At 38.9% G+C, this 115,343-nt stretch carries 122 protein-coding genes and 1 pseudogene (1 of these 123 running past the window's edge); 80 read left to right on the top strand and 43 right to left on the bottom strand.

Annotated features, from left to right (window positions below):
- From truB to ACQRD1_RS08065, 36 genes are all read left to right on the top strand, one after another.
- A protein-coding gene (truB, locus tag ACQRD1_RS08240) for a tRNA pseudouridine(55) synthase TruB (protein WP_427787226.1) crosses the window boundary here: on the top strand, positions 1-175 show its final stretch. It extends 752 nt beyond the left edge of the window; only the last 175 of its 927 coding nucleotides appear in the window; its start codon lies beyond the left edge, outside the window; the stop codon is at positions 173-175.
- A gap of 17 nt (positions 176-192) precedes the next feature.
- A complete protein-coding gene (locus ACQRD1_RS08235; RefSeq protein ID WP_427742078.1) occupies positions 193-1,119 on the top strand; it encodes a bifunctional riboflavin kinase/FAD synthetase in 927 nt (308 codons plus the stop codon).
- 11 nt (positions 1,120-1,130) lie between these two features.
- Complete coding sequence (locus tag ACQRD1_RS08230; RefSeq protein WP_235231536.1) at positions 1,131-2,780, top strand: Na/Pi cotransporter family protein; 1,650 nt, start codon at positions 1,131-1,133, stop codon at positions 2,778-2,780.
- Between the two features lie 126 nt (positions 2,781-2,906).
- Complete coding sequence (rpsO, locus tag ACQRD1_RS08225) at positions 2,907-3,173, top strand: 30S ribosomal protein S15 (RefSeq protein WP_235231535.1); 267 nt, start codon at positions 2,907-2,909, stop codon at positions 3,171-3,173.
- A 176-nt stretch (positions 3,174-3,349) separates the two neighbouring features.
- The gene (locus ACQRD1_RS08220) at positions 3,350-5,446 is read left to right on the top strand and encodes an RNA polymerase sigma factor (protein ID WP_235231534.1); all 2,097 of its coding nucleotides are present in this window, start codon (positions 3,350-3,352) and stop codon (positions 5,444-5,446) included.
- A 113-nt stretch (positions 5,447-5,559) separates the two neighbouring features.
- On the top strand, positions 5,560-6,279 hold the full coding sequence (locus tag ACQRD1_RS08215) for a LytR/AlgR family response regulator transcription factor (protein WP_235231533.1): 720 nt from the start codon (positions 5,560-5,562) through the stop codon (positions 6,277-6,279).
- Positions 6,280-6,462: 183 nt separating this feature from the next.
- Complete coding sequence (locus tag ACQRD1_RS08210) at positions 6,463-8,550, top strand: polyribonucleotide nucleotidyltransferase (RefSeq protein ID WP_235231532.1); 2,088 nt, start codon at positions 6,463-6,465, stop codon at positions 8,548-8,550.
- 164 nt (positions 8,551-8,714) lie between these two features.
- Complete coding sequence (spoIIIAA, locus tag ACQRD1_RS08205; protein ID WP_235231556.1) at positions 8,715-9,659, top strand: stage III sporulation protein AA; 945 nt, start codon at positions 8,715-8,717, stop codon at positions 9,657-9,659.
- Entirely contained in the window at positions 9,656-10,177 is a 522-nt protein-coding gene (locus tag ACQRD1_RS08200) for a stage III sporulation protein AB (RefSeq protein WP_235231531.1), read from the top strand. The genes spoIIIAA and ACQRD1_RS08200 overlap by 4 nt, the downstream gene beginning before the upstream one ends.
- An 11-nt stretch (positions 10,178-10,188) precedes the next feature.
- Positions 10,189-10,383, top strand: a complete 195-nt coding sequence (spoIIIAC, locus tag ACQRD1_RS08195) for a stage III sporulation protein AC (RefSeq protein ID WP_235231530.1) — start codon at positions 10,189-10,191, stop codon at positions 10,381-10,383.
- Positions 10,384-10,399: 16 nt separating this feature from the next.
- A complete protein-coding gene (locus ACQRD1_RS08190) occupies positions 10,400-10,786 on the top strand; it encodes a SpoIIIAC/SpoIIIAD family protein (protein ID WP_235231529.1) in 387 nt (128 codons plus the stop codon).
- Positions 10,783-11,943, top strand: coding sequence for a stage III sporulation protein AE (locus ACQRD1_RS08185; RefSeq protein ID WP_235231528.1), 1,161 nt, complete (start codon positions 10,783-10,785; stop codon positions 11,941-11,943). Before ACQRD1_RS08190 ends, ACQRD1_RS08185 begins: the two co-directional genes overlap by 4 nt.
- A 9-nt stretch (positions 11,944-11,952) precedes the next feature.
- Positions 11,953-12,330: a stage III sporulation protein AF gene (locus tag ACQRD1_RS08180; protein ID WP_235231527.1), complete on the top strand. Its 378-nt coding sequence runs from the start codon at positions 11,953-11,955 to the stop codon at positions 12,328-12,330.
- Complete coding sequence (locus ACQRD1_RS08175; RefSeq protein WP_427787225.1) at positions 12,320-12,910, top strand: stage III sporulation protein AG; 591 nt, start codon at positions 12,320-12,322, stop codon at positions 12,908-12,910. Before ACQRD1_RS08180 ends, ACQRD1_RS08175 begins: the two co-directional genes overlap by 11 nt.
- A 30-nt stretch (positions 12,911-12,940) precedes the next feature.
- A complete protein-coding gene (locus ACQRD1_RS08170) occupies positions 12,941-13,576 on the top strand; it encodes a SpoIIIAH-like family protein (protein WP_235231525.1) in 636 nt (211 codons plus the stop codon).
- A 193-nt stretch (positions 13,577-13,769) separates the two neighbouring features.
- The gene (locus tag ACQRD1_RS08165) at positions 13,770-15,371 is read left to right on the top strand and encodes a peptide chain release factor 3 (protein ID WP_235231524.1); all 1,602 of its coding nucleotides are present in this window, start codon (positions 13,770-13,772) and stop codon (positions 15,369-15,371) included.
- A gap of 120 nt (positions 15,372-15,491) precedes the next feature.
- The gene (locus ACQRD1_RS08160; RefSeq protein WP_235231523.1) at positions 15,492-15,875 is read left to right on the top strand and encodes an Asp23/Gls24 family envelope stress response protein; all 384 of its coding nucleotides are present in this window, start codon (positions 15,492-15,494) and stop codon (positions 15,873-15,875) included.
- On the top strand, positions 15,876-16,274 hold the full coding sequence (nusB, locus tag ACQRD1_RS08155) for a transcription antitermination factor NusB (protein ID WP_235231522.1): 399 nt from the start codon (positions 15,876-15,878) through the stop codon (positions 16,272-16,274).
- A 16-nt stretch (positions 16,275-16,290) separates the two neighbouring features.
- Positions 16,291-17,502: an exodeoxyribonuclease VII large subunit gene (gene xseA / locus ACQRD1_RS08150; RefSeq protein ID WP_235231521.1), complete on the top strand. Its 1,212-nt coding sequence runs from the start codon at positions 16,291-16,293 to the stop codon at positions 17,500-17,502.
- Positions 17,495-17,719, top strand: a complete 225-nt coding sequence (xseB, locus tag ACQRD1_RS08145) for an exodeoxyribonuclease VII small subunit (RefSeq protein WP_235231520.1) — start codon at positions 17,495-17,497, stop codon at positions 17,717-17,719. The genes xseA and xseB overlap by 8 nt, the downstream gene beginning before the upstream one ends.
- On the top strand, positions 17,709-18,611 hold the full coding sequence (locus ACQRD1_RS08140) for a polyprenyl synthetase family protein (RefSeq protein ID WP_235231519.1): 903 nt from the start codon (positions 17,709-17,711) through the stop codon (positions 18,609-18,611). Before xseB ends, ACQRD1_RS08140 begins: the two co-directional genes overlap by 11 nt.
- 14 nt (positions 18,612-18,625) lie before the next feature.
- Positions 18,626-20,500: a 1-deoxy-D-xylulose-5-phosphate synthase gene (gene dxs / locus ACQRD1_RS08135; RefSeq protein WP_235231518.1), complete on the top strand. Its 1,875-nt coding sequence runs from the start codon at positions 18,626-18,628 to the stop codon at positions 20,498-20,500.
- Positions 20,497-21,306: a TlyA family RNA methyltransferase gene (locus ACQRD1_RS08130; RefSeq protein WP_235231517.1), complete on the top strand. Its 810-nt coding sequence runs from the start codon at positions 20,497-20,499 to the stop codon at positions 21,304-21,306. The genes dxs and ACQRD1_RS08130 overlap by 4 nt, the downstream gene beginning before the upstream one ends.
- Before the next feature lie 18 nt (positions 21,307-21,324).
- Complete coding sequence (locus ACQRD1_RS08125) at positions 21,325-22,158, top strand: NAD(+)/NADH kinase (RefSeq protein WP_235231516.1); 834 nt, start codon at positions 21,325-21,327, stop codon at positions 22,156-22,158.
- A 4-nt stretch (positions 22,159-22,162) separates the two neighbouring features.
- Positions 22,163-22,612: an arginine repressor gene (gene argR, locus ACQRD1_RS08120; RefSeq protein WP_235231515.1), complete on the top strand. Its 450-nt coding sequence runs from the start codon at positions 22,163-22,165 to the stop codon at positions 22,610-22,612.
- Positions 22,613-22,620: 8 nt separating this feature from the next.
- Positions 22,621-24,294 carry a DNA repair protein RecN gene (gene recN / locus ACQRD1_RS08115; protein WP_235231514.1) on the top strand — a complete coding sequence of 558 codons (1,674 nt, stop codon included), beginning with the start codon at positions 22,621-22,623 and terminating at the stop codon, positions 24,292-24,294.
- A gap of 100 nt (positions 24,295-24,394) precedes the next feature.
- The gene (gene spoIVB / locus ACQRD1_RS08110; protein WP_235231513.1) at positions 24,395-25,459 is read left to right on the top strand and encodes a SpoIVB peptidase; all 1,065 of its coding nucleotides are present in this window, start codon (positions 24,395-24,397) and stop codon (positions 25,457-25,459) included.
- A gap of 119 nt (positions 25,460-25,578) precedes the next feature.
- Positions 25,579-26,367, top strand: coding sequence for a sporulation transcription factor Spo0A (gene spo0A / locus ACQRD1_RS08105; protein ID WP_235231512.1), 789 nt, complete (start codon positions 25,579-25,581; stop codon positions 26,365-26,367).
- 69 nt (positions 26,368-26,436) lie between these two features.
- Entirely contained in the window at positions 26,437-27,873 is a 1,437-nt protein-coding gene (glgA, locus tag ACQRD1_RS08100) for a glycogen synthase GlgA (protein ID WP_235231511.1), read from the top strand.
- A gap of 34 nt (positions 27,874-27,907) precedes the next feature.
- Positions 27,908-28,555 carry a vitamin B12 dependent-methionine synthase activation domain-containing protein gene (locus ACQRD1_RS08095; protein ID WP_235231510.1) on the top strand — a complete coding sequence of 216 codons (648 nt, stop codon included), beginning with the start codon at positions 27,908-27,910 and terminating at the stop codon, positions 28,553-28,555.
- 49 nt (positions 28,556-28,604) lie between these two features.
- Positions 28,605-30,992: a homocysteine S-methyltransferase family protein gene (locus ACQRD1_RS08090; RefSeq protein WP_235231509.1), complete on the top strand. Its 2,388-nt coding sequence runs from the start codon at positions 28,605-28,607 to the stop codon at positions 30,990-30,992.
- Positions 30,993-31,016: 24 nt separating this feature from the next.
- On the top strand, positions 31,017-32,024 hold the full coding sequence (gene asnA, locus ACQRD1_RS08085) for an aspartate--ammonia ligase (RefSeq protein ID WP_235231508.1): 1,008 nt from the start codon (positions 31,017-31,019) through the stop codon (positions 32,022-32,024).
- Positions 32,025-32,135: 111 nt separating this feature from the next.
- Positions 32,136-33,647, top strand: a complete 1,512-nt coding sequence (locus tag ACQRD1_RS08080; RefSeq protein ID WP_427787224.1) for a 4Fe-4S dicluster domain-containing protein — start codon at positions 32,136-32,138, stop codon at positions 33,645-33,647.
- Between the two features lie 163 nt (positions 33,648-33,810).
- Positions 33,811-36,465 carry an alanine--tRNA ligase gene (gene alaS, locus ACQRD1_RS08075; RefSeq protein ID WP_427787223.1) on the top strand — a complete coding sequence of 885 codons (2,655 nt, stop codon included), beginning with the start codon at positions 33,811-33,813 and terminating at the stop codon, positions 36,463-36,465.
- 157 nt (positions 36,466-36,622) lie between these two features.
- On the top strand, positions 36,623-36,799 hold the full coding sequence (rpsU, locus tag ACQRD1_RS08070; RefSeq protein ID WP_004054229.1) for a 30S ribosomal protein S21: 177 nt from the start codon (positions 36,623-36,625) through the stop codon (positions 36,797-36,799).
- A 287-nt stretch (positions 36,800-37,086) separates the two neighbouring features.
- Entirely contained in the window at positions 37,087-38,313 is a 1,227-nt protein-coding gene (locus ACQRD1_RS08065; protein ID WP_235231505.1) for an aspartate aminotransferase family protein, read from the top strand.
- A 47-nt stretch (positions 38,314-38,360) separates the two neighbouring features.
- Here ACQRD1_RS08065 and ACQRD1_RS08060 read toward each other — a convergent pair whose 3' ends face one another.
- Entirely contained in the window at positions 38,361-38,951 is a 591-nt protein-coding gene (locus ACQRD1_RS08060) for a Maf family protein (protein WP_235231555.1), read from the bottom strand.
- A 131-nt stretch (positions 38,952-39,082) separates the two neighbouring features.
- Here ACQRD1_RS08060 and ACQRD1_RS08055 point away from each other — a divergent pair, with 131 nt between their 5' ends.
- The 6 genes from ACQRD1_RS08055 to ACQRD1_RS08030 all read left to right on the top strand — a co-directional run bounded on the left by ACQRD1_RS08055 (position 39,083) and on the right by ACQRD1_RS08030 (position 43,843).
- Positions 39,083-39,619, top strand: coding sequence for a prolyl-tRNA synthetase associated domain-containing protein (locus ACQRD1_RS08055; protein ID WP_347376284.1), 537 nt, complete (start codon positions 39,083-39,085; stop codon positions 39,617-39,619).
- 15 nt (positions 39,620-39,634) lie between these two features.
- Entirely contained in the window at positions 39,635-40,336 is a 702-nt protein-coding gene (locus tag ACQRD1_RS08050; RefSeq protein ID WP_427787222.1) for a pentapeptide repeat-containing protein, read from the top strand.
- A gap of 15 nt (positions 40,337-40,351) precedes the next feature.
- Positions 40,352-42,067, top strand: coding sequence for an ABC-ATPase domain-containing protein (locus ACQRD1_RS08045; RefSeq protein ID WP_427787221.1), 1,716 nt, complete (start codon positions 40,352-40,354; stop codon positions 42,065-42,067).
- 87 nt (positions 42,068-42,154) lie between these two features.
- Complete coding sequence (gene rsmD, locus ACQRD1_RS08040) at positions 42,155-42,724, top strand: 16S rRNA (guanine(966)-N(2))-methyltransferase RsmD (RefSeq protein ID WP_235231501.1); 570 nt, start codon at positions 42,155-42,157, stop codon at positions 42,722-42,724.
- Positions 42,718-43,230, top strand: coding sequence for a pantetheine-phosphate adenylyltransferase (gene coaD, locus ACQRD1_RS08035; RefSeq protein ID WP_235231500.1), 513 nt, complete (start codon positions 42,718-42,720; stop codon positions 43,228-43,230). The genes rsmD and coaD overlap by 7 nt, the downstream gene beginning before the upstream one ends.
- Entirely contained in the window at positions 43,214-43,843 is a 630-nt protein-coding gene (locus tag ACQRD1_RS08030; RefSeq protein ID WP_235231499.1) for an ATPase, read from the top strand. Before coaD ends, ACQRD1_RS08030 begins: the two co-directional genes overlap by 17 nt.
- Here ACQRD1_RS08030 and ACQRD1_RS08025 read toward each other — a convergent pair.
- Positions 43,829-44,182, bottom strand: coding sequence for a hypothetical protein (locus tag ACQRD1_RS08025; RefSeq protein WP_427787220.1), 354 nt, complete (start codon positions 44,180-44,182; stop codon positions 43,829-43,831). The genes ACQRD1_RS08030 and ACQRD1_RS08025 overlap by 15 nt on opposite strands.
- A gap of 397 nt (positions 44,183-44,579) precedes the next feature.
- Between ACQRD1_RS08025 and ACQRD1_RS08020 the strand changes: the two genes are divergently transcribed.
- The 33 genes from ACQRD1_RS08020 (at position 44,580) to rsfS (ending at position 72,325) form a co-directional block, all read left to right on the top strand.
- Positions 44,580-44,768 (top strand): hypothetical protein, encoded by a 189-nt coding sequence (locus ACQRD1_RS08020; protein ID WP_235231497.1) that lies wholly within the window; start codon positions 44,580-44,582, stop codon positions 44,766-44,768.
- A 206-nt stretch (positions 44,769-44,974) separates the two neighbouring features.
- On the top strand, positions 44,975-45,688 hold the full coding sequence (locus ACQRD1_RS08015; RefSeq protein WP_235231496.1) for a M23 family metallopeptidase: 714 nt from the start codon (positions 44,975-44,977) through the stop codon (positions 45,686-45,688).
- Positions 45,689-45,745: 57 nt separating this feature from the next.
- Entirely contained in the window at positions 45,746-47,125 is a 1,380-nt protein-coding gene (locus ACQRD1_RS08010) for an RsmF rRNA methyltransferase first C-terminal domain-containing protein (protein ID WP_235231495.1), read from the top strand.
- The gene (locus ACQRD1_RS08005; RefSeq protein ID WP_235231494.1) at positions 47,125-47,841 is read left to right on the top strand and encodes a pseudouridine synthase; all 717 of its coding nucleotides are present in this window, start codon (positions 47,125-47,127) and stop codon (positions 47,839-47,841) included. Before ACQRD1_RS08010 ends, ACQRD1_RS08005 begins: the two co-directional genes overlap by 1 nt.
- 1 nt (position 47,842) lies before the next feature.
- Positions 47,843-48,511 (top strand): HAD family hydrolase, encoded by a 669-nt coding sequence (locus ACQRD1_RS08000; RefSeq protein WP_235231554.1) that lies wholly within the window; start codon positions 47,843-47,845, stop codon positions 48,509-48,511.
- Between the two features lie 2 nt (positions 48,512-48,513).
- The gene (locus ACQRD1_RS07995; RefSeq protein ID WP_235231493.1) at positions 48,514-50,409 is read left to right on the top strand and encodes a YgiQ family radical SAM protein; all 1,896 of its coding nucleotides are present in this window, start codon (positions 48,514-48,516) and stop codon (positions 50,407-50,409) included.
- An 18-nt stretch (positions 50,410-50,427) separates the two neighbouring features.
- The gene (locus ACQRD1_RS07990) at positions 50,428-51,207 is read left to right on the top strand and encodes an SDR family NAD(P)-dependent oxidoreductase (RefSeq protein WP_235231492.1); all 780 of its coding nucleotides are present in this window, start codon (positions 50,428-50,430) and stop codon (positions 51,205-51,207) included.
- 18 nt (positions 51,208-51,225) lie between these two features.
- A complete protein-coding gene (locus ACQRD1_RS07985; protein ID WP_235231491.1) occupies positions 51,226-51,801 on the top strand; it encodes a hypothetical protein in 576 nt (191 codons plus the stop codon).
- Positions 51,802-51,827: 26 nt separating this feature from the next.
- Positions 51,828-52,832: an RluA family pseudouridine synthase gene (locus ACQRD1_RS07980; RefSeq protein ID WP_235231490.1), complete on the top strand. Its 1,005-nt coding sequence runs from the start codon at positions 51,828-51,830 to the stop codon at positions 52,830-52,832.
- Positions 52,790-53,338, top strand: coding sequence for a Holliday junction resolvase RecU (locus ACQRD1_RS07975; protein ID WP_235231489.1), 549 nt, complete (start codon positions 52,790-52,792; stop codon positions 53,336-53,338). Before ACQRD1_RS07980 ends, ACQRD1_RS07975 begins: the two co-directional genes overlap by 43 nt.
- A 79-nt stretch (positions 53,339-53,417) precedes the next feature.
- Positions 53,418-54,671, top strand: a complete 1,254-nt coding sequence (gene hisZ / locus ACQRD1_RS07970; RefSeq protein WP_235231488.1) for an ATP phosphoribosyltransferase regulatory subunit — start codon at positions 53,418-53,420, stop codon at positions 54,669-54,671.
- A gap of 7 nt (positions 54,672-54,678) precedes the next feature.
- Positions 54,679-55,320, top strand: a complete 642-nt coding sequence (gene hisG / locus ACQRD1_RS07965; RefSeq protein WP_235231487.1) for an ATP phosphoribosyltransferase — start codon at positions 54,679-54,681, stop codon at positions 55,318-55,320.
- Positions 55,321-55,344: 24 nt separating this feature from the next.
- Positions 55,345-56,634, top strand: a complete 1,290-nt coding sequence (hisD, locus tag ACQRD1_RS07960) for a histidinol dehydrogenase (RefSeq protein WP_235231486.1) — start codon at positions 55,345-55,347, stop codon at positions 56,632-56,634.
- 29 nt (positions 56,635-56,663) lie between these two features.
- Complete coding sequence (gene hisB / locus ACQRD1_RS07955) at positions 56,664-57,251, top strand: imidazoleglycerol-phosphate dehydratase HisB (protein ID WP_235231485.1); 588 nt, start codon at positions 56,664-56,666, stop codon at positions 57,249-57,251.
- 15 nt (positions 57,252-57,266) lie between these two features.
- Entirely contained in the window at positions 57,267-58,550 is a 1,284-nt protein-coding gene (gene hisIE / locus ACQRD1_RS07950; protein ID WP_235231484.1) for a bifunctional phosphoribosyl-AMP cyclohydrolase/phosphoribosyl-ATP diphosphatase HisIE, read from the top strand.
- A 90-nt stretch (positions 58,551-58,640) separates the two neighbouring features.
- Positions 58,641-58,910 (top strand): hypothetical protein, encoded by a 270-nt coding sequence (locus ACQRD1_RS07945; RefSeq protein WP_328282581.1) that lies wholly within the window; start codon positions 58,641-58,643, stop codon positions 58,908-58,910.
- 101 nt (positions 58,911-59,011) lie between these two features.
- Complete coding sequence (rfbD, locus tag ACQRD1_RS07940) at positions 59,012-59,854, top strand: dTDP-4-dehydrorhamnose reductase (RefSeq protein ID WP_235231482.1); 843 nt, start codon at positions 59,012-59,014, stop codon at positions 59,852-59,854.
- A gap of 1 nt (position 59,855) precedes the next feature.
- Positions 59,856-61,178 (top strand): dicarboxylate/amino acid:cation symporter, encoded by a 1,323-nt coding sequence (locus tag ACQRD1_RS07935; RefSeq protein ID WP_235231481.1) that lies wholly within the window; start codon positions 59,856-59,858, stop codon positions 61,176-61,178.
- 171 nt (positions 61,179-61,349) lie between these two features.
- Positions 61,350-63,215: a TIGR03960 family B12-binding radical SAM protein gene (locus tag ACQRD1_RS07930; protein WP_235231480.1), complete on the top strand. Its 1,866-nt coding sequence runs from the start codon at positions 61,350-61,352 to the stop codon at positions 63,213-63,215.
- A complete protein-coding gene (locus tag ACQRD1_RS07925) occupies positions 63,199-63,951 on the top strand; it encodes a TIGR03936 family radical SAM-associated protein (RefSeq protein WP_235231479.1) in 753 nt (250 codons plus the stop codon). The genes ACQRD1_RS07930 and ACQRD1_RS07925 overlap by 17 nt, the downstream gene beginning before the upstream one ends.
- Positions 63,944-64,426, top strand: a complete 483-nt coding sequence (gene ybaK / locus ACQRD1_RS07920) for a Cys-tRNA(Pro) deacylase (RefSeq protein WP_235231478.1) — start codon at positions 63,944-63,946, stop codon at positions 64,424-64,426. The genes ACQRD1_RS07925 and ybaK overlap by 8 nt, the downstream gene beginning before the upstream one ends.
- Positions 64,427-64,531: 105 nt before the next feature.
- The gene (locus ACQRD1_RS07915; protein WP_235231477.1) at positions 64,532-65,866 is read left to right on the top strand and encodes an aspartate kinase; all 1,335 of its coding nucleotides are present in this window, start codon (positions 64,532-64,534) and stop codon (positions 65,864-65,866) included.
- Between the two features lie 28 nt (positions 65,867-65,894).
- Positions 65,895-66,308, top strand: coding sequence for a CBS domain-containing protein (locus tag ACQRD1_RS07910; protein WP_235231476.1), 414 nt, complete (start codon positions 65,895-65,897; stop codon positions 66,306-66,308).
- Positions 66,309-67,097 carry an amidohydrolase family protein gene (locus ACQRD1_RS07905; RefSeq protein ID WP_235231475.1) on the top strand — a complete coding sequence of 263 codons (789 nt, stop codon included), beginning with the start codon at positions 66,309-66,311 and terminating at the stop codon, positions 67,095-67,097.
- A 24-nt stretch (positions 67,098-67,121) separates the two neighbouring features.
- Positions 67,122-68,006 (top strand): DMT family transporter, encoded by an 885-nt coding sequence (locus tag ACQRD1_RS07900; protein WP_235231474.1) that lies wholly within the window; start codon positions 67,122-67,124, stop codon positions 68,004-68,006.
- Between the two features lie 106 nt (positions 68,007-68,112).
- Positions 68,113-68,421: a 50S ribosomal protein L21 gene (rplU, locus tag ACQRD1_RS07895; protein ID WP_235231473.1), complete on the top strand. Its 309-nt coding sequence runs from the start codon at positions 68,113-68,115 to the stop codon at positions 68,419-68,421.
- 14 nt (positions 68,422-68,435) lie between these two features.
- The gene (locus ACQRD1_RS07890) at positions 68,436-68,777 is read left to right on the top strand and encodes a ribosomal-processing cysteine protease Prp (protein ID WP_235231472.1); all 342 of its coding nucleotides are present in this window, start codon (positions 68,436-68,438) and stop codon (positions 68,775-68,777) included.
- Positions 68,774-69,055, top strand: a complete 282-nt coding sequence (gene rpmA, locus ACQRD1_RS07885) for a 50S ribosomal protein L27 (protein ID WP_016219110.1) — start codon at positions 68,774-68,776, stop codon at positions 69,053-69,055. The genes ACQRD1_RS07890 and rpmA overlap by 4 nt, the downstream gene beginning before the upstream one ends.
- A gap of 90 nt (positions 69,056-69,145) precedes the next feature.
- On the top strand, positions 69,146-70,429 hold the full coding sequence (gene obgE, locus ACQRD1_RS07880; RefSeq protein WP_235231471.1) for a GTPase ObgE: 1,284 nt from the start codon (positions 69,146-69,148) through the stop codon (positions 70,427-70,429).
- A gap of 30 nt (positions 70,430-70,459) precedes the next feature.
- Complete coding sequence (yhbY, locus tag ACQRD1_RS07875) at positions 70,460-70,750, top strand: ribosome assembly RNA-binding protein YhbY (RefSeq protein ID WP_235231470.1); 291 nt, start codon at positions 70,460-70,462, stop codon at positions 70,748-70,750.
- Positions 70,751-70,765: 15 nt separating this feature from the next.
- On the top strand, positions 70,766-71,377 hold the full coding sequence (gene nadD / locus ACQRD1_RS07870; RefSeq protein WP_235231469.1) for a nicotinate-nucleotide adenylyltransferase: 612 nt from the start codon (positions 70,766-70,768) through the stop codon (positions 71,375-71,377).
- 6 nt (positions 71,378-71,383) lie between these two features.
- On the top strand, positions 71,384-71,968 hold the full coding sequence (gene yqeK / locus ACQRD1_RS07865; RefSeq protein ID WP_235231468.1) for a bis(5'-nucleosyl)-tetraphosphatase (symmetrical) YqeK: 585 nt from the start codon (positions 71,384-71,386) through the stop codon (positions 71,966-71,968).
- A 3-nt stretch (positions 71,969-71,971) separates the two neighbouring features.
- Positions 71,972-72,325 carry a ribosome silencing factor gene (gene rsfS, locus ACQRD1_RS07860; RefSeq protein ID WP_235231467.1) on the top strand — a complete coding sequence of 118 codons (354 nt, stop codon included), beginning with the start codon at positions 71,972-71,974 and terminating at the stop codon, positions 72,323-72,325.
- 54 nt (positions 72,326-72,379) lie between these two features.
- On the opposite strand, the gene lexA is transcribed toward rsfS, so the two are convergent.
- Complete coding sequence (lexA, locus tag ACQRD1_RS07855; RefSeq protein WP_235231466.1) at positions 72,380-72,997, bottom strand: transcriptional repressor LexA; 618 nt, start codon at positions 72,995-72,997, stop codon at positions 72,380-72,382.
- 226 nt (positions 72,998-73,223) lie between these two features.
- On the opposite strand from lexA, the gene ACQRD1_RS07850 reads away from it, so the two are divergent.
- From ACQRD1_RS07850 to ACQRD1_RS07835, 4 genes are all read left to right on the top strand, one after another.
- Positions 73,224-73,583: a LysM peptidoglycan-binding domain-containing protein gene (locus ACQRD1_RS07850; RefSeq protein ID WP_235231465.1), complete on the top strand. Its 360-nt coding sequence runs from the start codon at positions 73,224-73,226 to the stop codon at positions 73,581-73,583.
- 335 nt (positions 73,584-73,918) lie between these two features.
- Entirely contained in the window at positions 73,919-75,343 is a 1,425-nt protein-coding gene (locus ACQRD1_RS07845; protein ID WP_235231464.1) for a MerR family transcriptional regulator, read from the top strand.
- 163 nt (positions 75,344-75,506) lie between these two features.
- Positions 75,507-76,580 (top strand): tyrosine-type recombinase/integrase, encoded by a 1,074-nt coding sequence (locus ACQRD1_RS07840; RefSeq protein ID WP_235231463.1) that lies wholly within the window; start codon positions 75,507-75,509, stop codon positions 76,578-76,580.
- 240 nt (positions 76,581-76,820) lie between these two features.
- Entirely contained in the window at positions 76,821-77,555 is a 735-nt protein-coding gene (locus tag ACQRD1_RS07835; protein WP_235231462.1) for a tRNA lysidine(34) synthetase, read from the top strand.
- A gap of 73 nt (positions 77,556-77,628) precedes the next feature.
- Here the strand turns inward: ACQRD1_RS07835 and ACQRD1_RS07830 are convergent, their stop codons facing one another.
- The 8 genes from ACQRD1_RS07830 to ACQRD1_RS07795 form a co-directional block, all read right to left on the bottom strand.
- Complete coding sequence (locus tag ACQRD1_RS07830) at positions 77,629-78,273, bottom strand: AAA family ATPase (protein ID WP_235231461.1); 645 nt, start codon at positions 78,271-78,273, stop codon at positions 77,629-77,631.
- A gap of 78 nt (positions 78,274-78,351) precedes the next feature.
- Positions 78,352-79,272, bottom strand: a complete 921-nt coding sequence (locus tag ACQRD1_RS07825; RefSeq protein WP_235231460.1) for an RluA family pseudouridine synthase — start codon at positions 79,270-79,272, stop codon at positions 78,352-78,354.
- Positions 79,250-79,759: a signal peptidase II gene (lspA, locus tag ACQRD1_RS07820; RefSeq protein WP_420370564.1), complete on the bottom strand. Its 510-nt coding sequence runs from the start codon at positions 79,757-79,759 to the stop codon at positions 79,250-79,252. The genes ACQRD1_RS07825 and lspA overlap by 23 nt, the downstream gene beginning before the upstream one ends.
- Positions 79,760-79,782: 23 nt before the next feature.
- Positions 79,783-80,538, bottom strand: a complete 756-nt coding sequence (locus ACQRD1_RS07815; RefSeq protein ID WP_235231458.1) for an RNA-binding protein — start codon at positions 80,536-80,538, stop codon at positions 79,783-79,785.
- A gap of 5 nt (positions 80,539-80,543) precedes the next feature.
- Complete coding sequence (locus tag ACQRD1_RS07810) at positions 80,544-81,089, bottom strand: cell division protein SepF (protein WP_235231457.1); 546 nt, start codon at positions 81,087-81,089, stop codon at positions 80,544-80,546.
- A 22-nt stretch (positions 81,090-81,111) separates the two neighbouring features.
- Entirely contained in the window at positions 81,112-81,807 is a 696-nt protein-coding gene (locus ACQRD1_RS07805; RefSeq protein ID WP_235231456.1) for a YggS family pyridoxal phosphate-dependent enzyme, read from the bottom strand.
- A gap of 17 nt (positions 81,808-81,824) precedes the next feature.
- A complete protein-coding gene (locus ACQRD1_RS07800; RefSeq protein ID WP_235231455.1) occupies positions 81,825-83,201 on the bottom strand; it encodes an HlyD family efflux transporter periplasmic adaptor subunit in 1,377 nt (458 codons plus the stop codon).
- Positions 83,202-83,218: 17 nt separating this feature from the next.
- Positions 83,219-84,169: a TIGR01212 family radical SAM protein gene (locus tag ACQRD1_RS07795; RefSeq protein WP_235231454.1), complete on the bottom strand. Its 951-nt coding sequence runs from the start codon at positions 84,167-84,169 to the stop codon at positions 83,219-83,221.
- An 82-nt stretch (positions 84,170-84,251) separates the two neighbouring features.
- On the opposite strand from ACQRD1_RS07795, the gene ACQRD1_RS07790 reads away from it, so the two are divergent.
- The gene (locus tag ACQRD1_RS07790) at positions 84,252-84,452 is read left to right on the top strand and encodes a DUF378 domain-containing protein (RefSeq protein ID WP_235231453.1); all 201 of its coding nucleotides are present in this window, start codon (positions 84,252-84,254) and stop codon (positions 84,450-84,452) included.
- 49 nt (positions 84,453-84,501) lie between these two features.
- Here the strand turns inward: ACQRD1_RS07790 and ACQRD1_RS07785 are convergent, their stop codons facing one another.
- The 32 genes and pseudogenes from ACQRD1_RS07785 to ACQRD1_RS07630 all read right to left on the bottom strand — a co-directional run.
- Positions 84,502-85,476 (bottom strand): D-alanyl-D-alanine carboxypeptidase family protein, encoded by a 975-nt coding sequence (locus tag ACQRD1_RS07785; RefSeq protein WP_235231452.1) that lies wholly within the window; start codon positions 85,474-85,476, stop codon positions 84,502-84,504.
- Complete coding sequence (gene mgsA / locus ACQRD1_RS07780; RefSeq protein ID WP_235231451.1) at positions 85,460-85,855, bottom strand: methylglyoxal synthase; 396 nt, start codon at positions 85,853-85,855, stop codon at positions 85,460-85,462. The genes ACQRD1_RS07785 and mgsA overlap by 17 nt, the downstream gene beginning before the upstream one ends.
- A gap of 12 nt (positions 85,856-85,867) precedes the next feature.
- Positions 85,868-86,992 (bottom strand): FtsW/RodA/SpoVE family cell cycle protein, encoded by a 1,125-nt coding sequence (locus ACQRD1_RS07775; protein ID WP_235231450.1) that lies wholly within the window; start codon positions 86,990-86,992, stop codon positions 85,868-85,870.
- Complete coding sequence (locus ACQRD1_RS07770) at positions 86,989-87,201, bottom strand: cell division topological specificity factor MinE (protein WP_235231449.1); 213 nt, start codon at positions 87,199-87,201, stop codon at positions 86,989-86,991. The genes ACQRD1_RS07775 and ACQRD1_RS07770 overlap by 4 nt, the downstream gene beginning before the upstream one ends.
- 12 nt (positions 87,202-87,213) lie before the next feature.
- A complete protein-coding gene (gene minD / locus ACQRD1_RS07765; protein ID WP_235231448.1) occupies positions 87,214-88,005 on the bottom strand; it encodes a septum site-determining protein MinD in 792 nt (263 codons plus the stop codon).
- Complete coding sequence (locus tag ACQRD1_RS07760; RefSeq protein ID WP_235231447.1) at positions 87,987-88,577, bottom strand: septum site-determining protein MinC; 591 nt, start codon at positions 88,575-88,577, stop codon at positions 87,987-87,989. Before ACQRD1_RS07760 ends, minD begins: the two co-directional genes overlap by 19 nt.
- An 18-nt stretch (positions 88,578-88,595) precedes the next feature.
- Positions 88,596-91,538 (bottom strand): penicillin-binding transpeptidase domain-containing protein, encoded by a 2,943-nt coding sequence (locus ACQRD1_RS07755; protein ID WP_235231446.1) that lies wholly within the window; start codon positions 91,536-91,538, stop codon positions 88,596-88,598.
- On the bottom strand, positions 91,531-92,049 hold the full coding sequence (gene mreD / locus ACQRD1_RS07750; RefSeq protein ID WP_235231445.1) for a rod shape-determining protein MreD: 519 nt from the start codon (positions 92,047-92,049) through the stop codon (positions 91,531-91,533). The genes ACQRD1_RS07755 and mreD overlap by 8 nt, the downstream gene beginning before the upstream one ends.
- 3 nt (positions 92,050-92,052) lie before the next feature.
- Positions 92,053-92,931, bottom strand: a complete 879-nt coding sequence (gene mreC, locus ACQRD1_RS07745) for a rod shape-determining protein MreC (protein WP_235231444.1) — start codon at positions 92,929-92,931, stop codon at positions 92,053-92,055.
- A 1-nt stretch (position 92,932) separates the two neighbouring features.
- The gene (locus tag ACQRD1_RS07740; protein ID WP_235231443.1) at positions 92,933-93,955 is read right to left on the bottom strand and encodes a rod shape-determining protein; all 1,023 of its coding nucleotides are present in this window, start codon (positions 93,953-93,955) and stop codon (positions 92,933-92,935) included.
- 15 nt (positions 93,956-93,970) lie between these two features.
- Positions 93,971-94,663 (bottom strand): RadC family protein, encoded by a 693-nt coding sequence (gene radC, locus ACQRD1_RS07735; protein ID WP_235231442.1) that lies wholly within the window; start codon positions 94,661-94,663, stop codon positions 93,971-93,973.
- A gap of 36 nt (positions 94,664-94,699) precedes the next feature.
- Positions 94,700-94,960: a DUF4321 domain-containing protein gene (locus ACQRD1_RS07730; RefSeq protein WP_235231441.1), complete on the bottom strand. Its 261-nt coding sequence runs from the start codon at positions 94,958-94,960 to the stop codon at positions 94,700-94,702.
- Positions 94,961-95,066: 106 nt separating this feature from the next.
- The gene (locus tag ACQRD1_RS07725) at positions 95,067-96,692 is read right to left on the bottom strand and encodes an NAD(P)/FAD-dependent oxidoreductase (protein ID WP_235231440.1); all 1,626 of its coding nucleotides are present in this window, start codon (positions 96,690-96,692) and stop codon (positions 95,067-95,069) included.
- 26 nt (positions 96,693-96,718) lie between these two features.
- Positions 96,719-97,942 (bottom strand): NAD(P)/FAD-dependent oxidoreductase, encoded by a 1,224-nt coding sequence (locus tag ACQRD1_RS07720; RefSeq protein ID WP_235231439.1) that lies wholly within the window; start codon positions 97,940-97,942, stop codon positions 96,719-96,721.
- Positions 97,943-97,956: 14 nt separating this feature from the next.
- Positions 97,957-99,243: an aminotransferase class I/II-fold pyridoxal phosphate-dependent enzyme gene (locus ACQRD1_RS07715; protein ID WP_235231438.1), complete on the bottom strand. Its 1,287-nt coding sequence runs from the start codon at positions 99,241-99,243 to the stop codon at positions 97,957-97,959.
- A gap of 28 nt (positions 99,244-99,271) precedes the next feature.
- Complete coding sequence (locus ACQRD1_RS07710) at positions 99,272-99,565, bottom strand: hypothetical protein (protein ID WP_235231437.1); 294 nt, start codon at positions 99,563-99,565, stop codon at positions 99,272-99,274.
- The gene (gene miaA / locus ACQRD1_RS07705; protein WP_235231436.1) at positions 99,559-100,500 is read right to left on the bottom strand and encodes a tRNA (adenosine(37)-N6)-dimethylallyltransferase MiaA; all 942 of its coding nucleotides are present in this window, start codon (positions 100,498-100,500) and stop codon (positions 99,559-99,561) included. The genes ACQRD1_RS07710 and miaA overlap by 7 nt, the downstream gene beginning before the upstream one ends.
- Before the next feature lie 2 nt (positions 100,501-100,502).
- Positions 100,503-102,434, bottom strand: a complete 1,932-nt coding sequence (gene mutL / locus ACQRD1_RS07700) for a DNA mismatch repair endonuclease MutL (RefSeq protein WP_235231435.1) — start codon at positions 102,432-102,434, stop codon at positions 100,503-100,505.
- A 3-nt stretch (positions 102,435-102,437) separates the two neighbouring features.
- Positions 102,438-105,086, bottom strand: a complete 2,649-nt coding sequence (mutS, locus tag ACQRD1_RS07695; protein WP_331472969.1) for a DNA mismatch repair protein MutS — start codon at positions 105,084-105,086, stop codon at positions 102,438-102,440.
- 80 nt (positions 105,087-105,166) lie between these two features.
- Complete coding sequence (locus ACQRD1_RS07690) at positions 105,167-105,583, bottom strand: putative ABC transporter permease (RefSeq protein ID WP_235231434.1); 417 nt, start codon at positions 105,581-105,583, stop codon at positions 105,167-105,169.
- Between the two features lie 78 nt (positions 105,584-105,661).
- Positions 105,662-107,101, bottom strand: coding sequence for a tRNA (N6-isopentenyl adenosine(37)-C2)-methylthiotransferase MiaB (miaB, locus tag ACQRD1_RS07685; protein WP_235231433.1), 1,440 nt, complete (start codon positions 107,099-107,101; stop codon positions 105,662-105,664).
- Positions 107,067-107,249: a DUF4250 domain-containing protein gene (locus ACQRD1_RS07680; protein ID WP_235231432.1), complete on the bottom strand. Its 183-nt coding sequence runs from the start codon at positions 107,247-107,249 to the stop codon at positions 107,067-107,069. The genes miaB and ACQRD1_RS07680 overlap by 35 nt, the downstream gene beginning before the upstream one ends.
- Positions 107,250-107,254: 5 nt before the next feature.
- Entirely contained in the window at positions 107,255-107,830 is a 576-nt protein-coding gene (locus ACQRD1_RS07675; protein WP_235231552.1) for a 5-formyltetrahydrofolate cyclo-ligase, read from the bottom strand.
- A complete protein-coding gene (locus ACQRD1_RS07670; RefSeq protein WP_235231431.1) occupies positions 107,799-108,020 on the bottom strand; it encodes a DUF896 domain-containing protein in 222 nt (73 codons plus the stop codon). The genes ACQRD1_RS07675 and ACQRD1_RS07670 overlap by 32 nt, the downstream gene beginning before the upstream one ends.
- A gap of 119 nt (positions 108,021-108,139) precedes the next feature.
- Positions 108,140-108,520 (bottom strand): hypothetical protein, encoded by a 381-nt coding sequence (locus ACQRD1_RS07665; RefSeq protein WP_235231430.1) that lies wholly within the window; start codon positions 108,518-108,520, stop codon positions 108,140-108,142.
- A gap of 46 nt (positions 108,521-108,566) precedes the next feature.
- Positions 108,567-109,388: a pyridoxamine kinase gene (locus ACQRD1_RS07660; protein WP_235231429.1), complete on the bottom strand. Its 822-nt coding sequence runs from the start codon at positions 109,386-109,388 to the stop codon at positions 108,567-108,569.
- A 2-nt stretch (positions 109,389-109,390) separates the two neighbouring features.
- A complete protein-coding gene (locus tag ACQRD1_RS07655) occupies positions 109,391-111,061 on the bottom strand; it encodes a putative polysaccharide biosynthesis protein (protein ID WP_235231428.1) in 1,671 nt (556 codons plus the stop codon).
- A 12-nt stretch (positions 111,062-111,073) separates the two neighbouring features.
- Positions 111,074-111,568: an rRNA maturation RNase YbeY gene (gene ybeY, locus ACQRD1_RS07650; RefSeq protein ID WP_235231427.1), complete on the bottom strand. Its 495-nt coding sequence runs from the start codon at positions 111,566-111,568 to the stop codon at positions 111,074-111,076.
- A complete protein-coding gene (locus ACQRD1_RS07645) occupies positions 111,565-112,572 on the bottom strand; it encodes a PhoH family protein (RefSeq protein ID WP_235231426.1) in 1,008 nt (335 codons plus the stop codon). Before ACQRD1_RS07645 ends, ybeY begins: the two co-directional genes overlap by 4 nt.
- Positions 112,573-112,575: 3 nt before the next feature.
- Positions 112,576-113,832, bottom strand: a complete 1,257-nt coding sequence (locus tag ACQRD1_RS07640) for a sporulation protein YqfD (RefSeq protein WP_235231425.1) — start codon at positions 113,830-113,832, stop codon at positions 112,576-112,578.
- Positions 113,833-113,848: 16 nt separating this feature from the next.
- Positions 113,849-114,130, bottom strand: coding sequence for a sporulation protein YqfC (gene yqfC, locus ACQRD1_RS07635; protein ID WP_235231424.1), 282 nt, complete (start codon positions 114,128-114,130; stop codon positions 113,849-113,851).
- Positions 114,131-114,639: 509 nt separating this feature from the next.
- Positions 114,640-115,343 (bottom strand): annotated as a pseudogene (locus ACQRD1_RS07630) (polyphosphate kinase 1); the annotation flags it as partial.

The raw sequence follows: 115,343 nt of genomic DNA, 5'->3' as shown, positions 1-115,343 counted from the left end.
TTCATTGCCGATGAATGCCGTGTACTTTGAGAACGAAGAAAAATTCAGAGAAAAAGTGGATGGAGATTATATGCGGTTATATGATGAACAGGGACATTTTGTTGCAATTTATAGTTGGAACGATGAAAAGAAAGAATATCAGATCATAAAGATGTTTTTTTGCGAAGATAAATAACGATTAGAGGGAATAGAATGCAATATATCAGTTTGCTGTCACATTATAATGACAGCAGAGAAACGGCAGTTACTTTTGGAAAATTTGATGGACTTCACAGAGGACATCAGATTTTGGCAGAAAAGGTACGTGAGCTGGGAGAAAAAGAAAAAATGAACAGTGTTGTGTGTTCCTTTGATATGCATCCTTTATGGGAAAGTAAAGGCATTCTCCCGCAAGTATTAATGACGGGGGAGGAACGAAGGGAACACTTGGAAGGAAAAGTGGATTATCTCGTAGAATGTCCATTTACTCAGGAGTTTCGTCAGATTCATGCAGAAGATTTTATTAAAAATATCATAAATGGTATTTTTCATGCGAAGTATGTTGTGGTAGGAACAGATTTTCAGTTTGGATATGAAAAGCATGGAGACATTCATATGCTTGCGGATTATGCAAAACGTTATGGATATGAATTGCTTGTGATGGAAAAGGAACGTTATAAAGACCGGATTATCAGTAGTACTTATATCAAAGAAGTTTTAAAGCAGGGAGATATGGAACTGGCAAAAAAACTTCTTGGGTATGCGTATAGCGTCAGCGGCAGAGTGGAACATGGCAAACAGCTTGGAAGAACATTGGGATTTCCAACATTGAATGTAGTATGGCCACATGATAAAATAGTTCCTCCGCGAGGAGTGTATTTTAGCAATGTCCGAATAGATGGCTGTTGGTATCATGGTATTTCGAATGTGGGAGTGAAGCCAACGGTAAGCAATGAGAACAAGGTGCTGATTGAAAGCTTTCTGTTTGATTTTCAAGGAAATGCCTATGGAGAAGAAGTGACTATTGAACTGTTGGAATTTCGACGTCCGGAACAGAAATTTGAAAATATTGAAGAGATGAAGACTTGTATCGATAGAGACATTGAATTCGGCAAACATTTTTTTGCGCTTGAGAGATAAGGAGAATACAAATGAGTATTACAACAATTTTTATGTTGTTTGGGGGATTGGGATTTTTCCTGTATGGTATGAAAATGATGAGCGAAGGTCTTGAAAAAGCGGCTGGAGCCAAAATGAGAAGTATTCTTGAATTTTTTACCAAGAACAGATTTATTGGAATGGTGGTAGGAATTATATTTACCGCAATTATTCAATCATCCAATGCAACAACTGTGATGGTAGTAAGTTTTGTGAATTCGGGACTTATGAATTTGATGCAGGCATCAGGAGTAATCTTGGGTGCTAATATTGGTACCACGATAACAGGGCAGCTTATCGCATTTAATTTATCGGATATTGCACCATTAATTGTTATTATTGGTGTCATTATGATCATGTTCTGTAAGAAACAGAGTATCAAAAAAATCGGAGAAGTAATACTGGGATTTGGTATTTTATTCATGGGTCTGAGTATCATGTCAGACAGTATGTCAGCAGTTAAAAATTCGCCGAGAATTTTGAATTTCCTGGCTTCATTGACGAATCCGTTTGCAGCGATTTTGGTTGGTTTTTTGATTACCGCTGTACTACAAAGCTCTTCTGCAACGGTAGGTATCATTCTGTTGATGGTATCCCAGAAACTTTTGGAATTTACCATTTGCCCGTTTATGATTTTGGGCTGTAATATTGGTTCTTGCGTATCTGCATTAGTAGCGAGCCTTAGCGGAAAAAAGGATGCAAAACGTGCCGCATTGATTCATTTCCTGTTCAATGTGATAGGTTCTGCAATATTCTTCTGTATTTTGCTTGTTGCAGTTGAACCGTTTACAAATGCGATTTTGTATATATCTGGTGGTAGTCTGGCACGTTCCGTTGCAAATGTACATACTCTGATGAAAGTATTGGAAGTAGCCATGATGTTCCCATTCATGGGATGGATTGTGAAATTAACTTATAAGATTGTTCCGGGTAAAGATACAACTGCAGAGGATCAGTATGAATTGCTTTATATTGGTGATGGTTCTATGATGTCACCTACAACAGCAGTAATGGATAGCATTCATGAAATTGAGCATATGGGTAAAGTTGCGGTCATGAATTTAAAAAAATCAATGGATGCGCTTTGTAATCTGAATGAAAAAGAGATACAAGAAGTCTATGAAACAGAAGAATATATCGATTTCTTGAACCGTAAAATTACGGATTATTTAGTAAAAGCAAATGAGATCGCGCTCCCTATTGCGGATGAAAAATTGATCGGTGGTTTGTTTCATGTGGTGAATGATATTGAAAGAATCGGAGATCATGCAGAGAATTTTGTGGATTCTGCGAAGACTAGAATTGAGCGCGGGATAGAGCTGACTGATAAGGCAAAAAAGCAGCTTCTTGATATGATGGATAAGACTACGAAAATATTAGAATATTCTCTTGAAATGTTTACAAACCGCAATTATGAGCATATGAGGGAAATTCTGCAGTTGGAAGAAGAGATTGATGAGATGGAGAAGAAACTGCAGAATGCACATGTAAAGAGATTGACGAAGAATAAATGTACTCCGGAGGCGGGAATGATATTCTCTGATACAATATCAGGTCTGGAGCGTGTAGCTGATCATGCGACCAATATTGCATTTGCAATTTTGGAACCAATGAATGAACAGGATGATGAAGAGGAAGAATAAGATTTTTCTTTACATTAGGTGTATGTTATGATATACTATATCACTGTGAGAGCCGATGTTCGGTAAATGGAATCTCCAACCGTTACTTAATGTCTGGCGTTATAAAAGTTTAAGGAGGAAACAAAAATGATTTCTAAAGAACAGAAAGAACAGATTGTAGCAGAATATGGAAGAACACCTGGGGATACAGGTTCACCAGAAGTACAGATTGCTATTCTGACAGCAAGAATTAATGATCTGACAGAGCATTTCAAGAACAATCCAAAGGATCATCATTCAAGAAGAGGACTTTTGAAAATGGTTGGTCAGAGAAGAGGACTTCTTGCTTATCTTAAGAAGACAGATATCGAGAGATATCGTACATTAATTGAAAGACTTGGATTAAGAAAATAATTGCATAGTTTGTGTACGAAAGAACCTTGCCTGGATACAGGCAGGGTTTTCTTTTTGTTACCTGAAATGCAGTGACAAAAATTACAAAAATCAAGCTGGATATTACGAAAACAGACGCAATTTACTGTATATCTGGTATTCTAATCTTAAGATACGTATAGAAAAAAGGAATTGAGATGTTTACAGACGAAGAAATTTTAGATTTATTAGAGCAAGATAAAGATTACGGGGCAAAAGTGCTGATGGAACAGTATTCGTCTTTGATTCGAAGTACTTGTGCCTCAAAACTTAGGAGTCAGGAAGATATTGATGAATGTGTGAATGATGTGTTTGCAGAATTCTGTCTGAATCACAGTCGTTTTGACAAATCAAAGGGAACTCTCAGAAATTATCTGTGTACTATTGCTGAACGAAGAGCCGTTGACAGATTTCGGAAAAACTGTCGAAGACAGAAAATAGAGAATGAGGTCCTGGAAAGATATAAAGAAGAAAAGGACATCCATATTAATCAGACAAAGCAGGCGGAACAATTGGAAGAAGCAATGGAACAGCTTCCGCCTTTGGACCAGCAGATTTTGAGCATGCATTATTATAATGGCTTAAGTTATGGGGAAATTGCAGAAGAGCTGGATATGAAGTATGAAAATGTCAAGAAAAGAGGATCGAGAGGGAAAAAGAAATTGTTGTATTTTATCCTGATCAGTATATTGATATTCGGCATTACAGCCAGTGCAGTCAATATCATGAAGAGACATGGCTGGCTTCCATCCTGGTTCCCATTCTATGATTTGATTATGTCGGAAGAATCTTCGGATCAAGATGAAACTGTGCAAAAAAGGAAAGGAGAAGATCCAATAAAAACTCGTTCAAAAGAAGAGGAAACGGAAGACAATCAGGAAGAAGAAATAAAACAGTCAGGAGTGGCTGGCGCAGTTCATTCTATAAAAGAAGCAGTAAGTGGTGTGAAAAAGTATCAGTTTTCTCTTATGGACGGCTTGATCTGGTCCGATATTCCGTCCTATGAAATGGTGAAAAATACACAGAAATTTGTGAAGGATGATGTGACATATGAACTGGATAATGTATTTTATCAAAATGGAATATGGAAGATAGATATCAGATTAACGTGTTCGGATATGGAGCGAGTATATGATGATATAGATTCTTATGAAGAACTGACACCAGAAGAAAAGGCGGAACTATTCCAAAATAAGCCGAATGGCTGGAGCTATAATGAAGCACACTATCTGGAAAAGGCATATTTGCAGTCGGCAGGTGATAGAAAATTTTTCTTGGAATATCAAAAGGGACACATTAATAGTCCCGGAGAGGAGTACATATTTATAGCCAGTTATTATGGAAAATGGGTACCGGAAGAGGATGGAGCCGACAAGATCGATGTCTCAATCGTGCTTCCTGAGGGGAATGAATTCTTTGTGACAATGAAAAAACTGGATGTAAAAGAATATAGTGAATCTTCAGAAGATACTTCAGAAGGGGTAAAACGGAACTCAGCAGTTGTGAATGGAATCTATATGAAGACAGGGCTTACAGCGTTAAAAGAAGGAATGGCCATTGTTAATCTCTATCAGGAGAATCCGGAAGAATATAAAATAGATGATCTGATAACCAGAGGTTACTTTTGGTATCAGGAAGGGGAGATAGAGCATCCTGTATTAATTGACTCGGCTGGGAATTCTTATGAACGCTGCCGGATAAATGTGCAGGATACAGAGACGGAAACAGGATACAGAAGAGGATTTGAGATTTATTTTCGGAATATAGAGCCAGGGGAATATATACTGCGGATCCCTCAGTTATGCCTGAGAAAAGAAGCTATGACAGAGCCGGTAGAGATTGATCTTCCAATGGAAGAGGATGATTACCTGGGGTGTGACCAGACGGTTTTATTTGATGATGGGACAGGGCTTCATATCACAGGGATCAGACGTCATTGTACCATTACGTATCAATATAATCTCTCGAACGGACAGGTCGATATCATTGAGGGCCGTCGCTGGGATTATGAACTATTATATGAACCGGTTTCTGGATCGCCTGAAACGGAGCCTCAGTTTGTGATTGCAAAGGCGACAGGGACTGCATCAAATGGGCAGTCGGTAAATGCCAGTGTTCCATATATAGATGACCGGGAGTTCTATGCGTTATCTGTAGAGAGTGAGGATATACCGGAATCTTTGAATGTACAATTTTATAGCCCGGTATATGTATTGAAGAAAGAAGTTTTATTTGATATTACACTTCAAGAATAATGAAAGAAAAGAAGTCGACTTCATAATCGGCTTCTTTTTTTACAAAAAAATAAATAATATGTCCCCGTTTTTGATTTTGAAACGAATAGGAAAATGACAAAGGGGGAGAACATATGTTAAAAATAATAATCTGTGAAGATAATATAAATGATTGTGAAGAATTAAAACAGACACTCAGTCATCTGCTTTTTGACAGAGAGGAAGTGACTTTTGAGTGTTATGAAGACGGATCTGAATTGGTGGAAGTGATGGAAAGAGGCGGACATATCTGGGCAGATCTAATCTTCATGGATATTACGATGCCCAGATTAGATGGAATGAAAACAGCACATATTTTACGGAGAAATGATGTGGATTCTGCAATAATTTTTATTACTGCAAGAAAGGATATGGTATTTCAGGGATATGAAGTACAGGCGTATGCATATCTAATAAAACCTGTGGCAGTAGAAAAACTGGAAGAAATACTGCAGTCTTATCTGGAAAAACGAAGAAAGGTTCAGGGACAGTTCTTTTTAATAAAAAGGCAGAAAAGGAAAGAGTTTATCCTATTAAATGCAATTAAATATCTGATGAGTGATAAACGAAAAATTAAAGCAGTCGTTGAATATCCCTGCGAATCCATTGAATTTTATATGAAGATGCAAGAAGCAGAAGAAGTATTGAAATCAGCAGGATTTTTTCGATGTCATCAGAGCTATCTGGTAAATATGCATCATGTCCTCTACTGGGATGGCAACAGCATTGTGATGAAAGGAAATGAGAAAATTCCGGTCAGCCGAAAATACCGTGAAGAAGTAAATCGAAAAATCGAAAGTTGTTCAAATCTGTGAGAATATGTAATTTGGTAGTAGAATATTTAAAACCTATATGATATAATATTTAAGATTGCGAACAGGAATATCTAGACCGAGACCACTGAAAAGTACATTTGCCTGATAAATGTGTTTTTCAGTAGTTTCGGCAGCTCCTGTTTTGCAAGAAATGCATATCTAAGAATGATAAAGGAGAATCATATGTATAAGAAGTTTGAAATGGAATTAGCTGGAAGAACTCTGCGCGTTGATGTTGACAGAGTTGCAAAGCAAGCCAATGGTGCAGTCTTAATGCATTATGGAGATACTACCGTATTATGTACGGCAACAGCATCTGAAAAACCAAGAGAAGGAATTGACTTCTTCCCTTTAAGTGTTGAATATAATGAAAGATTATATTCTGTTGGAAAGATTCCGGGAGGATTCAATAAGAGAGAGGGAAAAGCATCTGAGAATGCAATCCTCACCTGTCGTGTAATTGACCGCCCGATGAGACCGTTATTCCCAAAGGATTACCGTAATGATGTTACTTTGGAAAACCTTGTATTATCTGTAGATCAGGATTGCTCTCCAGAATTAACAGCAATGTTGGGAGCTGCTATTGCAACATGCATCTCAGACATCCCGTTTGATGGACCGATCTCTACGACTCAGGTAGGTCTGGTTAATGGAGAATTTGTATTTAATCCGACGGCAGAGCAGAAAGAAGTATCTGATCTTGCGTTAACAGTTGCTTCTACAAAAGAAAAGGTTATCATGATTGAAGCCGGAGCAAATGAAGTTCCGGAACAGCAGATGATCGAGGCGATTTTTGCTGCACATGAAGTGAATCAGAAAGTTATTGCTTTTATTGAAACAATCGTAGAAGAGTGCGGTAAGCCAAAACATGAATACGAAAGCTGTGCAGTACCGGAAGAATTATTTGCTGCAATCAAAGAAATCGTTCCGCCTGAGGCGATGGAAGAAGCTGTATTTACCGATGAGAAGCAGGTAAGAGAAGAAAATATCCGACAGATTACAGAAAAATTAGAGGAAGCATTTGCAGACAATGAAGAATGGCTGGCTGTGCTGGGTGAAGCGATATATCAATATCAGAAAAAGACGGTTCGTAAGATGATCTTGAAAGATCACAAGCGTCCGGATGGAAGAGCAATCGATCAGATCAGACCGCTTGCTGCAGAGATCGACCTGATTCCGAGAGTTCATGGTTCTGCAATGTTTACACGTGGACAGACTCAGATCTGTACAGTTACAACACTTGCGCCACTTGCAGAAGCGCAGAGACTGGATGGACTGGATGAATCCGAGACTTCTAAGAGATATATGCACCACTATAATTTCCCGTCTTACTCTGTTGGTGAGACAAGACCGTCCAGAGGACCTGGTCGTCGTGAGATCGGACATGGTGCATTGGCTGAGAGAGCATTGGTACCGGTACTTCCAAGCGAAGCAGAATTCCCATATGCAATTCGTACCGTATCTGAGACATTTGAATCTAATGGTTCAACTTCTCAGGCAAGTATCTGTGCATCTTCTATGTCACTGATGGCTGCAGGTGTGCCAATCAAATCCGCAGTTGCAGGTATCTCTGCAGGATTGGTAACAGGAGAGACGGATGACGATTATCTGGTGTTGACAGATATTCAGGGGCTGGAAGACTTCTTCGGCGATATGGACTTTAAAGTAGCCGGTACACACAAAGGTATTACCGCAATCCAGATGGATATCAAGATCCACGGCTTGACAAGACCAATTATTGAAGAAGCTATTGCTGCAACAAAGAAGGCAAGAACCTATATTCTGGATGAAGTAATGTCAAAGACAATCGCCGAGCCAAGACCAGAAGTAGGCCCATACGCACCGAAGATCATCCAGATGCAGATCGATCCACAGAAGATTGGTGATGTTGTAGGTCAGCGCGGTAAGACAATCAATGCGATTATTGAACAGACAGGCGTAAAGATTGACATTACCGATGACGGAGCAGTATCCATCTGCGGAACAGACGCAGATAATATGCAAAAAGCCCAGAGACTGATTCACATTATTGTAACAGACTTTGAGGCCGGACAGGTGTTAGAAGGAAAAGTAGTCAGCATCAAAGAATTTGGCGCATTCCTGGAATTTGCACCAGGAAAAGAAGGAATGGTGCACATTTCAAAGATTTCCAAAGAGAGAATCAACCATGTAGAAGACGTATTGACATTAGGCGATGTAGTCAAAGTTGTATGCCTTGGAAAAGATAAGATGGGCAGAATGTCATTTAGTATGAAAGACGTAGCTGAATAAAAAAGTGTTAAATGGGGACGTAGTATTTTTGCAAAATACTACGTCCCCATTTGCAATATGCGGTGTACCCAAATGAAAAGATTTAGACGAAAAGTCTATGTCTTTTTTTATTTTGGCATAAATGTTGGATTGGAACATATATTGAGTTAAAGAGGTGGACAATGATGCAAGAGAATCGAATATTAAGTGTTTTACCCCGCAGCATTCGGGTGTTGATCGGTAAAGAACATCTGCAATATGAGTATTTGCAGGAGATTAAACTACGTGTGGAGAAGCCGCTGCTTCTGGTTTACCGCGGAGAGGAGATAATACCTGGCAATCAGCGGGGCAAGCCTTATATCGTTACCAGGGAAGACATCAGAGAAATGCTGGAATATATCAGTAATTATTCTTTATATGCATATGAGCAGGAAATGAAGCAAGGATATATTACGATTGAAGGAGGACATAGAGTTGGAATGACAGGACAGGCAATCATTGAAAATGGAAAAGTAAAGAATTTAAGATATATTTCGTCAATTAATCTGAGAATGTCTCATGAGATTCTTGGATGTGCGGATCCGATATTTCCGTTTATAACGTATAACAAAAAATTGTACCATACATTGATCGTATCACCGCCGCGGTGTGGAAAAACAACTCTGCTAAGGGATATGATCCGACAAATTTCCAATGGAAATGGATGGATAAACGGAATGTCAGTTGGAGTAGTAGATGAGCGCTCGGAACTCGGCGGATGTTATATGGGAGTAGCACAGACTCAGCTTGGAATCCGTACGGATGTATTGGACTGCTGCCCGAAAGCAGAGGGTATGATCATGTTGATTCGTTCCATGGGGCCGGAAGTGATTGCGGTGGATGAAATTGGAACGGCAGAGGATGTACATGCTATTGAATATGCCATGCATTGTGGATGTAAGATGCTGGCAACCGTGCATGCAGATTCTATGGAAGAATTACGGAAGAAGCCTTTGTTTGATCAGATGGTGGCTGAAAAACGGTTTGAACGGTATGTATTGCTGGAAAACCGGGAACATGTAGGACAGGTAGAAGGAATCTATGACAGCAGAGGAACTCTTTTGTATCGGGAGACGTTACAAGTGTCATGATGTTGAAAGTTATAGGAAGTCTGATTGTTATAATGACATCTGCCTGTGGAGGAATTGTGGCTGCAGAGCACATTCGGGATCAATATGAACAGATGAGATATCTTCAGAAGTTGATCTACCGGCTCCGTAGTGAGATCTTTTATTCTAGAGCATATCTGGGCGAAGCATTTCAGCAGATTGCAGTATCATCCAAAGAGCCGTACAAGAGTTGGATGAAGCAGCTGGCGGAACAGACAGAAAGAAGAACCGGAGGGGTATTTTCAATCATATGGGAAGAAAACACACGAAAATATCTTGCAGATGCCGGACTTCCGAAAGATGTTCTGGATAGATTATCGGCACTGGGCGGACAATTTGGAATTGCAGATATTGAGATGCAGGTCCGGACGCTGGATCTTTATCTGGAAGAATTGAATCTGTCTATGGAAGAACAACATGAAACGATGAATTCAAGAATCAGATTATATCGTTGTCTGGGTGTCATGAGTGGAATCTTTGTTACGATCCTGCTGATATAAAGGAGGCATAAATGAGTATAAATCTAATTTTTAAGATTGCGGCGGTTGGAATATTGGTATCAGTACTGTGCCAGGTCTTAAAACACAGTGGGAGAGAAGAACAGGCATTTCTGACAAGTCTGGCAGGTCTGATACTGGTGCTGTTTTGGATTGTACCATATATATATGAATTGTTTTCTTCCATCCGGCAGCTGTTTTTGTTATAGGAAAGAAGGGATACATATGAATATGCTGCAGATTGGAATTCTGGGAGTTGCGGGAACACTTCTGGCAGTACAATTCAAAAGTGGAAAATCAGAATATGGTATCTATATAAGCGCTGCGTTGAGTCTGATTATTTTTTCCTGTATTCTTGGACAACTGGATATCATCGTGGATGCCGTGAAAACAATTGGAAATTATATTAAGATGGATCAGTCTTATATAGGCACATTAATGAAAATGCTAGGAATTACTTATGTGGCAGAATTCTCTTCCAGCATCTGCAAAGATTCAGGATATCAGACGATTGCCACGCAGATTGAAATATTCGGCAAACTGGCAGTTATGTTATTAAGCATGCCGATTCTTATGGCGCTTCTGGATACGATCAAGGGGTTTTTGTCATGAGAAAAAGGCTGATTATATGGCTTACGATATTTGAAATCATGGCTGTGTGGATTGGGATTGGAGGTCAGGTATCGGCAGCGGAAACAGAGGAAGAACAAAGCAGACTGAAAGAAGAAATGATAGACCAGTTTGATTTTGAGGATATCAACGATGTTCTGAAAGATTTATTTCCAGAAGAAAAGATGGATTTTAAGGAAACATTATTGGGGATTCTTTCTGGGGATCTGACTTTCTCTGCAGAATTGCTGAATCGGTTATTGGAAGACCAGGTCGGATATGCATTTCGAGTCAGCAAAGACAATCTGATTCATATTCTTCTGATCGCTGTGATTGCAGCAGTATTTACGAATTTTTCCAGAGTTTTTCAAAGCCGCCAAATTGCAGAAATCAGTTTTTATGTCTTATATCTTCTGGTGATTGCATTGACATTAAGTTCTTTTGCAGCTGTAGTAGACTGGGTCAGCGGTGGGATTACAAATCTGACTTCGTTTATGGGAGTGTTTTGTCCATTGTATTTTTTGGCAGTTGCAATTGCAAAAGGTAGTGTTACATCCGTTGCTTTTTATAATCTGGTTTTATTTCTGATTTATCTGGTAGAACTTCTGGTGGCTAATTTTTTACTTCCATTGATACATATCTACATGATGGTAAAAGTACTAAATTATCTGTCTGAGGAAGATTATCTCAGTAAGTTTTCGGAGCTTATTGAACTGGGCGTATCTTGGATCTTAAAAACTTTATTAGCGTGTATTATAGGGTTAAATGTAGTTCAGGGGTTGATTAATCCGGCTATTGATACGGTAAAACGAAGTGTCGTTACACGCAGTGCAGAGGCAATTCCTGGAGTTGGAGATGCAATCGGCGGAATCACAGAAGTTGTGCTAGGGACAGCGGTTTTAGTAAAAAATGGTATTGGCATGACTGGAGCAGTAATCTGTATTGCCCTTTGTGTTGTGCCAATGCTTCAGATTATATGTATTATATTTTTATACAAATTAATGGCAGCCTTGATCCAGCCAATCTCTGATAAACGAATGGTGGGGTGTGTAGAAACAGTCAGTGAAGGATGCCATCTCTTATTAAAAGTCTTATTTACGACAGGAGTTTTGTTCCTTCTTACAATCGTTGTAGTGGCAGCAACAACGGGAAATATCTAAGGTGATGAGATGTTTGAATATCTGTATCAATGGATGGAAAATCTTGCGTTTTATATGGTTATGATCACAGCGGTTATGCATATTATTCCTGATAAGGGATATCAACGATATCTGCGCTTCTTTACGGGGCTGGTCCTGATTATTATGCTGGCTGCGCCGATAGTGAAACTCTTGGGAATGGAGAGCAGTTGGGAAAATCTATACGAGAATGATGAATATTTGACTAAGATTGAAAAAATAGAGAATTCCACAGATTATCTGGAAACAATTAATCCGGAAGAATATCTGAATGAAGTTCAGAAGGAATATCAGGATGATAACGAAAATGAAGAAGGCAGTGAAGAAAATATGGAAATTGATGTGGAGGAGATAAGAATTGGAAGATAAGAAGAAGTGGTTTAAGATTCCAAAGGATTTCTCAATAAAAAAAGATCAGTTAATGATTATTTTTTTGGTGGGAGTTCTTTTACTTGTCATTGCTCTTCCTACAGAACAAAAGAAAGAACAATCGGATAGTTATGAAGAAGAAACGGTTTCAACTGCAGGAAGCGGAATTGATACCGAGCAGGATGTGTATCTTTCGAAACTAGAAAGGCGGCTGGAAAATGTCTTATCACAGATGGAAGGAACTGGCAAAGTCACGGTTATGATTACTTTGGAGTCTTCTGCAGAGAAAGTGGTGGAAAAGGATATAGAGGCGGACAGCGAGACGGTTACGGAGACAGACAGTCAGGGAGGGACACGTACAACGCAGAACAGTACGCATGGAGAAACCACTGTATATAACGGAGACAATACGCAGAGTCAGGAACCCTATATAAGTAAAGAATTAAGCCCTCAGGTAGAAGGAGTAGTTGTTCTTGCGGAAGGTGGTGATAATGCAGTCGTGAAACAGAATATTACTGAAGCTGTCCAAGCATTATTTGGAATAGACACGCATAAGATTAGGGTAATGAAGAAAAGTTAAAAAATAAGTGGCATGGTAGGAGGATGAACAGTGAAACGAATTTTGAAGAAGAACCAGATTATTATTGCAGCATTGGCTGTTATGATCGCAGCGGCCGGATACTTGAATTATTCCGGCAAAATATTTGGTGAGAAAAATGATGCAGAACAGACAAATGCAGAATTGGCGAATCAGGAACTTTTGGATATTTCGGAGGAAGATCTGGAAAGTTCAGCGGGTGATATCGAAAGTCAGGACAGTGATGCAGGTGACAGCGTAGACGGAACTCCAGGGGAAGCAGTACTTACAAGCGGAGAGGCAAGAGGTGTTGTGGCAGAAGCGAAGGTAACCAGAGAGCAGGTGCGTGCAAAGAACAAAGAATCTTTGATGGAAATCATAGATAATGAGAATCTAAGTGATGAACAGAAACAGGAAGCAGTCAATCAGATGGTAGCAATGACTGAATTGGCAGAAAAAGAAGCAGCGGCAGAGACATTGCTTGCATCCAAAGGGTTTGATGAAGTTGTCGTCAGTTTAACAGCCGATACTGCGGATGTAGTTGTCAATGCCGCAGAATTGAGTGATGCGAATCGGGCCCAGATTGAAGATATTGTTACCAGAAAGACCGGAGTGGCAGCGCAGAATATCGTAATCACGCCTGTATATAATGAAGGAAAATCGGAATAAATCATGAATAGATTAAGGAAATCCATTTCGGGTTTCCTTTTTTATTTTATGCATCCGAAGGAAGCTGACAATGGTGGATTCGGGATTCTTTGATAGATTCCGAAAATTCGTAATTGAGGAATGAAAACAGGTGTGTTATACTGACTAATAGCGTGTAAAAACGGTTATATTATTTATAGGAGTGTTTATATATATGTCACAGATTACGAATGAAGTAAAGGAGCAGATTAAAAAAAGAAGAACATTTGCAATTATTTCCCACCCGGATGCCGGTAAAACAACATTGACAGAAAAGTTCCTGTTGTATGGAGGAGCCATCAATCAGGCCGGAAGTGTCAAGGGAAAAGCCACTGCAAAGCATGCCGTGTCTGACTGGATGGAAATTGAGAAGGAAAGAGGTATCTCTGTTACGTCTTCCGTATTGCAGTTTAATTATGGCGGCTATTGTATTAATATTCTGGATACGCCTGGACATCAGGATTTCTCGGAAGATACTTACCGTACCCTGATGGCGGCTGATTCTGCGGTGATGGTCATTGATGCATCGAAAGGTGTCGAGGCACAGACCAGAAAGCTGTTCAAGGTATGTACTATGCGTCACATTCCAATTTTTACATTTATTAATAAGATGGATCGTGAGGCGTTGGACACATTCGAGCTTTTGGATGATATTGAAAGCGAGCTTGGAATTGCAACCTGCCCGGTAAACTGGCCGATTGGTTCAGGTAAGGAATTTAAAGGGGTTTATGACAGAGCAACGAAGAAAGTAGAACTTTTTTCCGATACCCATAAGGGAACAACACAGGGTGAAGTAAAGAAGATCGCAATCGATGCCCCTGAGATTACAGATTGGGTGACAGAAGAACAAAGGGAGAAGCTTGAAGAAGAGATTGAACTTCAGGATGGTGCCGGTGCAGAATTTGATCAGGAATTAGTCAGTAAAGGCGAATTGTCACCTGTATTCTTTGGATCAGCACTTACAAATTTCGGAGTAGAGACATTTTTACAACATTTCTTAAAAATGACGACTTCACCGCTTCCAAGAATGTCTGATCAGGGGGCGATAGATCCGATGGAAGAATCAGAATTCTCTGCATTTGTATTCAAGATTCAGGCGAATATGAATAAGGCACACAGAGACAGAATTGCATTTATGAGAATCTGTTCCGGTGAATTCGAAGCAGGAATGGATGTATTTCATATACAAGGCGGCAAAAAAGTACGGCTTTCTCAGCCACAGCAGATGATGGCAAGTGAAAGGAAGATGATTGAAAAAGCATATGGTGGAGACATCATCGGTGTATTTGATCCGGGAATCTTTTCCATTGGAGATACTCTGACGACATCCGGTGATAAATTTGCATATGAAGGAATCCCGACCTTTGCGCCAGAACATTTTGCAAGAGTGCGTCAGGTAGATACCATGAAGAGAAAGCAGTTCATCAAAGGTATCAACCAGATCGCTCAGGAAGGTGCAATCCAGATATTCCAGGAATATAATACAGGAATGGAAGAAATTATCGTTGGAGTAGTTGGTGTTCTCCAGTTTGATGTACTGAAATACAGACTTGAGAATGAATATAACGTAGAGATCCGTCTGGATACTCTGCCATATGAACACATTCGCTGGATAGAAAATACAGATATTGATCTCGATAAACTCACTGGAACTTCAGATATGAAGAAAGTAAAAGATCTGAAAGGACGTCCGTTACTCCTGTTCGTCAATGACTGGAGCATCCGTATGACATTGGAAAGAAACAACGGACTAGAATTATCCGAATTTGGCAGATAGGGACACGGTAAATTTAATTTGGGACGGGGGAAAATGAAAAAACCCCCGTCCCCACTTTGCAAATGTGTATAAATTTGATATAATAAAATGAATTGTAAGATGAGACAGGAGGTTTCTAGAATGAGTAAAGAAGAGAAAAGTACGTATACAATAAAAGCTGACGAGAATCTTGGAGAGGTTAAGATCGCAGATGATGTTGTATCTATCATTGCCGGTCTTGCAGCGATGGAAGTGGACGGTGTGTCATCAATGGCCGGGAATGCGACCAGAGAGTTGATTAGCAAGTTGGGAATGAAGTCTCTGTCTAAAGGAGTAAAAGTTGATGTACTGGAAGGAATTGTTACCGTTTCACTGGCGCTGAACCTGAAGTATGGGTATAGTATCAAAGAGACTACAGCTAAGGTGCAGGAGAAGGTAAAAGCGGCAATTGAAAATATGACAGGTCTTGAAGTTGCTGACGTGAATATCCGTGTGGCCGGGGTAGATGTGCCGGAGGAAGTATAAGTGAAGAGAACAGAGTTAAGAGAACATATCTTTAAGGTATTGTTTGGAGTAGAGTTTAATGCAGAGCAGGAAATGCCAGAACAATTACAGCTTTATTTTGAACAATTAGAGGATGCCAGGGAAAAAGATCTGGATTATATTCGAACCAAATCATCTAAAATTGCGGAGAAGATTGCGGAAATTGATTCGTTGATTAATGAGCATACTACCGGATGGAAGACCAGTCGAATGAACAAGGTGGATCTGACGATTCTCAGACTTGCTGTATATGAAATGAAGTGGGATGAAGATGTACCGACAGGCGTAGCAATTGATGAGGCAGTAGAATTAGCGAAAAAGTATAGCAGTGATGAAGGCCCTGCTTTCATAAATGCTGTGCTTGGAAAACTTGCAGAATAATAAGCAGAGGTAGATAATGGCTCGAAATGTATATACTATAAAACAGGTAAATGCATATATTAAAAATATGTTTACCCAGGATTATATGCTGAACCGTATCTATGTGAAGGGTGAAGTCTCGAACTGTAAGTATCACACATCAGGACATATATATTTTTCATTAAAAGATGAGTCTGGAACGATTGCCTGTGTTATGTTTGCAGGGCAGCGAGGCGGACTCTCTTTTCGTATGAGCGAAGGTCAGCAGGTAGTGGTTCTGGGATCGGTAAATGTCTATGAGCGAAGTGGTTCCTATCAGCTCTATGCCAGAGAAATTCATCTCGATGGAGATGGGCTTCTCTATGAACGTTTTCAGATGTTGAAGAAAGAACTGGAAGAGATGGGTATGTTTGCGCCTGAGTATAAAAAGCCGATCCCGGCCTATGCCAGACGGATTGGTGTAGTAACGGCTTCCACAGGAGCCGCAATCCGGGATATTATGAATATTACTGCGCGCAGGAATCCTTATGTCCAGCTGATACTATATCCTGCCCAGGTACAGGGCGAGGGAGCAAAGGAAAGCATTGTACGAGGAATCCAGATGCTGGAAAAAGCAGATGTTGACGTAATGATTGTGGGCCGTGGCGGTGGTTCGATAGAAGATTTGTGGGCATTTAATGAAGAAGAAGTTGCCAGAGCAATCTTTAACTGTAGTATTCCGATAATCTCTGCGGTTGGTCACGAGACGGATACTACAATTGCAGATTATGTGGCTGATCTTCGGGCACCGACTCCGTCAGCAGCTGCAGAATTGGCGGTCAGTGATGTTCGGCAGACCGAGCAGCGATTGCAGGAATATCAATTCAAAATGAATCGACTTCTGGCTCAGAGGATACAGATGGAACGCCTTCGTCTGAAAGAACTACAGACAAGGTTAAAATATCTACATCCACGTTACAAATTACAAGAACATCAGCAAAGAATCGTGGAATTAGAAGATCGACTTCGGGCGTTGATGGATGGGAAGGTCAGAGATGCCAGACACAGGATGGCTATTTACATGGAGATTATGAAAGGATTATCGCCGATTCAAAAGCTGAATCATGGTTTTTCGTATGTAGAAAGTGAATCAGGAACTGTTGTTAAAAGTATTGAGCAAGTGCGTCCGCAGGATCTATTGTCCGTGTATGTGACAGATGGAGTAATACACGCTGTTGTGGAAGAGGTGAAGGAGGAGCAGCATGGCTAATCAGGCAGAATTACAAGAGGGACAGAATCTGGAAGAACTTTTTGGTCAACTGGAAGATACGATCCAGAAGATGGAAAAAGAAGAAATTTCTCTGGAAGATTCTTTTCAGTTATACCATAAAGGTATGGATCTGTTAAAACAGTGTAATGATAAAATAGACAAAGTAGAGAAAAAAATGCTGATATTAGATGAAGAGGGAGAGACTCATGAGTTCTAAAGATGATTTTCAGATACAAATGAAGCAGAAAGTTCAGAATATCGAGGGTATCTTACAGGAATATCTTCCGAAACAGAAGGGATATCAAAGCGTCATAATGGAAGCGATGAGTTATAGTCTTCTGGCTGGTGGAAAGCGTCTGCGGCCAATGCTGATGCAAGAGACATACTCTTTGTTTCAGGGAACTTCCAAAGCGATTCAGCCATTTATGGCAGCAATTGAGATGATACATACTTACTCTCTTGTGCATGATGATCTACCGGCGATGGATAATGATGAGTATAGACGTGGAAGAAAAACAACGCATGTGGTCTATGGAGAAGATATGGGAATTCTGGCGGGGGATGCCTTGCTTAATTATGCATTTGAGACTGCTTTTAAAGCTTTTGTGTCAGATCCAGAAGATGGACTTTTGATTGGAAGAGCATTGACGGTTTTGGGAGAAAAGGCCGGAATATATGGTATGATCGGCGGTCAGGTGATTGACGTAAAAGAGACAGGACATGCCGTGACCAAAGAGGTGTTGGACACAATCTATGAATTGAAGACGGCAGCGTTGATAGAGGCATCAATGATGATTGGTGCAATCTTGGCTGGTGCTACTGAGGAAGAAGTAAAAAAAGTGGAAAAAATTGCTCATTATGTAGGAATTGCTTTTCAGATTCAAGATGATATCCTGGACGTGACTAGTACAGAAGAAGTGCTTGGAAAGCCAATTCACAGTGACGAAAAGAATGAAAAGACGACGTATGTCACATTAATGGGAACAACTGAGGCGGGAAAGGTCGTAGAGGAACTTTCGGAAAAAGCAATTGGACTTTTGCATCAGTTATCAGGAGAAAATAAATATCTGGAACAGTTGTTGATTCAACTGATTCACAGAGACAAATAGAGGGGAACCTGATTATGTTAGAACGTATACAAAAGGCAAATGATATTAAAGAACTGAATCCAGATGAGTTAGATCAGTTAGCGGAAGAAATCCGACATTTTTTGATTGAAAAGATTAGTAAGACAGGTGGTCATCTTGCATCTAATCTTGGGGTCGTGGAATTGACAATGGCTATGCATCTGGTCTTTCAGCTTCCAGAAGATAAGATTATCTGGGATGTCGGTCATCAGGCTTATACACATAAGCTTTTAACCGGAAGAAAAGAGGGATTTGATGATCTGCGTAAATATGGAGGAATGAGTGGCTTCCCTAAGCGCAAAGAAAGTGCCTGTGATGCGTTTGATACCGGGCACAGCTCTACATCTATATCGGCAGGGCTGGGTTATGTTCATGCCAGAGATATCAAAGGAGAAAAATATCATGTTATCTCAGTGATCGGAGATGGTTCACTGACTGGAGGAATGGCGTATGAAGCACTGAATAATGCGTCACTTCTAAAGACTAATTTTATAATTGTATTGAATGATAATAAGATGTCGATATCAGAAAATGTAGGAGGAATGTCTAAGTATCTGGCAGGACTTCGAACAGCAGATATCTACACTGGCTTAAAAAAAGGAGTAACCAATGCACTGAATAAGATTCCTGTGGTAGGAGAACATGTAATTGATCAACTCCACCGGACAAAAAGCAGTATAAAGCAGCTAGTCGTTCCTGGTATGTTTTTTGAAGATATGGGAATTACTTATCTGGGGCCGATCCCTGGACATAATCTATCGATGCTGTGTAAAGCATTTCATGACGCACAGAAGATAGAGGGACCTGTACTGCTTCATGTGATTACCGAAAAGGGAAAAGGATATGAACCTGCAGAAAAACAGCCTGATAAGTTCCATGGAATTGGACCATTTCAGATTGAGACTGGAGAACCAGAAAGTCCCAAAAAGAGAGACAGTTATACGGATGTCTTTGGTAAAGTCCTTTGTGATGAGGCCAGAAATCATCCGGATATTGTGGCGATTACGGCAGCTATGACGGATGGGACTGGTCTAAAACGATTCCGACAGATGTATCCAGAACGTTTTTTTGATGTTGGAATTGCAGAAGAACATGGAGTTACATTTGCAGCAGGTCTGGCAGCCGGAGGAGTGCATCCGGTATTTGCTGTGTATTCTTCCTTCCTTCAGCGAGGATATGATCAGCTGATTCATGATGTAGCACTTCAGAATCTTCCGGTTGTTTTTGCTGTTGACCGTGCAGGATTGGTAGGCAGTGATGGAGAGACGCATCAGGGAATCTTTGACTTGTCTTATTTAAGTAATATTCCTAATATGGTAGTCATGTCGCCGAAACACAAATGGGAGTTAGCGGATATGCTTCGGTTTGCATTGTCTTATGATGGACCAATTGCGCTTCGGTATCCAAGAGGAAGTGCTTATGATGAATATGAAGATTTTCGAGAACCGATCATGCTTGGAAAGAGTGAGATGATTTATGAAGAATCAGAGATTGCAGTTGTATCTGTTGGTCATATGTTCGAAGACGCGGTAAAAGTACGGGAACAGCTGAAAATGGCAGGATATTCTTGTACGCTTGTGAATGCAAGATTTGTAAAACCGATTGATGAAGAAATGATTCGAAAGCTTGGCAAGAATCATCGTTTGATTGCAACGATTGAGGAAAATGTGCAGACGGGTGGTTATGGCGAACATGTGTTGGAGTATGTATCCAGGGAAAATTTAAATGTAAAAGTACTTCCACTGGCACTTCCAGATGACTATATAGAGCATGGAAGTATTGAAGTATTACGGAAAGAAACTGGAATTGATGTTAAGACGATGACCAGAAGAATTCAGGAACTATATGATAAAATGTGGGAGAGAGTATGAAAGAACGTTTAGATGTATTACTTGTAAAAAGAAATCTTGCTCCGTCGCGTGAGAAGGCGAAAGCAATCATAATGTCAGGCAATGTGTTTGTGGAGGGTCAACGGGAAGACAAGGCAGGTACGACTTTTGCAGAAGAAGTTCAGATTGAAGTGAGGGGACATACACTTCCGTATGTGAGCAGAGGCGGTTTGAAATTAGAAAAAGCAATTAAGAATTTCGATGTAAGCGTGGCGGGAAAGGTCTGTACTGATGTCGGATCTTCTACTGGCGGGTTTACAGATTGTATGCTGCAGAATGGAGCAGTTAAGGTCTTTGCTATTGATGTTGGACGTGGGCAGCTTGATTGGAAGCTTCGACAAGATGATAGAGTTGTATGTATGGAAAAGACAAACATTCGTTATGTGACACCAGAAGATATTGGTGAACCTGTTGATTTCTCATCTATAGATGTGTCGTTCATTTCACTGACTAAAGTGCTGTTGCCAATCCGTAATTATCTTAGAGAGAAAGGACAGATTGTTGCTTTGATTAAACCGCAGTTTGAGGCGGGAAGAGAAAAAGTTGGAAAGAAAGGTGTAGTACGGGAGAAAAGTACACATTTGGAAGTAATAACAACTGTTATTGAGTATGCGTTATCTATTGGTTTTGATGTATTGAATCTGGAGTTTTCGCCAATCAAAGGACCAGAAGGAAATATAGAATATCTGGTTCATTTGGAAAAATGTGAGGGCTCCGGGGAAATAACGGGCAATGTTGACATACAGGACATTGTAGATCAGGCATTTGACACTCTTGCAAAAAATTAAGGGGAAAGAACACAGATTATGGACAGGTTTTTAATTGTTACAAATGACGGAAAAGATAAAGATCACGCTATTACCAATCAGATAATGAATCTGTTGGAATTTGCTGGAAAAGAATGCATTTTATGCAAAAAAGATGAAAATAAAAAGATTATTCGGGATTCCGTGCCAGCTGAAATCGGATGCGCAATCGTGATTGGGGGAGATGGCAGCCTGATTGAAGTGGCTCGTATGCTTTGGAAACGAGAAGTACCGATTTTGGGAATTAATATGGGAACACTTGGTTATCTCACAGAGGTTGAAGTAACACATATCGATGAAGCTTTTCAGCAAATGTTGAAAGGCGACTATACATTTGAAAAACGAATGATGCTGCAAGGGATCTTTGATGACGGAAGTTGTGATGTCTCCTTAAATGATATTGTGGTATCCCGTAAAGGAGAGCTGCGAGTTATTCATTTTCGATTATACGTGAATGGGGAATTGTTGAATTCTTATGAAGCAGATGGAGTTATATTGTCGACACCGACAGGTTCCACTGCATATAATTTATCGGCTGGAGGGCCAATTGTTGAGCCGACTGCATCATTGATCGTAATTACACCGATTTGTTCTCATGCGTTGAATACAAGCAGTATTGTATTGTCAGCAGAAGATGAGATTGTAATTGAGATCGGTGAAGGCCGTAATGATTCGGAAGAAGAAGTATTTGTTACGTTTGACGGAGCAGATACGGTAGTCCTTAGGACCAAAGACAGAGTCACGGTGAAAAAGTCAGAAGCATCTACAACGATTATGAAGTTAAGTAATATCAGCTTTTTGGAAACATTACGTAGAAAGATGAAAGGAAATTAGCGTCATGAAAGTAAACAGACATGCAAAGATTATTGAACTAATTAATAAAAATTACATTGAAACGCAAGAAGAATTAGCAGAATATCTGAACAAAGAAGGTTTCAAAGTGACGCAGGCAACCGTGTCCCGTGATATCAGAGATCTGAAATTAACGAAAGTGCCGGCTGAAAATGGCAAGCAGCGTTATGCAGTACATCAGAGCGCTGAAAACGGCATGAGTGAAAAATATATTCGTGTATTGAAAGATGGATTCGTGTCCATGGATATGGCACAAAATATACTTGTTATTAAAACGGTGGCTGGAATGGCAATGGCGGTATGTGCAGCAATTGATGCTATGAAATGGAATGAAGTTGTAGGGAGTATTGCCGGAGATGACACGATTATGTGTGCGATCCGAAGTGTTGATGATACTATAAAAGTGATGGATAAGATTAGTAAGATTGTCTTATAGGAGGCAGAATGTTACAGAGTTTGCATGTAAAAAATCTTGCACTGATTGATGAAATAGAAGTGGAATTTAAAGATGGACTGAATATCCTTACCGGGGAAACTGGTGCAGGAAAGTCTATTATTTTAGGGTCAGTGAATCTGGCACTTGGAGGAAGGTATTCGAAAGATATTTTGAGGCAAGGTGCGGAATATGGCTTTGTAGAATTAACATTTCTGGTAGAAAATGAACACCAGAAGGAAAAGTTGAACAAGTTAGATATCTATCCGGAAGATGGGATGGTGACACTTAGTCGACGCATGATGACTGGAAGAAGTGTCAGCAGAATCAATGGCGAGACAGTGTCAATCGGCCTTTTGAAAGAAGTGGCAGCGATTCTGATTGATATTCACGGACAACATGAGCATCAGTCTCTGTTGTATAAAAAGAATCATCTTGGAATTGTAGATGCATTTGCCAGAGATTCAATCGGTGAATTGCGGCAAAGGACCGAGAAGGCATATAAGGAATATAAAGCTTGTATAAAAAAACTGAATGAGATGCAGACGGATGAAGCTCAGCGCGCGAAAGAACTCTCCTTTCTTAAGTTTGAAGTGGATGAGATCCACAATGCTGATCTTCAGCCAGGAGAAGATGAAGATCTGGAGGTTTTATATCGTCGAATGACGAACAGCAAGAGAATCGTAGAATCAGTGAATGAAGCATATACATACACTAGTGAGGGAAATGATAATGCCAGTGAAGCATTGAGCCGCGCGATTCGTTCTCTTTCAGAAATCGCTGAATACGATGCAAAAGCTTCAGAACTGTATGAACAGTTGGTTGAAGTAGACAGCCTGTTGAATGATTTCAACCGTGAGCTTTCAGAATACAGCAAGACTTGCGAATTCTCTGATGAAGAGTTCTATGAGACGGAAAACCGTCTGAATGAACTGAATCATCTAAAGACAAAGTATGGTGACAGTATAGAACAAATCTGTGATTATTGTAAAAAGCAGGAAGAGAGGATTCGGATTCTGGAGGATTTTGACCATTATCTTGAAGAGTTAAAAGAGCAATGTACGCAGGCGGAAAGATCTTTTGAAGAATCGGCAGAAAAATTGTCAAAACTTCGCAAGGAACAGGCATTCATCCTGGAAACATCAATTGAAGAAGGACTTAAGGATCTGAATTTTGAGGGTGTTCAGTTTAAGATTCAGTTCGAGAAGACTAAAAATTATACTTCAGAAGGAATTGATGATATTGAATTTATGATATCTTTGAATCCCGGACAGCCGTTAAAACCTTTGGCGAATGTTGCATCCGGCGGCGAATTATCCAGAATTATGCTTGCCATCAAGACGGTTATGGCAGAGCGTGACGATATTGAAACATTGATTTTTGATGAAATTGATGTGGGAATCAGCGGAAGAACAGCACAAAAAGTCTCTGAAAAAATGGCTGTAATCGGAAGAAAACACCAGGTAATCTGTATTACGCATCTGGCACAGATTGCAGCAATGGCGGACCATCATTACATGATAGAGAAGAAGACACAAGAAGGAATTACCAGAACGAGTATCTTCCCATTGGATGAAAAAGAATCTATTCATGAGCTGGCAAGAATTCTTGGCGGAGCAAAAATCACAGACACTGTGATTCAAAGTGCTGTTGAGATGAAAGAACTTGCGAATCAGATGAAGTAAAACAGAGTAAATTATTGAAAACATCACATAATAAGATAGATATCCAAAATGGATATCTATCTTTCTTTTTGTCTGATAATAAGTAAAGTGAGGTTGTACGATGAGAAAATACTGGTATCGAAGAATTCTGATTATGATTACAACATTTACGGTTGCTATAAGCAGTGGATATTACATGAATGAATATCAGCAGAATAAATTACAGCAAGAAGTAAATGCAGAGACGGCTTCTGGTAACATGGTGATTCCCGGCGGGATGCCGATAGGAATCTATCTGGAGACAGAAGGCGTTATGGTGCTGGGAACAGAACCAATTACAGGGGAGGATGGGATGGAGTATGAGCCCGGAGCCCACCTTGTAAAAGCAGGAGATTATATTGTCGCTTTGGATGATCAAGAGATTCGCGATAAGGAAGAATTACAGGAAGCTGTCAAACATTTGGACAAGAAAGAGACCATTCTGAAAGTTAGAAGGGATGACGAGTATATTGATATAAAATTAAAACCAGTGTCATGTGGTCAAGAGGGATATAAACTTGGAATCTGGGTCAAAGATAATGCGCAAGGGCTGGGGACCATCACTTTTTTAAATGCTGACAGTCGTTTTGGAGCATTAGGACATGGAATTCATGATGTGGATACTAATACGCTGTTAGAAATTGACAATGGGACCGTATATGAGACCAGTATCAAAGATATTAAAAAAGGAGAAAACGGAACACCTGGCGGCATGGAAGGTATTATTGTTTATAATAATTATAATGTACTTGGCACTATAACTGAAAATACTGATTGCGGGATATTTGGAACAATTGATCGTATTGATTCTCTTTTTACGGATCTAAAACCGATGGAAACTGCATCAAAAGAAGAAATCGAAGTAGGACCGGCAGTTATACGGTGCGCTGTTGAAGGCGAAGTAAAAGATTACGAGATTCGTATTACAAAAATCGACAAAGGAACTCAGGAGATCAATAAAGGAATTGTCATTGAAGTGACAGATGAAAAACTTCTTGAAATCACAGGCGGAATTGTCCAGGGAATGAGTGGAAGCCCGATTATTCAAAATGGAAAACTTGTGGGTGCAGTAACACATGTGTTTGTACAAGATGCTACAAAAGGATATGGTGTATTTATCGAAAATATGCTGAAAAATGTCAAATAATAAAAAACTTGTCGATTAGAGTCAAGTTTTTACGACAGCAATTTCTTGATTTGAGATATGTCAAATTATATAATCAAACTCGACGGTTTTTGATGTAAGAGAAGGAGGCATCGCAGAAAATGGGAGAGATAAATGTGGCAATAGCCGACGACAATGAAAGAATTCTGGATCTGCTTGACGAAATAATAAGCAGCGATAAGGAATTACGACTGGTCGGGAAGGCGAACAATGGGGAGGATATGTACCAACTGATCAAGGAAAAACAGCCGGATGTAGTTCTGCTTGATCTGATTATGCCGAAAATGGATGGATTGAGCGTAATGGAGATGATCGGAAATGATAAAGAATTGAAAAAACATCCTGATTTTATTGTTGTAACAGCAGTTGGACAGGAAAGAATTACAGAAGATGCCTTTAAAAGAGGTGCAAGTTACTACATTATGAAACCTTTTAATAATGAAACAGTATTAAATAGGATTAAACATGCCAATGAGATTATTCGCCATGAATTAAAACCTCAGAATATGGTGAGTCAACAAGAAGAAGTAAAGCCGGAACTTCATCTGGAAACGAAGGTCACTGATATGATTCATGAAATAGGGATACCAGCACACATCAAAGGATATCATTATCTCAGAGATGCGATCATGATGGCTGTAGAGGATATGGATGTACTGAATGCAGTTACAAAAGTCCTCTATCCCACCGTAGCGAAAAAGCATCAGACAACTGCAAGCAGAGTGGAAAGAGCAATCAGGCATGCTATTGAAGTTGCCTGGAGCAGAGGAAAATTAGATACGTTAGATGATTTGTTTGGATATACAGTAAGCAATGGAAAAGGAAAACCCACAAATTCCGAATTTATTGCATTAATTGCGGATACAATTAGATTAGAATATAAAAATTGATTGGTACTTTTCTTCTAAAAAAAAATACGGTATAATATATTTATATTTGTGAGGTTTGGAGGAAAAGTTATGAAAAAAATACTATTTGCAGCGTCAGAATCAGTACCTTTTATAAAAACGGGTGGGCTTGCGGATGTAGTTGGTTCTCTGCCCAAATATTTCAATAAAGAAAAATATGACGTTCGGGTGATGCTGCCAAAATACATGTGTATGAAAGAAGAGTGGATGGAGAAACTTACTTATCATACCCACTTCTACATGGATTTGAATTGGAGAAAGCAGTATGTAGGGGTGTTAATATACGAATATGAAGGAATTACATTCTATTTTATAGATAATGAATATTATTTCAATGGTTTTGCACCTTATGGCGATATGTATGCCGATATTGAAAAATTTGCATTCTTTTCGAAAGCAGTGTTAAGCGCACTTCCATTGATTGATTTCAGACCAGACATCATTCATTGCCACGACTGGCAGACAGGGCTGGTTCCTGTATATCTGGATAATTTCCGTTATGGCAATGAGTTTTATCGCGGAATCAAGACTATTATGACGATACATAATCTGAAGTTCCAGGGCACATGGGATGCTAAGAGAGTAGGGGATATTACGGGACTTCCGGAGTATTATTTTTCCCCGGACAAGTTAGAAGCATATAAAGATGCTAATTATCTGAAGGGCGGAATTGTATATGCGGATAAGATCACAACGGTAAGTAAATCCTATGCAGAAGAGATCAAGATGCCATTCTATGGCGAAAGACTGGATGGGCTGATGAATGCCCGCTCCAATTGTTTGTCAGGTATTGTAAATGGTCTGGATTATGATGAATATAACCCAGAGACAGATACAAAGATTGAGAAAAAATATTCGATCAGCAATTTCCGGCGAGAAAAAGTCAAAAATAAGATTGCTCTTCAGAAAGAACTTAATCTGACTCAGGACAGCCATACGATGTTGATTGGTGTGGTATCTCGTTTGACAGATCAAAAAGGATTTGATCTTGTGGCCTATGTGATGGATGAGCTTTGTCAGGATGCAATTCAATTGGTAGTGCTTGGAACAGGAGAAGCACAGTATGAGAATATGTTCCGCCATTTCGAGTGGAAATATCCAGGTAAGGTATCTGCAAATATTTATTACTCAGATGCACTTTCCCATAAGATATATGCTTCCTGCGATGCATTTTTGATGCCATCTCTGTTTGAACCATGTGGATTGAGTCAGTTGATGAGTCTTCGTTATGGAACGTTGCCGATTGTAAGAGAAACTGGTGGTTTGAAAGATACGGTAGAGCCATATAATGAATATGAAAAGACTGGTACGGGCTTTAGTTTTTCAAATTACAATGCGCATGAGATGCTTGCGACGATACGTTATGCAGAGCGCATTTACTATGATAAAAAGCGTGACTGGAATAAGATTGTTGAACGTGCTATGGCACAGGACTTCTCATGGAATAATTCTGCAAGACAGTATGAGGAATTATACGATAGTATGTAAGAAGTTCGCAAGAGATATGTAGAAGGACGAGGTTATGGATACAAGGACGAAAGAGGCGATTCGTTACTTGGGATATGGAAGCCATGCGGTAGATGATCATACACTTGCTTTAGTGGAAAGTTCGTTTGCGGAACTGGACCAGATAGCGGGAAAGCGAATCATCTATCGCATTTTTGACGTATCCTTCAAGGAGACAGATCGTTTGCAAATTGGGAAGCTGAATATTATCAGTAAAAATCTGGGAAAGAATTTGGCGGGGTGTCAATCAGCGGTCATATTAGGAGCGACTCTTGGTGCAGGAGTAGATATGCTGTTGCGAAAGTACGCGCTGACAGATATGGCCAGAGTAGTTACACTGCAGGCATGTGCAGCAGCTATGCTGGAAGAATATCTGGATGAGTGTCAGCAGAGCATAGGAAAAGAATTAGAAAAAGATAGACTCTATCTTAGGCCGAGATTCAGCCCAGGATATGGAGACTTTCCTATTGAACATCAGGAAATGATCTTACGAATGCTGGATACAGCAAAAACCATCGGTTTAACTATGACAGACAGCAGTATGTTGACGCCGACGAAATCTGTGACAGCCGTCATTGGTGTGAGTCGAAGCAAAGAGCCTTGCCATATGAAAGGGTGTGAAGCTTGTGAAAAAAAAGATTGTATATATCGGAGATGTCCATAGAGGATTGCGGAAGAATGAACAGATGAGATGACAACAAAGGAGAAGACGAATGTTATTAGAACGACTGGGAAAAGAATTATTGTATTTTGATGGTGGAATGGGAACTTTGCTTCAGTCGAAAGGACTGAAGCCAGGAGAACTTCCAGAAGTATGGAACCTGGAACATACAGAAGAAATCGTTGATATTCATCGTCAATATTATGAGGCGGGAAGTGACATTGTTCTGACGAATACTTTTGGTGCTAACGCATTAAAATTCCATGATTCAAAATATGCATTAAAAGATATTGTGACAGCTGCTGTAGCGAATGTAAAAAAAGCAGCATCTTTAGGAGTGCATGACGGACGAGAAGTATATACGGCATTGGATATAGGACCAACTGGTAAACTGCTGAAGCCGATGGGGGATCTTGCGTTTGAAGATGCCTACGAGGCTTTCAAAGAAGTGGTAAAATATGGAGAAGATGCTGGTGTGGATCTGATTCATATTGAGACTATGAGTGATACCTATGAAGTAAAAGCAGCTGTTCTCGCCGCAAAAGAGAATACAGACTTGCCGGTATTTGCAACAATGATTTTTGATGAAAAAGGAAAGCTTTTGACAGGCGGAGATGTTCCGTCAGTTGTTGCTATGTTGGAAGGATTAAGAGTTGATGCATTAGGAATTAACTGTGGAATGGGGCCTGAGCAGATGCTCCCGATTCTAAGTGAGATTATGGAGTACACTTCTATTCCGGTCATTGTAAAACCGAATGCAGGACTTCCAAAACAAAGGGATGGTGAAGTATACTATGATGTAGTTCCAAGACAATTTGCGCAAACGATGCAGAAAGTTCTGCAATTAGGAGCCAGTGTGATCGGTGGATGTTGTGGTACTACACCGGAACATATCCGTGTCATGATTCAAGGTGTTCAGAGCCGTCAGCTGCAAAGACCGGTTCCTACAGATAAAACGATTGTATCTTCTTATGGAAAAGCGGTTTTGTTAGGGCAGAAGCCTATGATCATCGGAGAGAGAATTAATCCGACCGGAAAAAAGAAGTTCAAGCAGGCTTTAAAAGAACACGATATGGATTACATATTGAAAGAAGGAATCACACAGCAAGACAGAGGTGCGCATATTCTGGACGTTAATGTCGGCCTTCCGGATATAGATGAAGTTGCCATGATGAAAGAAGTTATTACTGAGCTACAGAGTGTAACCAGTCTGCCATTACAGATTGATACGGTAGATATTAAAGCTATGGAAGCTGCGATGCGTATATATAATGGGAAACCGATGGTAAATTCTGTGAATGGCAAGCAGGAATCTATGGATCAGGTTTTTCCTTTGATTCAAAAATATGGTGGTGTGGTGATTGGACTGACCATTGATGAAGAAGGAATTCCTAATACTGCAGAAGGAAGGATTAAGATTGCTGGGAAGATTATAAAAGAAGCAGAAAAATATGGTATTCAGAAAAAAGATATTGTCATTGACGTCCTTGCAATGACAATCAGTTCTGAACCAGATGGCGCAAAGGTAACATTGGAGGCATTAAAAGGGGTACGGGAAGCATACGGTGTATGCACAGTGTTGGGGGTGTCCAACATCTCTTTTGGACTTCCTTATCGTCCGGCGATTAATTCCAATTTTTATACTATGGCAATGCAGAATGGTCTGAGTGCAGGAATTATTAATCCATCTTCCGAAGATATGATGCGTTCTTATTATTCTTTTTGCGCATTGATGAATTATGATGAAAATTGTGAGGAATATATTCAAAAATATGGAAATCAGCAAATCTCTACGACATCAATAATGTCTTCAGAGCTTACTCTAAAATCTGCAATTGAAAAAGGATTAAAAGAAGAAGCTCATCATGCAACCAGAGAATTGTTAAAGTCCCAAGAACCATTGGAGATTATCAATCAACATTTAATTCCGGCTTTGGATGTTGTAGGAAAGGGTTTTGAGAAAGGAACCATTTTTTTACCGCAATTGTTGATGAGTGCTGATGCAGCGAAGATTGCGTTTGCGGTGCTGAAAGATGTCCTTGCCCAGAACGGCGGAGATGTTCAGAAAAAAGATAAAGTGATTCTGGCAACGGTAAAGGGAGATATCCATGATATAGGGAAAAATATTGTGAAAGTATTGCTGGAAAACTACAGTTTTGATGTGATTGATCTTGGAAAGGATGTTCCACCGGAAACGATTGTAGATTGTGCAATCCGGGAAGATGTCAAGCTGATTGGTTTGAGTGCATTGATGACGACCACGGTTGTCAGCATGGAAGATACAATTAAGCTTCTGCATCAGAAAAAGCCAGAATGTAAAGTTATGGTTGGTGGGGCAGTGCTGAATCAAGATTATGCGGATATGATTGGTGCCGATTTCTATGGGAAAGATGCAATGCAATCAGTGTATTATGCACAGAGAGTATTTTCAGAAGAATAAAAGAAGGAAAAGAGGAAGAAGAATATGTCATTAATATTACCAGAAAAATATGACCCCCGTCTGGGTGTGCGAGAAACGCAGGAGGCAATTAAATACATTCGTGATACATTTCAGAAAGAATTAGGGAAGGAAATGAATCTCGAGAGAATCTCAGCACCGTTGTTCGTGGAAAAGAGTAGTGGACTGAATGATAACCTGAATGGTGTGGAACGTCCTGTACAGTTTGATATTGCTGGAATTCCCGGGGAGACTGTAGAGGTGGTACATTCCCTTGCAAAATGGAAACGTATGGCCTTGCATGAGTATGGTTTTCAGCCAGGAGAAGGGTTATATACCAATATGAATGCCATTCGCCGGGACGAAGAACTGGATAACCTCCATTCCTGTTACGTGGACCAGTGGGATTGGGAGAAGGTTATTACGAAGGAAGAACGAAATATTGATACTCTAAAAGAAACTGTGAGAACTATTTTTAAAATCATCAAGCATATGCAGCATGAGGTTTGGTATAAGTATCCCAATGCTGTAAAGAAACTTCCGAATGATGTGTTCTTTATCACCTCTCAGGAATTAGAGGATCGTTATCCGGATAAAACGCCAAAAGAAAGAGAAAATCTGATTACCAAAGAATATGGCTGCGTATTCTTAATGCAGATCGGAGATAAACTGGCAAGTGGAAAACCTCATGATGGACGTGCACCTGATTATGATGACTGGCAGTTAAACGGAGATATTCTGTTCTGGTTTGAGAATCTGAACAGTGCTTTGGAGATTTCCAGTATGGGGATCCGTGTTGATGAAAAATCACTGGAAGAGCAGCTGAAAAAGGCAGGATGCGAGGAGAGAAAAGATCTTCCATATCATCAGATGCTGTTGAATGGAGAATTGCCTTATACAATCGGCGGCGGTATTGGACAATCCAGATTATGTATGCTCCTTTTGGATCGTGCACATGTAGGAGAAGTACAGGCAAGTATCTGGCCAAAAGAGATGCGGGAGACTTGCAGACAACATAATATCTTCCTTCTCTAATTAAGAAAATGTTTTAAAATAGGAACAAGAGAAATGGTTGACAATTCATTAACAAATAATTATAGTTGAATCTGTAAAAATGATACGTTATACCAGGAGGATATGAGAACTATGATGAGAGGATTGGACACGACAGTTAGAAAACTCAGACGAACAGTATTTGAGGAAGTTGCCAGACTGGGATTTAAGGCGAATGCAGATACTCTGAATGATGATATGGAAGCAATTCCATATAAAATCGTGAATGATGATACGATTAAATACAGAGAGAGTGTTTATCGTGCACGTGCAGTAGTAAGAGAGCGTCTTCGTCTTGCAATGGGCTTATCTCTGCGTCCAGAAAACAAACCGGTTCATCTGACTGCAGGTGTGGAAGCCAGCAACATCTCAGATAAATATTATGAACCGCCGCTTATGCAGGTGATTCCATCAGCCTGTGAAGGATGTCAGGAGAAAGGATATGAAGTCAGCAATATGTGTAAAGGCTGTCTGGCGCATCCATGTATGGAAGTCTGTCCAAGAGGCGCGATCTCTATGGTCAATGGTCGTTCTTTTATCGATCAGGAGAAGTGTATTAGCTGTGGAAAATGTAAAACAGTCTGTCCATATGATGCAATCTCAAAAAAGGAACGTCCATGTGCAAAGGCGTGTGGTGTCTCTGCAATTGAAACAGATGAACAGGGACGTGCAAAAATCAACGTAGATAAATGTGTTTCCTGTGGAATGTGCATGGTAAGCTGTCCGTTTGGAGCTATTTCTGATAAGTCTCAGATTTTCCAACTTGCAAGAGCTCTGACAGAGGGCGATGAGATCGTTGCGGAGATCGCACCGGCATTTGCAGGACAGTTTGGAGATAATATTACGCCGAGAAACTTAAAAGCAGCTCTTCAGGAACTTGGATTTTCTGAAGTATATGAAGTTGCACTGGGTGCTGATATCGGAGCAATCGCTGAGGCACGTCATTATGTACATAAAGTAGCTACCGGAGAATTGCCATTCTTATTAACTTCTTGTTGTCCTTCCTGGGCGATGCTTGCGAAAAAGTATTTCCCAGATATGATTGACCAGGTTTCTCAGGAACTGACACCGATGGTGGCAACTGCCCGTACAATTAAGAAAGAACATCCGAATGCAAGAGTGGTATTTATCGGGCCATGTGCTGCGAAGAAGCTGGAAGCCATGAGAAGAACGGTAAGAAGTGATGTAGACTTTGTTATTACTTTTGAAGAATTGCAGGCAATGTTTGATGCAAAGGATATTGATCTTCTGGAATATGAAGCGGAATCTTCCTTCCATAATGCAACGGGTGCAGGACGTGGATATGCGGTTGCAGGCGGTGTTGCTGATGCAATTGAAAAGTGCATCAAAGAATATTACCCAGATGTGGAAGTTAAGATTGAACATGCTGAAGGGCTGGCAGAATGTAAGAAGATATTGTCTATGGCCAAGGTCGGAAGAATGAATGGCTGTCTGATCGAAGGTATGGGATGTCCTGGCGGATGTGTAGCAGGTGCAGGTACCAATCTTCAAGTTACAAAAGCACAGAAGAAGGTAAAAGAGTTCGTAGATGGATCTACAAAGAAATTACCTCCAAAAGAATTAGAAGAAATTGAATTAAAGTAACTACAAAGGGGCAAGCGGAGCGTTGACAAACCGCTTGCTTCTCTTTATAATTAAAACTTAGTTATTTAAATATTTTACAGAATCTAAAATATTTCATGTATACGTATGGGTCATATATAGGAATGGGTCATGAATGCATATGAATAGGGAACAGGAGGATGTTATGCAGAAATACGGAGTAAATGAATTAAGAAGGATGTTCCTTGAATTTTTTGAGAGTAAAGAACATCTCGCTATGAAAAGTTTTTCATTGGTGCCACATAATGATAAGAGCTTATTGTTGATCAATTCAGGAATGGCACCATTAAAGCCATATTTTACCGGACAGGAGATTCCACCAAGAAGAAGAGTGACAACCTGCCAGAAATGTATTCGTACCGGAGATATTGAAAATGTAGGTAAAACAGCACGTCACGGTACCTTTTTTGAAATGCTTGGTAATTTTTCGTTCGGAGATTATTTTAAAACAGAATCCATTCACTGGACATGGGAATTCCTGACAGAGGTTGTGGGACTTGATCCTGACAGACTGTATCCTTCTGTTTATTTGGAGGATGATGAAGCATGGGAGATCTGGAACAAGGAGATTGGAATTCCAGCAGAAAGAATCTTCCGGTTTGGAAAAGAGGATAATTTCTGGGAACATGGTTCCGGCCCGTGCGGTCCATGTTCTGAAGTATATTATGATCGTGGAGAAAAGTATGGCTGCGGCAGTCCTGACTGTACAGTAGGCTGTGAATGCGATCGTTATATGGAGATCTGGAACAATGTATTTTCACAGTTTGATAATGACGGACACAATAATTATACTGAATTAGCGCAAAAGAATATCGATACTGGTATGGGGTTGGAGCGTCTGGCTTGTATTGTACAAGATGTGGATTCCATGTTTGATATTGATACAATTAAGGCTTTACGTGACCATGTCTGTCGTCTTGCAGACGTAGAATATGGAAAAGATGATGAGACGGATGTCTCTATCCGTGTTGTTACTGACCATATCCGTTCTGTGACATTTATGATTTCTGATGGAATTATGCCATCCAACAGTGGACGTGGCTATGTTCTTCGTCGTTTGCTTCGTCGTGCTTGCCGTCATGGAAGATTGTTGAATATTAAAGGTGCATTTTTAGTAGAATTGGCACAGACTGTCATTGATGGTTCAAAAGATGGTTATCCTGAACTGGAAGAAAAGAAAGACTTTATCTTTAATGTTATTGCTAAAGAAGAGGCACAGTTTAATAAAACTATTGATCAGGGATTGTCTATTCTTGCAGAAATGGAAGCCGAGATGGCAAAAAATGAAGAAAAGGTTCTTTCCGGAGAAAATGCATTTAAGCTTTATGATACTTATGGATTCCCGATAGATCTAACCAGCGAGATTCTGGAAGAAAAGGGGCTTACTTATGATGAGGAAGGTTTCAAAAAAGCACAGAAAGAGCAGCGCGCCAAATCAGAAGGTACCTTTGGTACACATGCGATGTCCGGAAAAGATGCGACAGTATATGATGAACTGGATCCCGCACTTGCAACAGAATTTGTAGGATATGAAGATCTTATCTTTACTTCTAAGATTACTGCACTTACGACCGATGCATCCAAAGCAGACGCAGAAGTGGTGGATGCATTATCTGACGGAGAAAGAGGAACTATCATTGTTGATAAGACTCCTTTCTATGCTACCATGGGTGGTCAGGAAGGTGATATCGGTGTAATCAGGACTGCAGATGGCGAATTCGTAGTAGAAGAATGTATTCATCTTGCAGGAACAAAGGTCGGACATATTGGTTATGTATCAAAAGGAATGGTAAAAGTTGGAGATGAGGCAGAATTGACTGTAGAAGAAGAGAATCGTGGTCTGTGTGCAAGAAATCACAGTGCAACGCATCTTCTGCATGCGGCACTTCGTCAGGTGCTTGGTACTCATGTAGAGCAGGCGGGATCTTCCGTCAATGCAGACAGACTTCGCTTTGACTTTACACATTTTTCTGCAATGTCCAAAGAGGAATTGAAACAGGTAGAAGATATTGTGAATACAAAGATTGCAGCATGCTTTCCTGTAGTAGCACAGAATATGCCGATTGAAGAGGCAAGAAAGACTGGGGCGGCTGCATTGTTCGGTGAAAAATACGGCGATATCGTTCGTGTAGTAAGCATGGGAGACTTTTCCGTCGAATTCTGTGGTGGTACTCATGTGGCGAATACCGGAGTGATTACAGCTTTAAAGATTGTGTCAGAAACTGGAGTTGCCGCAGGGGTTAGACGTATCGAAGCATTAACTTCAAAAGGATTGTTAAAATATTATGATGAACTTGAAAAGAAACTTCTGGAAGCTTCCAGTCTTGTAAAAGCAAATCCTGATCAGCTCGCTGAGAAGATTCAGCACCTTTTGTCTGATAATAAAGCATTGAACAGTGAATTAGAGAGCCTGAAGAGTAAACTTGCCCAAGATTCACTTGGTGATGTAATGGATCAGGTGGTTGAAGTTAAAGGTATAAAATTGTTGGCAACAAAGGTGGAAGGTGTAGATATGAATGGTCTGCGTGACCTTGGTGATCAGCTGAAAGAAAAGTTAGGTGAAGGAGTTGTTGTACTTGCTTCTGCTAACGAAGGCAAGGTAAGTCTTATGGCAATGGCTACAAAAGAGGCTATGGATAAGGGCGCACATGCTGGTAATCTGATCAAGGCATCAGCAGCTTTAGTTGGCGGAGGCGGCGGCGGACGTCCGAATATGGCACAGGCCGGCGGAAAGAATCCTGCAGGCATTGACGCAGCTCTTGCAAAAGCAGCAGAGGTTCTGGAACAACAATTGGCATAGTTCTTCGTTATATAATTGACATAAAATATACGAGAATAACGAAAAAAATGTTGACGAAGTGGAAATATGTGTTATAATCTAATGTAGTGCAAGAAAAATACCCGAACAGTCGTATGATGCACAATATAGGACTGGAGGGGAGGTTAGGTGTGAGACTATGTCAAATGTAATCGTTAAAGAAAACGAGACGTTAGATAGCGCTTTACGCAGATTCAAAAGAAACTGTGCGAAGGCTGGTATTCAGCAGGAGATTCGTAAAAGAGAGCATTACGAGAAACCAAGTGTAAGACGTAAGAAAAAATCTGAAGCTGCTAGAAAACGTAAGTATAACTAATATGTGCAATAAATAGAGTGTCGAATGACACTCTATTTTTAGTTCTGCAAGCAGATTTTTTTGAACCATTTCAGTATGTGAAACAGGCAGTTTTGAATGTGAAAATATGCTAAAAATGTTAAAAAATTATCTTGAAAAAATGTAAAAAAGGTATTGACTATAAAAAAATGTAGGTATATACTTTAAGTCGTTAAAGGCAAAGGCGCCGTATCGTAGATACGGTGCCTTTTTCTTTTGCCCTGAATTATAGTTTAAATAAATATGTATGGAAGAGAGGAGATTTTACAATGAGATTAAAGGATACGGGTCTTACACCACAAGAGTTGAAAGATATCGTAAATAAATACATGGTGGAGACATATGAACGTTATGACTTTATTGCAGAAAGAGCAGAAGGAATGTATCTGTATGATGAGGAAGGAAATGCATACCTTGATTTTTATGGTGGTGTAGCAGTTAACAGTGCTGGTAACAGAAATCCAAAGGTTGTAGAAGCAGTAAAGGATCAGATGGATGATATTATGCACACATTCAACTATCCTTACACTATTCCACAGGCACTTCTTGCAAAGAAGGTATGTGATACCATCGGTATGGATAAGATCTTCTATCAGAACTCAGGAACAGAAGCAAATGAATGTATGATCAAGATGGCAAGAAAATATGGTGTTGATAACTATGGTCCAGAAAGATATCATATCATTACAGCAAAACATGGTTTCCATGGAAGAACATATGGTGCTATGTCTGCAACAGGACAGCCAGATAACGCAATTCAGATGGGATTTAAGCCAATGCTTCCTGGATTCAGTTATGCTGAATATAATAACCTGGAAGATTTCGCTTCTAAGGTTACAAAAGATACTATCGCTATTATGATTGAACCTGTACAGGGAGAAGGTGGAGTACATCCTGCAACTCAGGAATTTATGGAAGGATTACGTAAGCTGTGTGATGATAATGATATGCTCCTCCTGTTTGACGAGGTTCAGACAGGATGGGGACGTACCGGAGCTCCAATGGCATATATGGGATATGGTGTAAAACCAGATGCAGTTTCTATGGCAAAGGCTATTGGTGGCGGAATGCCGCTGGCTGCTTGTTGTGCAACTGAAAAAGTAGCAACAGCATTTACAAAAGGAACACATGGTTCTACATACGGCGGACACTGCGTTGCCTGTGCAGCAGGTCTTGCATCTGTGACAGAAATTCTTGATAAAGATTTGAGTGGAAATGCAAGAGAGATGGGAGAGTACATGAAGCAAGAACTTGCAAAACTTCCACATGTAGTAGAGGCAAGAGGACGTGGACTTCTGGTCGGATGTGAATACGATCTTCCAATCGCAGTAGAAGTAAAACACGGATGTCTGGATCGTATGGCACTTATCACAGCGATTGGAGATAAAGTAAATCGTATGATTCCGCCATTGATCGTAACAAAGAAACAGATTGATGAATTGATGCTTATCATGCGTGCAGCTATTGAAGAAGCTGTTGAGAAATACGAGAAATAGACATATCAAATATATTTCCTCAAAAGATGAGCCAGATAACAGAAATGCTATCTGACTCTCTTTTTTAATTCCTGATATAATCGGCAAATTGGGAGACCGACAACATTATTATAATCTCCTTTAATGCATTTTACATGGATGGCAAATGAACCCTGAATTCCGTACGCACCGGCCTTGTCCAATGGATCGCCGGATTCGATATAAGAATGCAAATCTTCACGGGAGATCGGACAAAAAGTAACATCGGTAGATTCGTAGAAAGTGTTGGTGTGAATCTGCCCATTTTGAAAATAAATCAGAGATACACCAGTATAGACCTGGTGTGTTCGGTCTGACAGCATAGACAGCATATCAAAGGCTTCGGATTTATTTGCTGGTTTTCCCAGAATTTCATTGCGATATACGACTATGGTATCAGCACCTATGACAACATAGTCTTGTCGACCACCGGAAGATTTTTGATGGCGCTTAAACACGTCTTGTGCCTTCTGGAATGCAAGTTCCATGACCACATCTGATGGTGTGGTTTTTGTGATTCTCTCCTCCACCATGGATGGAATTACCTCAAAGCGAAAACCCGCCTGTTCCATGAGTTCCTTTCTACGGGGAGAGGCGGATGCGAGTATATATTTCATGATTAGTTCTCCTTTGTTAAAAGATGTCTGCGGATTACTTACAATATCTAATATTATAGCAAAAAAATTGCAAAGATAATAGAGATTCGATATAATGTTAAAAAAAGGACGAGATAAATATGGAGGAATAGATTATGTATATCAGTGAAATCAGAACATCTGCGCCAACAGATGAAAGAATGCCTTTAGAACGAAAGATGTATGAAACATTAGATAAATTAAAGATTCCATATGAGCAGGTAGATAATGATCCGGCTGCATCTATGGAAGAGTGCGCAGCGATTGATCAGGCAATTGGGACAGAGATCCGAAAAAATGTATTTTTATGTAACCAGAAGAAGACAACATTTTTCTTACTGGTCATGCCTGCAAATAAGGCATTTGATACTTCCTCTTTCAGCAAAAAATTAGGAGTGTCTCACATGTCATTTGCTCCGCCGGAAAAGATGTTGGAACATCTGGGTACTACGCCGGGTTCTGCCAGTGTGGCAGGTCTATTGACGGATGAAGATGATTATGTGCAGGTAATCGTAGATAAGGAAGTGGCTGAATCGGAATGGTTTGGATGTAATCCTGGCATCAATACCAGCCATCTTAAGTTTAAGACAAAAGATCTGCTGAATAAATTTCTTCCGGCGATCCATCACAGAGCAAGAATCGTAGATTTATAAAAGAGGATAGCTATTATGCGTAGTGTGTCAATAGATGAGTTAAAAGAAAGCATTGCAAAGAAAAAGCCTGACGAGAAACTAGAGTTTCGGGAAGTGGAAATTCATCATGCAGATTTGACCGGATGGAATTTAAGTGGAATAGATTTTACATTGAGTTCTTTTCATGGCAGCATATTAAATGGTGTGAATTTTTGCAACAGCAGCGTGGAGAATGCATTATTTGACGGGTGTCCGCTTCATGGGGCGGATTTTCGGAATGCGAACATGAAGACAGCATCTTTTCGGTATTGTGATCTTGAAGAGGCAAATATATGTGGGGCTAATTTGTTCGGGGCTGTTCTGGAATATGCAAGATTAGACGGGATTCTATCAGATGACAGAACCCAGTGGTTTCGCATGCATTGTCCGGAGACTGGACCGATTCTGGGGTATAAAAAATGTGTGAATGACCGTCTGGTACAGCTGTTGATTCCGGCAGACGCGAAACGGACATCGGCGACACTTCCATCTTGTAGATGTAATAAAGCAAAAGTTCTGACAATTAAAAGCTTTGATTCTACAGAAGAGTTCGAGGAAGCCTGGTCCCTGGTAGATGAGAACTTTGTCTATCGAAAAGGACAATGGGTGGAAGTAATAGATTTTAACGAGGATCGATGGATGGATTCGACGACAGGAATTCATTTTTGGATGACACGGAAAGAAGCAATAGAATATTAGGAGAAGAGTGGATGGATGAAGTCGGCAGAAGATTTAAGACAATTATTGAATAAGATTGATCATAGAAGCTATCCTGCCTATAAGGATACCAGGGGAACCTATCAGTTTCAGGCGTATGTATTATCTATTGATCATGTGCAGGGAGATCCGTTTGCGGCTCCCTCAAAATTAAGCATCAAAGTACCTGGAAAAATTGCTGGGTTTCCGGCAGAATTGTATGATCGGAATTATAAAAAAATTGCCCTTCAAGATCATTTGATTCGTATTTTTGCAAAACAAATTGAACAATATTCTTTTCAGGCGAAAGGTTCAGGCAAGAGCGGTGTGATTTCTGTTTCCAGATGTGGTCAGGAGATTTTGGAGAGAACAGCTTGTACTGTACAGGAAAAAACGGGAGATATCATAGTTCGGTTTGAGGTCGGATTTCCGGCGAATGGCCGTACGATTAATGCCAGAGAATTAATAAAAATTCTCTATGATTTTCTCCCGGTATGTGTGGGAAAAACATTATATTATAACAGATTGGATCAACAAAAAGTCCAAAAGGTCATGGAACTGTCGGTAGATCAGGAATATATTCGGTCTCATCTGGAGGAGTATAACCTGGTGGCTTTTGTGGCGGATGGTTCGATCCTTCCGCGGGAATCTGGAGTGTCACAGCGTCCTATGAAGGAAGCTGTTCCGTTTTGTTCACCAGAATCTGTGAAGGTAGAGATGAATCTCCCTCATAAGGGAAAGATTACTGGAATGGGTATTCAAAAGGGTGTCACATTGATTGTAGGTGGAGGCTATCATGGGAAGTCTACACTCTTAAAAGCATTAGAAGCCGGTGTGTATCCACATATTGCTGGTGATGGAAGAGAATATGTCGTGACGGATCCTACTGCGATGAAGATTCGAGCGGAAGATGGACGAAGTATCAGGCATACAGATATTTCTATGTTTATTAATGATCTTCCCAATGGTAAAGATACGGTGACATTTGATACGGAAGATGCCAGCGGAAGTACTTCCCAGGCGGCCAATGTGGTGGAGAGTATAGAAGCTGGTGCGAAGACATTTTTGATCGATGAGGATACGAGTGCTACAAATTTTATGGTACGAGATGAATTGATGCAGCAAGTCATTCACAGGGATATGGAGCCAATTACTCCATTTATTGAACGAGTGAGGGATCTTTATGGAGAGTTTGGAATCTCAACAATTCTTGTTGCAGGCAGTTCTGGAGCGTATTTTCAAGTGGCCGATATTATTATACAGATGGATCGTTATGTGCCAAGGGAAATCACGGCAATTGCAAAAAATGCAGCACAGAATTATCCAAAACTTCAGTTACCGGAAGAAAAACCAGTGATGCCTTCTTTTGACAGAAAGATTCAAGTCAATCAGGGATTGAGGAAGCGAGGAAGAATTAAGCTAAAAACATTAGGCCGGGATGGCGTAATGCTTAATCATGAGACGATAGATTTGAGATATGTAGAGCAACTGATGGATGTGGAACAATTGACATCTCTAGGATACATTGTGAAATATCTTGAGGAGAATGTGTTTGATGGTGAAAAGACTTTGGGATATATAATAGAAGAATTATATAAAAAACTGGTTCGTCAAGGGATTGGAATAGTATCTGAAGGAGGATATCTTCCGGGGAATATGGCGATGCCAAGAAAGCAAGAGGTATATGCATGCCTGAACCGCTATCGCCATCTGGGAACATATGGAAAAAAATAATATCATCTGTCTGGGAATGAATTGACTTTTTTTTGTTAGAAATTTATAATGGACAAGAAAGTTGCATAAGTATAAGGGGTTATTTCTATGAGAGTAATTGCAGGAAGTGCAAGAAGAATTACGTTAAAGACATTGGACGGTATGGATACCAGACCGACGACAGATCGAATCAAAGAGACATTATTCAATATGATTGCACCATATTTGTATGATTGCATATTTTTGGATTTGTTTGCAGGAAGTGGAGGTATCGGAATCGAAGCTTTGAGTCGAGGTGCCATGGAGGCTGTCTTTGTAGAAAAGAATCCAAAAGCAATGGCGTGCGTAAAGGACAATTTGAAACGTACGCATTTGGAATCTAAGGGAATGACGATGTCGATGGATGTAATGACAGCATTATATAAGTTAGAGGGGGAAAAGCAGTTTGACTATATCTTTATGGATCCTCCTTACGGACATGAATTTGAACGAAGAGTTTTAGAATATTTGTCAGATTCCAGCCTGTTGGCAGAAGATGGAGTTATTATTGTTGAGGCATCTAAGAATACAGAATTTGACTATGTGGAAGATCTGGGATTTTCTATTATTAAAACCAAAGAGTATAAGACGAATAAACACGTATTTATTGAGTCGGCAGGAAGGAAAGACATATGTTAAGAGCAATATATCCGGGAAGTTTTGATCCGGTAACATTTGGACATTTGGATGTGATAAAAAGATCTGCAAAATTGGTGGATGAATTAATTGTCGGAGTCTTGAATAATAAAGCAAAAAGTCCGTTGTTTTCCGTAGAAGAACGTGTTAGAATGTTAGATGAAGTAACAAAAGATATGCCAAATGTAAAGATAATTCCGTTTGAAGGGCTGTTAGTAGATTTTGCCCGTAAGATGGATGCAGGAATGGTTATTCGTGGATTGAGGGCGATTACAGATTTTGAATATGAATTGCAGATGGCTCAGACAAATCATAAGATGGAACCGGATGTAGAGACTGTATTTTTGACGACTAATTTGAAGTATTCATATTTAAGTTCTACCACGGTAAAAGAAGTGGCAGCTTTTGGAGGGGACATTTCTCAGTTTGTACCAGACTATGTTGCAGACAGAATAGAAGAGAAGATGAATCAAAAAAAGGAGAGTGTAAATTATGAGCAGCCGTATTGAACAGATTATTGAAGAGATTGAAGAGTATATCGACAGTTGTAAGTTCCAGCCGTTATCTACATCGAAAATTATTGTAAATAAAGATCAGATGGATGAATTGCTTCGTGAGCTACGCATGAAGACACCGGATGAGATTAAGAGATATCAGAAAATTATTGCAAATAAAGATGCAATCCTTGCAGATGCCCAGGCAAAAGCAGACAGCCTGATCGAAGAAGCACAGATTCATACAAGTGAGCTTGTCAGTGAACATGAGATCATGCAGCAGGCGTATGCGCAGGCTAATGAGATTGTTACGGCAGCAACAGAACAGGCACAGCAGATTCTGGATAATGCAACTAGTGATGCTAATGATATTCGAATTGGCGCATTGCAGTACACGGATGATTTGTTGGCGAATGCAGAAAGCATTATCGGTCATACATTGGATAGCTATACAACCAAGTATGATGGTCTTGTGAATTCTTTGCAGGAATGCTATGACATGGTTCGCAACAATCGTTCAGAATTGGAGATACCGGAGCAGTCATCCCGTGGATTGGAAGCAGAGTATGGCGACCAGGGTTCGGATATGGAATATGAGATAGATGATGAAGAATTAGATCAACAGTAACAGATAGATGGAAGCAAACAGGCTGGTTACCAATGCGGTAATCAGCTTTTCTATTATATAAGGAAGAATGGAAAGACCAGTCCCGTGTATCATGGATTTTGTCTGAGCGACGGAGCACCATCCGCCGAATGCAGTGAGGGCGAGAACGAATGCAATCTGGGTATTCGGTCTGATTGGTGCGGAACATAGAATCTTTATTCCTGTTGTAATTTCCAGTGATGGTAAAATAATGGAAGTGATGAGAACAGAGTGATAAGGAATATATTCTATTAATGCTATAAGAATAGAAAAAAGCATGATATACCCACCAACTTTTGTGATTGTTTCAAATCCGTCCATGATACATTTGTCTATAAGGTTTTCAAGAGTCTCTGAGCCATAATGGACTTTTGAAAACGGATGAACGGATGTTGATGTTTTGAAAGGAATCTGGTGGAATCTTCGAAAGAAAAAGCTGCAAAATATAGGAGAAAGCATAAGGATAAATAAAACAGGAAGTGTTAAGTCACTATTTTGCAAATTCTGCCAGACAATGTAACTGATAATGAACATCGGGCTTGTGTTATTGCAGAATGAGAGTAGATATTGCCCTTCATTCTTTGAAATATAATTATGTTTCAGGAGATCAGCAGTTACTTTGCTTCCCATTGGATAACCACATAAAAAACCCGTTAAAATCGCAAATGCACCATATGAGGATACATGGAAGAATCTGCACATAAAAGGAGCTGTGAAGTTGGCGATCCAGTCGATAGCCGGAGTACGAAGCAACAGATTAGACAGTATGATAAAAGGAAGAAGTGTAGGAAGTACTGTATTAAACCACAGAAGAATCCCAGAGCTTGCCCCTTGGAATACACCTTGTGGAAAAATTAGCATGGAAAGAAACAGAAGAAGGACGGATAGTGTAGACAGAAAACGTTGAATTGACATATTGGGACACCGGAAAATTGCTTTTGTTTTATTCTATGGAGTGCATAGATGTTTTATGAAGAAAGATTCGCTATAAGGAATAATGAATTCTCAAAAACTGTAAATAAAAGATTTTTATATTTTAAAATTTTATAGGACCGGTTCCCTGGTGAATAGGGGACTGGTCCTGTTCATATAGTGATTAAAAAGAGTTTTTTTATGAAAAAGAAAAAAACACGAAAAATTATAGTTCTATTGTTTTTGCTCTCTCTTTTTACTGTGTTGGAAACAGGTCGTCTTATGGAAATGGGAAAGTATTATGGTCTACAAAAGAAAACAATCAAAGATACAGAATATCGAAGGGATTTTTTTTCGTCATCTATGAGAGAAAAAGAAGAGCTTTTATCGGATGAGTGTATAACATTACTCCAAAATGTGGAAAAAGAAGTGAGTTATTTTCCAATTCCCGAATCGACTGTGGATAAGTCACTGAAAACATCCTATACAGACAGCTGGATGATGGAGCGTAAATACAAAGGAACAACTGGACATGAAGGGACCGATATTATGGCATCGATCAATGAAAGGGGAATCTATCCAGTAGTGAGTATGACGGATGGAACTGTCACAAACTTGGGATGGCTTGAAAAAGGAGGATATCGAATTGGCATAACATCAGAGAGTGGTACTTATTATTACTACGCCCACCTGGACTCTTATGCCGGGATTTCAGAAGGAGAACAAGTGATAGCAGGGGAACTGTTGGGATATATGGGAGATTCTGGATATGGCCCGGAAGGTACAAAAGGCAAATTCGCTGTACATCTTCATGTAGGAATCTATTCATATAAGGACGGGGAAGAGATTAGTGTGAATCCATATTACGTTTTGCGTTCTTTGGAAAATAAGAAATTAAAGTATGCTTATTTCTAGAGTTATACGAAAGAATATGTTATACTAAACTATGTATGTAAATATGGAGGAAGAATAATGAATCTGCCTAGTGTGTTTGAAGAAAAGATGAAAGAACTCTTGGGTGAAGAGTTTGATGAATATATTGCCTGCTATGATGAGCCAAGATACTATGGTCTTCGTGTCAATACGGGAAAGATCTCTGTAGAAGAATTTCAAAAAATATGTCCGTTTGAGATTACACCGATTCCGTGGATAGAGAATGGATTTTATTATGACGGGGACCGGATATCTCCTGCCAAGCATCCGTATTATTTTGCTGGATTATATTATCTGCAAGAGCCAAGTGCAATGACACCGGCCAATCGGCTCCCTGTTGAGCCAGGGGACAGAGTTTTGGATGTCTGTGCAGCACCTGGAGGCAAGGCTACAGAATTAGGAGCAAAGCTTCAGGGACAAGGAGTACTTGTCGCGAATGATATCAGTAGCTCCAGAGCGAAAGGCCTTTTGAAAAATATTGAAGTTTTTGGAATTGGAAATGTATTGGTATTGAGCGAGGAACCGGGAAGGCTGGAAGATTATTTCGTAGAATATTTTGATAAAATCCTTATAGATGCTCCGTGTTCTGGAGAAGGAATGTTCCGCAAGGATAAAAAAATGGTAAAAGCCTGGGAAGAACATGGACCAGAATTCTTTAGTAATATTCAGAAAAGTATTATCCTTCAGGCTGCAAGAATGCTAAAACCAGGGGGAATGATGCTCTATTCGACCTGTACGTTCGATAGCCGTGAGAATGAAAGAATTATTGAACAGTTGCTTGAAAAATATCCAGAGTTTCGGATTTTGGATGTTTTACCATACGAAGGATTCTGCCAGGGAATGCCACAGTTTACAGAAGGAAAGATAGAAGATATTAAAAGAACTGTGCGAATTTTTCCTCACAAAATGAAAGGTGAGGGACATTATGTAGCTCTTTTGCAAAGGGGAGACTCATTGCGGGAAAAAGAATTAAAATTAAAAAAGAAGAATGCCAAAAGAATTCCTGAGGATCTGGAAAAGTTTATGAAAGATGTCTTTTGGGAGTTGGATAGCTCACGCCTGGATATTCATGGAGAACGAATCTACTATATGCCGGAAGATCTTCCGGATGTTCGAGGAATTCGTTTTTTACGAACAGGATTGTTGCTCGGGGAGTTGAAAAAAAATCGTTTTGAACCAAGTCAGGCTTTTGCTATGTGCCTGAAAAAAGAAGAGTATGCGCATTGCATTGATCTGGCGGCGCAAGATTGCAGAGTTGCGAGGTATTTAAAGGGAGAAACAGTGGACGTCGAAGATCTGACGGGAACCAGTAAAAAGGGATGGCAGCTTGTATGTGTGGATGGTTATCCGCTTGGATGGGGAAAGCTTACAAATGGAACTCTTAAAAATAAATATTTGCCGGGATGGAGGCTGTGTTGATGATTCGTTTGGATAAGTATATGGCGGATATGGGGGTCGGGACACGCCAGGAAGTAAAAAAATATATTCGTCAGGGAAGAGTGGCTGTAAATGGGAACACTATAAAATCGCCGGAATTAAAAGTGGATGAAACAAAAGACTGTGTTACCCTTGAAAAAGAAGAAATTTCCTATGCTGTTTTCGAATACTATATGTTGAATAAACCGGCTGGGGTCATCTCTGCGACTGAAGATGGGAAGGATAAGACGGTCGTTGAACTGATTCGGGGAAAAAAGAGAAAGGATCTTTTCCCTGTTGGAAGATTGGATAAAGATACAGAGGGACTGATGCTGATCACGAATGATGGGCAGTTATCTCATCGTTTGTTGTCTCCTAAAAAACATGTAGATAAAATCTATTTCGCGAAAGTTTCGGGGAAAGTGACACTGGATGATGTAGAGGCGTTTGCCAGAGGAGTGAATATCGGAACTTGTGAAAAAGAAGAGTGGACAAGACCGGGAAAATTGGAAATACTGAAAAGTGGCGAAGAATCGGAGATATTATTAACGATACAGGAAGGTAAGTACCATCAGGTGAAGCGTATGTTTCAAGCTGTGGGAAAAGAGGTTATCTATCTTAGACGAGAAAGTATGGGACGGCTTCAGCTAGATGAAAACCTAAAACCAGGAGAATATCGGCCGCTTACGGAGAAGGAGTTGGAAGAGATTGCCTACTAAGATGCTTAGAGATGTTGATGCAATTATATTTGATTTAGATGGAACATTGGTAGATTCTATGTGGATCTGGCCATCTATTGATGATGATTATCTGGCAAAATATCATTTGACAAAGCCTGAAAATTTCCATGAAGACATGGAAGGAAAGAGTTATATTGAAGTGGCCCAGTTTTTTCTGGATACATACCCACAGCTGAATTGTACACGAGAGCAGGTTATGGATGAATGGATGGATATGGCGCATGATAAATATATGACACAAGTATTTCTGAAAGAAGGTGTCTATGAATTTATTCTGGAGATGCGAAACCTTGGGAAAAAAATTGGCATTGCCACGAGTAATGATAAAGGGCTTGCAGATGATACACTGGAAGCTTTGAATGTGGCAGAACTGTTTGATGTGGTTCGAAGTGCCTGTGAAGTTTCAGCCGGGAAGCCATCTCCCGATGTATACCTTAGGGTTGCTCAGGAATTAGGTGTAGATCCAAAGCGGTGCCTGGTCTTTGAAGATGTTCCAATGGGAATTCTGGCAGGAAAAAATGCTGGGATGAAAGTATGCGCTGTGGATGATGATTTTTCAAGACCACAAGAAGCAAAAAAACGAGAACTTGCAGATTATTATATATTTAGTTTTGATGAAATAAAAAAAGAAACTTATGAGGTGCTTTAAGAATGGAAAAAGGTTTTTTGCCTATTTGCAGACAGGATATGGAAGCTCGTGGCTGGAAGCAGGTAGATTTCGTCTATGTATCTGGAGATGCATATGTGGATCATCCATCGTTTGGCCATGCAATTATTACACGTGTTCTGGAGGCACATGGATTCAAGATAGGAATCATTGCTCAGCCGGATTGGAAGGATAAATCCAGCATTATGGAATATGGTGAGCCTAGATTAGGATTCCTTGTTTCTGCCGGTAATATGGATTCTATGGTGAATCATTATTCGGTATCCAAGAAACGTAGAAAAACAGATGCATTTACCCCTGGCGGCGTTATGGGAAAGAGGCCCGATTATGCTGCGGTTGTTTATAGTAATCTGATTCGCCAGGTATATAAGAAGACACCGATTATTTTGGGAGGAATTGAAGCAAGCTTAAGACGTCTGGCACATTATGACTACTGGTCTGATCGCTTAAAAAGGTCGGTGCTTTTGGATTCGGGTGCGGACTTGGTGTCTTATGGAATGGGAGAACGATCTATTGTAGAGATTGCTGAGGCGTTGGATAGTGGAATTGATGTCAAAGATATTACATTTATTCCAGGAACTGTTTATAAAGCTAAGAATCTGGATAGTGTATATGATGCGATTACACTTCCTTGTTTTGAAGATTTAAAAGCGGACAAGCTGAACTATGCCCGAAGTTTTTATACACAGTATTGTAATACGGATCCTTTCGTGGGAAAACGTCTGGTAGAGCCTTATGAAGAGCATCTCTATGTGGTTCAGAATCCGCCGGCCAGACCATTGAGCCAGGCAGAAATGGACAGAATTTACAGTTACCCCTATATGCGTACTTACCATCCCTCTTACGAAGCGATGGGAGGGGTTCCGGCAATCTCAGAAGTGAAGTTTAGCCTAATCAGCAATCGTGGATGCTTTGGCGGCTGCAATTTCTGTGCATTGACCTTTCATCAGGGAAGAATTCTGCAGACAAGGAGTCACGAATCACTGCTGGCTGAAGCGAGACAGTTTATCTGGGATAAGGATTTTAAAGGCTATATACACGATGTAGGGGGACCTACAGCGAACTTTCGATATCCTTCTTGTGAAAAGCAGTTGACTCGAGGAGTATGTAAGGAAAAGCAGTGCTTGTTCCCACGTCCATGTCGGAACCTGAAAGCGGATCATCAGGATTATATTCAATTACTAAGAAAATTAAGAGAACTGCCAAATGTTAAAAAAGTATTTATTCGTTCGGGAATTCGATTTGATTATGTGATGGCAGATAAAGATGATACATTTTTTCGAGAATTGTGTGAATTTCATGTAAGTGGACAGTTAAAAGTTGCACCGGAACATGTGTCGGATGCAGTTCTTCAGAAGATGGGAAAACCTGAAAACAGCGTTTATCAGGCTTTTGTAAAAAAATATAAAAAGATTAATCAAGAAATTCACAAAGAACAGTATCTGGTGCCGTATCTGATGTCTTCGCATCCGGGTTCAACGATGAAGGAAGCAATTGAATTAGCAGAATATCTGAGAGATCTTGGGTATATGCCAGAACAGGTGCAGGATTTTTATCCGACTCCGTCGACGATATCTACATGTATGTATTATACGGGCGTGGATCCACGAGATATGAAACCTGTCTACGTGCCGAAAAATCCTCATGAAAAGGCGATGCAGAGAGCCCTTATTCAGTATCGTAATCCAAAGAATTATGATTTGGTACTGGAAGCTTTGAAAAAAGCAGGAAGAATGGATCTGGTCGGGTATGACAAGCATTGCCTGATACGTCCAAGACATTCTGATTTTATTCCGAATCAAAAGAATGACAGGAATCAAAAAGGCAAGCCGAAAAAGAAAAAAGCAATTCGCAATGTTCACAAAAAGAAAACAAAATAATAACAGAGATACAAGGAGATGATTGCAGTGAGAATCGCAATTATAACAGGCGCCTCCTCTGGAATGGGAAGAGAGTTTGCCTGCCAGATTTCGAGATTATATAAGAATCTGGATGAATTATGGGTAGTAGCTAGGAGAACCGAACGTTTAAAAGAGCTTCAGGAACAATTGACGTTTCCAGTCAGAACATTTGACGGCGATCTTCAAAGAGAATATATATTTGAACGAGTGGAAAGAGAATTGGACCGCCATCAGGCAGATATCCGTATGCTTGTGAATGCGGCAGGATATGGTAAGATGGGAAGCTTTGCCAAGGTTGATATAAAAGAACAAAGTGGAATGATTGATTTGAATTGTAAAGCGTTGACAAAAATGATCCAAATCTGTCTGCCCTATTTTTCGAAGGGAAGCAGAATTCTTAATATCGCATCTGCGGCTGCTTTTGCTCCGCAGCCTGGATTTGCTGTTTATGCGGCTTCGAAATCGTATGTGTACAGTTTGTCGCTGGCGTTGAGAACGGAACTGAAAAGTAGGGGCATTTTTGTAACAGCCGTATGTCCGGGACCTGTTGATACAGAATTTTTTGAACGCTCAGGATCTTTGCCAAATTCCTTTAAATCATCTGTGAAAGTGTCTTCTAAAGAAGTGGTAAAACTTGCACTCACGGATTCCGTGAGGAAAAAACCTGTATCTGTCTATGGATACGCAATGAAGAGCGCAAGGGGATTGACGAAACTGCTGCCATATACATGGATAACTGATATTATGGGAGCTGCAAACAAAATAAGTGAAATATAGCAGGGAGTGTACCAAAAGATGAAAATTGAAAAAGGGCATCCGGGATATATCAAAGCACAAAAAACAAAATATCTGATTTGGTCTATTCTAGAATTTGGAATTGTAATTGCAATTTTTGTACTTGGATATGTACAGACAAAAACACGTTTGAATTTATTTACGGTAATTGCGGTTGTAGGCTGCCTTCCGGCAGCAAAGATGTTAGTTGAGTTTATTACAATGGCACCGCATAAGAGTATTGAACCGGAAAAATATCAGGAAATTCATGAGAAAGCTAATCTTCTCACACAAGTTTATGATATGGTCATCACAAGCAGTGAAAAAGTAATGCCGGTTGATGCAATCGTAATCTCAGACCATATAGTATGTGGTTACACGAGTAGCCCTAAGACGGATGAAACAGCACTTGCAAAGCATATCAAAAATATTTTAAAGAATCATCGATATGATAAGATGACGGTGAAAATATTTCATGATTATGTTGCGTTTTTATCGCGGGCAGAGGGAATGAATAATATTGCGGCGGTCGATCAGCCGAACTCAAGGAAGAAAGAACGAGAAATTAAGAATATTATCTTAAATATTTCTATGTAATGTAAGTGTTTCTAAAAAGGACTACTATGAAAGAGATTGTAATAAAACCTAATGAAGCTGGACAAAGACTGGATAAACTATTGAAAAAATACTTAAGTGAGGCACCAGGCAGTTTCATATATAAGATGCTTCGAAAGAAAAATATTGTGCTGAATGGTAAGAAAGCAACGGGAAATGAAAAATTGTCTGTTGGAGACAGTGTGAAGTTATTTTTGGCTGATGAAACAATTCAAAAGTTTTCTTCTCCAGTCCAAAATTCTTCTGTCAATAGAATAGAATCTGTTCCTTTGGATATTGTATATGAAGACAAACAGATACTGCTAATCAATAAGCCTTCTGGTATGTTGTCACAAAGGGCTGAAAAGAGTGATGTTTCTGTAGTAGAATATGTGATATCATATCTTATTAATAAGAAAGAAATCAGCGAAGAGGATCTGAAGACATTCAGGCCTTCTATTTGTAATCGACTGGATCGCAATACCAGCGGATTGATTGTGGCTGGAAAGACACTCATTTGTCTACAGACCATAGGACATCTTTTGAAAGAAAGAACATTGAAAAAGTATTATCTGTGCATTGTAAAAGGAAGAATTCTAAAGCCCAGGCATATTTATGGATATATTCAAAAAGATGAGAGAACGAATAAAGTAACGGTAAGTAAGTCTGGTGATGTTCCGATTGAGACAGAATATGTTCCGATTGCCTGGAATGATTCGATGACATTGCTGCGTGTTCATCTGATTACCGGAAAAACTCATCAGATCCGTGCTCATCTTGCATCTGAAGGACACCCACTTTTGGGAGATTACAAGTATGGAGATTGTGTCTGGAATGATTCTTTTCGGAAAAAGTATAAGGTTACATCTCAGCTGCTGCATGCATATCAGCTTGAATTTCCAGAGCTGACATCTCCGTTTGAAGATGTTTCGAGAAAAACTTATACAGCGAAAGTACCGACAGAATTTTGGAAAGTAATAAAGGAGACAGCATGGCAACATGGAACTCAAGAGGCCTTAGAGGTTCAACATTAGAAGAGATGGTCAATCGGACCAATGAATGGTATCTGGAAAAAGGACTGGCGTTGATGCAGAAGATTCCGACACCAATTACGCCGGTAAAAATGGATAAGGAACATCGTCATATTACGTTGGCATATTTTGATCAGAGAAGTACGATTGATTATATTGGAGCAGTTCAAGGCATCCCTGTGTGTTTTGACGCAAAGGAATGTGTGGCGGATACATTTCCACTGCAGAATATTCATGAGCATCAGATTCAGTTCATGATTAATTTTGAAAAACAGGATGGAATTGCTTTTATATTAATCTATTATTCAGCGAAAAATATTTTATATTATATGCGCCTTGAAGAATTGTTGGTGTTCTGGAAGAGGGCAAAAGAAGGCGGCAGAAAAAGTTTTCGCTTGGAAGAGTTGGATGACCGGTTTTTTATGGAATTTCATCATGGATGTTACGTCCCTTATCTCGACGCAATAAACTTAGATTTGGAACTGAGAGAGGAACTTGACAAAGAGTAGGAAAATGCTTATAATTCAATAAGGTTTTTAACGTGGTAGCATGTTAAAGTGGAAAGATTACAATGATTTTGGAGGAAATATGAAAAAAGTATTGCATACTCCGGAAGGAGTCAGAGATATATACAATGTAGAATGTGGAAAAAGACTTGCGCTGGAAGGACGTCTTAAAAAGGTATTTCACCTCTACGGATACCATGATATCCAGCCACCGACATTTGAATATTTTGATGTGTTTGGAAAAGAGATTGGTACTATTCCATCCAAAGATTTATATAAGTTTTTTGATAAAGACGGGAATACACTTGCACTGCGTCCGGATATCACTCCGTCCATCGCACGTGCAGTTGCAACCTTATTCAAAGAAGAAGAATTGCCGATTCGTCTTTGTTATACCGGAAACACGTTTGTAAACCATTCTAATTATCAGGGCCGTCTGCGTGAGACAACTCAGATGGGTGCTGAGTTAATGGGAGATGATTCTGTTGAGGCAGATGCTGAGATGCTTGCACTGGTCATTGAATCTCTGCTTACGATAGGATTAAAAGAATTTCAGTTAAATGTGGGAAATGTAGACTTCTTTCAGAGCCTGATAGAAGATGCCTGCCTGGATGAAGAAGCAGAAGAGCGTGTCAGAGAATTGATCAATAATCGTAATTACTTTGGAGTAGAAGAATTTCTTGAGAGTATCCAGGTGAAGAGAAGTTCTAAAGAGGCGTTCGCTGCACTAAACGAGTTGGTCGGTGGCGTAGATATTCTCGTTCATGCTAAAAATATTGCACCGAATTCAAAAGGTGTAATGGCAATTCGCCGCCTGGAAAAGATCTATGATACATTAAAGCTATACGGGGTAGAAAAGTTCGTGAACTTTGATTTGAGTATGACAGGTACGTATGGATATTATACAGGCATTATTTTCCGGGGATATACATTCGGAACAGGAGATGCGATTGTAAAAGGTGGACGATATGATCATTTGATTGAAAAGTTCGGCAAGCAATCTCCGTCTATAGGTTTTGCTATTGTACTGGATGAATTGATGAATGCTTTGACTCGCCTGAAAATTCGCATTGTATATACCAGAAAGAATACAATGATCGTATACGATGAAGGAAAACAGAGAGAGGCTATTGCCCTCGCAAAAGATTTCCGAAGAAAGGCAAAGAATGCAGAACTTATTAAGAAAGACAAAGGAAAGCTATTAGAAGATTATGTAGCATATGGAAAAGAATATTATGCCGGCAATCTGATTTACATCAAGAAATCAGGGGAAATTACCATGATTAATCTGGTGACTGGTGAGCATAAGATTGTGAATAGTACAGATAGGAGTTAGTGACAACATGAGATACCTTACATTTGCTTTGGGAAAAGGACGTCTGGCAAAACAGACACTGGAATTATTTGAAAAGATTGGAATTACCTGTGAGGAAATGAAAGATAAAGATTCAAGAAAATTAATCTTTACAAACGAAGAATTAAAACTTCGATTCTTTCTTGCAAAGGGTCCTGATGTTCCTACTTATGTAGAGTATGGTGCAGCTGATATCGGAGTTGTAGGAAAAGATACCATCCTTGAGGAGGGGCGTAAGGTCCACGAGGTGCTTGATCTTGGATATGGAAAGTGCAGAATGTGTGTCTGTGGTTATAAGGATGCAGCACCATTACTTCAACATCATGAGTTGATTCGCGTTGCGACGAAATATCCGAACATTGCTAAGGACTATTTCTATAATACCAAGCATCAGACGGTAGAAATCATTAAGTTAAATGGTTCTATTGAGCTTGCTCCGATTGTAGGATTGTCAGAAGTAATTGTAGATATTGTTGAGACTGGGTCTACCTTGAAGGAAAATGGTCTGGAAGTATTAGAAGAAGTATGTCCTCTGTCTGCAAGAATGATCGTGAATCCAGTGAGCATGCGTATGGAAAGCGACAGAATTAAGTCACTTCTTACAAAGCTTCGTACACAGATACAGATATAGATAATATAGAAAGGATGCGATTGTATGAGAATACAACATTTGGATAAAGATACGAGACAGAATCTTTTGGAAGATCTTTTAAAGAGAAGTCCTAATAATTATGGGCAGTATGAACAGGGAGTCGCTGAGATCTTAGAACGCGTGAAAACAGAAAAAGACCAGGCACTTTTTGATTATACGAAGAAGTTTGATCAAGCAATTATATCTGCTGAGAATATCCGGGTTACAGAAGAAGAGATTCAGGAGGCATATGATCTGGCAGATCCGGCATTGGTCGAAATTATCCGAAAGGCACTGCATAATATTAAGACTTATCATGAGAAGCAGAGACAATACAGTTGGTTTGACAGTAAACCAGATGGGACGATGCTTGGACAGAAGGTAACACCATTACATAGAGTTGGCGTGTATGTGCCGGGCGGGAAAGCTGTGTATCCGTCTTCTGTATTGATGAATATTGTTCCGGCAAAGGTAGCCGGTGTGGATGAAATTATTATGGTGACACCTCCGGGAAGGGATGGTAAAGTTACGCCGAATACTCTGATTGCGGCCTGCGAGGCAGGTGCAGATGCGATCTACAAAGTAGGAGGAGCGCAGGCAATCGGAGCATTAGCCTATGGTACGGAAAGTATTCCAAAAGTAGATAAGATTGTGGGACCTGGCAATATATATGTAGCGTTGGCGAAGAAAGCAGTTTATGGTCATGTCAGTATTGATGCCATTGCAGGACCAAGTGAGATTCTCGTTATTGCAGATGATACGGCCAATCCCAGATATGTTGCAGCGGATCTGCTGTCGCAGGCAGAACATGATGAATTAGCATCTGCAATTCTGGTAACGACAAGCGAAGAATTGGCACAAAAGGTATCGGACGAAGTGGATGAATTCGTAAAAGTATTATCCCGAAAAGAAATTATACAGAAGTCTTTGGATAATTATGGATATATCCTTGTGGCAGATACCATGGAAGAAGTGATTGAGATTGCAAATGATATTGCGTCAGAACATTTGGAGATTCAGACAAAGAATCCTTATGATGTGATGACAAAAATCCGCAATGCCGGAGCGATTTTTATAGGCGAATATTCCAGTGAGCCTCTGGGAGATTATTTTGCTGGACCAAACCATGTCCTTCCTACGAATGGAACTGCAAAATTTTTCTCTCCATTATCAGTGGATGATTTTATCAAAAAATCAAGCATTATTGCATATTCAAGAGAAGCGCTGGAAGAGATCCATGAAGATATTGAGAATTTTGCAAAAGCAGAGCAATTAACTGCGCATGCAAATTCCATCAAGGTTCGTTTTGAATAAGAACAGAGATAAAATAGGAGGCGCGTAATATGGAGCGGACAGCCAGTTGTACAAGAAAAACAAAAGAAACAGATATTATGATAACATTCAATCTGGATGGCACCGGAAAAACAGATATTGATACAGGGGTTGGCTTTTTGAATCATATGCTGGATGGATTTGCCAGACATGGATTATTTGACTTAACTGTAAAGGTAAAAGGTGATCTCGAGGTGGACTGCCATCATACTATTGAAGATACTGGGATTGTGTTAGGACAGGCAATAATGGAAGCAATTGGCGATAAAGTCGGAATTAGGCGTTATGGTCATTTTATCCTTCCAATGGACGAGACCTTGGCATTGTGTGCCGTAGACTTGTCGGGAAGACCATATCTAAGATTTGATTCTGAATTTACGGTCGATTGCATTGGAGATATGGATACTGAAATGATAAAGGAATTCTTTTATGCAGTATCTTATAGTGCCATGATGAATATTCATCTTCGTATTTTAGATGGCGAGAACAATCATCACAAGGCAGAAGCACTGTTTAAAAGTTTCGGAAAAGCTCTGGACATGGCAACGATGGATGAGCCGAGAATACAGGAAGCATGGACAACAAAAGGAAGCCTATAAAAGGAGAAGATAGATATGAATTTTAAAAAATTGATTCCTTGCCTGTTTATTGCGGGAGGAAAAGCTGTAAAATGGTTCGATGACCATACTGTAATTTCAGAAGATGCTGTTGCACTTGCGAAGAGTTATAGTGACAATGGAGCGGATGAATTATTGATATTTGATTTATCAGAATCGGATGAAGAACATGATGAGTCGATAGATTTGATGAAACGTATGAATCGTGTGATTCGTATTCCAATGGTAGCTGGTGGTAATGTAAAGAGACAGGAAGATATTAAGAAAATATTATATGCAGGTGCAAAACGAGCAATGGTCAATTTTTCAAAGCAAGGAAGTGGAAAGCTTCTGGAAGATGCTGCCAAGAGATTTGGTAAGGAAAAACTGGCAGTTTCCTTGCAGGATTTTGATGCATTATTCAAACATCAGCACATTATTCAGGAATGCTGCAGTGAAATTGTATTTATGCATAGATTAGACTTGAATTCTGTTGTTAATGTAACGGATGTTCCATGTGTAATTGTGACGGATACGATGGAAGAAGATGAGTTATTCAAAATCCTGAAATGTTCTGGTGTGAAAGGACTGTCCGGGAAATATGTCAGTCAGACGGATATGGATTTTGATGCATTTAAGACGAAATGTGGAAAAGAAGATATTGCAATGACTTCTTTTGAGAGTATTATGGAATTTTCCCAATTTAAAACCAATGAGCAGGGCTTACTTCCTGTGGTTGTTCAACACTACAAAACACAGGAAGTATTGATGCTGGCTTATATGAATGAAGAAGCGTTTAATCAGACGATTAAGACAGGTAAGATGACCTATTTTAGCAGGAGTAGACAACAGCTTTGGGTCAAAGGTGAGACAAGTGGACATTTTCAGTATGTAAAGTCTCTGACAATTGACTGCGATTATGATACATTGCTTGCAAAGGTAGATCAGGTTGGTGTGGCGTGTCATACAGGAAATCCAACATGCTTTTTCCAGCCGCTTGCAGGAACGGATTATGATGAGACCAATCCGTTAAAGGTATTTGAGTCGGTATATGCTACTATTGTCGACCGAAAAATGAATCCAAAAGAGGGTTCTTATACGAATTATCTGTTTGACAAAGGAATTGATAAGATTCTGAAGAAAGTAGGAGAAGAAGCTACAGAAGTTGTTATTGCGGCAAAGAATCCGAATCCGGAAGAGGTAAAGTATGAATTATCGGATTTCCTCTACCATGCCATGGTATTAATGGTAGAAAAAGGAATTACCTGGGAAGATATTATCAAAGAATTGGCTGAACGCTAGTGTCTGAAGATGAATAGAAAGGATTTCTGAATCATATAGTTTATCGGGGTGATATTCTTGAATGATTCAGAAAAGCGTAGAAGGCAATTATTGGAGCAGACGAGGGAACTTTATAGTGACCGTAGATCAATACCGGCCGTTCATCCTCGTTATGGAATGGCATATCGAGAAATATATGGAGAAGACCAGATACCTGTACGGGGGACACTTGGGTTGCGTGCATTTCTATGTTTTATGCTTTTTGCGGTGTTTGTAACTATGAAGACCCAGGAAAAGGAAGTGTTGAATGTAGACAGCGATCGCATTGTGGAAGAAATTACTTATGATCTGGATGTGGCAGAAGTATGGAAAAACCTATAACTTGACACTGTTTATTGAAATTGATATAATACTCGTAATGAGAAGATAAAGCGTTGATTATAGTAAAATCAACGCTTTTCGTATGTTGAGGAGGTTTTTATATGTTAAAAGTATGGATTGTAGGTTCGAACGGGCAGCTTGGAACTGCAATTAACGATGTGATTGATCCTTTGGAAATGGAAGTGTTTAACACAGATAAAGAAGAATTGGACATCACTAAGACAGACGAAGTACTTAGTTTCGGAGAGATCAATCGTCCAGATGTCATTATTAACTGTTCTGGAGTTACGGATGTCGATCTGTGTGAGAGGGAACCGGAACTGGCATATAGAGTCAATGCACTGGGTGCGAGAAACTTGAGTATCGTGGCACGTAAGGTGGGTGCGAAGATGGTACAGCTGTCCACAGATGATGTGTTCGATGGACTGAGTAAGACTCCTTATAGTGAGTTTGATGACACCAATCCCAAGACTGTGTATGGGCGTTCGAAAAGAGCTGGCGAGAATTATGTAAAAGAGTTCACACACAAGCATTTTATTGTTCGAAGTAATTGGGTCTATGGAAGAGGGAATAATTTTGTGACCAGAGTCCTTGCAGCTGCTGAGGAAGGGAAGGTACTATCTGTAGCATCAGATCAGTTTGGTTCTCCGACAAGTGCCAAGGATCTTGCAAGAATTATTCTATATCTGATTCAGACCAACGAATATGGAACATATCATGCTACTTGCAAAGGTGTATGTAATCGATATGAATTTGCGCTGGAGATATTGAGACTTGCAGGTAAGAATGCAGAATTAAAAACCGTTCCTACCAATGAATCTGATCTTTCTTCTGCCAGACCGGCATATGCAGTGCTTGATAATTTTATCCTTAGGATCATAGATGTTTATGAGATGCCGGATTGGAAGGATTCATTAAAGGAATATATGAATGAGGTGGTGTAATATGAAAAAAGCAAAAGAAAAGAAAAAGATAGGGCTTACAACGAAGATATTTATTTCGTTGATCTTGGGAGCAATATTTGGAATTATATTATGTTATATGGTACCATCCAGCCATATAAAAGATGACATAATTGTAGAAGGAATATTATATGTAATTGGACAAGGCTTCATTCGTCTGATGAAGATGCTGGTTGTTCCTTTGGTATTCTGTTCTCTGGTATGTGGAAGTATGTCTATCGGTGATACGAAGAAATTAGGAACTGTCGGTGTGCGTACTTTGGTTTTTTATCTCTTTACAACAGCCCTTGCTGTTACGGTAGCACTTTCTGTTGGAAATATTATTAATCCAGGTGTTGGATTGGATATGAGTGCGGTTCAGTCCAATGCGGCGGATGTGCAGAGCATGGAAGCTACAAGCCTTACGGATACATTATTGAATATTATTCCTGATAATCCGATCAATTCACTTGCGAATGGAAATATGCTACAGATTATTGTGTTTGCGTTGATTGTAGGTATTATTCTTGCAAAATTAGGAGAGCGCACAGAGACCGTCGGTAACTTCTTCAGTCAGTTCAATGATATTATGATGGAAATGACTATGATGGTCATGAGTCTGGCACCAATAGGGGTGTTTTGCCTGATTTCCAGAACTTTTGCGAATATTGGTTTCAGCGCATTTGTTCCACTGGCGAAATATATGATAGGTGTATTGATTGCTCTTGCAATTCAGTGTTTCGTAGTATATATGGCGCTATTGAAAGTATTTACCGGGCTGAATCCGATTATATTCATTAAGAATTTCTTCCCTGTCATGGCATTTGCGTTTTCAACGGCAACATCTAATGCGACGATCCCAATGTCCATTGACACTTTGAGCAAAAAGATGGGTGTGTCTAAGAAGATTTCTTCATTCACGATTCCTCTTGGTGCTACGATCAATATGGATGGAACAGCAATTATGCAAGGTGTGGCAGTTGTTTTTGCGGCACAGGCATTTGGGATTCATCTTAGTTTGACAGATTATCTAACGGTTATTGGTACTGCAACTCTGGCATCTATTGGAACAGCGGGTGTTCCAAGTGTTGGCCTTGTTACACTGACAATGGTATTTAACTCCGTAGGACTTCCGGTAGAAGCAATCGGTCTTATCATGGGTATTGACCGTATTCTGGATATGACCAGAACTGCTGTTAACATTACAGGTGATGCAGTATGTACAACGATTGTTGCTAATCAAAATAAAGCTTTAGATCGAGAAGTATTTAACAATTCTGGGAAAGAGTCGAGAAAACAGAAAGAAATGGGAAGCGATGTAAAGTAATAATATAATTAGGGAACGATCAGCTATGATAGTTGGTCGTTTTTCTTTGCTTATATATGAAAAACCGAATATCGTTTTTGACATATCTGATTTGTTATAGTACAATTTGAAGAAGTGAGCAGATAGATGGTCAGAGTTTATGTTAATTTTATGATAATGAGGTGTTAATTAGTGAGAAAACTGGCGTTAAGTGATGATATTTTAATGAAAATAGAAAAACCAGCACGTTATATCGGAGGAGAAGTAAACTCCGTGATGAAATCTAAAGAAAACATAGATATTAGATTTGCGATGTGTTTCCCAGACGTCTATGAGATTGGAATGTCTCATCTGGGAATACAGATATTGTATGATATGTTTAACCGAAGAGAGGACATATGGTGTGAGCGAGTCTATTCCCCCTGGATGGATCTGGATCAAATCATGCGAGAGGAGCATATCCCACTTTTCGCCTTAGAATCACAGGATCCAATCAAAGAATTTGATTTTCTGGGAATTACGATTCAGTATGAAATGTGTTATACAAACATTCTTCAGGTACTGGATCTTAGCGGGATTCCATTAAAATCCAGTGAACGTACGGAGGATGATCCGATTATAATTGGGGGAGGACCTTGTACTTATAATCCAGAACCGCTTGCCGAATTTTTTGATATGTTCTATATCGGTGAAGGTGAGACCGTATATTATGAATTGATGGATCTTTATAAAGAAAACAAGAAAAATGGTGGCTCTAAAAAGAACTACCTCGAAAAAGCTGCGGAAATAGAAGGTGTCTATATCCCGGCATTTTATGATGTAGAATATAAAGAGGATGGGACGATTGCTTCATTTATTCCGAATAATTCACACGCAAAAGAGAAGATTCACAAGCAGATGGTATTAGATGTGACCGAAACGTTTTATCCACAGGCTCCTGTAGTTCCATTCATTAAAGCGACACAGGACAGAGTGGTATTAGAGATTCAGCGGGGATGTATCCGGGGCTGTCGGTTTTGTCAGGCTGGTATGTTGTATCGCCCGACACGAGAACGTGATGTTGAGATGCTCAAGCAATGTGCATACGATATGCTAAAAAATACCGGACATGAAGAGATATCATTAAGCTCTTTAAGTTCCAGTGATTATAGTCAGTTAAAAGAACTCGTTACTTTTTTGATAGATGAATTTAAAGATCAGGGAATCAATATCTCTTTGCCTTCTCTTAGAATCGATGCATTTTCTCTGGATGTAATGGGGAAGGTTCAGGATATTCGTAAGAGCAGTCTGACATTTGCGCCAGAGGCTGGCTCTCAGCGTATGAGAGATGTAATCAACAAAGGTCTTACAGAAGAAATTATTCTGGATGGTGCCGGACAGGCATTTGAAGGTGGATGGAATAAGGTCAAGCTTTATTTCATGTTGGGACTTCCGACGGAGACAGAAGAGGACATGAAAGAGATCCCAAGGCTTGCAGATAAGATTGCAAGACGTTATTATGAGATTCCTAAGGATCAACGTAATGGAAAGTGTCAGATAACGACAAGTACTTCTTTCTTTATTCCAAAGCCTTTTACTCCTTTTCAATGGGCGAGAATGTATACGAATGAGGAATACATTGCCAGAGCAGCAGTTGTAAAACATGAATTTCAAGAGCAATTAAACCGTAAGAGCTTAAAGTATCACTGGCATGATGCGGAAGTTACAGTATTGGAAGGTGTATTTGCCCGTGGAGACAGGAGAGTCAGTAAAGTGCTCTTGGAAGCCTATCAGTCAGGATGTATCTACGATTCCTGGAGTGAGACTTTTGATAACGAAAAGTGGATGAAAGCATTTGAAAATACGGGAATTGATATAGGGTTCTATAACTTAAGAGAACGCGATGAATCCGAGATCTTCCCATGGGATTTTATTGATATCGGAGTAACCAAAGCATTTTTGAGAAGAGAATGGGAACGTGCAATGAGGGGGGAAACCACACCGAATTGTAGGATCCAGTGCTCTGGTTGTGGAGCGGCAACATACGGAGGAGGTGTCTGTTTTGAAGGCAAGAATTAAATTTCGAAAATATGGGATTATGAAGTTTATAGGTCATCTGGATGTTATGCGATTCTTTCAGAAGGTTATGCGGCGGGCGGATATTCCTATCGCTTTCACTGGCGGGTACAGCCCGCATATGATTATGTCTTTTGCGCAGCCTCTGGGTGTAGGAATTACCAGTGATGGTGAGTATCTGGATATCGAATTAAAGGAACCGATTGATTCAAAAGAGGCTGTACGCAGAATGAATCAGGTTATGGTAGAGGGGATTGAAATCGTAAGCTTTCGACAGATCCCGGATGATAAGAAATATAGTGGTATGACTATTGTTGATGCTGCCGATTATAAAGTGACACTTTTGGAGTCTTTTAAGTCGTCTGATGTCATGCTACCTGTTCCGCAGGATTGGTCAGAAAAGGTTGATTCCTTTATGGCCCAACCACAAATTGTTGTATGGAAGAAAACAAAACGTAGTGAAAAAGAAGTAGATATCAAACCGATGATCTATAAAATGCAGGTGTCAGAAGATAATATATATCTTTTATTAGCTACAGGAAGCGAACAGAATCTGAAGCCGAATCTTGTTATGGAAGCTTTTTTGTCATATATTGGGGAGAATCCAGAAGAAGTGCCGCTTCATTTTCATCGATTGGAAGTATATGCTGAGAATTCGGATACTTCATCAGAAGAGGCTTTTGTTTCGCTGGAATCATTAGGAACAGATATCATATTAGGAGTTGAATCTTATGAGTAAAAAAGAAGTAAAGACTAATGCAATGCGTATGTTAGATCGTCAAAAGATTCCTTATGAATATGAGGAATATGAATGTGATGAGTTTACAGATGGAATCCAGGTGGCAGATAAATTGGGATATGATCATTCGCTTGTATATAAGACCCTGGTGACAACGGGGAAGACAGGACAGCATTATGTATTTGTAATTCCGATTGAAGAAGAGATTGATTTTAAGAAAGCAGCTAAAGTTGTCGGTGAAAAATCTTTGGAAATGCTTCATCTGAAGGATTTGACAAAAGTTACAGGCTATGTGCGTGGAGGATGTACGGCAATTGGTATGAAAAAGCAATTTCCAACGGTTATTCAGGAATCAGCAGAAGCATTAGAGTATATGCATGTAAGTGGGGGAAAACTTGGAATGCAGATTAAGTTAAGACCTGCTGATTTGCAAAAAGCATCAAATGCTACATTTGCAGATGTTGTTCAGTATTAAATTTCATGAAGATAGTCCATTGCAGATGTCTGGAAAATGATGTAATATATGGAAAGAGTATAAGTAAAACCAGTAGAAAAAGCAGTTTGGAGGATTACAGAAAAGATGAAGAAGGTTGTAAAATTTGGTGGAAGTTCGTTGGCAAGTGCCGAGCAGTTTAAAAAAGTTGGCAGAATTATCCGGAAGGAAGAAAGTAGAAAATACGTTGTTCCTTCAGCACCTGGAAAACGTACGCCAGATGATACAAAGGTTACGGATATGTTATATAGTTGTTATGGGATTGCTATTTTAGACCATGATGAATATGAAGAAGAAGTAGAAAAGCAGCTATTGGCAATTAAGGCACGTTATGATGAGATTATCCAGGGCCTTGGTCTGTCGATTAGTCTGGACGATGAATTTAAGACGATCCGTACCAACTTCAGCCGTAAGATCGGAAGAGATTATGCTGCATCAAGAGGTGAATATTTAAATGGTATCGTTATGGCAGCATATTTGGGATATGAATTTATTGATGCTGCAGATGTAATTAAATTTGATGAAGATGGCAATTTTGACAGTGAAAAAACGGATGCAATTCTTTCTGCGAGACTTGCCAAGACAGAACGTGCTGTTATTCCGGGTTTCTATGGATCTATGCCAGACGGAAGAATTAAAACATTTTCAAGAGGCGGATCAGATGTTACAGGTTCGATTGTTGCAAAAGCTGTTCACGCAGAGATGTATGAAAACTGGACAGATGTATCAGGTTTTCTGATTGCAGATCCGAGGGTTGTAAAGAATCCAAAATCGATCGATGTGATTACATATCGGGAATTGCGAGAATTGTCTTATATGGGAGCATCTGTTTTGCATGAAGATGCGATTTTCCCAGTTCGAAAGGAAGGAATTCCTATTAATATACGTAATACAAATGCACCAGAGGATAAAGGAACATTAATTGTCGAAGACACTTGCAGAAAGCCAAGATTCGTAATCACAGGAGTTGCCGGTAAGAAAGACTTTGCCTCTATTACGGTAGAAAAGGCAATGATGAACTCGGAAGTAGGATTCTGTAAAAAAGTGTTGGAAGTTTTTGAAGAAAATGATATCTCTATTGAGCATATGCCTTCTGGAATTGACACAATGACAATTTTTGTTCATCAGGATGAATTTGAAGAGAAAGAGCAGAAAGTTATTGCGGGTATTCACAGAGCTGTAGAGCCGGATTTTCTCGAGTTAGAATCCGATCTTGCTTTGATTGCTGTTGTAGGAAGAGGTATGCGTGCGACTAGGGGAACCTCTGGAAGAATATTCTCTGCGTTGGCACATGCAAATGTGAATGTAAAAATGATTGATCAGGGGTCCAGTGAATTGAATATTATCATTGGTGTAAGAAACCATGATTTCAGTGTTGCAATTAATGCGATTTATGACATATTTGTTAATACAATGATTTAACTTATAAAGACTTGGGGAGGTCTTCATCATGAATATTTTGTTTTTTATTAAGCCTAAAAGCGAACTGGCGTATATTTATGACTACCATACTCTGCGGCAGGCGCTGGAGATCATGGAATACCACAAGTATTCTTCTGTACCGATCTTAAATAAAGAGGGGAAATATGTAGGGTCTATTACTGAAGGTGATCTTTTGTGGTCTTTGAAAAAGTGGAATATATTGAATTTGAAAGATGCAGAAGATATTAGTATTATGAAAGTCGAGCGCAGACTTGACTATCAATGTGTGACTGCAAAATCCAATATGGAAGATTTGATCGGTAAAGCTATGGAACAGAATTTTGTCCCGGTTGTGGATGATCAGGGACATTTTATTGGAATTATAACAAGACGTGATATCATTGGATATTGCTATGATAAGATGAAAGAATGTGAGGATTAGATGATTATTGATTTTCATACACATATGTTTCCAGATAAGATAGCGAAAGGAACCATAGAATTTTTACAAAATGTCTGTCAGATCAGACCATTTACAGACGGCACTTATCATGGGTTGCTGGAATCAACAGAAGAAGCTGGTATTGATATCTCAGTGGCACTTCCGGCAGTTACGAAAGTATCGCAGATTGAATCGGTCAATCGGTTCGCAGCGAAGTATCTGGAAGGATCGGTTATTTCTTTTGGAGGTATTCATCCTGCAAGTATTAATTATAAGGAACAGCTTCGCGAAATCAATTCTATGGGAATGAAAGGAATAAAACTGCATCCAGATTATCAGGATATGTATTTTAATGATATATGTTTCAAAAGATTAATTTCTTATGCATCTGAGCTGGGATTTATTATTGTTGTACATGCAGGTGTAGATCCGAAGTGTCCAGAAGATGTTCACTGTACACCACAGATGGCTTGCGAGGTATTAAAAGAAGTAGAACCTGAAAAGATGATTCTTGCCCATATGGGTGGAAATGAACTGTGGGATGATGTGGAGGATTATCTGGTCGGTCAAGATGTGTATTTTGATACTGGAGTAGTGTTAGATCGTATGCCAGAAGAACAGTTTGTTCGGATCGTGAGAAATCATGGCGCAGATAAAATATTATTTGCAACGGATTCACCGTGGGGAGGGCAGAAGGAATTTGTAGAAATCCTATCTAATATGCCGTTGACAGAAGAAGAAAAAGAAATGATATTTTCTAAAAATGCCTGCAAATTGTTAAATTTATAAAGAGAGTATCTTTAAGGAGAATCTATGAAGAAAACTGCTCCATTTTTTGTTTTACTTGCGTCTGTCCTCTGGGGATCTATGGGAATAGTTACTCGATATATTGCAGATATCGGTTTCCATACTCGTCAGATAACGGCTGTCAGAATCTGTGTTTCAACGATTGTTTTAGCAATATTTCTATTGCTTACAGATCGTAAGAAATTAAAAATTGAAAAAAAAGATATTCAATGGTTCTTGGGAACAGGGATCGGAAGTCTGTTTGTCAATAACCTGGCATATGCAGAGACTGTACAGAGGGCATCTCTTTCTGTAGCAGTGGTCTTATTATATACGGCTCCTTTTTTTGTTATGATTTTATCATTAGTATTTTTTAAGGAAAAGATAACGTTTCAGAAGATTGTTGCATTACTGATGTCATTTGTCGGCTGTGTTCTGGTTGTCGGACTGTCCGATACGGGTCTGGGAGAACACAAGATGATCACATTATTCATTGGTCTTTGTTCAGGGCTAGGATATTCTCTCTATACAATCCTTGGAAAAGCAATAATGGATAAATATGATTCGCTTACCTTGACATTTTATACATTTTTATTTGCATCTTTTGCAACGCTGATCATATGTGAACCAGTTGACACAATTCGCTTAATATCGGACCATCTTTCCAAAATGCCATTGGTGATTGTAGGGAGTGTGGTAACACTGGCATTTCCATATATCTTTTATTCCATTGGACTTAAATATATGGAGAGCAGCAAAGCTCCGATCATAGCTTCTTTTGAAGTAGTCGCAGCCAGTCTTTTGGGGGTTCTCTTGTATCAGGAGACGTTGAATATCTACAATATATTCGGGATTATTCTAGTAGTAAGTGCATTGATATTTTTGCAAATAAATTTTCATAAGAATACTTGATTTTTGAAAAATCATATGCTATTATATACCAGTATGCCGCACAACGAGGTTTAAAAGTCCGTAACGGACACCGTAGTTGGCGAGTAATGATAATAGGAGGTGCCATATGTACGCAATTATAGCAACAGGTGGTAAACAGTACAAAGTAGCCGAAGGCGATATCATTAAAGTAGAAAAACTTGGTGTAGAAGCTGGTGAAACTTATACATTTGACCAGGTGCTTGCAGTAAGTGACAACGAATTAAAAGTTGGTAATCCAACCGTTGAAGGAGCAACAGTAGAAGCTTCTGTTGTAGAGAACGGCAAAGCTAAGAAAGTCATCGTTTACAAGTATAAGAGAAAAACTGGATACCATAAGAAAAACGGTCACAGACAGCAGTATACAGCAGTAAAGATTGACAAAATCAATGCTTAATTTGGAGAAGATCCATGATTCATGTAACCATTTTTCAGAACGACAGAAAAGAATGCATAGGGTTTCAGACAAAAGGGCATGCTGAATATGCGGATGAAGGCCAGGATATCGTATGTGCCGCAGCTTCAGTGCTGGTGCTGAATACAATAAATGCGATTGATCTGTATGCAGAAGATGAGTTTTCTGTGGACAGTGATCAGGAAGAAGGGATGATTGCTTTTTATTTAAGTGATTCACCTTCGAAAGAAGCAGAGTTGTTGTTAAAAACTATGATTCTCGGATTGGAACAAATGGTGGATGATGAAAACTATGCAGAATATATTGATTTAACATTCGAGGAGGTGCAGCAACCATGATGAAATTAAACCTTCAGTTTTTCGCTCATAAAAAAGGTGTTGGTTCTACAAAGAATGGTAGAGATTCTGAGTCTAAGAGACTTGGTGCCAAGAGAGCAGACGGACAGTTTGTAAAAGCTGGTAATATCCTTTACAGACAGCGCGGAACAAAGATTCACCCAGGTGTTAACGTTGGACGTGGCGGTGATGATACATTGTTCGCACTTGTAGATGGCGTTGTAAGATTTGAGAGAAAAGGAAGAGATAAGAAACAGGTTTCTATCTATCCGGTAGCTTAAGTAGTTATGAGTTGAAGAGAGTGTTGCAGGATAACTGACATTCAGTTATATAGCAGCACTCTTTTTTGTAAATAAGAGAGGAATAAGTATATGTTTGCAGACAGAGCAAAGATATTTATCAGATCAGGAAAAGGCGGTGACGGCCATGTAAGCTTTCGCCGGGAGTTATATGTACCAAATGGAGGCCCAGACGGTGGCGATGGAGGACGCGGCGGCGATGTTATTTTTGAGGTTGATGAAGGGCTGAATACATTGCAGGATTTTCGTCATAAAAGAAAATACACCGCTAAAGATGGAGAGCCGGGCGGGAAACGCAGATGTCATGGTGCAGATGCAGAAGATATTATATTGAAGGTTCCAGAAGGCACAGTCATAAAAGAAGCAGAATCTGGAAAAGTCATTGCCGATATGTCTGGGGATAATCGACGCCAGATTATATTAAAAGGCGGAAAAGGTGGCCTGGGCAATCAACATTATGCAACAGCGACCATGCAGGTTCCTAAATATGCGCAGCCAGGGCAGCCTTCCCGTGAACTCTGGGTAAATCTGGAATTGAAAGTTATAGCAGATGTTGGACTTGTAGGATTCCCTAACGTAGGGAAATCCACATTGCTGTCACGTGTGACAAATGCTCAGCCTAAAATTGCAAATTATCATTTTACAACTCTGAATCCGAATCTGGGAGTCGTCGATCTTCCTGATGGAAGAGGATTTGTTATGGCAGATATTCCGGGCCTGATTGAAGGCGCATCTGAAGGTGTAGGACTTGGACATGAGTTCTTACGCCATATTGAACGTACAAAACTTATGATACATGTTGTTGATGCGGCAGGTACTGAAGGACGAGATCCAGTAGATGATATTTATAAAATAAATGCAGAATTGGAAGCCTATAATCCTGAGATAGCACAGCGTCCACAAGTTATTGCGGCCAACAAGATTGATGTAATTTACCCTGATGGGGAAGATCCGTTAAAGCGTCTGAAAGATGAATTTGAACCAAAGGGAATCAAAGTATTTCCGATTTCAGGTGTAACAGGAAAGGGAATTCAGGAACTCTTATATTATGTTTCAGATCGATTAAAAGAACTAGACCAAGCACCAGTTATCTTTGAACAGGAATATTTCCCTGAAGAAGAATTAATATATGAAGATCTTCCGTATACTGTCGAAGTGGAAGAGGGAATCTATGTTGTAGAAGGTCCAAAGATTGAAAAAATGCTTGGTTACACAAATCTGGATTCGGAGAAAGGATTTGCTTTTTTCCAGAAGTTTTTAAAAGATACAGGTATTCTGGATGAATTGGAAGAAGCTGGAATTCAGGAAGGTGATACCGTGCGTATGTATGGATTACAGTTTGATTACTATAAATAAATGACGATATAGAGATGAAGGAGTAAAAAGATGACGACAAAGCAAAGAGCATATTTGAAAAGCCTTGCGATGACGATGGATCCGATTTTTCAGATTGGAAAAAATAGTATGACGCCTGAGCTCACAAAAGCTGTTGAAGAGGCATTAAATGCAAGAGAACTGATTAAGGTCAGTGTTCTGAAGAACTGTGCGGACGATCCACGAGCTTTGGCAGAGATACTTGCAGAACGTACAAAATCACAGGTAGTACAGGTGATTGGTAAAAAAATTGTGTTGTATAAAGAAGGAAAAGATAAAAATAAACGAATTGAATTGCCATAAGATGGAGCGAACGTTATGAAAATAGGGATTATGGGAGGAACTTTTGATCCTATTCATAATGGACATTTGATGCTTGGAAAAGCAGCTTATGAAATGTTTGGATTGGATCAGATCTGGTATATGCCAAATGGGAATCCACCTCACAAGGACAATACATCTATGAAAACGGATGTCATGGAACGTGTTGAAATGGTTCAATTAGCTATTGCTCCATATGAGGAATTTCGACTGGAATTATATGAAGCGAAGAGAAGAGAAGTCTCTTGTTCTTACAGTACTTTAGAATACTTTAAGAACAAATATCCTGAGGATGAATTCTATTTTATCATAGGTGCAGACTCGCTGTTTATGATAGAACATTGGGTGCATCCTGAAAGAATCTTTCCTACATGTACAATTCTTGCAGCATTTCGTGACGAGATTAATACACGGAAAGAGATGGAAAGAAGAATCCAGTATTTGGAAAAGAAGTACCAGGCAAAAATAGAATTATTAGTTACACCGTTAATAAAAATATCTTCACATGAATTGCGTAAAGCAATCAAAGAGGGGCAATCAATCGCTTCCTATGTTCCGGCAGATGTTGAAGATTATATTTACAAAAAGCATCTGTATATGGGAGTGTGAGAGTATATGGAACAGAAGATAACAAAAATACGAAGAAAATTAATGACAGAGTTAGATACCGAACGGTATGAGCATACATTGGGAGTTATGTATACAGCAGCTTCCATGGCAATGCGTTATGACGAAGATGTTGAAAAAGCATTGCTTGCAGGTTTGCTTCATGATTGTGCAAAATGTATCTCTGGTGAGAATAAGATTAAATTATGTAATAAGTATCATTTAAGTGTATCAGAAGTCGAGAAAAAAAATCCAAGTCTTCTTCATGCCAAATTAGGGGCCTTTCTTGCGGCCAAAAAATATCATATTAAAGATAAAGATGTTATTAATGCAATCGCAAGTCATACGACAGGATGTCCCAATATGACACTTTTAGACAAGATTATTTATATTGCGGACTATATTGAGCCTGGAAGAAAAGAATTACCTAATATGGCAGAAGTGAGAAAATTAGCATTCACGGACATTAATGAATGTCTGTATCGTATCCTGGAGGATTCGCTGGTATATCTGAACAGTAAAAATATATCAGTTGACCCAATGACTGAGAAAACATACTTATATTATAAAAATAAACTTAATAAGGAGGTGTAGTCTATGGATCAAGCAAAAGAAATGGCACGTGTTGCATTCAAAGCTTTGGAAGATAAAAAAGGAGAAGATACATGTATCATAGATATCTCCCAGATATCAGTACTGGCAGATTACTTTATCATTACAAATGGTAACAGCGACAGTCAGGTAAACGCTCTGGTAGCTAGTGTAGAAGAAAAAATGCACATTGCAGGGTATGAGCAAAAGCAGCGGGAAGGACAGAATTCTGGTGCCTGGGTATTGTTGGATTATGGCGATGTGATCGTACATGTGTTTGACAGAGAAAATCGTGAATTTTATAATCTGGAACGTATCTGGAATGATGGAAAGAAAATTATAAATCCGGATGAATTATAGATATTAATTTGAGGAGGACAGAAATGAAAAGCTGTCCTCCTTTTTTGAAAATGTCTAAGCAAGGAAACGAAAGACTCCTATGACCTTTCCTAAAATCTTGACATCAGTTACAATAATTGGATCCATTGAGTCATTCTCAGGCTGCAGTCGAATCGCATCTTTTTCTTTGTAAAAGGTCTTAACAGTAGCACCGTCTTCGATTAAAGCAACTACCATTTCGCCATTACGTGCAGTCTGACATTGTTCCACCAATACAAGATCCCCATCGAAAATACCGGCATTAATCATACTTTCACCCTTTACTTTAAGCATAAAGGTCTGGTTATTAGGCATGAATTCCATTGGAATAGGAAAATAATTCTCAATGTTCTGTTCTGCGAGTATCGGTTCTCCGGCAGCAACACGCCCTATCATCGGAACATTCACCATTTCACGACGCGTGAAATTAAAAGAATCATCCAAAATCTCAATCGCTCTTGGTTTCGTAGGATCACGACGTATGAAGCCATTCTTTTCAAGTGTCTCCAGGTGTGAGTGAACAGAAGAAGTAGACTTTAGATGAACTGCATCGCAGATATCACGTACAGCAGGAGGAAAACCTCTCTCCAGTATCTGTGATTTAATATAGTCTAATATTTCTTGTTGTTTTGGGCTAATCTTACCGCTTCCCATAAGAACCTCCTTCTCTCCGTACATAAGAACTTTAATAAATTCATTTTATCACAGCAATATTCAAAAAGCAAACAAATGTTTAGAAAATATGTTCGATAATTTTTGGATTTTATATTGACAAACATTTGTTCGACGTATATAATACAACTATAGAACAGCTGTTCGGAACAAATGTTTGCTGATCATTTTAGAATAAGGGGATTATATTATTAAGGAGGAGAGTTTCATGAATACACACAGATTACATACAGCAAGTAAAAGAAGAAGAGAAGTACGTAGAAATAAAATATTGGTTATGCTCACAGTCTGTTTATTCGTTATGGGACTCAGTATCTTTTTTGGAAACAGCCTGGTGGATGCACATGACAATTCTGAAGACACGCCTGTTCAGTATAAGTATTACAGAAGTATTGAGATTGAATCCGGTGATACTTTATGGAGTATCGCGGAAGAATATGCAGATGAACATTATGATTCTATCTATGATTATATCTACGAGATAAAGGGTATGAATGGCTTGATTTCTGATGATATTCAGTCAGGACAATATCTGACGATCGCATATTATGATAAGGATATTTTATAGTATATAACTGTCTTATAAGAAGCAATTCATTACATCGGTATATAAGTATAAAACTTATCTTATATATTATACTCACCCATCTAGATGTCTGGCGAACAGGGTATTCCTGCACCAGGCATCATTTTTTTATTTGTTTTTATTTGATTATATGAGAAAAAAGTCGGTTGTTGTTTAACAGAAGCTATTGTACTTGCTGTGCCTATGAGCCTGATATAGAATAAAGTTAATAAATAATTTCAAAAGATCAATAAAAACTCTTGACCTTATAGCGACTTTAGGGTCTACGATTCAAGAAAGAAAAGACATGCGCATGAATAATTTACGAGGTGAATGTAATGCTGATAAAAGAAGTAGAACAAAAGACAGGAATCAAAGGTGTTAATATCAGATATTATGAAAAAGAAGGTCTGATTCATCCTTCCAGAAAAGCAAACGGATATCGGGAATATTCTGAGATGGATGTAGAACGTCTGAATCAGATTAAAGTACTTCGTCTATTGGAAGTTTCATTACCGGAGATACAGCAGGTTCTTGATGGTAATATCACTTTACAAGAGGTAATGACCAGGAGAATAGGGGAACTAAATAAAGAAGAAATGAAAATTAAAGAAATTAAAACAACCTGTGAAACAATTATTTCAGAAAATATCAGTATTGCTGAACTCAATGAGGAGTTACTATGCGGTGATCAGGCCACTTGGAAAGTGAGGTTTGAGCAGATTATGAAAGAAGATATTGATAAGAAATTTATCGGAAAAGGGATTGTATATATTATCATCTGGACTGTATTTGGTAAAGTGTTTATGGAAGCAATGTTCCGTATCCCAATCGATGATGCAGTTACTGCTGCAATATTTCCATATGTTAATATGGGATTAGGAATACTATTTATTTTGTATGGAATTGGGTTATCTGTCTATGAGGGAATCACTGGAAAAGATTTTCTGTGGGTATGGGCCAGAGACTGGGGTGGAAATGGTCTGGGCGGTCTTGCCAATTCATTTACTTTCTGCGGAATAGGTGTTGGAATGCTATCAACATCACTGACAAGATTTTTAATTGTACTATTAGTTGTGTGCATTGTGATAGCTGGTATTCGTGGTTTTATTATGTTCTATATGAGGTCTTCTAAAAAGTCTTCTGAAAGCAAACAGAAGAAGGTACGAACTGGACGTATCATGGTGATAACTATAGTCATTTTAATTATCTCTTTTGCAGTCTGTGTCGTAATCATGTATCAGGATTATGTCAAAAGATATCCGTCAGATTCTTTTGAAGACCAGAAGAATAGGCAGGAGATAAAAGGAATAGAGACTGTTGAAATTACGAAAAATAACTGGGAAGATTATTTTACTGTTATTGATGAAATCGAGTACGAAAAAGATGAGAATGATGAAGTGATAGGTATATATCAAAAATCATGGTTTGAATTGAAAAAGGAGTATTTGAAACAGTTAGACCCAGATATGGAAAGTAAAGTTACTTTTTCATACAACTTAGATATGATACGAAAAAACTATAAGATCATGGATCCACAGACTGGAGAGTATGAATATACTGACAATTCCGGTACTTCAGATACTTATTATTTATGGTATGAAACACATGCAGGAGTAACCATTTGGGATAAAGATTCAAACGAAAATGACATGGATAATAATGATTTCTATCTGGATTATTCAGCAGACGAACATTATTTTCTTACTTATGAGAATTTCAAGATGAAAGGCGTGAAAGGTGAATTGTATTTTAGGAAATAAGATTATAGCAAGTGCCCCTAAGGGGGCACCCTACATAAAAATGTCAATTATATATCTATACGACAAATACCGATTTTTCCAAAAGATATAGACGAAAAATAATGTATATGATATAATGTAAAGTATTAAGGGGTTAAAATAAATATTAAGGGGGATTTATATTATGCCAGATATACCGAAAACACGCTCTTATTATAAGCAGACTCAGATTGAACAGACGATTCGGCTTCGGGAAGTTTTAAAGACTTTGCCGCCATTTGCAAAGGATTATTTTCGTGCAATTGAGCCTAGATCTTCAGCTAAGACACGTATTAATTATGCATACGATATCCGTGTTTTTTTTCGTTATTTAATGGAGAATAATCCTATCTACAAGAATTATACCATTGATCAGTTTCGACTTCAGGATCTTGAGAATCTCGAACCTGTAGATATTGAGGAGTATATGGAATATCTGAAGGTCTATACACGAGAAAATGATGGCGAAATGATTACGAATGGTGAAAAGGGCCTTTCCAGAAAAATGTCTGCTTTACGCAGCTTTTATAATTATTATTTTAAACATCAGATGATCAGTAAGAATCCCACACTTTTGGTAGACATGCCAAAGTTGCACGAAAAGGCAATCATACGATTGGATACCGATGAAGTTGCAATGCTTTTGGATTATGTAGAATCTGCAGGTGATAGGCTTACGGGACAGGCACTTACCTATTATCGAAAGACACGTGACCGTGATCTGGCTATTTTAACACTTCTTCTGGGAACGGGTATTCGTGTATCTGAATGTGTAGGATTGGATGTAACGGATGTTGATTTTAAAAATAATGGAATTACCGTCACCAGAAAAGGTGGAGGTCAGATGGTTGTATATTTTGGCGATGAAGTTGCAGATGCATTAGAAAATTATATGGAAGGAGACCGAAAAGCCATAACTCCTCTTTCCGGACATGAAAATGCACTGTTTTTATCAACACAGAGAAAGCGCATGGGAATCCAGGCAGTTGAAAATATGGTAAAAAAATATGCGCGACAAGTAACACCGAATAAGAAAATAACGCCGCATAAGCTTCGAAGCACTTATGGTACATCTCTTTATAAAGAAACTGGAGATATTTATCTTGTGGCGGATGTTCTTGGTCATAAAGATGTCAATACGACCAAAAAGCACTATGCTGCCATTGATGAAGATAGACGCAGACAGGCAGCAACAGCTGTAAAATTGAGGGAATCTTAGGAGGTACTAAGATTCCCTTTTTTATGAATTTACCATGTTCCGTGGCAGAAGTATCTTTCTACAATAGCGACCCACGGAAGCATATCAAAGGGTCTTGTATCAGAAATCTATATATTCATTTTCCAAATGCACATCAATAGAATTCAGAAACCTTCAAAACAATCTTAAGAAAATATTATGTACATTATGAGAGGCTTCTGTTAAAATAAAGGCTGGATATCAGGAAAGGATGAATATAAGATGAAGCTACAAAAATTGCTCAGCTATACTCGAAAAGCTGTTGACGAATATCAGATGATTGAGGAGGGAGATCACATTGCAGTTGGAATCTCTGGAGGAAAGGACAGTTTGACTTTGTTATATGCACTTCATGGACTTCAGCGTTTTTATCCGAAGCATTTTGAATTGAGCGCTGTTACGGTAGATCTGGGTTACAGTGAGTGTGATTTTACCCCTGTTGTGAAGTTGTGTGAAGAACTGGGTGTACCTTACAAGATTGTAAAAACAGACATTGCGCACATTCTTTTTGAGGAACGAAAAGAAAGCAATCCATGTTCTCTCTGTGCGAAAATGAGAAAAGGTGCGTTGAATGAGGCTGTAAAAGTAATGGGATGCAATAAAGTTGCTTATGCACATCATAAAGATGATATTATAGAAACGATGCTGCTTTCCTTGCTGTTTGAAGGTCGATTCTATTCTTTTTCACCACGGACATACTTAGATCGTATGGATCTGACGGTTATACGTCCGATTATGTTTGTAGACGAAGCAGATGTTATTGGATTTAAAAATAAGTATAACCTGCCTGTTGTTACCAGTCGTTGCCCAATTGATGGATACACCAAGAGACAATATGCCAAGGAACTGGTCAAGCAGTTGAATGAAGAACACCCCGGTGCAAAACAAAGAATGTTTACGGCTATTTTGAATGGAAATATAAAAGGATGGCCGGAACGTATTTTGCAAAAAAGATAAATTTGGGTACACCACATTTTAAAAAAGGGGACGTAGTATTTTGAAAAAATACTACGTCCCCTTTTTGGACATATTATAACTTTTTACTGTTATCAGATTCTTTGATTTCTATTAGTTTTTCAATTGCCTCTGCTGTTCCGTCAATTCCTAATTTGGAGCTGTCGAGACAGATATTATAGCTTTCTGCAGCACCCCATTTTTTATTGCTATAATAGTTATAGTAACTAGCTCGTTTTTTATCGGTCTTCAAGATCATATCCTTGGCTTTGGCGTCAGATAAATCGTATATACGGGCAATTCTTCGAATACGTGCATCAAGATCCGCATGAATAAATACGCTTAATACATTATCGTATTCTTCCAATGCGTAATCTGCGCAACGACCAACTAGGATACATGGGCCTTCATCTGCAATTTTTTTTATTGCATCAAACTGTGCAAGAAAAATCTTATGGTTGATCGGCATATCCGTATAACTTCCTGATGAATAACCGAGCGAATAGGTATCCATTACCAAAGAATATAAAAAGCTGTTTGTTGGTTTTTCATCGTGCGTCTCGAATAATTCCTGACATATACCGCTCTCTTTTGCGGCACGGTCAAGCATCTCTTTATCATATAATTTAATTTCAAGATCCTTTGCTACTTTATAGCCAATCTCTCTACCGGCGCTTCCGAACTGTCTGCCGATAGTTATTATAGTATTTGTCTTTGCCATACCAATCACGCTCCTCAAAAATAATTATGAATATATTATATAATAATTTGAAGTAATTGTATAGAATTTTTGTATAATTTAATGATAAATATTCCTTAGTCTGTCTAATAGTTCGATAAAATAATCTGGTAACGGTGCATTTATTTCCAGATATTCACCTGTTCGGGGATGAATGATTCCAAGAGTTTTTGCATGAAGAGTTTGTCCTTGAAGCTTAGGGAAAGGACATTTTCTGGGACCATATACTTGATCTCCTACTAATGGATGACCGATACTGGCCATGTGCACGCGAATCTGATGCGTGCGTCCGGTCTCAAGTTCACATTGAATATAAGTATACTCTCCAAAACGTTCTAGTACTTTATAGTGGGTAATAGCATTCCTTCCGTTTTTGGTATGAATACTCATCTTTTTACGCTCAGTAGGATGTCTTCCGATGGGTGCGTTAACGGTACCGTTATCCTCTTTTATATTCCCATGCACAATGGCAACATAAACACGTTTGATGGAATGAACCTTTAATTGTTCAGAGAGGCTTTGGTGGGCCATATCGTTTTTACAGACAATCAGAGAACCAGTTGTGTCCATATCAATGCGATGTACGATTCCAGGACGCATTGTACCATTAATACCGGACAGTTCCTGACCACAATGATACATTAAAGCGTTAACTAAAGTTCCACTGTAATGTCCCGGTGCTGGATGAACTACCATTTGTTTTGGTTTATTAACAATAATAATATCTTGGTCTTCGTACAAGATATCCAGCGGAATGTTCTCAGGAATAATGTCAGGCTCTTTTGCCTCTGGAAGAGTAATCTCTACCATGTCACCTAAAGAAAGCCTGTAATTGGCTTTTACAGGCTTCTGATTAACGATTACATACTGGTCTTTGATTAATTTTTGAATATAGGATCTTGACCGGTCTTCCATTTCTTCGGAAAGATAACGATCAATTCGCTCTCCTTCCTGATTCTCAACGGTGAAGTATTCTTTCAAAGTCTTCCTCCTTATAATAGAAGCATATTAAGATTGCCAACGCAATCGTTGATACGGTGACATAAATATCTGCCACATTGAAGATTGGAAAATCTATCAGCTTAAAATAGAAAAAATCAACAACGTAATTAAGACGTATTCGGTCTATACAATTTCCCCATGCGCCAGCCATGATGCAGACAGCACATATTCTCAGCGGAAGATATCTTTGTTCCATTGGAGCTCTGTAATAAAAAAGTACTACAATAATAGTTATCAAAATTACACTTGCGAAAAAGAAAACACGCTGGTTCTGGAATAATCCAAAAGCAGCTCCTCTGTTTTCCAAATACTCAAGTTGAAATACATTTTTAATGATAATGTAAGGTGACTGATTTTTCAGATTTTTTATTGCACATAATTTTGTGATTTGATCTAAAATGATGAGAACAACCATACATATGATTGATGTCAGATAGTGCTTATAAGTTTTTTTTTCTGTATTCATAGCAATATTCATTATTCCCTCGTCTATATATATTTGCGAACAGAGACCATATATCGTCCTTTTTTAGTCTCGGATAATATTCCTGTATATGATATTCGTCCCATTTTGCGAACAGAAATCATATCTCCTTCTTTTAGATGATACCCATTGCTTGTGATTAATTTTCCGTTGACAAATACCCTTCCGGATTCAATCAGGGGTGTTAATTTACTCCTTGATAAAGGATATGCAATAGAAAGAATGGTATCTAGGCGAATAGAAGGAACTGTTCCCTTTAATTCTTCATACTTCGGCTCATATGACACTTCATAATCTGGTATGATTTTAGCCTGTACTGTCGTATGTTTGATACGGGTGAGATTTTCCTTGATATAATCAGCTAATTCTTCTTTGCTAAATAGAATTGCCCTGCCATTATCAACAATAATATCTCCAAATTTACTTCGTTCGATTCCAAGATTCATTACAGATCCCAGATAATCTCTATGACTTAAATCTTCTGAAAATTTTTGGTTGATTGGTGCTATTTCTACCATCTGAATGGGATATTGATAATCATAATAAAGAGCATCAGGTAGAAATGCAACCATCTGACGCTCTGATAAGTCATACCCGCCATATGTCTCATATTGAGACATAAACAAATTTTTTGGAGTGGTATGTAATATATTTAATTCATTCAGATTTAGAAAATCAGAGAATGTAACAATCCCACGGGCATATGCAATTTTTGACAGTTCAATCAGCCGTTTTTGTAACAATATCTCTTCTTTATTCATAGCTATTAGAATCTTGAACGCATGGATGATGCGTCGAAAGAAGTATTTAATAAATCCTGTAAATCTCCAGAAATATCGACATTTGTAGGTGTTACCAAGAATATGTAATTGGAAATCTTCTGCAAATTACCGCTGATTGCAAACGCTGCACCAGAAGTAAAATCGATAATACGCTGCGCAACTTCGAGATCCAGGCCTTCCAGATTCAGGATCACAGTACGTCCACTTAATAAAGTCTCTGTAATTTCACGAGAATCCTCAACAGAGTTAGGTTTGATTACACAAACTTCCATGCTGACATTATTTCTTCTGGCCGGCTGACGCATCGGTGTTACTTTATTATTAGAAGAACGTGTAGACTTTGTCTTTACAGGAGGTTCATAATCATCGTCATAATCATCATAAACTTCTTCTTTATCTTTTCGGAAAAAACTTTTCTTTGGCTTTTCTTCGTAATCATCGTCATAATCATCATCGAAGAAATCGTCATCTTCATAATCGTCGTCATCACTCAGTTTCATAATATCTAAAAACTTATCTAATACTCCCATCTAAATTATCTCCTATCTTCGGTTATACTAGAGCATAATTGCGCGCACCAAAAATTCCAGTTCCCACCCGGACCATCGTTGCGCCCTCTTCTATGGCTACCTGATAATCATTTGTCATGCCCATTGAAAGAATGCTCATAGTAATATTATCAACGTTTTTCGCTGCGATGTCAACAGATAATTTGCGTAAACGCGCGAAAATTGGGCGGTTTTCTTCAGGATCTTCTACAAAAGGAGCGATTGTCATCAGCCCTTTTACCTGAATATGTGAAAAACCAGCAATTTTTTCAATGAATTCATCCAATTCTTCTGGCATTATTCCAAATTTGCTTTCTTCTTTTGCAACATTTACTTCAATTAGAATGTTGGCTGTCAGATTGTGTTTTGCGGCTTCTTTTTCAATCGTTTCTGCAAGACGTACAGAATCTACGGAATGAATCAGATCGACTTTATCGATGATATACTTTACCTTATTCCTTTGCAAATGACCAATCATATGCCAATGAATATCTTTGGGAAGTACTTCATATTTATCTGCCAGTTCTTGCACTTTGTTTTCGCCAAAAACACGGACACCTAAATTATATGCCTCTTCCAGTGTTTCAACAGGCTTGGTCTTGCTCACCGCAATTAATGTGACATCCTTTCTATCTCTGCCAGAGCGCTCACATGCAGTCTGAATCTGATTTTCAACGGATGTTAGATTTTCTTTTAACATAAGTTAACCACTCCTTCTTAAAATACCACATCATCTGTACGGACGCTATCTCCATATAATGCTATGTGGTCATAATTTGTCAGACCATAATCTTGACCGGATGCAACAATATAATACTCATCACTTTCACATAGAATCTGCACTTGTCTGAATATAGCATATCCTTTGTTGATATTATACACACCTTTTAATTTCTTGGTTTTAGTCAATTCATAGGTCTCGGATGAATCCGGTTTTTTTAATACAGTATTTGAATCAAAAGCATCATAATCAAGATAAACCAAATTCGATTCTTCGTCAGAATAATAAACTTCCACACTTTGGAATTGTGATTGATCTTTACTGATATCAACGAGTACACCTGTACCACTGCTGTTTCCTCCAGATGTCAGATAATCCTTTGGAACGGTATAGAACTTTTTCGTTACTACAGAAGATTTTGGAATCTTAAGCCCTGATTCATCTTCCAGAATTAATTCCAGATCCAGATACCTTTCTTCCGCATAGCGAATCATGGAGCTGTCGAAGGTAAGAATTCCATAGGAGGTATCTTTTTTCGTTTGTATGGAAAAGCCAGCATATGTAGTCTCGTTATCCTTAGAAAAAGAGACTTTTACACGATTTACATCTGCTAATTCTTTGGCTGTCTCATCATTTAGAAGAATAACAACAGACCAATCATTAGAACGAATTAATTTATATACAGGATCTCCAGCTTTGATTTTTGTATTATCAGTTAGATTTTTTGACTCATAATTAGCTTTTGATATGTCATCTTCTGTCACTTGATCAGTGGTTATGTTTTCATAACCGTCTGTAGAATAGAGAATGATTCCGTCAGAAACAGCTGTATATATCTGAAGATCATTGTTTCCTTCTGCAACCATAGCGTCTAATTGAGCTTGTCTGCTTTGATTAGATTTGCTTTCCAATACATTTGTAATATTATTTTTTAATGTATATACATCACTAAATTGTTCTTCTCTAAAATTTTCTGAAAATGACTGAGTCTTCATCAATATAGAGTTCTGTTCCTCAGAAGTAAGTTCCAGAGATTCTTCGTCAGTATTCGAGGTTAATTCCAGCTTTTTATCAGACAAGGTATATACGCGGGTCTTTGCTCCAACTTTGCTTCCTTCCAAAGCAAAATAATTGATATAGCCATCAGATTCTGCCTGTACAATTGTCTCGTCTCTGACAATAAAGCCAGTATAAGCGTTATCTTTTAAGATGGATCCTTCTCTTACTTCGTAAGCAGTTACATGATTCCCTGTCAGATATAGTAAAACTGTTACAACCAGATAGATGAATACAGCCCCGAAAATGATAACTCCTATATTTATATTCCATTTTTTTCGATAAACCTGAATGTTTGTAAGTTTGTTTCCTGCCAAAAATAAAGCCTCCTGTTTTATGTCTCTAATTCTTTCAGAGCAGCTCCGTTCAGATAATGATATTCTTTTCCCTGATAACTATTAGTCTGTTCCATATATGTCAACAATTCATCTCGTAATTTCCACCAGCTGCAACCCCAATTACAGAATACGGCATCTTTTTCCGGGATACGGCTAAAGAGCCGTTCCACAGCGATATCTGGACTTAGATATTCCAGAAAAGCAGCTAGTCTTTTGATGTAATCTTCTTTTGAACATAAAGCTATTGTACCATTTTCGTAGGCGTTGTACAACTGTGTGTTTTTTGCAATGTACAGTGAATGAGCTTTAACGATTTGTATATGAAGTGCAGATAATATCTTTGCATTCTCAATGGCATCCAGCATATCATCTCCCGGCAGATTTAATATTACATGAGTACACAGATCAAAATCGTACCGATGAATCTTCAAAACGGCATCTATAAATTCTGCCAATGTATGTCCACGGTTTATGCTTTGAAGTGTATGACAGTTTGTAGTTTGAAGCCCTAATTCTATTGTGATTCCAACCTGGTAAGATTCTTTTAATGACTGAAGAACATCCAGATAACTTTCGGTGATACAATCAGGTCGTGTCGAGACGGCAATCTCTATTATATCAGGAACTTTTACGGCTTCATTCATATAAAACGCGAAATCATCTAATGGAAGAAAAGTATTTGTATAGTTTTGAAAATAAGCAATAAATTTATGCGCATGATATCTATTTTCAATATATTCCTTTGTTTTTTCTAATTGCTTATGAACAGGAATATGACAGTCCATAGCTTCAAATCCAGTCCCTGATTCAGCGCAAAAAGAGCATCCGTGACCATTTCTGCGATTCGGGCAGCTGACCGGAAGGTTGACCGGAAGCTTATACACTTTTTCACCGTATTTATTTTTTAAATAATCAGAATAAGGATAATATGGCAATTGTTGATTCATTTGATATTTTTTTCCTTTCCCATGTATAATTATATCTCCATAAGCCATACTAATGGTAGCATGTTAAAAGGAGGAATTTTACATGAAATGGTTTGATAATACCGCTCTGACAATCGTAATCATAGGTGCCATTAACTGGCTTTTGATTGGGATATTCCGTTTTGATCTGGTGGCATTTCTATTCGGTAATCTTTCGTGGATTTCACGTATTATCTACACAATTGTCGGGCTGTGCGGCCTTTATCTTATTAGTTTGTACGGCAGAGTCACCAGTTTTTCATAATAATATGGTTTTTACAGACAAGAGGGGTATCCCGTTCGAGATGCCCCTCTTATTGCTTTTCTGGTATCGCATTTATTAGCATTGTCATATCCTGATAAAGGATACCTTTTGTATCTGCGCCCATTACAATGGAGATATATGGATGCTCATTAGCGCCTTTTTCTAATAGGATCAGACAATTTCCTGCTTCCTGGGTTGTTCCGGTCTTACCGCCGATAACTGTCGCAGAATCGGGTAATTCAGCTTCACCAGTCGCATAAAAATTCGTTGGCTGCCAGGTGATCTGTCGAACGGTTCCGTCTGCCCCTGTAATAGAAGCTACATGAGAATCAGCACTGATAATATTAACAAATTCATCATATTTTAGGCATTCATTGAAAATCAAATACAGATCATAAGCAGTTGTATAATGATTTTCATTGTGAAGACCATTAGAGTTTACAAAATGTGTGCCTGTAGCTAATAAATCCTGTGCTTCATCATTCATCATTTGCACAAAATGATCCATACTTCCACCTACATACTCAGCAATTGCAACAGCATTATCATTTCCTGAATATAAAAGGAGCCCATAAAGCAGATCAGAAAGTGTAAGCTGGTCTCCCGCATGGATTCCGCAAGTCTGTTCATCTGCTGCAAATCTTGCGGCGTCTGCATTGGTAGAAACTGTCACCATATCCGACAAATCTGCATTTTTTAGTGCCACCAGCGCAGTTAATATCTTTGTTGTACTTGCTGGATATAATCTTTCAAAAACATGATATGAAAAATCAACTTTTTTTCCATCCAAGTCAAATAAAGCAGCTGCATGTAAACCTGAAGTATCAGGAGTCCCCTCCAGATCAACGTCTTCGGAAACTACACACAAATTATCTGCAAATAAATCAGCTTTATAAATAGCTTTGTTATAGTTTTCTGTTTCATATGCTGCTACTACTTCTTCCTTTTTTCCACATCCTGATACAAGAAGTAAAAAAGAAGTAATAACAATTAGCACCTTGCCAAACTTACCGATACATTTCACGCCAATCAAGATCTCCTCTATCAATTGCTAATATAATTAATTCTGCGGTGGCAAGATTGGTTGCCATCGGGATATTATACATATCACAGAGACGTATAACGTCATTCACATCTGGTTCATGAGGTTTTGGGTTATTGGGCTCTCTTAAAAAGATAAGCGCGTCAATATCATTCTGTGCAATCTGTGCACCTAACTGCTGCTTACCCCCCAATGGTCCGGCAAGATACTTGTGGACATTCAGATTGGTTACTTCTTCAATTAAGCGTCCGGTTGTTCCGGTCGCATATAGATTGTGTTTACTAAGGATGCCTCTATATGCAATACAAAAATTTTGCATTAAAGTCTTTTTTGAATCGTGCGCTATCAGGCCAATGTTCATTGTTCTCACTCCTTATTGATATTTTTTCGGTTGCAACCCGACGTTCAAGACAAAACCTATACCCATATATAAACTAACTAGAGAAGTCAGCCCATAACTTACGAATGGTAACGGAACTCCGGTATTAGGTAATAACTGTGTGGCAACACCTATATTAATAAAACTTTGGACACCAATAAGACTGCCCACTCCACAACAGATGATCTTTCCCGCCAGGTCCTGCGATCGAGTACCTATTAAAATACATTGTATCACAATTAATAACAATAACGCAATAACTATACAACTACCAATAAAACCAAGTTCTTCACCTACAATTGCAAAAATAAAGTCTGTCTGCGGCTCAGAGATGAAATTCCCATTTTTGACAGAGGTGGTCGTATTATTATTTAACCCTTTTCCTGTCAACTGACCGGAACCGATTGCCATCACAGAATTCTTTTGTTGATATGCTTCATCACTGGCATATTTTTCTGGTTCCAGAAAGGCAAGGATACGTTTCTGCTGATAATCTTTTAAGAGCGGTTGGTTGGGCTGAACTACAATGCTTAGGAAAATAATTGCGACCGGAACAAGAACGACCAATACTGTTCCAATAAATTTATAACTCAGACCTCCGATATAGATTAAAATACAGATAACTGCTGCCGTACAAATAGTCGTAGAAAGATTAGGCTCTGATACGATTAATACAAGCGGTATTCCTGCAAGAATCGCATATTTTATAATCGTAAATTTGTCACTGATATCTTCCTCATGCTCCATGATAAATTTGGCGAAAAACAGAATCAATAGAATCTTGGCAAGTTCGGACGGCTGGAATGTTGTAAAACCAAGATCGATCCAACGAGTTGCACCATTGACTTCTGTTCCAAAAACCAGAACTACAGCCAAAATCACTATTGAGAACAGATAAATCAGCCAATAAAAATTCAAGATCCATACATAATCAATCAACGATATTATAACCATGACGACAAGACCAATTCCAAGTCCTAAAATCTGTTTAGACTGATAAGCCGGTTTGGCACTGCCGACAGCAAGAACCCCCAGTATGGATATTGCTACGACAAGGATGATTAAGCTGAATTTATAATCTTTTAAATGATAAGGTTTTGTAAATCTAGGTAATCTCACGTTTCTTCTCCTGCAAATGTAATAATAACTTGTGTCCGTTTTATATCTACCTGAAAATTTTCTTCTGTAAGTTCAAAATATTTGGAAAGGGATTCATATAATTCTTTGCAAATATTATCATATGCTTCTGGAGTACATTGCACACGGTCAGATACGACCAATGCTTTCAATCGGTTCTTTGCGATAGAAACAGAAGATCTTTTCAGCATTCTTATATCCTCCTATTCTTTTTTGAAGAGGTGTGAAAGCTTTGAAAAAATACCAGTGTTATGTTCCAGATCCATAAATGGAACTTCTACTCCCATGATCCGCTTACAGATGTTCATATATGCTGTCCCGGCCTGAGAATTTAATCCAACGACCGGTTCGCCCTGATTAGTTCCAATGACTACCTGTTCATCATCAGGAAGTGCTCCGATCAAAGGAACGGATAATATCTCCGTTACATCATCTATAGACATCATATCTCCACGTTTTACCATGTCCATACGAATTCGATTGATGATCAGATCAATTGTTTTTATCTGGTTCTTTTCCAACAGACCAATGATTCGATCTGCATCTCGGATTGCAGATACTTCAGGTGTTGTCACTACGATAGCGCGGTCTGCACCAGCAATCGCATTTTGAAATCCTTGTTCAATTCCAGCCGGACAATCCAAAAGTATGTAATCAAATTCTTCTTTTAATTCAGAAGTCAGTTTTTTCATCTGACCTGGCGATATTGCTGATTTGTCTTTTGTCTGTGCTGAAGGCAAAAGATAGAGATTTTCATAGCGTTTATCACGAATTAATGCCTGTTTTAATCGACAAGTCCCTTCAATCACATCTACAAGATTATAGACAATCAGATTTTCAAGTCCCATGACTACATCAAGATTGCGAAGACCAAGATCTGTATCTATGACCACAACTTTTTTGTCGAATTTTGATAGACCTGCACCTATATTTGCTGTTGTTGTCGTTTTGCCGACTCCACCTTTTCCTGATGTAATTACAATAACTTCGCCCATGAATAACTTCCTCCTATTACTGGTTTTACTTCAATGTCTCCTATTTTTAGCTTTGCGCGCTTTATTTGGAGTGCTGCTATTATCGCATCGTAACGACCAGATGCACCGGCAATGACAGTTCCGTAAATTGTACCAGTAGATATGACATTTCCTTTTGATATCACTTTGGCACCTTCCTCGATGTCACCGATAATCACGATACTTGTTTCAGATTCTAAAATCTGTCTTTCTCTTAGCGTACCTCTATAAAACCTGCCGTCTCTCTCATGGATGGCTTTCAGACTTTCATCCAGCATTCGTTTATGAATCTTTTCTGTAACAGTATCTTTTTCGATAATACATAATATACGTATCCCGGCAGCATCTTGAATAACTTCTGTCAGATACTGCTCTTCTTCTTTTGTGAAAGTACGGCCTTCAAATTCCACAGCCATTTCTGCATGATTAAAGAAATGTGCAGAAGCCTGGAATTTATTTTCCACCTCGGATATCAGTTCTTTGTAAGGTATATCCGGTTCAAAATAGATGGTGATGCCGTATCTGTTACTCTTAATGAGTACCGGTTCTTTCACATATGGTCATCCTTTCCCTTAATCTCCTCCTGATGTTCCTGTACTAATTTCTGCGGCTGCTCCGGTAATGATTTCATTTTCCGGCGTTATCTGATAATAGTATTCCATCACATTATTCCCAATTTCAGCAGCATAAGTAGAACTATATCCGTTTGCAATACGAATTGCAAATGCCACCTCTTGACTTTCATCTTGAACGAATCCAACGAAAAGTCCGTGGTCAGGATGTGTGTTACTCTGTTGTGCAGTACCAGTTTTCCCGTACAAAGACAGGCCACTGGAATTTAATTTGGAAAATATATCACTATGTGCGACGGTTACTACCCTTTGCATACCGTTATGAACGGCCGTCCAGGTGGAAGATGCGACATCCGTTATGGTGTTTGTTACTTCCGGCTCATAGTCTTTAATGATTTCTCCGTCTACAGAAGTGACTTTATCAATCAGGCTTAGATTATAGACAGTTCCCTTATTGGCAACTGCTGTAATATATCTTGCCAACTGACTCGTTGTATAATTGTTAGTACCCTGTCCAATCGCTGATGGGACAGATGATTCATCGGATATCTGTGGCTCAGATTCTGGAATTTCCAATCCCGAAGTTTCTCCAAGGCCAAACGCCTCCGCGTATTTTTTCAAAGTATCTGTTCCCAGATCACTAGAATAATATGTGCTTGTAGCTTTACCTTCTACGTTGTCAGAACTAATCTGGTCAAGGCCACTATCTTGCAAACTTAATCGATATCCTACTTCATAGAAGAAATTATTACATGAATTTTGAATAGCACCTTCTACATTTAAACTGCCGTGAGCATTCGGATAGATCCAGCATTTTGGATTTGGTTCCACTTTTTTATAAATACCGGTACAAGGGAGAATTGTATTCACATCAATAACCCCTTCTGTCAAGCCGGCAATTGCGACTAGCGGTTTATAAGTAGAACCCGGTGCAGTTTTTTCTTGTGTTGCATTATTATAGAATGGTCTGGCCTGATCAGTTACCAGTTTATTATAATAATTGGAATCCATGGTATTTGCCAGACGATTATTGTCATAACCAGGATAAGATACACAGGCAAGTACTTCACCACTGTTCGGATCCGTCACAACCATGGAACCGGTACAAGGCTCTAAGGCAAGTTGTCCAGGTGTAATCTCCAGTGTCTGAATCTTACCGCGAAGGAAATCATAGGCAGTAATACTACCTGAATTCAGACCATCATATTGTGCCTGATCATATTCCAGAACTCCCTGTTCATACAACATCAGACATATCTGTCTTCCAGAGACTTCGCCTGATTTGATCATATATTTGTATATCAGTTTATCAAAACTATTATCAGAACTGATGTAATCAAGGAGATACGCAACAATTCCCTGATAAAGTTCACTGGAATCGGAATATTCTTCACCTTTTGAAACATATTCTTTTAACAGAGAAGTATCGATCCAGTTTTGAGAAATTGCATAATTTAAATACGTATTGATATTAATGCTTTCGTCGTCTTTCCATGCTTTATAAGTACTGTCATTGGTATTAATAGCATCTGGCATAATAATCTGAGTCCCATTTGTCAGAACATCTGTCACAAGATAGGTTAAATATGCCTGAATCTCTTTAGGCTGATCTTTATATGCAGCAGCATTTGTATCCTGGAGAATGTCAGAAATTTGCTGAACAACCTCTTCTTTTCTGTTGGTAAAGATACCATAGACTTCCTGTTCGGCAGCGCCGGCATCCTCTTCACCAAAATGTGTCATATCCAGAATATCATTGCTGATAAAGGTATTGTATACATCACCAATAGGAATGATAACATCGCTTCCATCCTCGACCTGATTTCGATCATAATCTAATGCGTTTTGTATCTTCGCCAGAAGAATTCCGGCTAATTCCTGTTCAATGATATGATATGCAGCTTTTTGAAGATTCGCGTCAATCGTAAGATGGACATCGTTTCCAGCTTCAGGATCTTTTCCTTTTACTGTCTCAATAACCTTTCCGACACTGTTAACGTATAGTTTTACTTCTCCTTTTTTCCCTTGAAGCATGGTATCCATCGTCTTTTCCAGTCCAGACTTTCCTACAGTGTCCGTTTTTGAATATGTTTCTTGCTCTTCTTTGCTTAATGCATCATATTCTTCCTGGGAGATCTGTCCGGTATATCCAATAATATTGGCAAAACAGTAACTGTCTGTATATCTTCTTAAAGATTCTTCTTCGATATTGACTCCCTGCAGACTATCTAGATTTTCCATAACATCTGCAACCGTTTCTTCACTGACATCTTCTGCGATTGTAGTTGTTATATATTTTTGGAAATTATTCAAAGAAATTGCGTAGCGGACATTTATCAACTTCAACACATCTTCTTTTTCCATTTTTTTCTGGTCAATTCCATAACCATATATTTCGTCTGTACACAAATAATCAATGATATCCTGCGCAGACATATTTTGTTGTTTTTTAGACAATTCGTCAATTGTTTTTTTGCCAAACACATCGGCGATAAATCTTAATTTCTGTGTCTCATTTTCATGGACAAACATATACTCGTTATCATTATCCAGAATAATGCCAAAACTATTGATTACAGTATCTCCATTGGATTCGACCATCTCAATGACGGTTGTAATGACTTTATTCATCTCTTTGTTTTTTTGCTTGATACTGTCATATTCTCCGGTATCTTCAATCGTTACAGAATATGCCAGTTCGTTATATGCAAGAAGGTTACCATTGCGATCGTATATATTACCACGGGTACCTTGAACTTCCTTCGTCTTCTGAATCTGAAGTTTATAGTCATCATAATATTCCTGGCCTTTGACAATCTGCAGGTAAAAGACACGCTGAACAAGAATTGCTGACATTACACAAAATACTACAATGATAACAAATATTCGGGATTGTAAGAATTCCAATATTCCGGTTTTGATCCGGTCCCATAAATTATACAAATTTGCTTGCACTCCTTTGTTCTTCTACTTCAAGTTTCTTATTGACATGTAATATAATTTGATATAGTACCAGAGTAACCAGAATTGTGTATACCAGTTCTGGCAAAATAATGCTTGTCAAGTGATGAAAAAATGCAAAATCACCTTGAAGCATATACATACAAATATAAATGATCAAACCATAGACAAGTTCACTTGCTCCAATTAACGCGATTGGAAGTTTGATATCGTCATCATAGAATAATCGTTGGAAAAATCCATTAATATATCCAATAACTGCATATAACAACATATGGAATCCCAATACATTGCCCCAAAAGATATCGACAAGAAGACCGGAAAAGAATCCAACAAAAAGCCCTTCCTTTTTCCCACGCATAAATCCAAATGATGATGTTACGATAATCAAAAGATTCGGCTTAATGGAAGCAAAGGATAAATGATGGAATACAGAACCTTCCAGTAAAAAACAGAGGATAATAATAATAAAAGTTATTAACTTTCGCTTCATAGACTATTCTCCTTTACTGCTGTTATCCTTAGAATCCAACAAGTCCTGCTTGGTAGTTGTGATTACCAGAACTTCCTGTAAATTACTGAAATCAACAGCCGGTGTAATATAACCGGAGCGTGTCAGATTATTCGCATCCACTTCAATTTCACTGACATATCCAATAAATAGTCCTTGAAGAAAACGATTGCTGACATGTGATGTTACTACCTGCTCTCCAACTTCGATTTCATTTTCGTTATTGGCAAGTTTTTCAAAACGAATTCTTCCGTCCGCCATTAGCTCCAGATCACCTCGAACAACACACGTATCAGAAGTAGAAAGCATCATGGCACTGATATTGCTTGAGTCATCAATAATAGAACGTACGCGGGCATAATCAGGACCAACTTCTGTTACAATCCCTGCCAGACCACTGCCCGCAAGAACATTGGAATTGACTTGTACACCGTCATTGCTCCCCTTATCAATAGTAAAATCGTTGAACCAATTACTCCCATTATTGGCGATTACATGGGCACCGATTTTTTCATAGTCAGAATAATTCTGATCTAACTTGTATAATTCTCTAAGGCGCTCTAATTCATATTGCTCCTGTCGAAGTCTGGTATTATCAATCGTAAGCTCGTCAACCTTAGACTGCAGTTCTTTATTTTCTTTCTTCACATCTTCTAAGGTCTCAAAATTACCGGATACATCACTCATAAAACGCCCCACATAACTGATTCCTTTCTGCATAGGAATTACTGTATAATTAGCAATAAAACGTAAAGGACCGCCACCATCTGAAAAACGTTCAATGCCCAGCAGGATGATACAGATGGCTGCAAGGATCAAGAGCCAGTATTTACTTGAAAGGGAAGATTGATTTTTTATTTTCATTTTATCTCATCCACCTATAATTTTCATTCAACATTGAGTAAGTAAGTTTCTTTAAATCTTTTGACATAATGATCTTTTTTAGACCGGACACAGCACAGATATCAGGTTCCAATGCTGTCCTTGTTGTAATTCCGACCATCTCTTCGATATAAGTCTCCAATCCCTGGGTATGGGCCACTCCTCCTGTTAAGAAGATGCCATTCTCATGAATTGCTTTACGTACTTCCGGTGGTGTACGGTCAAGCAACGAATTAATCGCATGTACACATTCCAAAAGAGGATCTTTCATAGCAGACCTCACAAGATTGATGGAAATCGGTTTTCTCATCGGTACACCGGTAATCAGATCACGTCCTGCCGCCGGAAGAACAGAATCAGAATCACTGGTAAAAATCCCGAAATTCTTGCGCAATTCTTCAGCAGTATGTCTTCCAATCAGGAAATCGTGGCTGTGACGTATTAATGTCACAACAGACTGATCGAAAGTCGAACCTCCAATCTTCAGAAGACGATTCATAACCATACCACCGCCTGCAATTACAGATAATTCCGTAGTTTCCCCACCAAAATTAACGATAAACAATCCCTTTGTGTTCTTAACATCCAGGTTCAGTCCCACAGCATCTGCGATAGCACGTTCAACAATATTGACTTCTTTTGCTTTTGCCGTAGAATGAATCACCAGATCAAAGAAAGCCTTTTTCTCAACTTCCGTAACATCCGTTGGCACTGCAATAACATATTCGGAACCTCTTGCAAATTGCCTTCCTTTTTTCAAAAGATTCTGAAGCAGGAACTGCATATAATTAAATCGTGATATGACTCCCTCTTTCATCGGAAATACAACTTCAATATTAGAAGGTGCCTTTTCATACATCTCGAAAGCATCATCTCCCACGGCAAAAATATCCCGTGAATCTTTGATTGCAATGACATCTTTCTCTTTCCATATAGTATCCTTCTTCTTATCATAGACCTTGATTTCATAAGAACCAAGGTCTAATCCGTATACATTTCTTGCCATTTGATACGATCCTTTCTAAAGCATTCCCTCCTCCCGGAAACTTATATAACAATTATTGCCAATGATGATATGGTCTAACAATTCTATTCCGATCAAAGCCCCTGCATCGAGGATTCTCTTGGTTGTCAGCATATCTTCACGGCTGGGAGTTGGATCACCACTTGGGTGATTATGCATAATAATTATGGATACAGCATTCTTTTGTAATGCTTCTATAAAAAGCTCTCTTGGTGTGATTAAGGAAGCGTTTACAGTTCCTTTTGATATATTAGTCTCACCAATCAATTTTGCTCTTGAATTCAACATTAATAATTTCATCTGTTCTTGTTTTTCATGCCGCATATCTTCCATATAATATTTTGCAACTGTTTCCGGGCACGAAAAACTTAATGTATCCTGATAGGAAGCTTTTGCAAGCCTTTTGGCAAGTTCTGAGATACATGATATCTGAATTGCTTTTACCTTGCCAATCCCTTTAATTTTTTGCAAACGCTCCAGATTAAACTGATGGATTCCTAATATTCCTGTTTCTCCTGCGTGATAAAGAATTCTCCTTGCAAGAGAAAGTGCGTTTTCACCATGAGTGCCGGTACGTAATAATACAGCAAGCAATTCTTCATCACTTAAACTGCCAGCTCCTTTTCGTTCGCATTTTTCATAGGGACGTTCCATTTCAGGTATTTCTTTCATGGTATTTGACTGATTCATCTTATCTTTAGATTCGTACGACACTCATAATAGAAGTTATAAGAAACGATAAATGATAATAGCAAGAATCATGCCAATAATACTTGCGATGGTAATCTTGATGGAAAGGCCAAATGTCAGAACCAGTATCCCAAGATTCAGGACAATCGGTTCTTCAAGTCCAAAGGACTGCCCATAGGCCAGCCAACCAAGAGCTGGAGTGCCTTCAGCCAGCATTCCAATAAAACCTCCCAACACAATTCCTGTTAATAATAACAGAAATAAAGACCAGGCATTCTTGCTTCCTGTTCCCTTCATATGTACTCCTCCTCGTTTTTCTCTATCTAAAAAACTCACTACATTTTATCATATTTCAGAATCAGTGTATAGACTTATCCCATTAAAAATTTCTTAAGCATTTCGACTAATTGTCGAAAATTTGGTATTTTTGGGCGATGGATTCTGCAACTTTTAGGCCATCCATAGCAGCAGATGTAATACCTCCGGCATAGCCAGCACCTTCTCCACAAGGATATAGCCCACACAAATCACTTTGCATAGTATCATCACGGTGAATACGCACCGGAGATGATGTACGGCTCTCCACGCCCGAAATGACAGCATCCGGGCGAGAATACCCGGAAAGCTTGGTTTCAAAGGTCTTAATACCGTCTTCCAGCGAAGCGGCAAGTTCTTCCGGAAAAATGGCTCTTACGTTAGTCCAAGTGTAATCCCCTTTCATCTGCGGAGTAATATTTCCCGGTTCTTTTGATGGGAGATTTTGACAGAAATCAGCAAACAATTGTACTGGAATTTTTCCAGAACCAGCTTGATAAGCTTTCTCTTCTAGTCTTCGTTGAAATTCCACACCTGAAAGAGCATTTTCAGCTCCGTAGTCCTCCGGTGTTACTGTTACAATGACGGCACTGTTGGCATTACGTCCATCTCTTGCATGATAACTCATTCCATTTACCGCCAGGCGACCGGATTCCGAAGATGCATTGACAACGTATCCGCCGGGACACATGCAGAAAGTATACACGCCTCTTCCGTTGGGGAGATTGGCAGTTAATTTATATGCAGCGGCAGGAAGGTCTTTGGAATACCTCTCTCCATATTGATTCTGATTAATCATTTCTTGAGGATGCTCCATTCGAATACCGACAGCAAAAGACTTTGCATCCATTGGAATACCATTTTTATAAAGCATAGAAAATGTATCCCTTGCACTATGTCCTATCGCAAGTACAGCAAGATTTGTATTTAGGATGCTGAATGTTCCGTCTAACAAATTCTTAACCTTTAATGCAGTCAGTTTTTTTTGACCATTATAAGTTTCAGTCTGAATATCCACTACTTGTGTGTGAAAATGGACTTCTCCTCCATGAGAAAGGATAAATGCTCTTATATTCTTTACAACCCTGGCCAGAATATCCGTTCCGATATGCGGTTTATTCTGATATAAAATTTCTTTTGGCGCACCCTGTTCTACGAAGATTTCAAGGACGCGAGTATTGCGGCCTTGTGAATCATGCACTAGAGTATTCAGTTTTCCATCTGAAAAAGTTCCTGCGCCACCTTCCCCGAATTGAACATTAGAATTTAAATTCAATATTCCTTTTTCCCAGAATCTATCTACATCTGCGATTCGCTCATCTACAGATGCTCCGCGTTCCAGAAGAATTGGACGATATCCGAGTAATGCCAGTTGATATCCGCAGAAAAGTCCGGCAGGACCGGTGCCAATGATAACAGGACGACAGGATAGTTTTTCAGTCCCAGTTACATGCACTGTATAAGGAATTGGCTTCTCTCGAAATAAGATGTTCTTATTTTTTATGTGCTTTTTCAGAGCTGATTCATTTTTTACTATAACATCTATCGCATAGACATAAAAAAGATCCGGTTTTTTACGGGCATCTATAGACTGCTTCTGAATAGAATAAGAAAGAAGCGCATCCTCCTTTATGCGAAGGGTTTTGAGAATCTTCGCTTTTAGATCCGCCTCTGAGTGGTGAATATCTAATTTCAATTGATTGATTCTTATCATACATGTCTCTCCTTTCGAAGTAATGATCAAGATGCGGCAGAGCCACCGGCCAGATATCCTGTTGCCCATGCCCATTGAAGATTATATCCTCCACAGATACCGTCTACATCAAGCAATTCTCCTGTCAGATAAAGACCTTCTACATATTTAGATTCCATTGTTGCAGAATATATTTCTTCGGTACACACACCACCAGCGCAAATCTGGGCATTTTCAAATCCATTCGTATCCGAAATGGTTAAGACAGTTTTCTTGCACGTATCCACAAAAGTTTGTAATTGTTTTTGCGTGAGATCACCAACTTTTGTCTGGATACGAATATGCGCCTGTTCTAATAATCTTGGAATTAATTTCTTGTTGAATATTCCTGTCAGATAATCACCAATATACATATCTTCATGCCCGTTTTTTCGTTCAAAGAGAAAATCCCTGAATTCACTGTGTGTTATATCTGGCAAAAAATCGATATGCACTTCTGTATTTTGTTTGTTATACAATCCATTTGCAATGTAACGACTGATCTGGAATACGGGAATTCCAGAAATTCCATATGCCGTAATCTGTAATTCACCTGTGTCAGAACCCAGTTCATTTCCACTGACATAGGCGGTCACTCTTGCATCTGTGCGTACACCAGAGGCCTTGGCAAATGGATGCTTCTGTACTTTCAACTGAACCAATGCGGGAAACACCGGTATGATTGAATGTCCCATAGATCTGGCCAGTGAATATCCACTCCCATCAGAACCCAATGCACTGGATGCCTTTCCACCGCAGGCAAGAATTACTTTATCAGCCCGGAACGTCTGTTCTTTTGTATATACGCGAAATCCCCTTTTACTTTTTTCCAGTTTTGTTACATGAACACCGGTATATATCTGTACCTCTAGTCGTTTCAGTTCCAGTATCAATAGGTCTAATACGGATGATGCCTGGTCAGAACGGGGATATATATAATTCCCACGAGATTTGGTAATCAGCCCAAGAGAATGAAAAAAATCCAGTGTTGCCTGATATCCAAAACGGTTCAGAACTTCTTCTACAAAGGAAATATTTTCACTATGGTAACAGGTAGCCTCCATTATCTGGTTTGTCAGATTGCATCGTCCATTACCCGTTGCCAATATCTTTTTCCCAATTGTATCTTTATGTTCAAGAATGAAAACTTGTGTATGACTGTCTGATCTGGCGGCTGAGATCGCTGCAATAATTCCCGAGGCACCACCACCGATAATTCCAATTCGTTTCATAAGCTCTCCTTACTTTATAACGTTACAATTCCTTCTCGGACCAGATATTCCAGAGACATCAGTATTCCAAGTTTTGCATGCGGCCAGGTCAATCCTCCCTGAAAATATACAGCATAAGGTGGCTTGATCGGACCATCAGCGCTCAATTCAATGGAGGAACCTTGCACGAAAGCTCCTGCCGCCATAATCACATCACTGTCATACCCCGGCATTGCCCATGGCTCTGGGGTAACATAAGAATCAACTGGTGCAGCCGCCTGAATTCCTTTACAGAATGCAATGACTCCTTCTGGAATACCGAATTCTACAGCCTGAATAATATCATGACGACTTTCCGTGCCGTTCGGGACCACATGGTATCCCAATTTCTCATAAATATTTGCAGCAAAAATTGCACCCTTCAGTGCACCTGCTACAACGGTAGGTGCAAGGAATAATCCTTGATAAAAAGAGCGCATAATACCGAGGGATGCACCAACTTCTTTTCCTAATCCAGGTGATGTCAACCGATAACCGCAAGAATCAATCAAGTCTTTTCGACCAGCAATATAACCGCCAATTGGAGCAAGTCCACCTCCCGGATTCTTAATCAAAGAACCAACGACCATATCTGCACCCACATCACTTGGTTCAATAATTTCCACAAACTCACCGTAACAATTGTCTACCATGCAGATGATATCGGGATTAATCTTTTTAACAAAAGCAATTGCTTCCCCAATTTGTTTTACAGAGAAACTTGGACGTGTCTGATAACCTTTGGAACGCTGGATCGTAGCAATCTTGGTGTGTTCATTGATAGCTTTGCGAATATTATCATAATCAAAGCTACCATCTTCCAATAGATCTACTTGGGCATAAGTGATACCATATTCAGCAAGTGAACCATTCGACGGACGAATTCCAATTACTTCTTCTAAAGTATCATATGGTTTCCCGGCAATGGAGAGAAGTTCATCTCCCGGTCTTAGATTCGCACTAAGTGCCAGAGCCAAAGCATGTGTGCCACAAGTAATCTGTGGACGTACCAACGCACTTTCTGTATGAAACACAGAAGCATATACTTTTTCCAGTGTATCACGACCATAGTCATCATACCCATATCCACTGGCATAATTAAAGCATGTGGCATCTACCCTGTTTTCCTGCATTGCGCGGATGACCTTCAGTTGATTATACTCCGCAATCTGATCAATGTTTTCAAAGCGTTCTTTCAAATCAGCCTCTATGGCCTGACCAAATTCCAGTACTTTAGGCTGAATGCCAATTTCTTTATATAAATGTTCTTTTTCATCTAACATAATATTCCCTTTCCATTTTTACAATACTCTATAATGCTTCCAGAATTTTTGTTTTTACAATTGCGCACTGTGCGTTAAACTCTGGATTTATTGGCTGGATTTCAACAATCACATCCGCTGCCTCTCGATAACGTTTCATATCATATAACAAAGAAGCGCGATTTAGCTGGAACCAGGCTTCTTCTCCTTCCGTACGGATTAATGGCTTTAATTCCATTAACTGTTTATAAGTAGAAGATGTATTTTGTGACTGTGCATAGACTTCCATTAATATATTCATCTTTTTTAAAAAAGCAGATCTGCCAAATAATCTTCTTAACATATGACTCCTTCCAAAGATTTTATCATCTCATGTAATATTTTTTCCTCATCGTAGTTATAATCTTTCTTATTAATCCAGCTTACCTGTCTTTCGCGTTTGAACCAGGTAAGCTGACGTTTTGCGAAATGTCTTGTGTCACGTTTTATTTTGTAAATAGCTTCTTCTATACTGCAGGCACCTTCCAGATAATCAAGAATTTCTTTGTAACCTAGCCCTTGCATGGATACCATCTCTCTGGTACATCCCATCTCCTTCAAATGTGCTACTTCTTCTACCAATCCGTCCTGAAGCATTTGATCAACTCTTTGATCAATGCGGTGATATAGATTCTGTCGGTCATCATTCAGCACAAAATACTTAAAACAATATGGTGATTCTTTTTGGCGTTCCTTTTCATTATGTTCAGAAATGCGCGCTCCTGTCTGATAATAAAATTCCAGAGCACGAATGACACGTTTTACATTATTCGCATGAATTTCTTTAGCAGCATTAGGATCAACATCAAGCAAACGCTCATGAAGTTTTTCATTGCCGTATGTTCTTGCATATTCTTCCAATTCATGACGATAGGATAAATCTCCATCATTTTCCGAAAAATCAATATCATAAAGCAACGCCTGAATATAAAAACCAGTACCGCCTACAATGATTGGAATATGGTGGTGAGAATAGATTTCTTCCATTGCTTTTTTGGCCATCTGTTGAAATCGTACTACATGAAATTCTTCCCAAGGTTCCAGTTCATCTACAAGATAATGAGGAATACCCTGCATTTCATCCTGCCGAATTTTCGCGGAACCAATGTCCATGTGTTTATATACCTGCATGGAATCTGCAGATATGATCTCTCCGCCGATTGCTTTTGCAAGTCCAATAGATGCTTTGGTCTTTCCGACAGCCGTAGGCCCGGTTAGAACTACTAATGATTTTTTCATATTCAAACAATCCTTTTAAATTTTTTCTCTAACTCTCGTTTACTCATTGCAATAATCGTTGGCCGTCCATGTGGGCAATGGTATGGATTCTCCAATGTCAAAAGTTCGCCAATCAGCGAATCTACTTCATCTGCAGATAATTTCATATTTCCTTTTACAGCAGCCTTACATGACATGGAAGCAACTTTTTCATCAATCATATCCGGCGAAAGATTACGGTGAATTTCATCAGAAAGACTATCCAACATCTGTAATAACAGATCTTTTTTGGCAATTCCAAATAGGTTATCCGGAACTGCTCTGACAGCATAAGATTCTTGCCCAAATTCCTCAAATTCAAATCCAATCCGTGTGAACTGATCCATATAGCGGTTCAATAATTCAGCTTCCTGCATGCTTAGATCTAATACAATCGGAGGACTGATCATCTGAGATGTGAATTCTCTTGTCTTCATACTTTTTAGAGTTCTTTCATACAGAACTCTTTCGTGGGCCGCATGCTGATCTATAATATAGAGATTGTCATGGAATTCGACCAGCCAGTATGTCTCAAATACTTGTCCAATTAGTTTATATTCATTTTTCGCTTCTTTGGTTAATAACTTTTCTTCAAAGAAGTCTAATTGTTTTGCTTCTTCTTCCTTTTTCGCGTAACTTACTGTTTCACGAATCCTGTCTACCTGTATCTCTGGCTTGAAGATCTTTTTCTGATCAACAACTTCCGCAGAAGAATTCTGATTATGATACGATTGCACACGCTCCCGCATCTTTGACATAAAATAATCGAGATTTCGTTCTTGCTGCGGGGCAGATGAACTTTTTTTTGTCTCAGTTGACTTTGCCGGGACAGTACGCATGGGTACATTGTTCTTTACTTCCTTTGGCATAGGCGGTGTAACTGGTGGATCCGCTTTTGGTATGGACACTTCCACGTGAGGAATCAGCTCTTGAGCATGCAGTCCCTGATCAACTGCAGTATATACTGCATTATAAACCTCCTGTTGATTATTAAAACGTAATTCCATCTTAGTCGGATGCACATTGACATCCACATGTTCTCCATCAATTTCAATATGAAGAACGGTAAAAGGATATTTATGCTGCATGGTGAAGTCTTTATATGCATCTTCAATAGCTTTTGAAATAATAGTACTTTTTACATATCTTCCATTAATAAAATAATTTTCAAAATTACGGTTACCTCTTGAAATTATCGGTTTTCCCAGAAATCCTGTAATCTTTATTCCATTAGACTCATAGTCTGCTTTCAGAAGATTCGATGCAATCTCTCGGCCGTAGACATGATAAATGACATCTTTCAAATTGCCATTACCTGAACTATGCAGCTTGGATTGCTGATTATTGATGAACTGAAATGATATCTCAGGGTGAGACAATGCCATTTTTGTCATTAAGTCACCAACATGGCTTGCTTCTGTCATAGGAGTTTTTAAAAATTTTCTTCTTGCTGGTGTATTATAAAAGAGTTGTCGAATCAAAAATGTAGTTCCATCTTTTGCTCCTGTATCATCCAGCTCCTCTTCCTTTCCGCCGGAGATGCGGTAAAGTGTTCCAAAGGTCTGTTCTTTTGTCTTTGTAATCAATTCTACCTGAGAAACTGCTGCAATACTGGACAACGCCTCTCCGCGGAATCCGAGAGAACCGATGTGTACCAGATCATCAACAGAGCGAATCTTGCTGGTGGAATGTCTCAAAAATGCATTTGGAACATCTTCTTTTCCGATTCCGCATCCATTATCAGCAATGCGGATCAAATCGATCCCCCCATCCTGGATTTCCACAACAATTGCTGTAGCACCTGCATCAATGGCATTTTCAACCAATTCTTTCACAACAGACGCGGGACGTTCAATAACTTCTCCTGCTGCGATTTTATCAATGGTTACCGAATCTAATACGTGTATCTTGCTCATGTTTTACCACCTGTTTTTTAGTTTGTTCTGTAATTGGTATAAGGTATTTAAAGCTTCAATCGGTGTCAGATTACTGATATCAAGACTTTTGATTTCATCAATTACATCATCATCTTTTACAGTATCGAACAGAGACATCTGTGCCAGGTCTACTTCATCATAATGTTTTGGCTTCGCTTTAGGTTGTTCATGTCCATGAGATGCTATATCTTTGATACGCTCTGTAATATCTGCATGAACCAGTTCCTCTACGATTTCTTTCGCACGCTGAATCACAGAATCCGGCACTCCGGCAAGTCTTGCCACCTGAATTCCATAGCTCTTATCTGCGCCTCCTTTTACAATTTTACGAAGAAAGATGATATCATCTCCTTTTTCTTTGACAGCGATACAGTAATTATTTACATTATCAATTTTGCCTTCTAGTTCTGTAAGTTCGTGATAATGGGTTGCAAAAAGTGTCTTTGCTCCTAATAGCTTACTGTTGCTGATATGTTCGATCACTGCCCAGGCAATACTTAATCCGTCAAAGGTACTGGTCCCTCGCCCAATCTCATCAAGAATCAAAAGGCTTTTATTCGTCGCATTTCTTAAAATATTAGCAACTTCTGTCATTTCTACCATAAAAGTACTTTGTCCACTAGCCAGGTCATCAGAGGCTCCGACTCGGGTGAAAATACGATCTACCAGTCCGATGTCTGCACTGGCAGCCGGAACAAAAGATCCAATCTGTGCCATTAATACAATCAACGCTGTTTGACGCATATATGTAGATTTTCCTGCCATATTAGGACCAGTAATAATTGAAATACGGTTTTTCTTATCATTCAGGTAAGTATCATTGGCGATAAACATGTCATTTGGAATCATCTTCTCTACAACTGGATGACGTCCATCTTTGATATTGATCACACCTTTTTCATTGATCTTAGGCCTTACATATTGATTTCTCTCGGCGACCAACGCCATTGAGGCAAATGTATCAAGTTGTGCGATGGCATGAGCAGTACTTTGAATTCTAAGAATTTCTTTTGCAATCTGATCGCGTACTTCGCAATAAAGCTGATATTCTAATGCATACAGTCTGTCTTCTGCACCTAAAATAGTATCTTCAAGTTCTTTTAATTCTGGTATGATATATCGTTCAGCGTTTGCAAGTGTCTGCTTACGAGTATAATAATCAGGCACCAGATTCTTGAAAGAATTGGTAACTTCCAGATAATAACCAAATACTTTATTATAACGAATACGAAGGTTTTTAATGCCTGTCTTTTCTCGCTCATCTGCTTCCAATTTTGCAAGCCATTCTTTACCATCTGATTTTGCTGATCGGAGTCGGTCTACTTCTTCATTGTAACCATCTTTTATGATTCCGCCTTCTTTCATAGCAAGTGGCGGATCATCCTGAATTGCTGTTTGAATCAGATCGCACAATTCCTCCAATGTATCAAGATTTTCATAGATCTCGTGTAAGAGTGGTGCTTTCATTTCCTGAAGAATGTATTTTATATGCGGAAGCATGGACAATGAGCTTTCAAATGCAATCAGATCTCTTGGGTTCGCAGACTGATAAGTAATCTTGCAGACCAATCGTTCCAGATCATAGATTGGAGAAAGATATTCTCGTATTTCTTCCCGTGAGATTGCGTTATTCTTCAACTCATCTACAGCATCCAGTCGACGTTCGATTTCTTTGCGATCAATCAATGGCTGTTCAATATATTTACGCAGAGTTCGCGCTCCCATAGCCGTTTTAGTTTTATCCAGTACCCAGAGTAAAGATCCTCTTTTCTGCTTTTCTCGTAATGTCTCGCATAGTTCTAAGTTTCGTCTTGTTGAACTGTCCAGAAGCATATATTTTCCAGAAGCATATACAGATAATTTGGTAATATGAGATAAATCTCTTTTTTGTGTTTCCAGCAGATATTGAAGCAGTGCTCCAGCTGCAATGACTCCACAGTCATAATCCGCAAGTCCCAGACCTTCCACTACATTCACATGAAAATGCTCTTTTAAAGTCCGCTGACAGATGGCATCATCAAAATACCATGCATCCAAAGAATAGATTGTGATGCCTAACTTTTCTTTTAATAGTTCCAGATCCATGCCACTCATATAAAAAGCCTCATTGCATATCAGCTCTGAGGGCATAAATTTATAGATTTCATCAAATAATTTTTCGCTGTCACCTAATTCTGTCACCAGATATTCTCCGGTTGTAACATCCGCTACTGATAATCCATAACGATCGGCTATATAGACAACGCACATAATATAATTATTTTTCGTTTCATCTAATGACTGTGTGTCCAGATTAGTTCCTGGCGTCACAATACGAACAACGTCTCTTTTGACCAGTCCTTTTGCTGTGGCTGGATCTTCCATCTGTTCACAGATAGCAACTTTATAACCTTTAGATACAAGGCGGTTCAAGTAACCATCTACAGCATGATAAGGAACGCCACACATTGGTGCACGTTCCTCAAGGCCACAGTTTTTTCCGGTTAATGTAATTTCAAGTTCCCTGGATGCAGTAATTGCATCATCAAAGAACATCTCATAAAAATCTCCCAATCTATAAAACAAGATGCAGTCAGGATATTCCTTTTTTGTCTCCATATATTGCTGCATCATTGGTGTTAATTCCGCCACGTTAATTCTCCTCTTTTGCTAACATTTTTACATTTTATTATATCATTTCTTCTCAAAATAAGAAAGATAGAATTTCTCATTTATAATACATGGTAATAAGGCTTTTCTTCACCATATAACCAATAAGAGAGATAACCTCCCAGAAAAATTCCACAGACACATAGTCCTGAAAATATGATTACAAAAGGCAGACAAATCTGTCCAAACAACTGAAAAGGCTGATCGGAATAATCCCAGACTTTCCAGTTCATCCATTTATTAACGATGATCCCGGTAATGAACTCCATTGCAGTGACAAAGATCACACAACGAAGAAGCTGGCGCCATAAAGGATCTTTCCAATGAACCATTTGGCCTTGTATAGTAAAAAACACAAGACAGATTCCACCTAGTATAAACATGGTCCAGTGGGAAAAACCTCGAAATGCGACTTCAAACAGATAATATATACTTCCTCCCAGAGTCCATAAGAATAAATACTCACTTAATTTTCTCATAAAAAACGCCCTCACTTTGTTGTTCATACATAGTGTGAGCGTTTTTGATTCATAATATAGGTGGTATATATTTCTTGACTAGATTTTCTCTCCGAGATAGTAAAAGCCCTTGCATTCTGTCAAATGTACGTCTATCAGCTGTCCTATTAATTCTTCACTTCCTGCAAAATGTACCAGGAGATTGTTACTTAGACGTCCGGTTACCATTGAACTGTCATGTTCACTGACAGATTCCACCAAAACTTGCTGAGTAGTTCCTTCATGAACAGCACATACTTCCGATGCAATGGTCTGCACTTCATTCAGCAGACGATCGAAACGATCTTTGATTACGTCTTCCGGTATCTGGTCTTCCATGACTGCAGCCGGAGTTCCTGTTCTTTTTGAATAGATGAAAGTAAACGCGCTATCGTAGCGGACTTTGCGTACAATATCAAGCGTCTCTTGAAAATCTTCTTCTGTTTCACCCGGAAAACCGACAATAATATCTGTTGTCAGAGATATATCTGGTACAGCTTTCCGAATCTTATCTACTAATTCCAGGTACTGTTCTTTTGTATATCTGCGATTCATTTTTTGAAGTATTCTGGTACTGCCTGATTGAACCGGCAAGTGCAAATGTTTACAGATTTTTTTCGAATTTCCCATGACTTCAATCAATTCATCAGACAGATCCTTCGGATGTGAAGTCATAAAACGAATTCTTTCAAGACCGTCAATCTTTTCAATTTCCTGGAGAAGCTGCGCAAATGTAATCGGCTGTTCCAGATTCTTACCATAGGAATTTACATTCTGACCTAACAGCATAACCTCCACTACACCGTCTGCAACCAATCGCTCAATTTCACGAATGATTGCCTGGGGTTCACGGCTGCGTTCTCTTCCTCTGACATATGGGACGATACAATAACTGCAGAAATTATTGCAGCCAAACATAATGTTAATTCCGGACTTAAAGAAATATTTTCGTTCATTTGGAAGATCTTCTACGATTTGATCTGTATCTTTCCAGATGTCAATGATCATACGCTGGGATTCCAGACGTGTTACGATTAGTTCTGCGAATTTAAAAATGTTATGAGTCCCAAAAATAATATCAATAAAACCATAACTTTTCTTAAGCTTTTCCACAACTTCCGGTTCCTGCATCATACATCCACACAGACCGATCATCATATTAGGATTCTTTTTCTTCCTTGGCTTCAACTGTCCCAAACGTCCATAAACTCGTGTATTTGCATTTTCACGAACGGTACAGGTATTGTAGATAACAAAATCGGCGATATCTTCAGATGCTTCTATATAGCCGATTTCCAATAGAATTCCGCGTAATTTTTCGGAATCCCTGGCATTCATCTGACAACCAAATGTGGTTACACAAAAGGTAAGCGGTCGTCCAATCTCCTGGGATTTTTTTTGAATATATTCTTTGGCTTTTTCTATGTAATAATATTGACGCTCAGGTTCCTTATCCGGTATCTCATTAGACAAATTGATGTTTTGATTCGTCATATTCATAATCAATTCCTTTCAGTTTGCATATAATCTCATCTTTTTCTACATTCATGTCCTCGCATAATGCATCCAGAGTATGGTAATAATCTCTGATTTTCGTATTTACCACACTCAGCAAAAGCATAGGATCTTTTGGTAATCCTGTCTGCATATCACTTACTCCTCATAGTATTCTCTCTGGCATATTTTTGTCTCTGTAATCAGTACTTCCGGCTGGATATCATGTGTCTCATGAGGAATCTGTTGAAAAATCTGAAAATCAAAGGCAATGGCCATTGTACGAAGTCTTGGATGTGCGGCAAGATATCGGTCATAATAACCACCGCCATAACCAATTCGATGGAAGCTGCTGTCAAAAGCGACTCCCGGTATGATCATCAATCCCTCGGTCCCTTCAGATATCCAGTCTGTTTCTGGTTCCAATATGCCATATGCCCCTGTCCGCAGCTCTTGTATACTGCTGATATGACAGAAAATCATTTCAGCGCCAATAACTTTCGGAACCCAAACATTTTTCCCCAATCGCCAGGCTTCTTCTATTATCTTAGTTGTACCGGTTTCTCCATGGCAATCAACATAGCTATAAATATCGGTTGTCTCTCTAAACCACGGATGGGAAATCACCGCTGATGCGATGGATTCTGTTTTTTGTTGCCATATAAGAGGATCCAATTCCTGTCTCAGTCGGCTAATCTTTTTTCTAATTTCCTTTTTGGTTTCCAAATTTCTCACCCAAATCTGTAATTGTTCCATCCGCTTCCTTGATGGAAATGTTATTAAGCTGGCTGCGAAGGTTGCGCTTAAATGAGTCAATATACTCTCTTCGTAATATTTGTTGTTCTTTCTGTTCGGCGATTGTCAATCCTTCGGCTTTCGATTTGTGATATAATTCATTAATTCTTGCGATTTTTTTTTCGTCCATATCTTTTGTCCTTCCTTATCTGGTTTCTAAGAAATTACGATACTTATCTTACACTATCTTTTCCTAGAAGTCCACTGCTTTTCTTTTTCCAAAATGTTAGATTTATCGTAAAGAGTATATTAGCTGGAATAATTTTCCAGGAATCCATATAAAGCTTCGGTGTCTTCGATATATTTTCCATTTTTTATTTCTTCACGCAGAGTGCCTGGAAGTTCATCATATAAAATATCTGTATATTCATAAGGCGTCTTCTTATCACTTAAATATACGACTACATATCCATTAACTTCCATCAGATAAAAACAGTCATCTTTAAGTGCCTGTCCTTCCGTTGCAACAGAAGGTTCCAGAGATGTTGCCGCTTTCTCTGTTTTTTCTTCGGTAACTTTTGATTGAGCAAGTTCTTTTGATCTTTGATAACTTGATTGATAAGCTCCTGCGATTAAAACAAAAGCAATGATCATGACTACAAAAAAACCAATACCATACTTATTTTTCATAAGGACAACTCCTTTTTTAGTACAGTATTGGCTGAAAATTCCTGATTTATACAAGTCTACGCAAAGTTTTTTCGATCAAGAGACCCTCTCGTTCAGGATAATCGAATTTTTGGCTTTCCTGAATGCACGCACATACAAAAGCATGGGAAGCCTGTACACTTTCTAACAATGAATAACCCTGAAGTAGTTTTGACAAAAACATTCCGTCAAACGCGTCCCCAGTGCCATGATATTCACTTAAAACTTCACCATTTCCAATATATAGGAATGCGTTATCTTCATAAAGTACAATTCCTTTTTTACAGTCATCTTTTGGGACACTGGTGATAACCATATCAAAATTTCCGTATTTACGCAATTCCTTACATAATGGCAAGACATTTCGATGGTTTCCAGTAATCTGATATTCTTTCCCGGTTAAAAGATAACATTCCGTTAAATTAGGGAGAATAACATCTGCATAAGGCAGCAGTTTTCTCATAGCCTTTCCATAAGAAGCATCAAAATTAGAATAATACTGTCCATGATCGCCCATGATTGGATCGAATATTACCATGGTATCTGGAAATTGTTCAATAAAGTAGATAACAGAATCTATGATCTGTACACTTCCTAGATAACCGATAAATATAGCATCAAAAGAGATCTGTTCTTTTTTATAATGATCAGCACAATTACGGATATAATCTCCTGGAATGTGTGAAATAGCCGGCGTTTTGTATCCACCGGTATGAGTGGATAATAATATTGTTGGAATCGGACATGCTTCAATTCCCATTACACTTAATATCGGCATCATATTCATAAGTGCAGCTTTTCCGACGCCACACAGATCATGCAGCAAAGCTACTTTTTTTACTGGTCTCATTTTTATCTGTATTCTCCTCTTATCAAATGTAATTTTCTGCATAGAGATATTAAGGTTGTTCCTTTTGGCATTTCCAGCATCTCTTCTTCTGTTACTCCACCGAGCAATACAAGTGATGCACCATATGTAACGACAGCTACAAGTAATGCAATAATTGTGGCAATACTCTCACCAGCAAATAGTTCAAACAACAAATGAATAATAATCGTCACCACAGCCATAATAGCAGACGCTATCACTGGAATCACAAAAGTACGTTTCTTTTCTTGAACATAACCAACCCGTTCTCTCAGAGAATGAGCATTCAAGATACAGATAGCACCAGAAAAAACAATCTTGCTTAATACAACTGCATAGATATTCCATTTGAAGATGACCATCATCAGTATTAGAGATATGACATGAATTAATAGAGAAATTGCTGCATTTTTGACAGGAGTAATCATGTCATCAAGTCCCTGAAGCACAGAATTCGTTACAGTGGACAAGCAGAAAAATACAACAGAAATAGAACCCATCTGTAACATTAGAGCTGCTGTTGCATTATCTTCCGTGTAAAACAACAGATCCATAATTGGTTTTGCAAGAATTAGAAATCCAGCAGCACATGGAATTGCAATCATCATATTGAATCTGGTAACCGTATGAATCTTATTATGTACCTGTTTGCGATTTCCCGTCTGTACAGTTGTAACAAGGCTTGGAATCAATGAAGCTGCAAGAGAACTTGCAACAGATAATGGAACGTTCACCAAAGTACTGTACTGACTGCTGAACATTCCCATTAAACTGGCATATTCTTCATTCTTATATCCCTGAGCAGCCATAATATTATTAAAGATTGCGGTGTCTAAAAAGTCGCTGATATTATAAACGGTTGCGCTCAGGATGACTGGTGCGATCGTGAGGAGAAGAACTCTGGATAATTTTTTATAATTTTCCCTATGGCGCGAGCGGTCACGTCTTATTTTACGCTTAAATATTTTCTGATAAGCAAAATAAATGACTGCACTGACTAAGAGTGCAAAAAATGCACCAGAAATCGTACCTATGGTACCGCCTGCAGCAGCATAAGCTGGACCAAACGATTGATTTCCTCTTGTTTCCGCAATATTTTTTCCTGCGCTAAGCAACAGATATGCGCCAACAACAGACATGACTGCATTGACGATCTGTTCCAACACTTGAGAAACTGCGGTTGGAACCATGGAGCCATTTCCCTGGAAAAACCCTCTTAAAACTCCCAACAAAGCAACAATCAGTATACATGGAGCAAGAACACGCAACGCATATACACTCATTTCCATGGACATGATATTTGTTGCGATAAAGTCTGCACTCACAAATATAATTAAAGAAACCAGCCCTCCTGCAATCAATGCAAAAGCCATGGCACATTTGAATACTTTATATGCATTCCGATATTCCCCTACAGCGATTCTGGCCGATACCAGTTTTGAGACAGCAAGAGGAAGACTGTATGAGGTGAGCATTAAAGCTACCGTATAGATAGAAAATGCAACGTTATAATACCCCATTCCTTCGCTTCCAACGATATTGGTAAGAGGAATTCTATAAACTGCTCCAATCAGCTTAGTGATTACCCCGGCAATTGCCAGGATAGAACCCTGAACCAGAAAATTTTTTTCTTTTCTACTTTGTTGTTTTGCCATAATAACTCCATCTTATCGTAAAATATTTAATATATTCATGATCTCATTCTGTTTTTCTTCCATAATCTGACGTTCCTCATCTTCCATATGGTCATAACCAGTTAAGTGTAACACAGAATGAGCAATTAAAAAAGCATATTCTCGCAACACAGAATGACCATATTCTTCTGCCTGAGTCAGAACCTTTTCTTTAGAGATAACGATATCGCCCAGAGAAAGTTCTCCTGATTCCGGATTAAAACAATCATCTCTTTCTTCCAGAAAATCGAATTCACCAGGAATTGGATAATCAATCAATGGAAAAGACAATACGTCTGTAGGACGATCAATCCCACGAAACTGCAGATTCATCTCATGAATCTGTTCATTCATTGTAAGCAAGAGATTCACTTCAGCCTCATACGGACATCCCACATAATCTAAGGCAGCTTCAACCACCTGTTGCGCAATCTGCTGACATTCCAACGGAAGCTTTACTTCGCCTTCTTCTTCAAAATACAGTGTCATGATCTTCGCCTCTTCTCTCTGTTCTTTGACCGGTTACGGTTTTGAATCTCGTGTTTCTCATATTCTTCATATGCTTTTACAATCTTTTGTACCAATGGATGCCGAACTACGTCTTTACTGGTAAGATGGCAGATACTTATATCATCAATATTTTTTACAACGGATGTTGCTACGTCAAGTCCAGATATCTGTCCGGATGGAAGATCTTTCTGCGTGGCATCTCCGGTAATTACAACCTTAGATCCAAATCCGATTCTCGTCAAAAACATTTTCATCTGCGCTGGCGTTGTGTTCTGTGCCTCATCCAGAATAATAAAAGCATTATCTAAAGTTCTGCCACGCATATATGCCAATGGGGCAACCTCAATCAGTCCTTTTTCTGAATTCTTTATAAAACTCTCTGCTCCCATGATCTGATACAAGGCATCATAGAGTGGTCGAAGATAAGGATCAATCTTACTCTGCAGATCTCCTGGAAGAAATCCTAATTTCTCGCCAGCTTCAATTGCCGGACGTGTCAGGATGATTCTTCCTACTTCATTATTTTTAAAAGCAGTAATTGCCATTGCCATGGCAAGATATGTCTTTCCTGTACCGGCCGGTCCAAGGCCGAATACAATCATCTGCTTTCGTATTGCATCTACATATTTCTTCTGACCAAGAGTTTTTGGTTTGATAGGTTTCCCTTGTAAGGTATGACAGATAATATCTTTATCGATTTCTAACACATTCTCTTCACTGTCTTCCATAACGAGAGCAAGTGTATAATCTACATTCTGTTCCTGAATGGTGTTGCCCCTGCGAGATAATTCCACCAATTGTCCCAGCACATTTCGTGCTCTTTCTACATTGGCAGCATCTCCCATGATTTTTACACTTTCTCCTCTTGCAATTAAAGTTACGTGAAGTGTCCGCTCGATTTTTTTTACATAAGCATCAAATTGGCCAAATACATTCTTTTCATGCTCAGCCGGTATGTCAATGACTGCTTCCATTAATCCCATTCGTTATTCTCCTGACTCATCTTGTTCTTCTTGCACTGGAATCTCCAATAATTGAGAAGGAGCTGAGGTGCCGATCGACATAATAACAGTTAATGTTCCCCGTGCCTCGGCCTTTTCAGACTCTGTGTATATTTTAACATCATTCTCAATAATTTCTACCCCTTTTTTCTCCAAATCCTTACAATATTCCTCAAATTTATCGGATAATATCTGTTGAACTTCTTTTGTTGAATATTTTTTATTGATTGATTTATACGGTTTTGCGTCTCTGATTCCATAAAAAACCGGAAGATAAAAGTTTTCCCCAAACTTTAACTGTTTTTCCCAACCGTGCATTTCCCATGAGTCATACTGATTATGGATAGATGCAAATCGTAATCTATAATTACCAATACTTAGATAATATTCTTCTTTTTCTACAGATAGATATTCCTTTTCTTCATATGTCATCTGCATCTTTTCTTGATATACAATTGTGGTCCGTCCACGAATGTCGGCATCTGCTTCGTAATATTGATAGCTGATTATTTCACCAGAATCATCGGTGACAGGAACCTGACCGGACACCAAAATATCTCCCTGCTTTACTTCGGTTCCTTTTTCTACAGCCGGTACACCATTTCTTGAAATAATCTCTGTAATAACACAGTCGTGATCAGCTATGATATCGGTTGGTAATATTTCTGTAGTATTATCTGATGTGATCGTAGAAGTGTCCATAGAATCTTCATTTTCTTTGATTTGAATGATAAGGCGGCTTCCCTGAATTGATGCAGATACCCAGATGATATCATCATATTCTTTTCGAATATCTTTTACGATTCGGTCACAATCAACTTCGGATTTTGGCATTCCATTTGCAACATTCTTTTCTGCAAGAAATTTCAATAATGTATCATCTGTATATGTCTGATTTCCAGTGATGTTGATATTCCATATGTAATGCGACATCAAGATGGTAAGGCAAACACAGATGAAAGCACCTGCAATGAAAAATCTTCGTCTGTGATATTTGTGTAAAAAAAAAGGAAGCCCCAGTCTTTTTACAATTACCACTTTTGTTCCAGTCTTTCTGATAATCGGTTTCAACTGTCGGAATCCCTGAATTGAAATATTCATTTCATAAGCGCCTTGCACCGGCTGTAGTTCCCATAACGAAATTCCTTTATGGCAGCATGCATTTAGGAAACGTTCTGTTGAGTACCCGGTGACCCGTATTCGAATAAACCCTTTCATGTATCGAATGATCTTTGGCAGCAACTTAATATCCTCCTTTTTAATGCTGATATTCAACGGACAAAATCTGTCCGTTTACCTTCATCTCGTCGTTCGTATAATAGATGACATGTAGATTTTTTCCAAAGATGCGAATCTGCCCGGTTTTTGTCTGAATGCGTACTAAAGAATCTGTGTATTCAATAATTCCTCTATAATTCTCCAGACACAATTCATTTTGTCCAAGGATAGTCAATACCGGCATTCCCATGACAACATCCTTTGGCAATTCGGATAACTCAGCTATTTTATTTCGAAGGAAATGATCGTTATTTGATTTCATAGAAATGCCACTCGCAGAATTTATAATAATCTATGTGGCGAGTATGAAGATTATGCATGCCTCCTTTTTATTCTTACGGAACACTTTGAACCTAACTGACAAGGAATCATACATTTATAAAAAATACAGGCAATTGTCAGTAACCAGAGTATTCTTTGCCTTTGCCCTGAATCATTGGTTAGATTATGTATGCTGTCACAGACCTGCCGAAATCTGGGAATACCTGTGACAGCATCTCTAAGGATTTTAATGCCTGCCCAGGACTGAAACGATGTAAAAAGAATCAGCCCTCCTTTTCTCCAACAGTTCAATTCCTTTGTCATTAACTGGTATAAACCGGCATATATTCCTGTAACTGTCGCGATATGATGAATCCACGTGCACAGTGATACTTCTTTTTCCTGCATTGTATCAAATCCTCCTATCATTCAATAAATATGATATTATTGTACAGGATTTTTTTATTGTTATACAGAAAAAGAATTCGCAAGTTTCAACATTGTTCGTGTCTATTCTTCATGATATGCCATTGCATAAAATTTTTCCTGTGAATTAAGAGGTTTCTGATCATTCTCTACTCTCCGGTATGTACCATCCGGATACAATTGCCTTGCTTTTTGATTATCATTTAACATAATATCAAACATGTTCTGCAATTCTTCTTTTAAATGCTCTGCATAGACTGGTGCCGCAACTTCTACTCTTCTTACTGTGTTCCTGGTCATAAAATCTGCAGATGCAATATAGTATTTTCTTCGGTCACCAGATCCAAATATATAGATTCTGGAATGTTCCAGAAATCTTCCTACGATACTGATAATACGAATATTATCTGTCTTTCCTTCAATTCCTGGAATCAGACAACAGATTCCTCGAATGATCATATCAATCTTAACACCGGCACTGGATGCTTCTATTAATTTATCGATGATCTTCTTATCAGTCAATGAATTCAGTTTAAAACCAGCATAAGCTTCCTCTCCACTTTTTGCATGTGCGATCTCTTCGTCCAACATCTCAAGAACTTTATTCTGAAGACATTTGGGTGCTACAAGAAGATGTTCGGATTTTTCTATGACTTCCCCTTTTGCAAGTGCCTGAAAAACATTAGAAGCCTCTATACCAATATCCACGTTGGATGTCATTAATGATAAATCTGTATAAAGTCTAGAAGTTTTTTCGTTATAGTTTCCGGTTCCGATCTGTGTAATAT

Origin of the sequence: Bariatricus sp. SGI.019, from assembly GCF_050315235.1 — a bacterium.
In the GTDB taxonomy this organism is placed as follows: Bacteria; Bacillota; Clostridia; order Lachnospirales; family Lachnospiraceae; genus JAFBIX01.
This window is presented reverse-complemented; position numbering and strand designations above follow the sequence as displayed.

Coding starts and splice junctions, on each gene's coding strand:
- ACQRD1_RS08235 (WP_427742078.1), top strand. CDS start 193: ATGCAATATATCAGTTTGCTGTCACATTATAATGACAGCAGAGAAACG.
- ACQRD1_RS08230 (WP_235231536.1), top strand. CDS start 1,131: ATGAGTATTACAACAATTTTTATGTTGTTTGGGGGATTGGGATTTTTC.
- rpsO (WP_235231535.1), top strand. CDS start 2,907: ATGATTTCTAAAGAACAGAAAGAACAGATTGTAGCAGAATATGGAAGA.
- ACQRD1_RS08220 (WP_235231534.1), top strand. CDS start 3,350: ATGTTTACAGACGAAGAAATTTTAGATTTATTAGAGCAAGATAAAGAT.
- ACQRD1_RS08215 (WP_235231533.1), top strand. CDS start 5,560: ATGTTAAAAATAATAATCTGTGAAGATAATATAAATGATTGTGAAGAA.
- ACQRD1_RS08210 (WP_235231532.1), top strand. CDS start 6,463: ATGTATAAGAAGTTTGAAATGGAATTAGCTGGAAGAACTCTGCGCGTT.
- spoIIIAA (WP_235231556.1), top strand. CDS start 8,715: ATGCAAGAGAATCGAATATTAAGTGTTTTACCCCGCAGCATTCGGGTG.
- ACQRD1_RS08200 (WP_235231531.1), top strand. CDS start 9,656: ATGATGTTGAAAGTTATAGGAAGTCTGATTGTTATAATGACATCTGCC.
- spoIIIAC (WP_235231530.1), top strand. CDS start 10,189: ATGAGTATAAATCTAATTTTTAAGATTGCGGCGGTTGGAATATTGGTA.
- ACQRD1_RS08190 (WP_235231529.1), top strand. CDS start 10,400: ATGAATATGCTGCAGATTGGAATTCTGGGAGTTGCGGGAACACTTCTG.
- ACQRD1_RS08185 (WP_235231528.1), top strand. CDS start 10,783: ATGAGAAAAAGGCTGATTATATGGCTTACGATATTTGAAATCATGGCT.
- ACQRD1_RS08180 (WP_235231527.1), top strand. CDS start 11,953: ATGTTTGAATATCTGTATCAATGGATGGAAAATCTTGCGTTTTATATG.
- ACQRD1_RS08165 (WP_235231524.1), top strand. CDS start 13,770: ATGTCACAGATTACGAATGAAGTAAAGGAGCAGATTAAAAAAAGAAGA.
- ACQRD1_RS08160 (WP_235231523.1), top strand. CDS start 15,492: ATGAGTAAAGAAGAGAAAAGTACGTATACAATAAAAGCTGACGAGAAT.
- xseA (WP_235231521.1), top strand. CDS start 16,291: ATGGCTCGAAATGTATATACTATAAAACAGGTAAATGCATATATTAAA.
- xseB (WP_235231520.1), top strand. CDS start 17,495: ATGGCTAATCAGGCAGAATTACAAGAGGGACAGAATCTGGAAGAACTT.
- ACQRD1_RS08140 (WP_235231519.1), top strand. CDS start 17,709: ATGAGTTCTAAAGATGATTTTCAGATACAAATGAAGCAGAAAGTTCAG.
- dxs (WP_235231518.1), top strand. CDS start 18,626: ATGTTAGAACGTATACAAAAGGCAAATGATATTAAAGAACTGAATCCA.
- ACQRD1_RS08130 (WP_235231517.1), top strand. CDS start 20,497: ATGAAAGAACGTTTAGATGTATTACTTGTAAAAAGAAATCTTGCTCCG.
- ACQRD1_RS08125 (WP_235231516.1), top strand. CDS start 21,325: ATGGACAGGTTTTTAATTGTTACAAATGACGGAAAAGATAAAGATCAC.
- argR (WP_235231515.1), top strand. CDS start 22,163: ATGAAAGTAAACAGACATGCAAAGATTATTGAACTAATTAATAAAAAT.
- recN (WP_235231514.1), top strand. CDS start 22,621: ATGTTACAGAGTTTGCATGTAAAAAATCTTGCACTGATTGATGAAATA.
- spoIVB (WP_235231513.1), top strand. CDS start 24,395: ATGAGAAAATACTGGTATCGAAGAATTCTGATTATGATTACAACATTT.
- spo0A (WP_235231512.1), top strand. CDS start 25,579: ATGGGAGAGATAAATGTGGCAATAGCCGACGACAATGAAAGAATTCTG.
- glgA (WP_235231511.1), top strand. CDS start 26,437: ATGAAAAAAATACTATTTGCAGCGTCAGAATCAGTACCTTTTATAAAA.
- ACQRD1_RS08095 (WP_235231510.1), top strand. CDS start 27,908: ATGGATACAAGGACGAAAGAGGCGATTCGTTACTTGGGATATGGAAGC.
- ACQRD1_RS08090 (WP_235231509.1), top strand. CDS start 28,605: ATGTTATTAGAACGACTGGGAAAAGAATTATTGTATTTTGATGGTGGA.
- asnA (WP_235231508.1), top strand. CDS start 31,017: ATGTCATTAATATTACCAGAAAAATATGACCCCCGTCTGGGTGTGCGA.
- ACQRD1_RS08080 (WP_427787224.1), top strand. CDS start 32,136: ATGATGAGAGGATTGGACACGACAGTTAGAAAACTCAGACGAACAGTA.
- alaS (WP_427787223.1), top strand. CDS start 33,811: ATGCAGAAATACGGAGTAAATGAATTAAGAAGGATGTTCCTTGAATTT.
- rpsU (WP_004054229.1), top strand. CDS start 36,623: ATGTCAAATGTAATCGTTAAAGAAAACGAGACGTTAGATAGCGCTTTA.
- ACQRD1_RS08065 (WP_235231505.1), top strand. CDS start 37,087: ATGAGATTAAAGGATACGGGTCTTACACCACAAGAGTTGAAAGATATC.
- ACQRD1_RS08055 (WP_347376284.1), top strand. CDS start 39,083: ATGTATATCAGTGAAATCAGAACATCTGCGCCAACAGATGAAAGAATG.
- ACQRD1_RS08050 (WP_427787222.1), top strand. CDS start 39,635: ATGCGTAGTGTGTCAATAGATGAGTTAAAAGAAAGCATTGCAAAGAAA.
- ACQRD1_RS08045 (WP_427787221.1), top strand. CDS start 40,352: ATGAAGTCGGCAGAAGATTTAAGACAATTATTGAATAAGATTGATCAT.
- rsmD (WP_235231501.1), top strand. CDS start 42,155: ATGAGAGTAATTGCAGGAAGTGCAAGAAGAATTACGTTAAAGACATTG.
- coaD (WP_235231500.1), top strand. CDS start 42,718: ATGTTAAGAGCAATATATCCGGGAAGTTTTGATCCGGTAACATTTGGA.
- ACQRD1_RS08030 (WP_235231499.1), top strand. CDS start 43,214: ATGAGCAGCCGTATTGAACAGATTATTGAAGAGATTGAAGAGTATATC.
- ACQRD1_RS08025 (WP_427787220.1), bottom strand. CDS start 44,182: ATGGACGGATTTGAAACAATCACAAAAGTTGGTGGGTATATCATGCTT.
- ACQRD1_RS08015 (WP_235231496.1), top strand. CDS start 44,975: ATGAAAAAGAAAAAAACACGAAAAATTATAGTTCTATTGTTTTTGCTC.
- ACQRD1_RS08010 (WP_235231495.1), top strand. CDS start 45,746: ATGAATCTGCCTAGTGTGTTTGAAGAAAAGATGAAAGAACTCTTGGGT.
- ACQRD1_RS08005 (WP_235231494.1), top strand. CDS start 47,125: ATGATTCGTTTGGATAAGTATATGGCGGATATGGGGGTCGGGACACGC.
- ACQRD1_RS08000 (WP_235231554.1), top strand. CDS start 47,843: ATGCTTAGAGATGTTGATGCAATTATATTTGATTTAGATGGAACATTG.
- ACQRD1_RS07995 (WP_235231493.1), top strand. CDS start 48,514: ATGGAAAAAGGTTTTTTGCCTATTTGCAGACAGGATATGGAAGCTCGT.
- ACQRD1_RS07990 (WP_235231492.1), top strand. CDS start 50,428: ATGATTGCAGTGAGAATCGCAATTATAACAGGCGCCTCCTCTGGAATG.
- ACQRD1_RS07985 (WP_235231491.1), top strand. CDS start 51,226: ATGAAAATTGAAAAAGGGCATCCGGGATATATCAAAGCACAAAAAACA.
- ACQRD1_RS07980 (WP_235231490.1), top strand. CDS start 51,828: ATGAAAGAGATTGTAATAAAACCTAATGAAGCTGGACAAAGACTGGAT.
- ACQRD1_RS07975 (WP_235231489.1), top strand. CDS start 52,790: ATGGCAACATGGAACTCAAGAGGCCTTAGAGGTTCAACATTAGAAGAG.
- hisZ (WP_235231488.1), top strand. CDS start 53,418: ATGAAAAAAGTATTGCATACTCCGGAAGGAGTCAGAGATATATACAAT.
- hisG (WP_235231487.1), top strand. CDS start 54,679: ATGAGATACCTTACATTTGCTTTGGGAAAAGGACGTCTGGCAAAACAG.
- hisD (WP_235231486.1), top strand. CDS start 55,345: ATGAGAATACAACATTTGGATAAAGATACGAGACAGAATCTTTTGGAA.
- hisB (WP_235231485.1), top strand. CDS start 56,664: ATGGAGCGGACAGCCAGTTGTACAAGAAAAACAAAAGAAACAGATATT.
- hisIE (WP_235231484.1), top strand. CDS start 57,267: ATGAATTTTAAAAAATTGATTCCTTGCCTGTTTATTGCGGGAGGAAAA.
- rfbD (WP_235231482.1), top strand. CDS start 59,012: ATGTTAAAAGTATGGATTGTAGGTTCGAACGGGCAGCTTGGAACTGCA.
- ACQRD1_RS07935 (WP_235231481.1), top strand. CDS start 59,856: ATGAAAAAAGCAAAAGAAAAGAAAAAGATAGGGCTTACAACGAAGATA.
- ybaK (WP_235231478.1), top strand. CDS start 63,944: ATGAGTAAAAAAGAAGTAAAGACTAATGCAATGCGTATGTTAGATCGT.
- ACQRD1_RS07915 (WP_235231477.1), top strand. CDS start 64,532: ATGAAGAAGGTTGTAAAATTTGGTGGAAGTTCGTTGGCAAGTGCCGAG.
- ACQRD1_RS07910 (WP_235231476.1), top strand. CDS start 65,895: ATGAATATTTTGTTTTTTATTAAGCCTAAAAGCGAACTGGCGTATATT.
- ACQRD1_RS07905 (WP_235231475.1), top strand. CDS start 66,309: ATGATTATTGATTTTCATACACATATGTTTCCAGATAAGATAGCGAAA.
- ACQRD1_RS07900 (WP_235231474.1), top strand. CDS start 67,122: ATGAAGAAAACTGCTCCATTTTTTGTTTTACTTGCGTCTGTCCTCTGG.
- rplU (WP_235231473.1), top strand. CDS start 68,113: ATGTACGCAATTATAGCAACAGGTGGTAAACAGTACAAAGTAGCCGAA.
- ACQRD1_RS07890 (WP_235231472.1), top strand. CDS start 68,436: ATGATTCATGTAACCATTTTTCAGAACGACAGAAAAGAATGCATAGGG.
- rpmA (WP_016219110.1), top strand. CDS start 68,774: ATGATGAAATTAAACCTTCAGTTTTTCGCTCATAAAAAAGGTGTTGGT.
- obgE (WP_235231471.1), top strand. CDS start 69,146: ATGTTTGCAGACAGAGCAAAGATATTTATCAGATCAGGAAAAGGCGGT.
- yhbY (WP_235231470.1), top strand. CDS start 70,460: ATGACGACAAAGCAAAGAGCATATTTGAAAAGCCTTGCGATGACGATG.
- nadD (WP_235231469.1), top strand. CDS start 70,766: ATGAAAATAGGGATTATGGGAGGAACTTTTGATCCTATTCATAATGGA.
- yqeK (WP_235231468.1), top strand. CDS start 71,384: ATGGAACAGAAGATAACAAAAATACGAAGAAAATTAATGACAGAGTTA.
- rsfS (WP_235231467.1), top strand. CDS start 71,972: ATGGATCAAGCAAAAGAAATGGCACGTGTTGCATTCAAAGCTTTGGAA.
- lexA (WP_235231466.1), bottom strand. CDS start 72,997: ATGGGAAGCGGTAAGATTAGCCCAAAACAACAAGAAATATTAGACTAT.
- ACQRD1_RS07850 (WP_235231465.1), top strand. CDS start 73,224: ATGAATACACACAGATTACATACAGCAAGTAAAAGAAGAAGAGAAGTA.
- ACQRD1_RS07845 (WP_235231464.1), top strand. CDS start 73,919: ATGCTGATAAAAGAAGTAGAACAAAAGACAGGAATCAAAGGTGTTAAT.
- ACQRD1_RS07840 (WP_235231463.1), top strand. CDS start 75,507: ATGCCAGATATACCGAAAACACGCTCTTATTATAAGCAGACTCAGATT.
- ACQRD1_RS07835 (WP_235231462.1), top strand. CDS start 76,821: ATGAAGCTACAAAAATTGCTCAGCTATACTCGAAAAGCTGTTGACGAA.
- ACQRD1_RS07830 (WP_235231461.1), bottom strand. CDS start 78,273: ATGGCAAAGACAAATACTATAATAACTATCGGCAGACAGTTCGGAAGC.
- lspA (WP_420370564.1), bottom strand. CDS start 79,759: ATGAATACAGAAAAAAAAACTTATAAGCACTATCTGACATCAATCATA.
- ACQRD1_RS07815 (WP_235231458.1), bottom strand. CDS start 80,538: ATGAATAAAGAAGAGATATTGTTACAAAAACGGCTGATTGAACTGTCA.
- ACQRD1_RS07810 (WP_235231457.1), bottom strand. CDS start 81,089: ATGGGAGTATTAGATAAGTTTTTAGATATTATGAAACTGAGTGATGAC.
- ACQRD1_RS07805 (WP_235231456.1), bottom strand. CDS start 81,807: ATGTTAAAAGAAAATCTAACATCCGTTGAAAATCAGATTCAGACTGCA.
- ACQRD1_RS07795 (WP_235231454.1), bottom strand. CDS start 84,169: ATGAATCAACAATTGCCATATTATCCTTATTCTGATTATTTAAAAAAT.
- ACQRD1_RS07790 (WP_235231453.1), top strand. CDS start 84,252: ATGAAATGGTTTGATAATACCGCTCTGACAATCGTAATCATAGGTGCC.
- mgsA (WP_235231451.1), bottom strand. CDS start 85,855: ATGAACATTGGCCTGATAGCGCACGATTCAAAAAAGACTTTAATGCAA.
- ACQRD1_RS07770 (WP_235231449.1), bottom strand. CDS start 87,201: ATGCTGAAAAGATCTTCTGTTTCTATCGCAAAGAACCGATTGAAAGCA.
- minD (WP_235231448.1), bottom strand. CDS start 88,005: ATGGGCGAAGTTATTGTAATTACATCAGGAAAAGGTGGAGTCGGCAAA.
- mreD (WP_235231445.1), bottom strand. CDS start 92,049: ATGAAGCGAAAGTTAATAACTTTTATTATTATTATCCTCTGTTTTTTA.
- mreC (WP_235231444.1), bottom strand. CDS start 92,931: ATGAAAATAAAAAATCAATCTTCCCTTTCAAGTAAATACTGGCTCTTG.
- ACQRD1_RS07740 (WP_235231443.1), bottom strand. CDS start 93,955: ATGGCAAGAAATGTATACGGATTAGACCTTGGTTCTTATGAAATCAAG.
- radC (WP_235231442.1), bottom strand. CDS start 94,663: ATGAATCAGTCAAATACCATGAAAGAAATACCTGAAATGGAACGTCCC.
- ACQRD1_RS07730 (WP_235231441.1), bottom strand. CDS start 94,960: ATGAAGGGAACAGGAAGCAAGAATGCCTGGTCTTTATTTCTGTTATTA.
- ACQRD1_RS07725 (WP_235231440.1), bottom strand. CDS start 96,692: ATGATAAGAATCAATCAATTGAAATTAGATATTCACCACTCAGAGGCG.
- ACQRD1_RS07720 (WP_235231439.1), bottom strand. CDS start 97,942: ATGAAACGAATTGGAATTATCGGTGGTGGTGCCTCGGGAATTATTGCA.
- ACQRD1_RS07715 (WP_235231438.1), bottom strand. CDS start 99,243: ATGTTAGATGAAAAAGAACATTTATATAAAGAAATTGGCATTCAGCCT.
- ACQRD1_RS07710 (WP_235231437.1), bottom strand. CDS start 99,565: ATGTTAAGAAGATTATTTGGCAGATCTGCTTTTTTAAAAAAGATGAAT.
- miaA (WP_235231436.1), bottom strand. CDS start 100,500: ATGAAAAAATCATTAGTAGTTCTAACCGGGCCTACGGCTGTCGGAAAG.
- mutL (WP_235231435.1), bottom strand. CDS start 102,434: ATGAGCAAGATACACGTATTAGATTCGGTAACCATTGATAAAATCGCA.
- ACQRD1_RS07690 (WP_235231434.1), bottom strand. CDS start 105,583: ATGAGAAAATTAAGTGAGTATTTATTCTTATGGACTCTGGGAGGAAGT.
- miaB (WP_235231433.1), bottom strand. CDS start 107,101: ATGAATATGACGAATCAAAACATCAATTTGTCTAATGAGATACCGGAT.
- ACQRD1_RS07680 (WP_235231432.1), bottom strand. CDS start 107,249: ATGCAGACAGGATTACCAAAAGATCCTATGCTTTTGCTGAGTGTGGTA.
- ACQRD1_RS07670 (WP_235231431.1), bottom strand. CDS start 108,020: ATGGACGAAAAAAAAATCGCAAGAATTAATGAATTATATCACAAATCG.
- ACQRD1_RS07665 (WP_235231430.1), bottom strand. CDS start 108,520: ATGAAAAATAAGTATGGTATTGGTTTTTTTGTAGTCATGATCATTGCT.
- ACQRD1_RS07660 (WP_235231429.1), bottom strand. CDS start 109,388: ATGAGACCAGTAAAAAAAGTAGCTTTGCTGCATGATCTGTGTGGCGTC.
- ACQRD1_RS07655 (WP_235231428.1), bottom strand. CDS start 111,061: ATGGCAAAACAACAAAGTAGAAAAGAAAAAAATTTTCTGGTTCAGGGT.
- ybeY (WP_235231427.1), bottom strand. CDS start 111,568: ATGACACTGTATTTTGAAGAAGAAGGCGAAGTAAAGCTTCCGTTGGAA.
- ACQRD1_RS07645 (WP_235231426.1), bottom strand. CDS start 112,572: ATGGGATTAATGGAAGCAGTCATTGACATACCGGCTGAGCATGAAAAG.
- yqfC (WP_235231424.1), bottom strand. CDS start 114,130: ATGAAATCAAATAACGATCATTTCCTTCGAAATAAAATAGCTGAGTTA.